This window comes from Rhizobium quercicola (assembly GCF_021168455.1).
In the GTDB taxonomy this organism is placed as follows: Bacteria; Pseudomonadota; Alphaproteobacteria; order Rhizobiales; family Rhizobiaceae; genus Ferranicluibacter; species Ferranicluibacter quercicola.
Window position 1 is genome coordinate 171,463 of the sequence record NZ_JAJOZR010000004.1, and the last position, 111,374, is coordinate 282,836.

Consider the following 111,374-nt stretch of genomic DNA (forward strand, 5'->3'; position numbering starts at 1 on the left):
ACCGAAGGCATGGACGAAGGCCCGGTCATCCTGCAGACACGCGTGCCGGTGCTGGACGGCGACACGGCGGAGACGCTGGCGTCGCGCGTGCTGACGGTGGAGCATAAGACCTATGCGCAGGCTCTGCGGATGGTGGCGAGCGGTGACGTTCGGATGGGTGTCTGAGGCTTGCATCTTTTGCTTGCCTGACTGGCCGAGGTCAGCGGCAGCGCAGGGCGTTCAAGGCGCCACAGACGTCCCGGCCTTCAGGCTATCGCGGTTCATCACCGCCCATTGCAGCAGCATGATCGTCTTTCCGTCGCAGATCTCGCCGGAAGCGATCATGGCCATCGCGTCGTCGAGGCCGAGTTCCACGACTTCGATATCCTCATCCTCGGATGCGAGCCCGCCGCCCGCCTCCACGCGGTCCTCGATATCGATGACGGCGGCGAAGCAGTGGACGATCTCGGTGACGGCGCCGGGGGACATATAGGCCTTGAAGAGCGAGCGCACGGCGCCGACGCGGTAGCCGGTTTCCTCCATCGCCTCGCGGCGGATCGCATCTTCCGGCGCATCGCCATCGAGCAGGCCGGCCGGCGTTTCGAGCATCCAGCCCGTGCCGCCATTGACATAGGTCGGCACGCGGAACTGGCGCACGAGCACCACGATCTCGCGGCGCGGATCGTAGAGCAGGATCGTCGCGCCGTTGCCGCGATCATAGGTCTCGCGCTTCAGCACTTTCGCCCGGCCATCGGCATTCGTGTAGCGGAAGGTGATGTTGCGCAGGTGGTACCAGTTCTTCGAGAGCGTCTCGTCCTTGAGGATCTCGATGGTCACCGTCTCGGACTTGCTCATGCGGGCTCTGCCATTCCAGGGGTCTCGTCGCGTTTCAGCCAGATACGGTTGTCGTGGAAGGCGGCGCCCCCATAGGGCGCGACGCTGTCGGCGCCGGTCAGCACGTTGATGCCTTCGCCGTCGAGATGGGCGCCGTTCGGCCACAGGCCCTCGGCGATCACCACGCCCGGCCGCGTGCCGCCGCCGAGGCGGGCGTGAAGGCGGATCTCGCCCCTGACATTGCCGAGCCGGACGACGTCGCCCTCCGCGATGCCGAGCCTTGCGGCATCCGCCGGATGGATCATCACCTCCGGCCGGCCTTCCTTCTGCACCGAGCCCGGCGTTTCCGCAAAGCTCGAATTGAGGAAGGAACGCGCCGGCGAGGTCGCGAGACGGAACGGGTGGTCCGCGTCGGCCGACTCGATCAGATCCGCATGGTCGGGATAGACCGGCAGGCCTTCGACCGGGCCGAGCATGCCCATGGCGGCCGGCGGGCGGTTGGGCGCGGGCGTGCCGGTCCAATCGGCGCGGAAGCGGAAGCGGCCGTCGGCATGGGCAAAGCCCTCGACGAAATGCGCCGTGGCGAAATCCGGCTGGACATTCAGCCATTTCGCCGCCTTGAGGTGGTCGTAGCCGCTGTCGTAGTTGACGAGGATGCGGTCGATATGATCGCGCTCGCCCAAGCCGAAGCCCGGGCGATCGGCGATGCCGAGACGCTTTGCCAGTTCCTCGATGACGAAGAGATTGGTGCGCACCGTCGACGGCGGCTCCACGAGCTTCGGCCCGAGCAGGATATGCTGGTGGCCGCCGCCGCGGTAGAGGTCGTCATGCTCCAGGAACATGGTGGCCGGCAGCACGATATCGGCAAGCTTCGCCGTGTCGGTCATGAACTGCTCGTGCACCGCGACGAAGAGGTCCTCGCGCAGGAAGCCGCGCTTCACCAGCCGCTGTTCCGGCGCAACGTTGACGGGATTGGTGTTCTGGATCAGGAGCGCCGTCACCGGGCCGCGATGGCGCAGCGCCTCGGCGTCGCCGGTCAGCACGCGGCCGATCTGCGACTGGTCGAGCATGCGGATGTCGGGATCCGCCATGGCGGTGCCCATCAGTTCGCGCTTGTCGAAACGGAAGATGTCGTTGTTGGAGTGGAACGCGCCGCCGCCCTCGTGCTTCCACGAGCCGAGCACCGTCGCGATGCTCGCGGCCGCGTGGATCGCCACCGCGCCGTTGCGCTGGCGGGTGAAGCCGTAGCCGAGCCGGAAATAGGTCTTCGGCGTCGTGCCGACGAGTTTCGCGAAGGCTTCGATCTCCTCGACCGAGAGGCCCGTGATCGCCGAGGCCCAGGCCGGGTCGCGGCTCTGCAGATGCGCTTCCAGCCCCTCGGGATCGTCGGAATGGGTGGCGAGATAGACGCGGTCGGCATGCCCGTCGCGGAAGGCGATGTGCATGACGGCGCAGGCGAGCGCTGCATCCGTGCCGGGACGCACGGTCAAGGCCATGTCGGCCTGCTTCATCGTGGGATTGTCGTAGATGTCGATGACGACGATCTTCGCCTTGCGCTCCTTGCGGGCGCGGATGGCATGCGTCATCACGTTGACCTGGGTGGAGACCGCGTTCGTGCCCCAGATGACGACGCAATCCGATACGGCCATCTCGCGCGGATCCGGACCGCGCAGCGCGCCGGTGCCCATGGTGAAGCCGGTCCAGGCGGGATTGGTGCAGATCGAGCCGAAGAAGCCGGAATAGCGTTTGGCGTGGCGCAGGCGCTCGATGCTGTCGCGCTGCACCTGCCCCATCGTGCCGGCGTAGAAATACGGCCAGACGGCTTCCGAGCCGTGCCGCGCCTCGGCCTTGAGAAACGCCTCGGCGATCTCGTCGAGCGCGGCGTCCCAGGAGATCTCGCGAAAGTCGCCCTCGCCCTTGGCGCCGACGCGCCGCTGCGGCACGAGCAGGCGGCCGGGATGGTAGATGCGCTCGGAATAGCGCGCCACCTTGGCGCAGATGACGCCGGCGGTGTAGCTGTTGGCAGAGGCGCCGCGCAGCCGGCCGATCCGGCCGTCCGGGGTCAGGTCCACCTCCAGCGCGCAGGCCGAGGGACAGTCGTGCGGACAGACGGAGTGTCCGACCGCGATTTCCGCTTTGATGGGGGTCGCAAGGTTCATGGCTTTTCTATAGGACATCGCAAAAGCGGCTCAAAGCGCTTTGCCCTTCGCATCTCAACATTTCATCAAGGCGATCACCAGAGATCATGAATTATCGGCACATCTACCATGCGGGCAATTTCGCCGACGTGCTGAAGCATGCGGTGCTCGCCCGTCTCGTCACCTACCTCAAACAGAAGGACAAGGCGTTCCGCGTGCTGGATACCCATGCCGGCATCGGGCTCTACGATCTTTCCGGCGAGGAAGCGCAGAGGACCGGGGAATGGCGCGACGGCATCGGCCGGCTGCTGGCAGACCCGGTGCCGCCCGCGGTGGCGCCGATTCTCGCACCCTATCTGGAGGCCATCGCGGCGCTGAACCCCGAAGGCGGAATGACGCACTATCCCGGCTCGCCGAAGCTGACGCGCCTGCTGATGCGGCCGCAGGACCGGCTGTCGGCGATGGAGCTTCACCCCGACGACTACGAGACCCTGCACCGGCTGTTCGACGGCGACTACCAGAGCCGCATCACCGAACTCGACGGCTGGCTGGCGCTCGGCGCCCATCTGCCGCCGAAGGAGAAGCGCGGGCTGGTGCTGGTCGATCCGCCGTTCGAGGAGCCCGGCGAGTACGAGCGGCTCGAAAAGGGTCTCGCCAAGGCGTATCGCCGCTTTCCCGGCGGCACGTTCTGCCTCTGGTATCCGCTGAAGCAGGGCGCGCCGGTCGCCGAGTTTCACGAGAGCCTGGTCGCCCTGAACATTCCCAAGATGCTCTGCTGCGAGCTGACGGTGAAAAGCGATCGCGGCACGACGGGCCTCACGGGCACGGGCCTCATCATCGTCAATCCGCCCTTCACCCTGAAGGGCGAACTCGACGTGCTGCTGCCCTTCCTCAAGGATCGCCTGAAGCAGGACCGTTTCGCCTCCGCCCGGGCCATCTGGCTGCGCGGCGAGGAACGCGATCCTCCAGACGATGCGGACGAGGCCTGATCGGGCGATGTCGTCGCCTTGCCCGGCTTGACGCGATACACCCGCCCGACGCAATCTCCCGCGGCGCAACGAAGCGCCAAGGGGCAGAAACGGGAGACGATGATGACGAAGGATCTCCCTGTCCCCACTCGCGACCTTTTGTGCCACGCCGCGCATGGGATCCCCGCGTGATGCACCGGCCCGTGCTCTCCTGCGTCCGGATCGCGGCAGCGCTTGCTGCAAGCCTTTTCCTGGCGACCTGCGGTGACGAGCCGGCGCAAAAGCAGGCCACGGCCACGCCGCCCATCCTTCAGCAGGTGCCCCCGCCACCCCACGCGCCCGCGCCGCAAAGCGCACCGCCGGCACCGAACCGGACGTCTCCGGCCGCGTCCCCAGACGTGCCGATGGGCAGCGGGTTCGATTTCTACGTCCTCTCCCTCTCCTGGTCGCCGAGCTGGTGCGCAGAAAACGACCGCGCGGGCAAGACGGCGCAATGCGGTGGCGACCGGACATACGGCTTCATCGTCCATGGCCTCTGGCCGCAGAACGAGCGGGGCTTTCCCTCCTTCTGCCCGTCGCGCGACAGCGACCGGGTGTCCGATGCGCTCGGCCGCGGCCTGTTCGACATCATCCCCTCCATGGGCCTGATCGGGCACCAGTGGCGCAAGCACGGCACGTGTTCGGGGCTCGATCAGCGCGCTTATTTCTCCGTGCTGCGGGCGGCGCGCGAGCGTGTTCGCATTCCCGCGAGCCTGGAGACTGCCGATGCGCGGCGGCGGATGAGCCCGGCCGCTATCGAGACGGCGCTTGCCGACGCCAATCCCGGGCTAACGCCTCAGGGGGTTGCCGTGACCTGCGGCGGCGACAGGCTCGACGAGATCCGCATCTGCTTTAGCCGCGACCTTGCCTTCCGCGCCTGCAGCGAGATCGATCGCGGCGGCTGCCGGGCGCGGGACCTGACCATCCCCGCTGCGGCCCGACCATGACGGGCGCGACAACCATCCCCTCCCGAACCCTTTACCGAAGACGAATGGTGCACCCATGAAGATCCTCTACTCCCCCGCCTCCCCCTACTCCACCAAGGTGCGCATGGCCGCGCATTACGCCGGCCTGCCGGCCGAGAGCGTGCTGACAGACACGAATTCCAACCCGCCGGACCTGATCGCCAGCAATCCGCTCGGCAAGATTCCGACGCTGGTGCTCGACAGCGGCCAGGCCATCTTCGACAGCAGCGTCATCATGCATTTCATCGACCGCGAGACGAAGGGCACGCTCTATCCGCGCAACCCGGAAAAGCGGGTGCAGGCCGAGGTGCTGGAGGCGCTCTGCGACGGGATCTGCGACAGCCTGCTCGCCATCGTCTACGAAAAGCGCTTCCATCCGCCGGAAAAGGTGCATGAGCCGTGGATCGAGCGTCAGTGGCAGAAGGTCGAGCGCGCGCTGGACTATCTCGACGCCAATCTGCCGAAGACCGGGACAAAGCTCCATGCCGGCCATTTCGCGCTCGCCGCCACGCTGCGCTACATCGAACTGCGCTTTGCCGGCGAATGGCAGAAGGGCCGCTCGAAGCTCAAGAACTGGCCGGAAAAGTTCGAGAAGCATTTCCCGGACTACAAGCTGTTCAAGGCGTGATGCGGATCGGGAAAGGCGCCGCCGTTGCCGGCGACGCCTTTCCCGTTCGGGTCGACAGATTCTGTCAGCCTTCTTCCTGGAACACCACTTCGCGCTTGGCCTTGATGCTCGGCAGGAAGACCACGACGAGGACGGCGGCGGCCAGCAGGAGAAGGCCGGCGCTGATGGGGCGCGTGACGAAGGTGGAGGGATCGCCGCGCGAGAGGATCATGGCGCGGCGCAGGTTTTCCTCCAGCAGCGGGCCGAGCACGAAGCCGAGCAGCAGGGGCGCCGGTTCGCACCGCAGCTTGACGAGGAGATAGCCGGCGATGCCGAAGAAGGCGACGGCGTAGAGATCGTAGACGTTGGCATTCACGCTGTAGACCCCGATGGCGCAGAAGGCCATGATGATGGGGAACAGCACGTAATAGGGCACCGTCAGGAGCTTCACCCACAGGCCGATCAGCGGCAGGTTGAGCACGACCAGCATCAGATTGCCGATCCACATGGAGGCGATGATGCCCCAGAACAGAGCCGGCTGCTCGACCGCGACGTTCGGGCCGGGAACGATGCCCTGGATGATCATGGCGCCGACCATGAGCGCCATGACAGGGTTTGCCGGAATGCCGAGGGTGAGCAGCGGGATGAACGAGGTCTGGGCACCGGCGTTGTTGGCCGATTCCGGACCGGCGACCCCGGCGATCGCGCCCTTGCCGAACTCTTCCGGATGTTTCGAGATGCGCTTTTCGACCGTGTAGGAGGCGAAGGCGGCAAGGATCGCGCCGCCGCCGGGCAGGATGCCGAGCGCCGAGCCGATGCCGGTGCCGCGCAGGACCGGGCCGACCATCTGGCGGAAATCGTCCCGCGTCGGCAGGAGGCCGGTGACCTTGCTGATGAGCACGGTGCGCGTCATCTCGCCTTCGAGATTGCGCAGAATTTCGGCGACCCCGAAGATGCCGACAGCCACGGCGACGAAGTTCAGGCCGTCGGCATATTCGCGGATGCCGAGCGTGAAGCGCGGCGTGCCGGTGTAGATATCCGTGCCGACGAGGCCGAGCAGCAGGCCGAGCGAGACCATGGCCAGCGCCTTGACGATGGAGCCGTGGGCGAGCGCGATGGAGGAGACGAGGCCGACGACCATCAGCGAGAAATATTCCGCGGCCCCGAACTGCAGCGCCACGGCGGTGAGCGGCGGGGCGAAGATGGCGACGAGGAACGTCGAGACGGTGCCGGCGAAGAAGGAGCCGAGCGCCGCGATGGCGAGTGCGGCACCCGCCCTGCCCTTGCGCGCCATCTGGTAGCCGTCGATGGCGGTGACGGCGGAGGAGGATTCGCCCGGCATGTTGATGAGGATGGCGGTGGTGGAGCCGCCATACTGCGCGCCGTAATAGATGCCGGCGAGCATGATCAGCGAGGAGACCGGCTCCAGCTGGAAGGTAATCGGCAGCAGCATGGCGATGGTCGCGGTGGCGCCGATGCCGGGGAGAACGCCGATGAGCGTGCCGAGGAGAACGCCGATGAGGCAGAAGAGAAGGTTTTCCGGCGTGCCGGCCGTCGCGAAACCCAGCGCGAGATTGCTGAAGAGATCCATGGTCGAAGATCCTTAAAACCGCAGCCAGGGGCCGAAGCGTTCGAAGGGAAGGCCCAGCGCGTAGCTGAAGACGGCGACGGAAAAGAGCGTGATGGCGATCGACAGGATGATCGCGCCGACGAGCTTCATGCGCTGCGACGCGAACGAGGCGATGAAGGCGGCGAGAAACAGCGACGGAACGAAACCGAGGCCCCGGACCGTGAGGCCGAAGACGATGGGCGCGGTGAGAATGAAGAGCATGCCGCGCCAGGCCAGAGGCTCGATCGGCTCGCTCTGCGTGCGGGTCGCCTGAAAGAGGATGACGAGGCCGAGGCTGGTGAGGAACAGCGCGAGGACCAGCGGGAAATAGCCCGGGCCCATGCGAAACGTCGTGCCCAGTTCGAGCGACAGCGACTGCGCCACGAAGAAGAGGCCGAGGGCGATGAACAGAATGCCGCAGAGGGCATTCGTCCGGTCGAGATGAAGTGGTTTCATGATCGTTCCCCAAGAGCCGAAGCGCAGGCTGCCTTGCTGCGTCATACGGTCGTTGATGCTTGTGTTGGCCGGTCGGGGCGCGCGATCAGGCGAGTCCCCGGCTGTCTCCCGGTTGCGGCAGCCCCTCACCCTGGCCTTCTCTCCGCCTGCGGGGGAGAAGATGGGCCTCGCTCGACGCTTGACCGGGAGGCCGCCGCGCATACCCTTCGCCCCGCTTGCGGGGAGAAGGTGCCGGCAGGCGGATGAGGGGCAGCCTGCAAACCGCAGCCGGCCTCCCGGTCCGTCGATGTCGCCTCAATCAGTCGGCGTACTGACCGGCCTTTTCGATGATCGGCTTCCAGCGGGCGATCTCGCCTTCGAGTTTGGCCTTGAGGGCTGCGGGCGTCGCATCGGCCTCCGAAGACGGCTTGGTGCCGAGTTCGGCGAAGCGGGCGGCGACGTTTTCGTCCTTCAGGGCCTTCTGCAGCGCGCCTTCCAGCTTGGCGATGGCTTCCGGCGGCGTGCCCTTGGGCGTGTAGACACCATGCCAGATGCCCACCTCGAAGCCCGGCAGGCCACCTTCGACGGCCGTCGGCAGATCCGGGAAGATGTCGAGGCGCGCCGGCGACGTGACGGCGAAGGCCTTGATCGTGCCGCCCTGGATCTGTTTCGTGGTGTTGGTGGTCTGGTCGCACATGATATCGACCTGGCCACCGAGAAGATCGGTCATGGCCGGGCCGGTACCCTTGTAGGGCACGGTGACGAGCGGCGTCTCGATGGCGCTCATGAACAGCATGCCGCAGAGGTGAGAGGCAGCACCAATGCCGGCATTGGCGACCGTCACGGTATCCTTGTTGGCCTTGGCATAGTCCACGAGGCCCTTGAGATCGGTCGGCTCCAGATCCTTGCGTGCGACGATGGTCATGGGCACTTCGGTGACGAGGCCGACGTAATCGAACGCGTTCAGCGTGTCATAGGCGAGCTTGCGGTAGAGGGTGGCGCTGGTGGCCATGCCGATATGGTGCAGCAGCACGGTGTAGCCATCGGCTTCCGCACTCGCCACGCGACCGGCACCGAGCGTGCCGCCGGCACCGCCGACATTCTCCACGATGACCTGCTGGCCGAGATCCTTCGACATGGATTCGGCGACGAGGCGGGCGACCGTATCCGTCGGGCCGCCGGCGGCGAAGGGCACGACCATGGTGATGGTCCGCTCCGGATACTCCGCCTGTGCGGCGCCGGCAAAAACGGTGGCGGCGAGCGCCGTAGCAGCCAGAAGCGACGAAAAACGCGTCATGATGTCCTCCCGAGACATGATCGACATGCCGACGGGGCTCCTCCTCCGCCGGTCATGGAATTGACGCGAGTGTCCCGTTCGGGCGGAGGTTTACAACCGGTTATTGGCGGCGCCGTGCTGCGGACTGACGGTTTTGCGGTGCATCATGGGTGGAAACGGCCCCTTTGCCCCTGACGATGGGTGGAAACCGACACATGGCTCCGTCAATCCGGTCCATCGTCAAAGGTCGCGCGCTTGTCGAGACCGTATTTCTGCATCTTTTCATAGAGCGTCTTGCGGGAGATTCCGAGTTCTTCGTAGACCGGGCGCAGCGCCCCGCCGTGAGCGGCGAGCGTCCGGGCGATCAGGCCCCGCTCGAAGGCGGCGACGCGGGGCGCGAGCTTGCTCTCCTCGTCGCGATCGTCCGTGACCGGATCGAGGCCACGGGCGTCGAGGCCGAGCACGAGGCGATCGGCGGCGTTGCGCAGCTCGCGGACATTGCCCGGCCAGCGCCGGTGGGCCACCTCCGAGACGATGGCGGGCGGCACATCCATATCCTCGCGACCATAGCGGGCGGACGCCTCGCGCACGAGCTGGAGGAAGAGCAGCGGAATATCGGCCGCGCGCTGGGCAAGCGAGGGCACGTGCAGCGTGACGACGTTCAGGCGGTAGAACAGATCGGCACGGAAGCGGCCGGCCGCCACCTCCGCCTCCAGATCGACCTTGCTGGTGGCGACGAAGCGGACATCGAGCGGCACGATCTCGTTGGAGCCGAGCCGCGTGATCGTGCGCTCCTGCAGGACCCGCAGAAACTTCGCCTGAAGCTCGATCGGCATGGAGCCGATCTCGTCCAGCAGGATCGTGCCGCCGCGGGCATGCTCGAACTTGCCGTAGCGGGCGCGGATCGCCCCCGGAAAGGCGCCGGCCTCGTGGCCGAAGAGCTCGCTCTCGATCAGCGTTTCCGGCAGAGCGGCGCAGTTGATGGCGATGAAGGGGCGGTTGGCCCGCGCGCTGATATCGTGCAGGGCGCGGGCGGCGACCTCCTTTCCGGCACCCGTTTCGCCGATGATCAGCGTATCCGCATCGGTGGCGCCGATGGCGCGCAGGCGGTAGCGCAGATCGACCATCACGGGGGTGCGGCCCGGCATGCGCGCCTCGATGTCGTCGCGCTTGCCGGCGACCGCGCGCAGGCGGCGGTTTTCGAGCACGAGGCCGCGCCTGTCGCGGGCGCGGCGGATGATGCCGGCCAGCGCCTGAACGCTGAAGGGCTTCTCCATGAAATCATAGGCCCCTTCCCGCATCGCCTTGACGGCCAGCTGCACATCGCCATGGCCCGTGACGAGGATGACGGGGATCTCGTGGTCGATCTCGCGGATGCGCTGCAGCAGCGTCATGCCGTCCATGCCGCGCATGCGGATATCGCTGACGACGACACCGGCAAAGCCGTAGCCGACGCGGGCGAGCACGTCCTCGGCGGCGGCGAAGGTCTCGACGGTCAGGTCCTGAAGCTCGAGCGCCTGCGCCGTCGAGCGACGCAGCTCCTCTTCGTCATCGACCAGAAGAACGGTTGCCGCTTCGCTCGTCATTCCGCCGCCTCGGACAGGCTGTCCATGCGGTCGAGGTCGATGCGGAACATCGCGCCGCCCCCGGGGTGATCCTCCACGGAAAGACGGCCACCGAAATCCTTGACGATGTTGTAGGAAATAGACAGCCCGAGGCCGAGCCCCTTGCCCACGCCCTTGGTGGTGAAGAACGGATCGAAGATGCGCTCGGCGATCGCCTTGGGAATGCCCGCTCCGGCGTCGCGGATGGTGATCGCCACGCGGTCGCCCGTCGTCGTCGCGGTGACGTGAATCCGCCGGTCCTCCAGGCCCTCTACCGCATCGGCAGCGTTGGAGATGATATTGACCAGCACCTGCTGCAGCCGCACGGAACCGGCCCGCACCAGCGGCGCGGGCTCGCCGAGCGCCACGACCAGCTCGGCATCGGCCGAGGCAAGGCGGGTCGAGACGATCTCCAGCGTGTCGCGCAGCACGTCGTCCAGCGCCACAGGCCCCAGTTTCTCGTTCGGCTTGCGGGCGAAGTTGCGCAGGTGACGGCTGATGGAGGCCATGCGGTCGATGAGGTTGGAAATGCGCCGCAGATTGTCCTTGGCCTCGTCGATCCGGTCCCGCTCGATCAGCAGCGAGGCGCTGTCGGCATAGGTCTTGGCGGCGGCGAGCGGCTGGTTGAACTCGTGCGACAGGGCGGCCGACATCTGTCCGAGACCGGCGAGCTTGCCGGCCTGCACGAGATCGGCCTGCGTGCTGCGCAGCCGGGCGTTGAGGTCGGCAAGGTCGGCCGTGCGCTCCTCGACGCGCCGTTCGAGTTCGGCCTTCGCCTCGATCTGCATCTGCATGCGCTCGTTGCGGCGGGCATGCCGCTGGAGAAGGACGGCGAGACTGAGGCCGGCAAGGCAGAGGAACAGGAACACGGCGGCCACCGCGACGCGGGTCTGCGCGCGCACCCAGCTCATGTCCATCAGCACCCGAACGGTCCAGTCGGCATCGCTGACATATTCGGACAGGACGAGATAATCCCGCATGACGCCGCGCGTGGGGATCGCCATCAAGGTCTGGTCGCCGACGCGCGACCTGACGACGCCGAGGTCCCGGAGATCGGCTTCGGCATAGCGCCGCGACGCTTCGGTGCGGCGGAGGCGCTCGGGCGTCAGCGGCAGCGTGCTGGCGAAGAGCCATTCCGGATTGCTGGTCATGAAGATCACGCCTTCCGGATCGGACACGAAGATCTCGTATTCGCCGCCCCGCCAGGACGCCTCGATCATGTCGATATCGACCTTGAAGACGATGACGCCCGCGACCTTGCCGTCGATGTCGATCGGTGCCGCGAAGAAATAGCCGCGCTTGAAGGACGTCGTGCCGCGGGCATAGAAGCGCGAGCGCTTGCCCTCCGCCGCCTGACGGAAATAGGGGCGGTAGCTGAAATTCTCCCCGACGAAGCTCGTCGCCCGGTCGTAATTGCTGGCCGCGATGGTCTCGCCGTCGCGGGTCATGACATAGATGTCGGAGGAGCGCAGGAGACCGTTGATCTCCTTCAGATAGTGATTGGCGCTGTCGCGCAGGGTCTGATCGTTCGGGCTCGACACCAGCCGTCGGATATCGTCGTGGTCGGCAATCAGCGCCGGCAACGCCTCGTAGCGCCGCAGATGGCCCGACAAGGCCGCGACCGCGAGGCGCAGAGCCGTTCCCGCCTGCAGCGACGCTTCCGCCATGAAGCGGCGACTGGCATAGGCGTTGCCCCAGACGGCAAGGCCTGTGGCGGCGATGACGACCAGCACCACCGGCACGACCAGACTGCGGCGCAGGCTCCTCAGCATCTCCTCGCATTCCTCCCCAACACATCCCCCCTTGCCGTGCGTGCCGTCCGGTCCCCGCACTCTCCTCGCCGAGCCATGGACGTACAGAGACAGCCTATAGAGAAGGGACTTGCTTTCCAAGGTCTTGCGGATCGGCCGGTGCCACGCGCACCGCGCGAAAGCCGTCGCCTGCGATGCCGTCGCAGAGGCCCGACCATTCGCAGCCCGCACAGGCCGCCCGAATGCTGCCGGCGGCAAAGTGGGTCCGCAGCAGCGCGATCCGGGCTGCATCGATGACGAGATCCACGCCGGCGTGGATCTCGCAGCCCAGCAGTGCCGCGACGTCCGCTGCGGCGCGACGGTCGCGGGCGGCCACGCTGTCGTTGAAGCAATGCGGGTTCGGCGTCTCCAGCAGCGGTCGACAGATATCGTCTGGCCCATCCACCACGGCGAGCGCTTCGCCGGCACTGATCCGCGCGGCGATGGCATCGTAGTTGCGAACGAAGGCGGGGCTGTAGCCCTTGCCGATATAGGTCAGCATGCAGAGGAGATGATGCGGGCGCAGGCGGATGGTCATCGGGCAGCGGGTCCCCGTGGGAAGGTCTGACGTCGCATCGCCTGGAGACGCGCAACGGAACGCGCATACGAAAAAACCGCCTGCAGCGGAAGCTGCAAGCGGTTTCTCATGTCCGAATTCGACCTCTCGGTCTTATCCGCCGATCAGAACTTCACGCCCATACCAACCTTGACGCTGTGTTCGTCATAGCCGGAGGAGAAGTTGCGGCCGGGAACGCTGAAGCTTTCCTTGCCGTAGTCGGTGTAGCGGTATTCGACGCGGGCCGTGACGTTGTCGGTGACGAAGGCTTCGGCACCGGCACCGGCCGTCCAGCCGATCGCCGTGTTCTTGTCGGAACCGCCGAGCTGGCGGGCCTTCAGGCTCGACGCAGCCACACCGGCCGTACCGTAGAGCAGAACCGGGTTGACGTCGTAACCGACGCGGCCGCGGAGCGAGCCGTTGACGCCCTGTTCCATGCTGCGGCCCGGACGGCTCGCATCGTTGTCGCCATAGTTGATGTCGGCTTCAGCGCCGTACACGATCTGGCCTTCCTGCATGTTGTAGCCGCCGTATAGACCGCCGCCGAAGCCGGCTGCGCTGTTGTCGCCGGTGCCCTTGAACTTGCCATGGCCCCAGTTGGCGGTACCACCGACGTAAGCGCCGGCCCAGTTCTTGACGGCCGGAGCCGTGTAATCGGCAGCCGGTGCGGCGGGCACTTCGTCGATGGCGTCCGCTGCGTTGACAGCCGAGAACGCGACGAGAGAGATGGCCGAAGCCATGAGAGTGGTGACGAGAGTACGCATACTAAATCTCCTTATCAGACCGGCGCTGGACCGATTTCCTGCTATCCGATGCGGCGCCGGTAATTTCGTTCAACCCCGCTCGGTTGAGATGAAATTGATGTCCAAATGCGGATTTCCAAGAGCCGAATTGTGAAATGATTGAGGCAGAGACATGGCTGAAAAACGATGTTGTTTCAATGCAACAGGCGTTTGATTAACCATGCTCGCACTATACTGCCATCTCACCTTTGTTCCCTTGCCTTTTCATCAATTCAGCGCTTTCTCGTTCACTTTGCATTAACGGATGATCCGGCGATTTTGCCGTGCGTACGCTGTCCTTTTATGATCTTGCTCCGGCGACGATCAGAATCGTGAAGGACGAACGGGCGTGAGACATCTTCTGAAAACGGCATTGGTGACAGGCGGAGCCAAGCGGATCGGCCGCGCGATCGTCGAGGATCTGGCGCGTCACGGCTTTGCCGTCGCCATCCATGCCAATGGATCGCTCGAGGCGGCGCATGCGCTCTGCGCCGGGCTCACGGCGGAAGGCGCCACGGCTGCGGTCGTTCAGGCGGACCTCTCCCATGCGGCGGATCTCGGCCGGCTGGTGCGCGAGGCGTCGGACGCCATCGGGCCGCTCGGCCTCCTCGTCAACAATGCCTCGGTCTTCGCCAAGGACAGCCTCGATGCGTTCGACGAAACCGTCTGGGACCGGCACTTCGCCCTGCACGTCAAAGCGCCCTCGGTCCTTGCCGGCCATTTCGCCGCGCAGCTGCCGGCGGATGCGACGGGCCTGATCGTCAACATGATCGACCAGCGCGTCTGGTCTCCAAACCCGCGATTTTATTCCTATATGCTCTCGAAGTCGGCGCTGCTGACGGCGACGGTGACGATGGCGCAATCGCTGGCGCCGGCGATCCGGGTGAACGGTATCGGGCCGGGCCCGACCCTGCCGAACGACCGGCAGAACCAGGCGGACTTCGAGGCTCAGGTGGATTCGCTGATCCTGAAGGTCGGCCCTGGACTTGGGGATTTCGGGCGCACCATTCGCTATATGTTCGACACGCCGTCGATGACCGGGCAAATGATTGCGCTGGACGGCGGCCAGCATCTGGCGTGGCAGACGCCGGATCAAATGGAGATCGTGGAATGAACGGACGGACGCCGCAGGATGGCGGCATCTTGTACGACGAGACGGTGAACGACGACGACGAGGATACGATCGAGACGGTCGAGGCCCCGTCGCCGGTGGTCGATATCGACTGGGCGGAAACGGCCGCCGTTCCCGATGGCCTGCGCGGTGCGGAGCTGATCCAGGCCTTCGTCAAGCTCCTGCCCAACAGCCCCGGCGTCTACCGGATGTTCAACGAGGCGGGCGATGTTCTCTATGTCGGCAAGGCGCGCAGCCTGAAGAAGCGTGTCAGCAATTATGCTCAGGGGCGCGGCCATTCCAACCGCATCGCGCAGATGATCCGCCAGACGGCGAACATGGAATTCGTGACGACGCGCACGGAGATCGAGGCGCTGCTGCTCGAAGCGAACCTGATCAAACGGCTGCGGCCGCGCTACAACGTGCTTCTGCGCGACGACAAGTCGTTTCCCTATATTCTGGTGACCGGCGACTCCCGGGCGCCCGCGCTCTACAAGCATCGGGGCGCGCGCAGCCGCAAGGGCCAGTTCTTCGGCCCCTTCGCCTCGGCGGGTGCCGTCGGGCGCACCATCAATTCGCTGCAGCGTGCCTTTCTGTTGCGCACCTGCACGGACAGCGTCTTCGAAAGCCGGACGCGTCCCTGCCTGCTGCATCAGATCAAGCGGTGCGCGGGCCCCTGCACGCGCGAGATCAGCGACGACGACTATGCGGAGCTGGTCACCGAAGCCAAGGACTTCCTGTCGGGCAAGAGCCAGGCCGTCAAGGCGACGATCGCCTCTGCCATGAGCGAGGCGTCCGACAATCTCGACTTCGAACGGGCTGCGCTTTACCGCGACCGGCTGGCGGCGCTGTCGCATGTGCAGAGCCACCAGGGCATCAACCCTTCGGGCGTGGAAGAGGCCGACGTCTTCGCCATCCACCACGAGGGCGGGGTCTCCTGCATCCAGGTGTTCTTCTTCCGCACCGGGCAGAACTGGGGCAATCGCGCCTATTTCCCCAAGGCCGACCCTTCGCTTGCCCCGGCCGAAGTGCTGGCGGCGTTCCTCGCGCAGTTCTACGACGACAAGCCCTGCCCGAAGCAGATCCTGCTCTGCGAGACGGTGCTGGAGCAGGATCTTCTCGCCCAGGCGCTGTCGGAAAAATCCGGCTTCAAGGTGACGATCCTTGCACCGCAGCGCGGCGAGAAGAAGGATCTCGTCGACCATGCCATGACCAATGCGCGCGAGGCCCATGGCCGGAAGCTGGCGGAAACCGCCTCGCAGGGCCGCCTCTTGGAGGGGTTCATGCAGACCTTCAAGCTGGACCGCGTGCCCCGGCGCATCGAGATCTACGACAACTCCCACATCATGGGCACCAATGCCGTCGGCGGCATGGTGGTCGCGGGGCCGGAAGGTTTCGTGAAGGGGCAGTATCGCAAGTTCAACATCAAATCGACCGACATCACGCCGGGCGACGACTTCGGCATGATGCGCGAGGTGATGACGCGGCGCTTTTCGCGCCTCCTGAAGGAGGAAGGCAAGCCGGACCGGAGCGTCGAGCCCGGCGAGGATGCGGGCTTCCCCGCCTGGCCGGACGTGATCCTGATCGACGGCGGACAAGGGCAGATGACGGCGGTTCGGGCCATCCTGAAGGAGCTCGATATCGAGGACTGCGTCATCGCGATCGGCGTCGCCAAAGGCGTGGACCGGGAAGCCGGTCGCGAACGGTTCTTCCCGCCGGTGTCAACGCAGGGCGGTCTGACGGTCGGGCGGGACGGCTTTACCCTCGCCCCGCGCGACCCCGTTCTCTACTTCATCCAGCGGATGCGGGACGAGGCACACCGCTTCGCCATCGGCAGCCACCGGGCGCGGCGCAAGCGCGAGATGGTGAAGAACCCGCTCGACGAGATCGCCGGCATCGGCCCGACGCGCAAGCGGGCCCTGCTTCACCATTTCGGCACCGCGAAAGCGGTCTCACGCGCCGGCATGAACGACCTCGTCGCCGTCGAGGGCATATCGGAGGCCGTGGCGAAGCTGGTCTACGACCATTTCCACGAGGACGGCACGGCCGCGTCGCGCGGCTGACCGATCAGCCCGCGCCATCCTCGCCGCCGGCGCGACAGTCGTCTTCGCCGGCCGCGTGGCCGCGATCTTCGCTCGCGGCGTGGCCGCGATCTTCGCTCGCAGCGTGAAACCGGGCCTCGAACTCGCGGCGGAGCGTGCGGCGGATGTCGGCGGCCTTCTGCCGGCGCCGGGCCATGTCCGTCTTCGGCACCACGGCGGGAATGACGGTCGGGCGGCCCTCGTCATCCACGGCGACCATGGTGAAGTAGCAGGAATTGGTGTGGCGGCGGACGCCGGAGCGGATATCCTCGGCCTCGACGCGAATGCCGACCTCCATGGAGGTGCGACCGGTCTGGTTGACCGAGGCACGAAAGGTCACCAGCTCGCCGACGAGAATCGGCTGGCGAAACACGACCTGATCGACCGACAAGGTCACCGCATAGCGCTGCGAATAGCGCGAAGCACAGGAGAAGGCGACGCGGTCGAGAAGATTGAGCAGCGCACCGCCATGGACCTTGCCGGAAAAATTGGCCATGTCGGGCGTCATCAGCACGACCATCTCCAGTTCCCCCGCTTCATGCGTCGCCTGCGTCCCGTCCATCCTGCTTCCTTTCATCCCGTGCCCCGATCGCGTGAACACTACAGCGCCCGCCGGCTTTCGCAACGCGTCCTGCGCGTATAAGCTCGGCGTCATGCCCGCGTCACCTTTTCGGGGGAAAGGTCGCAGATCAGGGCGGGCATGTCGCGGCGGTTCACGGCCCGTTCAGAGGAATTCCGCCACAATTGCCGCTCATTCATCAAAAACCGGTTGACCTCCGGGTCACGACGTCTTTCATCCCGCCTGTACGAATTGCGTACCCAGTCCAGAGACCGAGTTGACATGCGAACCGTGCCCGTCGCCTACAATATTCCCAATCTCCTCACCTACGGGCGCATTCTCGCGGTTCCGCTGATCGTCCTGTGCTTCTTCATCGAGGGCAAGCTGCAAAGCTCCGACTTCGCCCGCTGGACGGCGCTCGGCCTGTTCGCGGTGGCCTCCATCACGGACTTCTTCGACGGATATCTCGCGCGCATCTGGAAGCAGACCTCCAATATCGGCCGCATGCTCGACCCGATCGCCGACAAGCTGCTGGTCGCCTCCGTGCTTCTGCTGGTGGCCGCCGACGGCACCATCGCCGGCTGGTCGATCTGGGCCGCGATCATCATTCTCTGCCGCGAAATCCTCGTCTCGGGCCTGCGCGAATATCTGGCAGCGCTGAAGGTCAGCGTCCCCGTGACGCGGATCGCCAAGTGGAAGACGACGATCCAGATGGTGGCCATCGCCCTGCTGCTGGCCGGCCCTGCCGGCGACAAGGTCCTGCCCTACACGACCGAGACCGGCATCGTCATGCTGTGGCTCGCCGCCGCCATCACCCTCTACACAGGCTACGACTATTTCCGCGCCGGCCTGAAGCATCTGGTGGCGGAATGAGGGAGGTCCGGCTCGTCTATTTCGCCTGGGTGCGCGAGCGCATCGGCGTGGGCGACGAGATCGTCTCCCTGCCCGACACGGTCGTGACCGCCGGGGATCTGATCGCGTTCCTCAAGACCCGCGGCGAGGACTATGCCGCGGCGCTGGAGCACGAGAACGTCATTCGCGTCGCCATCGACCAGGAGCATGTGGAGCACGACGAAGCGCTCGGCTCGGCCCGCGAGATCGCCCTCTTCCCGCCGATGACCGGCGGCTGACGGGATGGCATCGGCTCCCGCCCCCCTGTCCGCGCCGGCGCCCGTCACCGTTCGGGTGCAGGCCGAGGATTTCGACACGGCGGCCGAGATCGAGGCGCTGTCGGCCGGACGCACCGACATCGGCGCGGTCGTCACCTTCTCCGGGCTCTGCCGGGAGGAGAAAGGCGCGTTGTCGGCACTGGAGCTGGAGCACTACCCCGGCATGGCGGAAGCCGAAATCCGGCGGATCTGCGACGAGGCCATCACACGCTTCGACCTTCAGGGCGCCACCGCCATCCACCGCTTCGGCCGCATCGACCCCGGCGACCGCATCGTCCTCGTCATCGCAGCCTCCACCCACCGCCAAGCGGCCTTCGACGGCGCATCCTTCATCATGGACTACCTGAAGACCGCGGCGCCTTTCTGGAAGAAGGAGCACCTGAAGGACGGAACAGCTCGCGGCTGGGTCTCTGCGAAGGATGCAGACGACACGGCGCGGGACCGGTGGACGCAAGGCTGATATCGCCGCCACGACGGCCGTAAATCGGGCCGCTGCATTTTCCATGCGATACGTGACCGGACACCACCCATCACTCTTTTCCCGTGTATTTCGGGTTGGTAGGCAACCAAAAATGCCTGTGCTTATATCAGCGCATGCCCAAGATCGAAGCTCTCCTCGCCGTTCTTCTCTTCCTGCCATGCGCTGAGCTTTACGCGCAGGATGCGCCTCCAGATATGGGCGCGATCATTCTGGAGCGGCGCTACAGCGCGCCGGTCTTCCAGCCGCCTCCCAACCTCGGCTTCGGCGGCAACACTTTCGATCAGATCACTGTCCCACGACCGGGCGGCCCTATGAAAGCGCTGGATACAACGCTGCCCGCGGTGCCCTTGCCGCTCCGACCCGCATGCAACGCCGTCCCGGACTGGTGTTCTGCCGTGTCCGACCCGCTGAAATATGCCTCCTGCATCTGCGGACAATGATCATGCGCCGTCTCAACCTGCTCCTCGTCGTGATCGCCGGTCTCATGCTGAACACCCTGCCAGGACGCGCCCAGTCGCCACAACCACAAGCGGACCTTGCGGCGCTGCAGACGCTGTCGGAGGAAAAAGATCGGGTGATTGCAGATCTCTCCCAGCAGCTTCGCACGTTGCGCAGCCTCTCGGATACCGACAGATCCACGATCAACGATGCGAGCACACGGGCGCTGGCGAGCTATTACGAAGGTTTGATCTCGGTCAACGACAATGGCAACAGGTTGCGGCTGCACCAGCAGGCCGTTTTCGCCTGGCAGCTCCTCGCCGCCAACGTTCTGCTGGGTGTGGTCGTTCTCGTCTCGGTATCCGGCGTCCTGTTTGCCGGTTACGAAATGATCGTCTCCCGCCGGCTGATCGCAGGGAATGCTGCCGCTGCTACCGGCACGGTCACGCAGGGTGTCGTTGCCCCGGAGGCTGCCGATCCCCCTGCACCGGCCCCCGACCCAGGCGCGGCCTCGCCATTAGGTGCGACGACAATCGTCCTGGAGCCGACCAAAATCCACATCACCTCCGCCGTCATCGGCATCGTCATTCTCACGCTTTCGCTCGGCTTCCTCTACCTGTTCCTCAGGGAAGTCTACGCGATCAACGTCATCGACATTACCGACCGTGGCGTCCCCCACGTGATCTCGACGAAGAACCCCGGAACGGCATCCGAGGCAACGCCGCCACCCACCCCCTGATCAATCCGCATCGTCGCGCGCCGCCGATAACTACAACGCAAAAGGCCGAGGCATCGCTGCCTCGGCCTTTCGATATTCCAGATCGTTCGATCGCTATCAGCCGACGATTTCGGTGGCCGAGAACCAGTACTTGATTTCTTCAGCAGCGGTTTCCGGGGCGTCGGAGCCGTGGACGGAGTTTTCGCCGATCGACAGGGCATGCGTCTTGCGGATCGTGCCTTCATCGGCATTGGCCGGGTTGGTCGCGCCCATGATTTCGCGGTTCTTCAGGATGGCGTTCTCGCCTTCCAGAACCTGAACGATGGTCGGGCCGGAGGTCATGCCTTCGACCAGTTCGCCGAAGAAGGGGCGTTCCTTGTGAACGGCGTAAAAGCCTTCGGCTTCGCGCTGGCTCATCCACACGCGCTTGGAGGCGACGACGCGCAGGCCGGCGTCTTCGATCATCTTGGTGATCGCACCGGTCAGGTTGCGCTTCGTTGCGTCCGGCTTGATCATCGAAAAGGTGCGTTCAATCGCCATGGTGTCAAATCCCTAGGAGTTGCGTGTCGTTTGGACGGTTCCTTAGCGAGCCGCCGCGTGCAAGACAAGGGGAATGGCGCCGTGCCGCCGTATTTCGGAAGCGGCTGTGCGAAGAGCCGCCGCGCGTCAGGCAGCCTCGGAGAGACCGGCGGGCGCGATCGCACGGCCGAGACCGTCGTGGAGATCGAGGCAGCGCTCGAACCATTCGGAGACGGCATCGCCCGGCTCGAGAAGCGGCTGCGGCGACATGATGCGGGCCCATTGCAGCGCCCCAAAGACGATGTAGTCCGCAAACAGCGGCGTTTCGCCGCCGATGAACGGCTGCTTCTTCAGCATGTAGCGCAGCGGCAAGAGCTTGTCGGCGAAGGCCGCGCGCTCCGCCGGTGCCGCGGCCACGACCTCTTCGAGCGTCTTTCCGAAGGCCGCCTCGCGGCTCTTGCGGAAATAGGCGCGGTCCTCGGGCGCGAGACGATCGTGGATATCGACAAGGATGATGCGGACGATGGCCGGATGCAGCACCGTCTGCGAGAACGCCTCGACGAACCGCGCCGTCGCCTGGCCGCCCTCCCCGGCAAACAGCGTCGGACGATCCGGATAGGCCGCATCCAGATGCCGGGCGATGGCGAAGCTGTCGACGACGGCCCGCTCGCCATCGACAAGATACGGCACCATCTTCGTCGCGCCGCCTTCCACCTTCGGAATTTCGGTGAAGGCCAGCGGTACGAAGCGGCAGTCGAGCCCCTTATGGGCCAGCGCCATCACGATTTTCCAGACATGCGGCGAAAACGGCCGCTCCCGATCTTCGCCACACAGGCCATACAGCGTTCTCGTCATCGCAGGTCTCCGCAAATGTTCACCGTCGGGCCATGTGAGCGCGGACGGCGGACGAAAGCAAATCAGCAAATTTCATGGATGCCATCATGCCCATTGAACCCCGGGCAGGGTAGGATCCGGTTTTCCGACGCGCAGGAGCCGCGATGATCGACCATTTCCGCATGTTCGCCGCCTATAACGGCTGGGCCAACGACCGCATCTATGCCGCCGCCGAGGTGCTGGGCGACGAGGGGCGCAGACGGCCAACCGGCGCCGCCTTCGGCACCCTGCATGCGACGCTGAACCATCTGCTCGCCACAGACCGGATCTGGATGAAACGCTTCACGGGCAAGGGCGAGGCACCGGGCACGCTCGACGCCATCCTGTACGAGGATTTCACCGAGCTGCGGGCCGCGCGTGTCGCGGAGGACCGGCGGCTTGCGGCCTGGATCGACGGCCTCGGCCCGGACGATCTGGCCGGCGTCTTTACCTACACGCCGATCAGCATTCCCAAGCCGATCACGCAGGCGCTCAGCCCCTGCCTCACCCACCTCTTCAACCACCAGACCCATCATCGCGGCCAGTGTCACATGATCCTGACCAGCCTGGGGCAGCCGAGCGTGGTGCTGGATCTGGTGTTCTTCCTGCGCAGCCGCGCCGCCTGAGGCGTCAGAGCGTGTAGATGTGCAGCTGCGTGCGGCGGCCGTCGTCGACGTCGAGGATGCGGTCGGCGGCGCGGCCGGGGACGGTGAAGCTGTTGCTGACGAAGAGCGCGCCCGGGCGCATCTCGCGCCGCGCCTTCTCGAAGAGGCGCGCCATGGGGACGGGCGAGAGGAAGCAATAGACCACGTCATAGCTGCCGAGCTCCGCATCCCACAGGCTGCGATAGGCGATGCGGGCATTGGGCAGGCGGCTGAGGGCGATGCGCAGCTTCGACGCGGCCACCACCAGCGGCGCGGTTTCCAGGCCGCTGACCGCGACGCCGGGATGAGCGCGGGCGAGGAAGGTCACGACGCCGCCCATGCCGCTGCCGAGATCGACCACGCTTTTCGCTCCCGTGGCGGCGACGAGATCGGCGAGCGCCTGCCAGGTCCGCCGGTTGGTGAGGTAGAGCGGCACCTGCTCGGAAGCGCTGTTCCAGTAGACCAGCGCGCAGAGCACGAAGGCCACGAGATAGGCCCAGGCGGGCACCGCATCGCCATAGACCACCGCGACGGGCAGCAGGAACTGGACCACCAGCCAGATGCGCGGCATGCGCAGCAGAAACCCGAGGCCGGCCGCTGCCGCACCCTGCCCCAGCAGAACGGGAAGCGTGCCCGGCGTGATCCAGCGCGACAGAAAGAGCACGGCGACGAGGACGAGCGCCTGGCAGGCGAGGACCTTGATCCAGGGAAGAAGCTGGTTGCGCAGGACGCTCATGGCCGACATTCCGTTTCATCTCGAGCGGCGCTCGTCCCGTTCGAGCGCACCGGGGTGCCGCGCCTGATTCGCAGGTGGGGCGCCCGGCAAAGCTATGGCAGGATTCTCTCATGCACGAGCGACAAAAGGCGCGAATGCCGTTTGCGATCGCATGTGAAGAGAGGTCTTGAGACGGCGACGTCCGTCCGCGTGCTCACATCGGCGTCAAAGGGGCCGCATCGCCTGCGAAGTGTGCTGACAGAACGGGCGGAGATGTTTACGTAAGCTTCTCGGGATATAGTGCCGGGAACGACCGGCAATCATGGGCATGCGCGGAATGGGTAGACAGGTGGCAACGAGAGAACAGGTCGGGCGGAGCGTCACGGCAACGCGGCCCGACAGGCATGTCGCGGAACAGGCCCATGGCGTGGTGCAGCGGGTGGCGCAGGCCATGGCGCATCTCGGCGTGCAGCCCTTGCCGCGCAATTACGAGCTGTTCTACGAGGCATTTTCCGGCGGGCCCTCCGGCCTCAGCCGCGATCTCGCAGCCCTGGGCGCTGCCCCCTCACAAGAGGCGCTCGATGCGATCGGCCTGCGGCGCAAGCTGCCGGGGCATATGGGTCAGGCGCTGGGGCAGGCCCAGCAGGCCGCCATCGAGGCGATCCAGACCCTGACGACGGCGATCTCGGGGGACAGTCGTCCGAAGGCGGAGGCTTTCGACACGCTCGATGCCTTCCTGCACAGGCTCGATGCGGACCCCGTCATGTCGATGTCGGACTTTGCCGAGGAGGCGCGTGCCCTGCGCCAGACGCTGACCCAGATGCGCAAGCGCGAGAAGCGGCTGGCGGAGACGCTGGAAACCACGGTTGCGGCGCTTGGCGACGCACAGGGACGGATCGTCGCGGACCAGCGGGCCGTCCTTCGCGACGCACTGACGGGACTGCCGAACGGCCCTGCCCTGTCGATGAAGATCGCGGGCCTGTTCGACGAGGGCGACGTGACGACGAAGCCGGCCGCGCTGGTTCTGGTCATTGTGGAGCGGCTGAAGACGCTTGCCGAGCGGCACGGGCCGGAAACGGGCGAGAAGGCCGTGAAGAAATGTGCCGCGATCTTCCGCAAGTCGGTGAAGAAGAGCGATGTCGTGGCGCGCATCGGCTATGACGCCTTCGCCTTCCTGCTCCACGATGTGAGCGAGCAGAACGCCCAGGGCATCGCAACCCGTATCCGCGATGCCGTGCAGTCGCTGCAGATCCGTCTTGCCAGCCGCGACTTCACCACCGAAGCGCTGTCGCTTTCGGCCGGCATCGCGACGACGGCCACCGTCAACGGGCCGCAGGATCTGATGCATCATGCCGAAATGGCGCTGACCGTGGTGCGCGCGGACGGGCGGCAGGGCATCCTGCGCTGCACGCCGATGATGTGCGCGCAGATCGCCGGGCTGCAACGGGCGTAACGGCGGCACGCGCATGCGGCGGCTTCTCTTGCCTTCCGGCCCTACATCGGCCAAAACGCCGGCATGATTACGATATCCAATCTCTCGGCCCGCATCGCCGGACGCCTCCTGATCGATCACGCCAACATCTCGCTGCCGGAAGGCACGAAGGCTGGCCTCGTCGGGCGCAACGGCGCGGGCAAATCGACGCTGTTTCGCATTCTGACGGGGCAGATGGAGAGCGAGAGCGGTTTCGTCTCCCTTCCCAAGAATGCCCGCATGGGCCAGGTGGCGCAGGAAGCGCCCGGCACGGAAGAGCCGCTGATCGAGATCGTGCTGAAGGCCGACAAGGAGCGCGAGGCGCTGCTGGCGGAAGCCGAGACCGCCACCGACCCGAACCGGATCGCCGACATCCAGATGCGGCTTGCCGACATCCAGGCCCATTCGGCCGAGGCGCGCGCGGCGTCGATCCTCGCCGGCCTCGGCTTCGACCATGACGCCCAGCTGCGTCCCGCCTCCTCCTTTTCCGGCGGATGGCGGATGCGCGTGGCGCTGGCCGCCGTGCTCTTTTCCGAGCCGGACCTGCTGCTGCTCGACGAGCCGACCAACTATCTCGACCTCGAGGGCACGCTGTGGCTGGAGGATTATATCCGCCGCTACCCGCACACCGTGATCATCATCAGCCACGACCGCGACCTGCTCAACACCGCCGTCAACGCGATCATCCATCTCGACCAGCTGAAGCTGACCTTCTATCGCGGCTCCTACGACCAGTTCGAGCGCCAGCGTGCGGAAGCCATGGAGCTGCAGACGAAGGCCAAGGTGAAGAACGATGCGGCGCGCAAGCACCTGCAATCCTTCATCGACCGCTTCAAGGCCAAGGCTTCGAAAGCCCGCCAGGCGCAGAGCCGCGTCAAGGCGCTGGAGCGCATGGGCACCGTCGCCTCCGTCATCGAGGACTATGTCCAGCCGATCACCTTCCCGGTTCCCGAGAAGCAGCCGGCCTCCCCCATCATCCAGCTGCAGAACGCCTCAGTCGGCTATACCCCCGGCAAGCCGATCCTGAAGAACATCACGTTGCGGATCGACAATGACGACCGCATCGCGCTGCTCGGCTCGAACGGCAACGGCAAATCGACCTTCGCCAAGTTCGTCTCCGGGCGGCTCGATGCGGATGGCGGCGAGATCAGGCTGGCCCCGAATCTGAAGATCGGCTTCTTCGCGCAGCACCAGATGGACGACCTCGTGCCGGCCGATTCGCCCGTCGAGCATGTCCGCCGGCTGATGCCGGGCATTCCCGAAGCCAAGGTCCGCGCCCGGGTGGCGCAGATGGGACTTGCGACCGAGAAGATGTCGACGGCGGCCAAGGATCTCTCCGGCGGCGAGAAGGCGCGGCTGCTGATGGGCCTTGCGGCCTTCCACCACCCCAACCTTCTGATCCTCGACGAGCCGACCAACCATCTCGACATCGACAGCCGGCGCGCGCTGATCGAGGCGCTGAACGATTACGACGGCGCCGTGATCCTGATCTCGCACGACCGGCATCTGATCGAGGCGACCGTGGACCGCCTGTGGTTGGTCAACAACGGCACCGTGTCGAACTTCGACGGCGATATGGAGGAGTACCGGAGCCTCATCGTCTCCTCGGGCAAAAAAAAAGACGAAAAACCTGAGGTGATTGAGGACGCGACATCGAAGGCCGACCAGCGCAAGGCGAATGCGGAGAAGCGCGCAACGCTTGCGCCGCTGCGCAAGAAGATCAACGATCTCGAATCCTTGACGGCAAAGCTTGAGAAGCAGATTCAGGCGCTTGATGCAGAACTTGCAGACCCCGTGCTCTATGAAAAGTTTCCCGCGAAGGCCGCCGAGAAGGTGAAGCAGCGCGGCGAGACGGCGGCGAAGCTGGGCACGGCCGAAGAGCAGTGGCTGGACCTCTCCGCACAATACGAGGAGGCGATGGCCGGCTGACGGTCCGCCTCATCGTCCCATCTTACGACCGGCTTCAACGGAAAGGCAGACGCCCATGCACCTTTACCTCGAGACCGACGACGATGCCCGCACGCTCGACTTCGTGGCACGCGAGAATGCGCTTTCGGATGCCGCCCTGAAGACGGAGGCCTTCGAGGCGGATGCCGCGGCCTTCAAGGCCATGATGGAGCGCGACGACCGGCTGATCCATTTTTCCCGCCGCGGCGACTGGCTGAACACGTTCCGCAAGACGGCCGCGAACCCGATGGGCGTGTGGCAGAGGCTGCCGGCAACAGAGGCTCCTGTGCCGGAGGCGGCGTGGGAGACGGTGTTCGATCTCGACGCCTATAACGCAGCCGAAGGCCGGACGTGGATCTGGCGCGGTGCCGTCACCTGCCCCTGGGATCCGTCGCGCGTGCTGCTGTCGCTGTCGGACGGCGGATCGGATCTGGGGATTTTCCGGGAGTTCGACTGCGACCGGCTCGCCTTCGTGGAGGGCGGATTCACGACGCCGCCCGCGCGGTCGCATGCCACCTGGGAAAGCCGCGATCACATCCTGTATTTCGGCTCGATCGACCGGGAATCGGCCACGCAATCGAGCTGGCCGCGGGTCGGACGGCGCGTGGCGCGCGGGCAGGACGTGGCGACGGCGGCACCCGTCTTTGCCGCCGACGACGGCGACGTGACCGGCTACGGAACGGTTTTCGGCCCCGAGATGGCCGGACTTTCCGGCAATGACAGGCTTTCGATCTTCACGGCGGTGCATACGATCGGCACCGCAAGCCATGTCGTGTCGAAAAACGGCGGAGAGCCCGTGCCGCTCGATATTCCCAGGGAGAGCGACGCTGCCAAGAACCATCGTTTCTGCCTGTGGCGGGCAAAGACCGACGAGCGTGTTCCGAGCGGTTCGCTGGTGCTGCAGGAGCTTCCCCTGCGGCTGGGTAGCGACCGGCCGCCGGCCCCGCCGCGCGTGCTGTTCACGCCCGCCGGGCGACGGTTCTGCACCGACTTCATGCTGCTGAGGGACTGGTGCGTCTTCACCGTCGCCGACACCATGACGCCGCGCCTGTTCCTTCTCGATCTCCGCGACGAGCGTGCCGAGCCGTTCGAGCTTGCGCTGCCGGACGGGATGGAGACCCTGTCCTATCACCCGCTCTATTCCGATCTGCATCTCGGCGACGATACGCTCATCGTGTCCGGACAGGGTTTCCTGCGCCCCCCGGCGCTCTACCGGCTCGATCTCTCCGACCGGGGCAATCCGCTGTCGCTGCACCCGGTTGCCACCTCGCCTGCCTATTTCGACGCAAGCGGCATGACGAGCCTGCTGCTCGAGGCAACGTCGGAGGACGGGACGGCGGTGCCCTATCGCCTCGTGCTGCCGGCGGCCTTCGACATGGGTGCCCTGCCCGTGCTTCTCTACGGCTATGGCGGCTTCGAAGTGCCGCTGCAGCCCTATTATTCCGGCGTGACCGGGCGCTGGCTGGAACAGGGCGGCGCCTATGTGCAGGCCTATATCCGCGGCGGCGGCGAGTTCGGGGCGGAGTGGCACAGGGCGGCCAAGCGCGAGGGGCGGCACCGGGCGTTTGCCGATTTCGCGGCGATCGCCCGGGATCTCGTCGCCCGCGGCTACACGCAGCCGCGGCACATCGCCTGCAATGGAGGCAGCAATGGTGGGCTTCTGACCGGGGTCATGCTGACGCGCTATCCCGAGCTCTTCGGCGCCGTCTGGTGCCAGGTGCCGGTGCTCGACATGTTGCGCTTCCACACCTTTCCCGCCGGGCGGGCCTGGATGGACGAATACGGCGATCCCGACAATGCGCGGGACCGGGCGGCCATGCTGACCTATTCGCCGCTGCAGGCGGTGCGTCCCGCCACGGAGGTCGCCTACCCGCCGATCTACATCGAAAGCTCCAGCAATGACGACCGGGTGCACCCCTCGCATGCCCGCCGCTTTGCCGCACAGCTGCGGGCGCTCGGACACGATCCGCTGTTCCACGAATTCACGTCCGGCGGCCATGGGGGCGAAGGCGACACGGCGGCGTCGGCTGCCCGCATCGCAACCGGCTACAGCTTTCTTCGGCAGACGATCATGACGCCGGAGGCGTGAGGCCGGTCTATCCGAGTTCGAACGTGGTGATGCCGAAGATGCGGCCGAGCGGCAGATCAGGGACGTCACCGCGATACATGCGGGCCGTCTCGAACACCGGCTTCAGATTGTAGCGATCGCAAAGCGCCTTCGCCGCGCCGTTCGGCTCGGGAATGTCGAGGAAGATCTGCCCGTCGCCGCCCATGTCGAGGCCGGTCGCGACCAGCTTGCGGAACAGGAGGTCGGCACCGGTTTCCGTGTCGGCAAAGAGCGGCCCGATCTTCTGTCCCTCACGGCAGGTGCGAATCGTGCCGTAGCCCTGCAGCTCCGTGCCGCGCAGGAGCGCGACGCTCTGCCGGGTCGGCTGGGACTTCAGCCATTGCGTCAGGAAGGCTTCGCGTCGTGCCGGCGAGAAGCGGGCGTCGTAGTCGATCAGCAACGGCAGATGAACCGGGGCGACCTCGACAAGATCGGTGCCGGGCGGCGGCGTCACCTGCGGCGTGCCGCCATATCGCATGTTCGCGTGCGCATAGGCGAAGCCGGACCGCTGGTAGCGCGCCTGCTGGGCAACGACGCCGTCGAGACCGATTGTGCGGGACCCTTGCGCGGCGAGCGCCGCCTGCCACAGGGCATAGCCCAGCCCCTGCCCGCGATAATCGGGATGCGCCATGTAGAAGCCGAGAAAGGCGTAATCCGGCCCGAAGCGGACGACCGAGATCGCGGCCGCAAGCGCGCCGCCCTCTTCCGCAACCCAAAAACCTTCCATGTCGGCCGCATGGAACGCGGCGGCATCGTCGAGGCCGGGATTCCAGCCTTCGCGTGCGGCCCATTCGATGATCTCGTCGATTTCGGCGCGGGTGGCGTTGCGTATCGTCGGGGACATGCGGTTTCCTTGGTTCGTTCGTTCGGGCCGTCATGATTGCAGGGCTTGAGCGCCTTGCCCGCTCCGGCCTTTCTGGTACAAAGCCGGACATAAGTCATACAATCTGGCGGAACACCATGAACCCCATCTCTATTGCTGTCGTCGGCGTTGGCAAGATCGCGCGCGATCAGCATCTGCCGTCCATTTACAACAATTCCGGATACCGGCTGGTCGCGGCCGCAAGCCGGCACGGCAGCGTCGATGGCGTCGAGAATTTTACCGACATCGAGGACATGCTGACGGCCATGCCGGAGATCGAGGCGGTCTCGCTCTGCATGCCGCCGCGGGTGCGGTTCGATGCCGCCTACAAGGCGCTGGACGCCGGCAAGCACGTCTTCCTCGAAAAGCCGCCGGGCGCGACGCTGAGCGAGGTCGCCATTCTCGAAGCTCTGGCCATCGAGAAGAACGTCACCCTGTTCACCAGCTGGCATTCGCGATTCGGACCGGCTGTGGAGCCGGCACGCGCATTTCTCGCCGACAAGACCATCTCGCGGGTGGATATCATCTGGAACGAGGACGTGCGGCGCTGGCATCCGAACCAGGACTGGATCTGGGAAGCGGGCGGCCTCGGCGTGTTCGATCCCGGCATCAACGCCTTGTCGATCATGACGCATATCCTGCCCATGCCGGTGTTCGTGACCCGCTCGACGCTCGAAATCCCCGAAAACCGCGATGCACCCATCGCCGCCCAGATCGACTTCCAGAGCGCCTCGGGCATTCCGGTGACCGCCGACATGGACTGGCGCCGCCAGTCGAGCGACGACCGCTGGGACATCATCGTGGAGACCGATGCGGGCACGATGATTCTCGGCAATGGCGGCGCCCGGCTCTCCGTGGACGGGGTGATGCGCGCCGACGAGCAGGAAACCGAATATCCGACGCTCTATGCCCGCTTCCACGATCTCGTCCGCGCCGGTCGCTCCGAGGTGGACGTCGCCCCGCTGCGCCATATCGCCGATATCTTCATGCTCGGCAGCCGCAAGACGGTCGAGGCGTTCTACGACTGAGATCCGGAAGTCGGAAGTCGGAAGTCGGAAGTCGGAAGTCGGAAGTCGGAAGTCGGAAGTCGGAAGTCGGAAAATTGTCTGGCCGGAGATCGGTCTGGCAAGGGTTCCGTCGCTGACGGGATCGATTTTTTCGCTCTTCCGCGAATGACCGAGAAACGAAGTCTCGATGTGGCGCTTTAAAAAACCCGCCATCCCATGGCTTTGGGATGGCGGGTCTTGACGCGTGTGTGGAGACTGCGGCCGAAGGGCCGCTTGAGAACGGGCGCCGACGCGTCCGTCCGGTGTTTCGCGAGTGATCAGCCGGCGAGCGGTGCGCCCCAGCCACCCCAGATATAGATGGAGAAGAAGAGGAAGAGCCAGACCACATCGACGAAGTGCCAGTACCAGGCGGCGGCTTCGAACCCGAAGTGCTGCTGGGGCGTGAAGTCGCCGCGCAGCGCCCGGATGAGGCAGACGGCGAGGAAGATGGTGCCGACGAGGACGTGGAAGCCATGGAAGCCGGTCGCCATGAAGAAGGTGGCGCCGTAGATCGAGTCCTTGAAGGCGAAGGGGGCGTGCAGATACTCGTAGGCCTGTACGAAGGAGAAGAGCACGCCGAGCAGGACTGTCAGCGTCAGGCCGTTGATGAGGCCCTTGCGGTCGCCGTGGAGCAGCGCGTGGTGCGCCCAGGTGACCGTGGTGCCCGACAGCAGCAGAATGACGGTGTTGTAGAGCGGCAGGTGCCAGGGATCGAGAACCTCGATGCCCTTCGGCGGCCACTGGCCACCGGTGAAGGTGGTGCGGGTTGCCTGGATGGCCTCGCCCGGAAACAGGCTGGCATCGAAATAGGCCCAGAACCAGGCGACGAAGAACATCACTTCCGACGCGATGAACATGATCATGCCGTAGCGCAGGTGCAGCGAGACGACGCGGGTGTGGTGGCCCTCATGGGCCTCCTTCACCGTATCCGCCCACCAGGCATACATGGTGTAGAGCACGATCGCGAGGCCGATGAAGAGGATCCACGGATTGGCCCACTCCAGCCCGAACATCTTGAACGAGCCGCCCGAGAGATAGCGCATATAGGCGACGCCGCCGAAGGCCATGACGAAGGCGCCGATGGAGGCGAGCAGCGGCCAGGGGCTGGGATCGATGATGTGGTAGTCGTGGTTCTTCTGATGCGTATCGGCCATGTCGTTCTCCCCGTCGTCCCCTCGCCTGAAGCGGTCCGGTCCTGCCGTCCCACTCTTCCCGAACGCCCGCCGGATTACAAGCGTGCGATCGGTCTCCTGATGTCGTTCACGCCCCGCCGGTCCTGCCGGCGCGACGCGTTAAAGTTTTCTGTCCGGCGCGGTGCCGTCCTTGGGCTTCAGGGCGGCGACCGGCTTGGACGGCTGGCGCGCATAGAAGGTGTAGGACAGGGTCAGCGTGCCGATGTCTTTCGTTTCCGCCGCCTTGACGATCTCCGGATCGACGAAGAAGACGACCGGCATCTCCAGCTCCTCGCCCGGCTGAAGCGTGGTTTCCGTAAAGCAGAAGCACTGGACCTTGTTGAAGTAGGCGGCGCCCTGCATGGGCGTGACGTTGAAGACGGCCTGCCCCGTCGTGGGAACATCCGCCAGATTCTTCGCCTTGAACGCCACCTGCACCGTCTCGCCGATCTTCGGCGAGATCTCGCGCACAACCGGCGTGAAGCGCCAGGGCAGATCGCCGGACGTATTGGCATCGAAGGTGATGCGAATGGTCTTGTCGAGGATCGTGTCGGAGGCCTGCTCGACGCGCTTCGTCGTGCCGTTATAGCCTGTGACCTTGCAGAACATGTCGTAGAGCGGCACCGCGGCATAGGCCATGCCGACCATGCCCACGACGAAGGCGACGCAGGCGCCGACGATCACGCCGTTGCGGCGTTCGGCCTGTGGTGTGGGTCGTGCCGGATGCCCTGTCATGACCGCCCGTCTCCTACTGCGCCAAGCCGTTCGAGAATTTGACGAGCGTGACGACGTAGAACAGCGCCACCAGACCGAAGAGCACGAGGCCGAGCGCGATGTTGCGGCCGCGGCGGGCCCGCTTCTGCGCCGGGGTGAGCGTGACGAGATCCATCAGAAGCCCTTTCCGAAGGCGGAGAGCAGGGCCAGCACCGCGCGGTCCGCCAGCAGCGCCGAGAAGATCGCGAAGAGATAGACCAGCGAGAAGGCGAAGAGCTTCTTGGCGGGCAGCATCTTCTCGTCCGTCTCGGACATGGACTGCACCTTGATGGCGTACCAGACGAAGCCGAGGCCGAGCGCCAGGGCGACGACGCCATAACCGACACTGGCAAATCCGAGCAGCGTCGGACAGATGCCGGCAACCGCCGTCAGGACGGCATAGACGAGAATCTGCACCTTGGTTGCCGGGATGCCCTTGACGTTGGGAAGCATCGGCACGCCGACGGCGCCGTATTCGCCCATCTTGAACAGGGCGAGCGCCCAGAAATGCGCCGGGGTCCAGAGAAAGATGATGAGAAAGAGGACGGTGCTCTCGATGGAGACGCCGCCGGTGACGCAGGCCCAGCCGATCATCGGCGGAAAGGCGCCGGCCGCGCCACCGATGACGATGTTCTGCGGCGTCGCCCGCTTCAGCCACATCGTGTAGACGACGGCATAGAAGAAGATGGTGAAGGCGAGGAAGCCGGCGGCGAACCAGCCGACCACGAGCCCGAGGATGCAGACCGAGAAGGCCGAGAGCGTCAGGCCGAAGCCGAGCGCTTCCTCACCCGTGATGCGGCCGGCGGGGATGGGCCGCGTCGCGGTCCGCTTCATCACCGCATCGATATCGGCGTCGTACCACATATTGAGCGCGCCGGACGCGCCGGCTCCCACCGCGATGCAGAGGACGGCGACAAAGCCGATGAACGGGTTGATATGGCCCGGCGCCAGCACCATGCCGGCAAAGGCCGTGAACACCACGAGCGACATGACGCGGGGTTTCAGGAGCGCCCAGTAATCGCGCGCCGAGGCCTCCGACAGGCGGATATCGCCGTCGTTGAGGTTTCCGGTGGTGTCGATGACGGTCATTCCAGTTGTGTTCCTTACGTTTCCGGGTGGGACTGCCTGCCCCTCACCCTAACCCTCTCCCCGCTTGCGGGGAGAGGGGACGTGCCCCAAGTGTTGGGACACGCCCCGAGCTGCGTTGTGAAGCGAGCGTTGGCCGCATGTCCCTTCGCCCCGCCAAGCGGGGAGAAGGTGCCGACAGGCGAATGAGGGGCAGCCACAGCCGCCCTCCCCCGAAGCCTTACCGAATGCGGGGCAGCTGCTCCCACTGGTGGAATGGCGGCGGAGACGAGAGCTGCCATTCGAGCGTGTTGGCGCCCTCGCCCCACGGATTGTCACCGGCAACGCGCTTCTTGGAGAAAGCTTCCCAGACGCCGTAGAGGAAGATCAGGACGCCGACGGCCGAGATGTAGGAGCCGATCGAGGAGACGAAGTTCCAGCCGGCAAACGCATCGGGATAGTCGATGTAGCGGCGCGGCATGCCGGCGAGACCGAGGAAATGCTGCGGGAAGAACACCAGGTTGACGCCGATGAACATGACCCAGAAGTGCAGCTTGCCGATGAACTCGTTGTACATGTAGCCGCTCATCTTCGGGAACCAGTAGTACCAGCCGGCGAAGATGGCGAAAACGGCGCCCAGCGACAGGACGTAATGGAAGTGGGCGACCACGTAATAGGTGTCGTGCAGCGCGCGGTCGAGACCGGCATTGGCGAGCTGGACGCCCGTGACGCCGCCGACCGTGAACAGGAAGATGAAGCCGATCGCCCAGACCATGGGCGTCGCGAAGCGGATCGAGCCGCCCCACATCGTCGCGATCCAGGAGAAGATCTTCACGCCCGTGGGAATGGCGATGACCATGGTGGCGAACACGAAGTAGCGCTGGGTGTCGAGCGACATGCCGACCGTGTACATATGGTGCGCCCAGACGATGAAGCCGACGGCGCCGATCGCCACCATCGCATAGGCCATGCCGAGATAGCCGAAGATCGGCTTGCGCGAGAAGGTCGAGACGATGTGGCTGATGATGCCGAAGCCGGGCAGGATGAGAATGTAGACCTCGGGGTGACCGAAGAACCAGAACAGGTGCTGGAACAGGATCGGGTCGCCGCCGCCTTCCGGCGCGAAGAAGGAGGTGCCGAAGTTGCGGTCCGTCAGGAGCATGGTGATGCCGCCGGCCAGAACCGGAAGCGACAGGAGCAGAAGGAAGGCGGTGATCAGCACCGACCAGGCAAAGAGCGGCATCTTGTGCAGCGTCATGCCCGGTGCGCGCATGTTGAGAATGGTGGTGATGAAATTTATCGCGCCGAGGATCGAGGAGGCGCCGGCGATATGTAGCCCGAGGATCACGAGATCCATCGCGGGCCCCGGTTGCCCCGAGGTCGAGAACGGCGGATAGATCGTCCAGCCCCCGCCCGCGCCATAGCCGCCGGCCGGGCCTTCCACGAACATGGAGAGGAGGACGAGCAGGAAGGCTGGGATGATCAGCCAGAAGGAGATGTTGTTCATGCGCGGGAAGGCCATGTCCGGCGCGCCGATCATGATCGGCACCATCCAGTTGGCGAACCCGCCGATCATGGCCGGCATGACCATGAAGAAGATCATGATGAGCGCATGCGCGGTCGTGAACACGTTGTACATATGCTTGCCGCCGTCGATGGCGGCGTCGCCCTCGAAGCCGTAGACCATGGACGCCAGACCGTGGAAGATCTGGATGCCCGGCTCCTGCAGCTCGGCGCGCATGAAGACCGACAGCGTGCCGCCGATGATGCCCGCGAAGATCGCGAAGATCAGGTACAGCGTGCCGATATCCTTGTGGTTTGTGGACAGGAACCAGCGCTGAAAGAAGGTCAGCGGCTTGTGGACGTGATCGTCATGCGCATGGTCGAGCGAATGATCGTGAAGGTGATCGGTGTGCGCGGTTGTTCCGGCCATTGTTTCCAGCTCCCCGAATTACTGTGCTGCGGCGGTGGCGACGTCGGTCGTCTTCACCGCATCGACGGAGGCCATCAGGGCCTTGTTGGCGTCGCCGACATTGGCGGCGGCGGCGGTCAGCCACGTGTCGTACTGCTGCTGGCTGACGACGCGGATGGCGATCGGCATGAAGGCGTGATCCTTGCCGCAGAGCTCGGAACACTGGCCGTAATAGAGGCCCTCGCGATCGGCCTTGAACCAGGTCTCGTTGAGACGCCCGGGCACGGCATCGATCTTGACGCCGAAGGCCGGCATGGCGAAGGCGTGGATGACGTCGGCGGCGGTGACGAGCACGCGCACCGTCTTGCCGACGGGAACGACCACTTCGTTGTCGACCGCGAGCAGGCGCGGATAGGCGCTCTTGTCTTCCTTGCCGAGGGCCGCGCGGTCTTCTTCCTTCATCAGCAGGCTGTCGAAGGAAAGCGGGCTCTCGCCGACTTCATACTCGTAGGACCAGTACCACTGGTTCCCGGTCGCCTTGAGGGTGAGGTCCGGGTTGGCCGGCGGGGTCAGCTGCGCGGTCAGAAGCTGGAAGGACGGAATGGCCAGGAACAGGAGGACCACGACGGGGCCGACGGTCCAGGCGATCTCGATGGCGGTGTTGTGGCTGGTGCGTGAGGGAACCGGGTTCACTTTCTCGCGAAACTTGACGACCACGACGACCAGCAGCGCCAGCACGAACAGCGTGATCGGAATGATGAACCACAGCGTGTAATGCTCGAACCAGGTGACCTCTTCCATGATGCCGGTTGCGGCGGCCTGGAAATTGGTCTGCCAGTTGACGGGCTTGTCCGCGAGCGCCGTGCCCGCGGAAAGCAGACAGCTTGCCGCCGTCACACATGCCGCGAGACCCGCAAAAGCCTTGTTTCTCACCATTCGTAATTCCCCTCTCCATCCCGCTTTCGCCGGATCGAACAATCTCCGCCCTCGACAGCGCTTCAAACCACAGTTTGACCAGTGCCGCAACATCTGTCCATGCGTCCCGGCAAACGGCCTGCTCCTCCCTTACAGAATGCCACAGAACGGCCGCAGCCGCCACCATGGCGCAGACCTTCTCCATGCGGCATTTCGCGCGGAGGTGGACAGGGTGCATGTCTGCGGGATAGATGGTGCCGCAGACGTGATGTGCGCGGGGAAAGGCCGGAAATCCGGGTCGTATTTCCGCCACACCGCGCTTCGATAGAACGTCGCCTGCCTTCGACACCTGTCTTTGGCCTTCGATGGAACGGGTTCGGCTTTCGACGGGACACCGGAGAAGACGGACGGCACGAGACGTCACGCGCCCCTCCGGGGGTTTTCATTTCCGGGCCGGCTCTCCAAGAATAGCCGGACTGATTCGGTATTTTGAGGTTTTCATGGGCCTGTCCCTGCTTTTTCGCCCGTCGATCATCGGAGCCGCCATGGCTCTGGCGCTTCTGCCCGTCGCGGCTGTCGCTCAGCAGCAGACGCCTGCGGCCCCGGGCACCGTCAAGTCGAACCATGGCGCCTGGTCCATCGTCTGCGACCAGCCGGCCGGCGCTTCGGCCGAACAGTGCGCGCTGATGCAGAACGTGATCGCCGAGGACCGGCCGGAAGTCGGTCTGTCGGTGGTGGTGCTGAAGACCGCCGACCGCAAGGCGAAGATCCTGCGCGTCCTCGCGCCGCTGGGCGTGCTGTTGCCCAACGGTCTCGGGCTGAACGTCGACGGCAAGGATATCGGCCGCGCCTATTTCGTGCGCTGCTTCTCCGACGGCTGCTATGCCGAGGTGGTGCTGGAGGAAGAGCTGCTGAAGACCTTCCGCTCGGGCGCCACCGCGACCTTCATCGTCTTCCAGTCGCCGGAAGAGGGTATCGGCATTCCCGTCGATCTCAAGGGATTTGGCGAGGGGTATGACGCGCTGCCTTAAGGTTTGAGCGGTGCCTTTCTCGACCCGCGGCGCACACCCTGGCGATGCCTTGCCCCTCCCCCGGCGCGTGCCTACATAGCGGCTTCACCTTGCTGACGGAGTGCCCGACATGAACACCGACCTCATCACCCTGTTCGACGGAGACGAGGCGGCGGTCCGGCGTATTCTTGCCGAGACGCTGCAGGGCGCCGACGACGGCGAACTGTTCATGGAGCACATCCAGTCGGAATCGCTCTCCTTCGACAATGGCCGCCTGAAGGGCGGAAGCTTCAACACCGACCAGGGGTTTGGCCTGCGGGCCGTGGCCGGCGAAGCGGTCGGTTACGCCCATTCCGGCGATCTGTCGCTCGCGGCGCTGAAGCGCGCGTCGGACGCGGTGTCCGCCGTCACGCGCGGTTATGCCGGCACCTATGCGGCCGCACCCCAGAAGACCAATCGCAAGCTCTACGGCGACGAGAACCCGATCGGCGAGCCGAGCTTCGAGGCGAAGGTGGCACTGCTGTCGGAGATCGACGCCTATGTCCGGGCGAAGGATCCGAAGGTCCGGCAGGTTACGGCCTCCATCGCGGCCAGCTGGCAGGTGGTGGATATTCTGCGCGCCGATGGCGAGCATGTGCAGGACATCCGGCCCATGACGCGGGTCAATGTTTCCGTCGTCGTCGGTGAAGGCGACAAACAGGAAAGCGGCTCCTACGGCTTCGGCGGGCGGCGCGGCTTCGGCGACCTCATGACCGGCGAGACCTGGCGCTACGGCGCGGATGAGGCGCTGCGGCAGGCGCTCGTCAATCTCGAGGCGATCGACACGCCGGCCGGCACCATGGATGTGGTGCTGTCGTCGGGCTGGCCGGGCGTGATGCTGCACGAGGCCGTGGGTCACGGGCTCGAGGGCGACTTCAACCGCAAGAAGACCTCCGCCTTCGCCGGCCTGATCGGCGAGCAGGTCGCGGCCAAGGGCGTGACCGTGGTGGACGACGGGACGATCGAGCAGCGCCGGGGATCGCTGACCGTGGACGACGAAGGCACGCCCTCGGCCTACAACGTGCTGATCGACGACGGCAAGCTGGTCGGCTACATGCAGGACCGGCAGAATGCCCGCCTGATGGGCATGAAGGCCACCGGCAACGGCCGACGCGAATCCTACTCCCACGTGCCGATGCCGCGCATGACCAACACCTACATGCTCGCCGGCGACAAGACGCCGGAGGAGATCATCGCATCGGTCAAACGCGGCATCTATGCCGTGTCGTTCGGCGGCGGCCAGGTGGACATCACCTCCGGCAAGTTCGTGTTCGGCTGCACCGAGGCCTATCTGATCGAAAACGGCAAGGTCGGAGCGCCGGTCAAGGGCGCCATGCTGATCGGCAACGGCCCGGACGCCATGAAGCGCATCACCATGATCGGCAACGACCTGGCCCTCGACACCGGCATGGGCAATTGCGGCAAGGGCGGACAGTGGGTGCCCGTGGGCGTCGGCCAGCCGCACCTGCGCATGAACGACATGACCGTCGGCGGCACGCAGGCCTGATTCGGCCCGCTTTCGCCACCCGGCTAAAAAAGCGTTTCATTTCAGGCGGAAGGCGTGTGCTCTTCGTCTGATTCCTCGGAACTTTTCTCTCCTTGCCTCGTTGACGGTCGTCAAAGCCGGAGCGTGTGTCCGGCCATTCAAGGAGAGACATCATGGGTCGCGGAATTCTACTCTGGCTGCTGGGGATTCCGATCCCGATCATCATCCTGATCATGCTGTTCGTGCGCTAGGAGATCCGGATGGCAAAGCCCCTCTCCGCCGCCATTCCCGCGGCGGCGGCGTCCGTCTCCTCGGCCGAATCCGCCAAATCCGCCGTCAGCTGGGGCGCCATCTTCGCGGGCGCCGTCGCTGCATCGGCACTGACCCTGCTTCTCACCCTGCTCGGCTCCGGCCTCGGCCTCAGCCTCGCATCGCCCTTCGGCGGCGATGGCCCCTCGGTCACGACCTTCGCCGTTTCGGCGGCCGTCTGGCTCATCATCGTTCAGTGGCTGTCCTCCGCTTTCGGCGGCTACATGACCGGGCGACTGCGGACCAAGTGGAGCGGCATCCACAATGACGAGGCGTTCTTCCGCGACACCGCGCACGGCATTCTCGCCTGGGCGATCGCAACGCTGGTCGCCGCCGGCCTGCTCGGCTCCGTCGTCTCCTCCACCATCGGCACCGGCGTGCAGGCTGCAGCCTCGCTGACCGGCGCAGCGGCGGCAACGACGGCAGGCGCTGCAGCCACGTCCGACAGTGCGGGCAATGCGACGTCCTATTTCGTCGATACGCTTCTCCGCCCGGCCGATCCGCGCACCGCGCAGACTGGCGGCAACGGCACGGACGCAACGTCCGAGGTGTCGCGCATCCTGATGAATGGCGCAACGACCGGCACGATCCCGGAAGGCGACCGCACCTACCTGTCGCAGCTGATCGCGGCGCGCACGGGCCTGTCGGAAGCCGATGCCAACAACCGTGTCGACGGCGTGCTGAAGACCATCGAGGACGCCAAGACCGCGGCGGCAGATGCCGCAGAGACCGCCCGCAAGGCGAGCGCCACCACCGCCCTGATCGGCGCCATGTCGCTCCTCATCGGCGCCATCTGCGCCGGCATCGGTGCAGCGCTCGGCGGCCGCCAGCGCGACGACGACAACCTCTACATCCGCCGCTGAGGTTTCGCGCTAAAGATGAATGTAAAACGGGCCGCGAAAGCGGCCCGTTTCATGTTCGGGATGTGGCTTTGAAAGATCCAAGCGGGAGTTGCCGCACGTCCCGATGAAAGCTTGCCGCTCAGTCCGCGATCCGAATGTCGAACAGCGCATCGCCTTTCAGCGTGTTGCTGACGGTGCAGATCTCTTCCGCCGCCCCCGCCAGATGCCGGCGCGTGTCTGCATCCAGGTCGCCCGTGAACGTGAACACGATATCGAAGCGGGTGATCCTGCTCGGGTCGTCCGTGGTCTTCTCGCCAGTGACCTCCGCCCGAATATCGGTCAGGCCGGCAAGGATGCCCATGCGGCTGGCGGCGATGCGGGCGCTGAGCACGAGGCAGGCGGACAGCGAGGCATAGAGAAGATCGATCGGGTTGAAGCCCGGCTGCGACGCCCCGGTTACGATGTCGAGCGTGCCGCCCGTGACGCTTTTCAGATGCGGAAAGCCCGTGCGCCCGACGCTTGCCGTCACGCCCGTCGGTCGGGTTCGGGCCTTGAGCGGCGGCGTCCCGGCGTCCGTCATGCTTTCTTCTCCCACCGACCCTCGCTGCTCTGCTGCCAGTAGGTCAGCGCGTGGCCTTCGCCCTTCAGCCGTTTCCACTGGGCGCGCGCCCCTTCGAGCTGCGGCTGGTCGTAGCCGTCGAACATGAAGACGACGCGGTCGTAGGACGCGAGATCCGGGGGCACCGCGCCGTCCACGAGAAAGCGGACAGTCGCGTTGTTGGCGTTGCCGGCGCCCGTGGTCAGCAGCACCGGCTGGTTTTCCGGCGACACCGCCGCATGCGGGCCGTCGTCGGTGGCATGCGGGAGAAAGCTGTCCTCCCGCCACGTCCAGAGGTGGTCGTCCAGCCTGTCGCGCCGGTCCGTATCGGCCGTCTGGACGACGACCCGCCAGCCACGCTCGACGCTCTTGTCGACCAGCGGCGGCAGGGCGTCCTCCAGCTTCGATTCGGTCAGGTGGTAGAACAGGATGTCCGTCACGTCGGGCCCATGCCTTTCAGAAGGTCGCTCAGCTCTCGTAGTGCGCGCGCACCAGCTCGTTCAGCAGGCGAACGCCGTAACCGGACGCCCAGGACTGGTTGATCTCGTCGGTCGGCGAGCCCATGGCCGTGCCGGCGATGTCGAGATGTGCCCAGGGCGTATCCTTGACGAAGCGCTTGAGGAACTGCGCCGCGGTGATCGAGCCGGCATGGCGGCCGCCGGTGTTCTTCATATCGGCGAACTTGCTGTCGATCATCTTGTCGTATTCCGGGCCGAGCGGCATGCGCCAGACGCGCTCCTGCGTCACGAGGCCTGCCTGCGTGATCTCGCCGGCAAGCGTGTCGTCGTTGCAGAACAGGCCGGCCTGGTGGCCGCCGAGCGCGACCAGAATCGCCCCCGTCAGCGTGGCGAGGTTGATCATGAAGCGTGGCTGGAAACGCTCGTTGCAATACCAGAGCGCATCGCACAGCACGAGGCGGCCTTCGGCGTCGGTGTTGATGATCTCGATCGTCTGCCCCGACATGGAGGTGACGATATCGCCCGGACGATAAGCATTGCCGTCCGGCATGTTCTCCACGAGGCCGATGATGCCGACGACGTTGGCCTTGGCCTTTCGCGCGGCGAGCACGTGCATCAGGCCCGTCACCGCGGCGGCTCCGCCCATGTCGCCCTTCATGTCCTCCATGCCGGCACCGGGCTTGATGGAGATGCCACCCGAATCGAACACGACGCCCTTGCCGATGAAGGCGACGGGCTTTTCCTTCTTCGCGCCGCCGTTCCAGCGCATGACCACAAGGCGCGGCGGACGGGCGGAGCCTTGCGCCACGCTGAGAAGCGCGCCCATGCCGAGGTCCTTCATTTCGCTTTCGCCGAGGATCTCGACCTCGACGCCGAGCTCTTCGAGCGCCTTGGCCTTGGCGGCGAATTCGATGGGCCCGAGCACATTCGGCGGCTCGTTGACGAGGTCGCGGGCGATGAAGACGCCTTCGGAGACGGCTTCCGACAGCGCCAGTCCCTTCTTCGCCGCGTCGGCGATCGCGGTGACGATCGTTACCTTCGTGCGCTGCGGCGTCGGCTCCTCGTCCGGCTTCTTCTTCGTCTTGTAGCTGTCGAAGCGGTAGGCGTTCAGCTCCATGCCGAGCGCGAAATCGGCGGCCGCACGCGGCGTGATCTCGACGCCGGGCGCGTCCAGGAACACGGTGGCGTCGCCTGCGCCGCGCAGCTTCGCCGCTGCGGTTCCGCCCGCCTTCAGCCAGTCATGCGCCGTCTGCGCCTTGGGATCGCCGAGGCCGAGGAGGAAGATGCGGTCGGCCGGCGAGCCTTCCGGCGCGAGAATATCGAGCGTCGAGAGGGCGCGCGCCTTGAACTTTCCGGTCCTGGCCGCCCGCGCGATGACGCCCGAGGGGTCGATCGTCGCCGCACCCGCGGCCTCGTGCTCGGCAGCCACCAGGCACAGAACGGTGCCTTCCGTCTTCTTGCGCTGCTCCTTGAAGACAATCTCGAACATTCCGGCCATTTTCGCTCCGATCCTTCCGCCGCCCGGACGTCCCCGGGGCAGCGTCTTTAAAGCATGTTTTTCCACAGGCACGACGTCGTCCATCGTTCATCGCGTCTTGTCCACCGACGTAGCGTGACGCAACGCAAACGCCAAGCAAAACCCGCGGACCTTGCCGCCTGTCCGTCGGGCGAACCTGAGAAATGGCCGTTCGATCCGCGCGGTGCGATCGGATCGATGCGTCACCAAAAAGACACCAAATGGGAAAATCTAGACATCGATGACAGCCTGAGCGTTGCGGGCCCTCAGCAACTTGGCTACTGCGATACCGATGATGATCAAAGCCCAACAGCGCTCGTGCGCCAGAGCAGCCCGCCGGACGGACCCGTCCGTGCCGGCATGCGCCCGGAACAGGCTGCGATGACCATTCTCCAGAGCTATATTCTGCGGCGTGTGGTGCAGATGTTCCTGTCGGCACTGCTGCCGGTGCTCGGCATCATCTGGACCACGCAGGCCCTGCAGCGCATCAATCTGGTGACCGACACCGGCCAGTCGATCGGCGCCTTCGTGCAGCTCGCGACGCTCATTCTGCCGACCGTCATTCCGCTCGTCCTGCCGTTCGCGCTCGCCATCGGCATCACGCAGGCCCTGGCGACGATGAACAACGATTCGGAACTGACGGTGATCGAATCGGCCGGCGGCAGCCGCGGCATCATCCTGCGCCCCATTCTCGGGCTGGCGCTCGCGGTCAGCGCCGTCTCCTTCACCGTGGACAATTTCGTGGAGCCGATGGTGCGCCAGGAAGTGCGCCAGATGATCGCGAGCGCCAATGCCGATCTTCTCTCCTCGGTCGTGCAGGAGAACACCTTCCGCAAGATCGCCGACGGGCTCTACATCCAGATCGGCGGCCGGCGCGGCGGCGGCGTCCTCACCGGCATCTTCGTCGGTGATTCGCGCGATCCGAACGTCGAGTTCGTCTATTATGCCCGCGAAGGTGCGGTGGACGAGGCCAGCTCCGCGCTGGTGATGAAGGACGGCGAAGTGCACCGGAAGCTGCCGGATGGCGGCGTCTCCATCATCAAATTCGACAGCTACGCCTTCGACCTGACCGAGATGACCCGGAAGGTGGGTGCGGCGACCCTGCGCGCCCAGGACCAGGATCTCTTCACGCTGCTTCACCCCGATCCTGCCGACAGCAACTACCAGCGCCGTCCGCAGACCTATATCGCCGAGCTGCATCGCCGGCTGACGGAGTGGACGTTCCCGATCATCTTCGCGCTCATCGGCCTCGTGGTCAGCAGCGACGCGCGCTCGCACCGCGAAGCCCGCCTGCACCCGACGGCGACCGCCCTGCTGCTGATGCTGCTCTTCCGCTGGATGACCTTCTATGCGGCGAACGGGGCGGAGGAAGAACAGTTCTTCGTGCCGCTGATGTACGTCATTCCCGCCATCACGACGTTCCTGTGCATTCGCCAGCTGGCGAGCAACAAGCGGCTTGTCATTCCCAAGACCCTGCAGGAAAAATTTGCCGACCTGACCGGCCGGATCCGCCTGCTGCGGTTCGGCAATTCCGACCGGGAGGCGCGCTGATCCGATGAGCACGCTCAAGATCTACTTCTTTCGCCGCTTCATGGTAACGATCGGCTGGTTCCTCATCGGCGTGTTCTCGCTCGTCTTCATCATCGATTTCAGCGAACTCTCCAACCGCATGTCGAACCTGCCGGGCTACTCGCTCGGCGGCGCGCTGCTGATGACCGCGATGCGCATTCCCATGATCATGCAGCAGACCGTGCCCTTCATCGCGCTGTTTGCCGGCATGGTAACGCTGATCGCGCTCAACCGCCGCTATGAGCTGGTCGTGACGCGGGCGGCCGGCATCTCGGCCTGGCAGTTCCTTCAGCCCTTCGTGCTGGGCGCCCTCATCTTCGGCGGACTGGCCGTTGCCATCCTCAACCCGATCGCCGCCTGGGGGTCGCGCAGCGCCGAGCTTCTGGAGACCAACTGGGGAAGCTCGTCCTCGCGCGGCTCCAAGACCATTCCGTGGCTGCGCCAGATCTATGGCGACGACGACAGCATCATCGGCGCCCGCTCCGTGCAGGACGACGGCCGGACGCTCGTCACCGTCACGGTGATCCACCTCGACAAGCAGGGCCGCATCGTCTTCCGGCAGGATGCGCAGAACGCAAAACTCGAAGATGGTTACTGGTTGCTGAACGGGGTGACCGAGACGCGCAACGGCGTACTGCCGAAGCGTTTCGAAACGGCACGACTTCCGACCAATCTGCGGGCGGAATTCGTTCAGGAGTCGCTGGACAAAGCTGAATCCATTCCGTTTTTCGATCTGCCCCACAAGATTTCAATCGCGAAATCCTTCGGATTTCCGACCTATGGCATGCAGACCCAGCTTCATTCGCTGTTGTCGCTGCCCCTTCTTCTCGTCGCCATGACGCTGATTGCCGCAAGCGTGTCGCTGAAATTCAGCCGCTTCCACCAATCGCGCTCGGTAATTCTCGGTGGAATCCTGGCAGGCTTCGTGCTTTATGTCGTGACCGTGCTGGTCAGAGCATTCGGGAGCAGCGGCATCTTGCCTCCGTTCGTTGCAGCCTGGTTGCCGGTTGTTGTCGCGATGGCGCTGGGGTCCACGATTTTGTTGCATCAGGAGGATGGCTAGTGGCGGGCTGTGACCGCAATCATACAAGGCTACTGGCGGCCATACTGCTTTCCAGCGTTGCATGCCTTTCCGTATCTCCCGGCGCGTCCGGTTCGGCCTTCGCTCAGTCGGCGCCGACCACGCTCGCGCCGAAGCTGCCCGACGACGCCAAGATGGTTCTGTCGGCCAACGAGCTCGTGTACAATCGCGACGCCGAACGCGTGATCGTGCGCGGCGCCGTGCAGATCAATTACGGCGGCTACCAGATGGTCGCCCAGCAGGTCGAATACAGCCAGAAGACCGGCCGAATCGTCGCGACCGGCCAGATCGAGCTGATCGAGCCGACCGGCAACAAGATCTATGCCGAGAAGATGGACGTCACGGACAATTTCGCCGATGGCTTCATCGAGACGATGCGCGTCGAGACGACCGACCTGACCAAGCTCGCCGCCGTCAATGGCGAGCGGCGCAACGGCGACGAGATCATCCTGAACCAGGCGGTCTACACGGCCTGCACGCCCTGCGCGACCAATCCGGACTACCGCTCGCTCTGGCACATCAAGGCGCAGCGCATCATCCAGAACGGCAAGACGCACACGGTGCGGCTGGAGAATGCGCGCTTCGAACTGTTCGGCAAGCCGATCCTGTACCTGCCGGTGCTGGAGGTTCCCGACGGCACGGTGAAGCGCAAGAGCGGCTTCCTGTTTCCGCGCTTCCGCTACACGCAGAAGCTGGGTGCCGGCGTCAGCGTTCCCTATTACTGGGCGATCTCGCCAACGATGGACGCGACCGTCACGGCGACAGGCCTGACACGGCAAGGCTTCCTGCTGGAAGGCGAGTTCCGCCAGCGCTTCGAGACCGGGCAGCATGTTCTGCGCATGGCGGGCATCAGCCAGATGGATCGCAGCTCGTTTACGGACGGAACCGTGGACGCGCAGGAAACGGAACGCGGCCTCATCGGCTCGCGCGCCGACTTCAAGATCAACCCGCGCTGGTCGTTCGGCTGGGATGTCCTCGTGCAGAGCGACAACAACTTCGCCAAGACCTACGAACTCTCGACGTTCGACGGGACGACTCACACCAATCAGGCCTATCTGACGGGCCTCGGAAAGCGCAATTATTTCGACCTGCGCGCCTTCTACTTCGATATTCAGGATGCCGATCCCGACAGCGTCGCCGAAAACAAGCAGGCCTACGCGCAGGTCCTCGACTATGACTATACGGCACCGCAGGCGGTTGCCGGCGGCGAGCTTTCCGCGACCGTCAACCTCACCAACGTCAACCGCAACAGGGAAGACTCCGTCGATGTGTTCGGCGTGGACCGGTTCCGCGGTCTCGAAGGCACGGCGCATCGCCTGACGGCGGAAGCCGAGTGGAAGAAGACCTTCATCGTGCCCGGCGGCCTGTCGCTGACGCCGCTTTTGGCGGCGCGCGGCGATATTCTCGGCCTGACGATGGACAATCCCGGCCCGGCATATACCGGCGACTACAATGGCGACGACACCTCGACGCGCGGCATGGCGACGGCCGGGCTCGAGGCGCGCTATCCGATCCTGATGGCGACCGCCAACAGCAGTCACATCCTGGAGCCGATCGCGCAGGTCTATGTTCGTCCGGACGAGAGCAATCCGGGCAGCCTGCCGAATGAGGATGCGCAGAGCTTCGTGTTCGACGCGACCAACCTGTTCGAGCGGGACAAGTTTTCGGGCTTCGATCGTATCGAGGGCGGCTCGCGCGCCAATCTCGGCCTGCGCTACACGGGCACGCTCGGCAATGGCTACGGCGTTCGCAGCATCGTCGGCCAGTCCTTCCATCTCGGCGGCGTCAACTCCTTCGCGACGGACGACCTCGTGAAGGTGGGCGCCGATTCGGGTCTCGAAACCGATCGCTCCGACTATGTCGGCATGTTCGGCATCGATGCGCCCTCCGGGCTGACGGCCAGCCTCAGCGGCCGGCTGGACGAGGAGGATTTCGACCTGCGCCGGACGGACTTCTCGGTCGGCTACGAAGGCATCGCCTGGCAGACGGCCATCACCTATACCAGCATCAAGGCGCAGCCGACCTACGGCTCGCCCTACGATCAGGACGAAATCCAGACGGCGGCCGCCTGGCGGTTCCGCGAATACTGGTCGGTGTTCGGCTCGGTCACCTACGACATCAACAACAGCCTCGTCACCCGCAACGGGCTTGGCGTCACCTATGACGACCAGGATACGCTGTTCTCGCTCGTCTATAAGAACGAGCGCGACCCGGACCAGTCGCTGGCCAATGACTGGTCGATCGGTGCGCGGATCTCGTTCCGCACGCTGGGCGACATCAATGTCGGCGACAGCTCGTTCAACGCGCTGGACTGACGGCCAACGTGCGGGACAACAGGCGCGCGGGCGCGGTCTCGCGCCCGTTGCCCGCGATATCGAGGGCTTGTCATCATTCGGCCGCATGGTTTATGCATCCAGCGGGAAACGGGCGCGGCCGCAGGCTTGGCGCTTCATGGAGCCTTGCGAGCCCCTTAGAATGTGCGGCTTGCTCTGAAGGGGATGTCTGATGGGCAACGGAACCGTGCAAAAGCGATCGTCACTGCGAATGGCGGCAGATATTCTGCGCGCGGGCCTTCTGGCCGGCGCGCTCTGCCTGCCGACCACCCTGCCCGCTGCGGCGGCAGGCTCGGGAACCGGAGTCGCCGTCGTCGTCAATGGCACGCCGATCACGACCGGCGACATCGCCAAGCGCGCCGCTTTCCTCAAGCTGCAGCGGCAGAGCTCCGCCGGTGCGCGCGAGCAGATGATCGACGAAGTGCTGAAGCGCGCCGAAGTGCTGCGCCTCCAGCAGTCGGTCAGCACCGAGGAGGTGGACGCCGCCGTTGCGCGGTTCGCCGCCGGTAACAAGCTGTCCGTGGCGCAGCTCAGCCAGGTTCTGGCCCAGGCCGGCGTCGGCATCGATCATTTCAAATCCTATGTCGCGATTTCCATGAGCTGGCCGCGTGCCGTGCGTCTGCGCTTCGGCACCGGCGGCGGGCGTCTCTCCAACGAGGAGCTGGTGCGCCGCATGCAGGAGAACGGCGGCACCAAGCCGGTGACGACCGAATACTTCCTGCAGCAGGTCATTTTCGTCGTGCCCGCCGCCAAGCGCAACGCCATCATCGGCAAGCGGCAGGCCGAAGCCAATGCCTCGCGCTCGGCCTATCCGGGTTGCGACGATGCAAAGACCTTCGCCGCCACCATGCGCGACGTCTCCATCCGCAATCTCGGCCGCATGATGGTGCAGGAGATTCCCGAGGACTGGCGCCCGCTGGTCGAGAAGGCCGGCGAAGGCAACACGACCACGACGCGGGTGACCGAACGGGGCGTCGAATATCTCGGCATCTGCAAGAAGCGGCAGGTCTCCGACGATCTGGCGGCCGAAGTCGTCTTCCGTGCCGAGGATCTCGGCAAGCAGAAGGGCGGCGAGGACCCGAACAGCGTGAAATACATGGAAGAACTGCGCAAGCGCGCGCAGATCCTGACGAAGTAACCGGACCATCATGACAGACGAGACCCGGGCGCCGCTTGCCCTGACCATGGGCGACCCGGCCGGCATCGGGCTCGACGTCACGCTGGACGCCTGGACGCGCCGTGACGCGCTCGGGCTTGCCCCCTTCCTCTTCATCGGCGATCCCGCGGTTCTGGCCGAGCGGGCCCGCCTGCTCGGTTTCGACGTGCCTATCGCCGAGGCCGACCACCGCTCGGCCGCCGGCCTCTTCGCCCGCAGCCTGCCGGTGTTTCCCATCGCCTGCCCGGCGCCCGTGACCGCAGGCACGCCCGACAGCGCCAATGCGCCGGCGATCATCGGTGCGATCCAGACCGCCGTCCAGATGACGCTCGCCTCGCAGACCGCCGCCGTCGTGACCAATCCGATCGCCAAATCCGTGCTCTATGCGGCGGGCTTCCGCTTTCCCGGGCATACCGAGTTCCTGGCGGAGCTCGGCAGCGTCGCGCGCAACACGCCGTTGCTGCCGATCATGATGCTGGCCGGCCCGAAGCTCCGGGCGGTGCCGGTGACGATCCATATTCCGCTGAAGGACGTGCCGGGTCTGCTGACCGCCGACCTCATCTACCGCACAGCCGTCATCACCGCGGCCGATCTCAAGGCCCGCTTCGGGCTTGCCGCACCGCGGCTGGCGATCGCCGGGCTCAACCCGCATGCGGGCGAGAGCGGCGCTCTGGGGCTCGAGGACGACGCGATCATCCGCCCCGTGGTCGAACGCCTGCAGGCCGAGGGGATCGACGCCGTCGGCCCCCTGCCCGCCGACACGATGTTCCACGACCGGGCCCGCGCCACCTACGACGTCGCGCTCTGCATGTATCACGATCAGGCGCTGATCCCGGCCAAGGCGCTGGGCTTCGACGACAGTGTCAACGTCACGCTCGGCCTGCCCTTCATCCGCACCTCGCCCGACCATGGCACCGCATTCGGCATCGCCGGGCAGCGGCAGGACGGACGCACGATCGCGCGCGCGGACAGCCTTGTCGCCGCCCTGCGCATGGCGCGCACGCTGGCCGATACCGAGCGCGCCGCGATCGAGAGTGCTGCCTGATGGCCGCCATCGACGGACTGCCGCCGCTGCGCGACGTGATCCAGCGCCACGGGCTGGACGCCAGGAAGGCGCTCGGCCAGAACTTCCTCCTCGACCTCAACCTCACCCAGAAGATCGCACGAACGGCAGGCCCGCTGGAAGATGCGACCGTCATCGAGGTCGGCCCCGGTCCCGGTGGCCTGACGCGCGCGATTCTCTCGCTCGGCGTCCGCAAGCTGATCGCCATCGAGCGCGACAGCCGCTGTCTGCCGGCGCTTGCCGAAATCTCCGATCACTATCCCGGCCGGCTTGAGGTCATCGAGGGGGATGCGCTGAAGGTCGATTTCGCGGAGCTGGCGCGCCAGTCCGGAGCCAGCGGCCCGATCCGCATCATCGCCAATCTGCCCTACAATGTCGGCACGCAGCTTCTGGTGAACTGGCTGACCGCGGATCCGTGGCCGCCCTTCTACGCCTCGATGACGCTGATGTTCCAGCGCGAGGTGGGCTTGCGGATCGTGGCGGACGAGACGAACGATCACTATGGCCGGCTGGGCGTGCTTGCCGGATGGCGCACGGAGGCCCGCATGGCCTTCGACGTGCCGCCGCAGGCCTTTACGCCACCGCCCAAGGTCACCTCGACCGTCGTGCATCTGGAGCCGCGCGAGAACCCCATCCCCTGCGCGATCGCGGCACTGGAACGCGTGACACAGGCCGCCTTCGGCCAGAGGCGCAAGATGCTGCGCCAGAGCGTCAAATCGCTCGGCGGGGAAACGCTGCTCGCCAAGGCGGGGATCGACCCGCAGCGACGGGCCGAGACGCTTTCCGTGGAAGAGTTTTGCCGGCTGGCGAACAGCCTTTAGGGACATCGCAGAAGCGCACAGCGCGCTCCCGTGAGCCAGGCGCCGTCAGAGCTTCGGCGTTTCCGTCAGAAGACCCTGCACATATTCGAACAGGCCGGGGCGGCGGTCGCGGCGGAGGCGTTCGGCTTCGACGATGGAGCGGACGGCGGCAAAGGCCGTGTCCAGATCCTCGTTGACGACGATGTAGTCGTATTCCAGCCAGTGCTCGATCTCGGCGCGCGAATTGGCAAGGCGCGTGGCGATGACCTCGTCCGTGTCTTCGGCCCGGCGGTGCAGGCGCGACTGGAGTTCCGCCATCGTCGGCGGCAGGATGAAGATCGAGACGACGTCGCCGGACATCTTGTCCTGGAGCTGCTGGGCGCCCTGCCAGTCGATGTCGAACAGCATGTCGCGGCCTTCCGACATCGCCTCTTCCACCGCATCGCGCGGCGTGCCGTAGTAGTTGCCGTGCACCTCGGCCCATTCGAGCAGCGCATCGGTCTGGCGCAGGCCCTCGAACTCGCGGATCGTCTTGAAGTGATAGTGTCGACCGTCGATCTCGCTCGGGCGGCGCTTGCGGGTGGTGACGCTGACGGAGATGCTCATCTCCGGATCGGCCTCCAGCAGATTGCGGGCGATCGTGGACTTTCCGGCGCCGGACGGCGAGGAAATGACGAGCATCAGGCCCCGGCGCGCAATCGTAGAGGCCTTCGTGGGTGTTTCGGCGGGTCTCATCATTACTCCAGATTCTGGACCTGTTCGCGGAACTGGTCGATGACGACCTTGAGGTCGACGCCCGCGGCCGTGACGGCGGCGGAGGTGGACTTCGAACAGATCGTATTGGTTTCCCGGTTAAATTCCTGGCAAAGAAAGTCGAGCTTGCGGCCGATGGGGCCGCCCCTGAACAGAAGCGTGCGGGCGGCGGCGATATGTGCCCGCAGCCGGTCGAGCTCCTCGCGCACATCGGCCTTGGCGGTCAGCAGCGCGGTTTCCGCATGCAGACGATCACGGTCGAGCGTGGCGGCATGGCTCGTCAGCCAGTCGATCTGCTGGACGAGCCTTGCGGCGATGGCCGACGGCGTGCGCGACGGATCGGCTTCGATCGCGCCCAGCAGGGTTTCCATTTCGCCGATTTCCCTCAGGAGCACCTGTTCGAGGGCTGCGCCTTCGCTCTCGCGCATCGCGGCGAGATCGGCGAGGGCGAGATCCAGGCCCTCGAGGACGGCCGTTTCCCGCGCTGCCTTGTCGGCCTCGCTCTCTTCCGGCTCCTTGAAATCGATGACGCCGCGAATGGCGAGCAGCGTGTCCAGCTTCAGCGGTGCAGGGTCGATCACGTCGCGCAGCTGTTCGCGCAGCGACAGGACCGAGGCGAGCGCCGTCTGGTTGATGGTCGTCTGGATCTGCGTTTCCCCGGCATTGAGGCTGAGGCCGACCTGCATGTTGCCGCGCGAGAAGCGCGCCGCAATCCGCCGGCGGATCTCGGCGTCGAGCGCTTCGAGACCGCCCGGAAGGCGCAGCTTCACATCGAGGCCCTTGCCATTGACCGAGCGCAGTTCCCAGGCCCAGCGGCTGCGGCCGGACGTACCCTCCCGGCGGGCAAATCCGGTCATGGACTGCAAGGGCATGGGGGACTCCTGGGGAAACGCCTTGGCGGTCAGCAAGCGTCCTGTTTAAGGCCGCAACGCGGGCGCCTGCAAGGCCTATTGCGAAAGCAGGCCCGGCCCCGGCGCGTCATCCACAAGGTGACGGGTCCGGGACCGGGTCAAGGGTGTCGCTCCGACGGAGCAAGCGGAAGCTTAATCCTGAACCGGAGCCTCGGCAGCGTCTGCGGGCGGCGCGGCCGCTCCCGCCGCCTTGGCGGCGCTTGCCTTCTCCGCCTCCAGCTTGCGCCAGCGGCGCACATTGGCGTTGTGATCGTCGAGCGTGGTGGCAAAGACGTGACCGCCCGTGCCGTCCGCCACGAAATAGAGATCGGCGGTGCGCGAGGGATTGGCGACGGCCTCCAGCGCTGCCCGGCCGGGATTGGCGATCGGTGTCGGGGGCAGGCCCTTGATCACGTAGGTGTTGTAAGGCGTCTTCTTCTCGAGGTCGGAGCGCAGGATGGGGCGATCCGCCGGCTTCCCCTCGCCGCCGAAGATGCCATAGATGATCGTCGGGTCGGATTGCAGGCGCATGCCCTTGTCGAGGCGGTTGAGGAAGACCGAGGCGACGCGCGAGCGCTCGTCTGCGATGCCGGTTTCCTTCTCCACGATGGAGGCGAGCGTCACGAACTCTTCCCGCGTCTTGATCGGCAGCTTCTCGTCGCGCTTCGCCCAGATCTGATCGACGATGGTCTTCTGCGCGGCCGTCGCCTGGGCGACGATCTCGGCACGCTTGGTGCCGCGCGAGAACTTGTAGGTATCCGGCCGCAGCGTGCCCTCGGCGGGAAGGTTCGCCGGCAGGTCGCCTTCGAGGATCGGATCGTCCTGCAGCTTGCGGAACATCTGCTTGACGGTGAGACCTTCGGGGAGCGACGCCGAATAGAGGATGGACTTGCCGGACTTCAGCAGTTCCATGATCTCCTGCATCGAGGCACCCGCCTTGATCTCGTATTCGCCCGCCTTCAGCGTCTCGTCATCCAGATAGGCTTCCGACATGAAGCGGAACACGCGGCCGTCGGACACGATCTTGTTGCGCTCGAGGCTCGACGCGATTTCGGCAATGCCGGCGCCGTTGCGCACGATGAAGTTCGAATTGGCGTCGAGCGGTCCGCGTGCCTCGTAGGAGGTCATGGCATAATAGGCCGTGCCGGCTGCCGCCAGCGTCAGCACGACGATGACCGTCATCAGGAAATTGAGGAAGATGACCACCTGACTGCGGGCCTTGCGCGAGCGCTTGGGCGGCTGCGGAACCTTTTCCGGGCGCAGGGCCTCGATCGGCGATTTCGGAATGATTGGCCCCTTGGTGCCGCCCTCGTTCCGGCCGCTCGGAGCCGTGCTGTTTTCTTGTCCGTCGTTCACGCCTGTCCTGCATCCGGAGTTCGCAATCCTGCACGCCCCGCGTCCCGATGCGAACTCCGGAAGAGGTTCGGGACAGCGAAAAAACGATCGAAACAGGCCGCCAGACTGGTGGGCCGCCTTGCGCGAGCGTGGCCACCCCTAGCATGTCTCCCGCCAAAAGACGACACCGACCTGCCGTGCTCCACCCCGCCGACCTTCCGCTCTCGACCGAGCCTTTGAGGGCCGTCCGTCGCGGCGGATCAGGGAGCTGTTTTGAAAGGAGCAATGCGGCGAAAAACAGGACCGCGACGCGCCGTGCGGACAATATCGTCCGTTGCGCGCCGCGGGGCCGCGATCACATGCCTGCGAGGTGCTCAGGCGTAACGCTGGATGACCAGCGTGGCATTGGTGCCGCCGAAGCCGAAGGAGTTCGACAGCGCCACATCGATCGTCTTTCTGCGCGCCGTATGCGGCACCAGATCGATGGCGGTCTCGACGGAGGGATTGTCGAGATTGAGCGTCGGCGGCGCGATATTGTCGCGGATGGCGAGCGCGCAGAAGATCGCTTCCACGGAACCGGCCGCGCCCAGCAGATGGCCGATCGCCGACTTGGTCGAGGACATGGCGATACCGGACGCACTCTCGCCGACGACGCGCTCGACGGCGCCGAGTTCGATGGTATCGGCCATGGTCGAGGTGCCGTGGGCATTGATATAGTCGATATCGGAGGGCTGCAGGCCCGCGCGCTTCAGCGCCATCTTCATGCAGCGATAGGCGCCATCGCCATCCTCGGACGGCGCGGTGATGTGAAACGCATCGCCCGAGAGACCGTAACCGACGATTTCGGCATAGATCTTCGCGCCGCGTGCCTTGGCGTGCTCCAGTTCCTCCAAAACGACGATGCCGGCGCCCTCGCCCATGACGAAGCCGTCACGGTCCTTGTCATAGGGGCGCGAGGCCTTCGTCGGATCGTCGTTGTGCTGCGTCGAGAGCGCCTTGCAGGCGGCGAAGCCGGCCAGCGCGATGCGGGAGATGGGCGACTCCGTGCCGCCCGCCACCATGACGTCGGCATCGCCCAGCGCGATCAGCCGGGCGGCGTCGCCGATGGCGTGCGCGCCGGTCGAACAGGCGGTCACGACGGAGTGATTGGGGCCGCGCAGCTTGTGGCGGATCGAGACCTGCCCGGAGGCAAGGTTGATCAGGCGGCCGGGAATGAAGAAGGGGGACACGCGGCGGGGGCCCTTGTCGCGCAGCGTGTAACCGCCCTCGACGATGCCTTCGAGACCGCCGATGCCGGAGCCGATCATCACGCCCGTGGCGATCTGGTCGTCGTCGGTCTTGGGGTGCCAGTCCGCGTCGTTCAGCGCCATATCGGCCGCAGCCATGGCGTAGATGATGAAGGGATCGACCTTGCGCTGTTCCTTCGGTTCCATCCAGTCATCGGCATTGAAGGTGCCGTTGGAACCATCGCCGAAGGGAATGCGGCAGGCGATCTTGGCGGGAAGATCCGAAACGTCGAATTCGGTGACGGTGCGGGCGGCGTTGTCGCCGGCGATCAGTCTCGCCCAGCTGGCTTCCGTTCCGCAACCGAGCGGCGATACCATGCCGGTACCGGTGATAACGACACGTCTCATGAACCGCGATCCATCCTCGTAAGTCTCGATATGCTCCGGCGCGCTTGTGGCTGCCGGTCGACGGAACCGGTCCCGGGGCGGAACCTCGTCACGTCTGCCCTGCTATCCGCAGCCTCGAAAAGGGCCGCTCGAGGGCGTTTCCGGCCCGGGTGAACGGGCCGGCCTCTCGGACAGAGCCCGAACCGGCGTCACCGGATGGGAGTGGGCGGGCCGCTCTCGCGCCCGCCGCAACCCGTTCGATCGACCCCTGGCGGTCACGCCCGGGGCCGTCGAGCCTCGGCGATTACGCCTGGGCCTTTTCGATGAACTTGACGGCGTCGCCGACGGTCAGGATCGAATCGGCAGCGTCGTCCGGAATTTCAACGCCGAACTCTTCTTCGAAGGCCATGACCAGTTCGACCGTGTCGAGCGAGTCCGCGCCGAGATCGTCGATGAAGCTTGCGCCTTCAGTTACCTTTTCGGCATCGACGCCAAGATGATCAATGACAATTTTCTTTACGCGTTCTGCGATGTCGCTCATGTCGGATTCCTCGACCTTCGTTTTCTCTTTATCAGGGACGCCCGGAAGCGTTCCCTTGCCAAAGCCTGTTAAACCACTGCGGTTCAACCGGCAATCCTTCAAACCGGAGAGCCCGGCCTTCAAACCGGGAGAGCCCGGACGGGCTTCAGCGAGCCGGCATCCGCGTCTTCTCCGTGATCCGTTCGGACCGTCCGGCACGGGGCGAAAGCCCCACGCCGTCCAGACCACTACGGCCCGATTAACACGGTTTAACGGCCGCGCAAAGTCCGAATTTGGAGCGCCAATCCTTGCTCAACAAGCATTTACGGGCGATTTCGCCGCCCGTGATCGACCCGCTCCGCACCCGACTCAGATCATCGCCATGCCGCCATTGACGTGGATCGTCTGGCCCGTGACGTAGGCGGCCTCGTTGGATGCGAGATAGGCGACGGCGCTTGCCACCTCGGCCCCCGTGCCCATGCGCTTCATCGGAATGGCGCCCATGATGGCGTCCTTCTGCTTGTCGTTCAGCTTGCCGGTCATCGCGCTTTCGATGAAGCCCGGCGCCACGCAGTTGACCGTCACGTTTCGGGTCGCGATTTCCTGGGCGAGCGACTTGGAAAAGCCGATCATGCCCGCCTTGGCGGCGCAGTAGTTCGCCTGGCCCGGATTGCCGGTAACGCCGACGATGGAGGTGATGTTGATGATGCGGCCATGGCGGCGGCGCATCATCGGATGGGTCAGCTCGCGGGTCAGGCGGAACACGGCCGTCAGGTTGACCTCCAGCACGGCATCCCAGTCGGCATCGCTCATGCGCACGAACAGGCCGTCCTTGGTGATCCCGGCATTGTTGACGAGAATGTCGACGCCGCCGAGTTCGCTCTCGGCCTTTTCGCCGAGCGCCTTGACGGCGTCGCGGTCCGACAGGTTGGCCGGGAACAGGTGCACGCGCTCGCCGAGCGCATTGCCGAGTTCTTCCAGCTTCTCGACGCGGGTGCCGTGCAGACCGACGGTCGCGCCCTGTGCGTGCAGGATACGGGCAATCTCTTCGCCGATGCCGCCGGAGGCGCCGGTCACCAGGGCTTTACGGCCTGTCAGGTCGAGCATGATCATGTTCCTTTATCTTCGATCCCCGGGGCGGCGTCTCGGCCGGCCGTGGGTATCACCTGCCCGCAAGCGCGGGCGTTCAGAGCACGGCCGCGAGAACGGCCTCGATATCGGCCGGCGAATTCACCGCAAGGCCGGTCACGGATTTGTCGATGCGGCGGGCGAGCCCTGTCAATACCTTGCCGGAGCCGACCTCGTAGAGCGTGGTGACGCCGTTTGCGCCGAACCACTCCACCGTCTCGCGCCAGCGCACCTGCCCCGTCACCTGCTCGACCAGGAGATCGACGATCTCGTCGGCCGAGGTGACAGGCGCCGCACGCACATTGGCCATCAGCGGCACGACCGGATCGCGGCGCTCGACCTTTGCCAGCGCCTCGCGCATGGCATCGGCCGCCGGCGCCATCAGGGCCGAATGGAAGGGCGCGGACACCGGCAGGATGATGGCGCGCTTCGCACCGTTCTCGCTCGCCTGCTTGGCGGCTTTTTCCACGGCCTGCTTGTCGCCGGAAATCACGATCTGCCCGCCACCATTGTCGTTGGCGATCTGGCACGGGCCGATCTCCGACATTTCGGCACAGAGCGCCTGCACAGCGTCGTGATCGAGCCCGATGATCGCCGCCATCGCACCCTTGCCCACCGGCACGGCGGCCTGCATGGCATTGCCGCGAATCCGCAGGAGCCGGGCGGTATCGGCAAGCGAGAATGTGCCGGCAGCGCAGAGCGCCGAATATTCGCCGAGCGAATGGCCGGCGACGAAATCGACATGCTTTGCCAGATCGAGGCCGCGCGCCTCCAGAACCCGGACCGCCGCGATCGAAACGGCCATCAGGGCCGGCTGCGCATTCGCGGTCAAGGTCAGCCGGTCCTCCGGCCCGTTCCACATCACATCGGACAGCTTCTCGCCCAGCGCCTCGTCAACCTCGGCAAAAACCGCGGACGCCTCGGGAAAAGCCTCCGCCAGATCCCGCCCCATGCCAACCGCCTGACTGCCCTGCCCCGGAAACGTAAACGCGATCGCCATGAGGATCCTCCTGAATTTTTGGCTTCTCCATTCACATTACGGCTCGGGAAGTCAAGCAGCGAAGGGAAAAGGCATTGCGGGACGCACGACCTCGTGAGGCCCTCGCGAGGACCAGAACAGGCCACCCGAAGCGCTTGACCTTGGTCCCGTGCCGATTATGTTGCGTCGCAGCAGGGGCGTCAGCTTCTTTCGCGGATCACAAGGGCCGGGTCTCCGGTCGCGTTCGACAAGGTCATTCCGTCATGCAGTACAAACAGCTCGGCCGAACCGGTATCGAGGTTTCCACCCTTTGCCTGGGGACCATGACGTGGGGATCGCAGAACACGCAGGACGAGGCCTTCGCCCAGCTCGACGCCTCGGTCGAGGCTGGCGTGAACTTCATCGATACGGCGGAGCTGTATCCCACGACGCCGCTCTCGGAAGAGACCTATGGCGGGACAGAGCGGATCATCGGCAGATGGATGGCCGAGCGCAGCAACCGCGACCGCATCGTGCTCGCGACCAAGATCGCCGGCTCGGGCCGCACCTATATCCGCGGCGGCGGGCCGATGACGGCGGAGAGCATCGTGACGGCGCTCGACGCGAGCCTCGAGCGGCTGCAGACGGACCATGTCGATCTCTACCAGCTGCACTGGCCGAACCGCGGACATTATCACTTCCGCAATGCCTGGAGCTACGATCCGAGCAAGCAGGACACCGACACGGTGGTCGATGACCTCGGTGCGCTGCTGCATGCGCTGGATGCACAGGTCAGGGCGGGCAAGATCCGGGCGATCGGCGTTTCCAACGATACGGTGTGGGGCACGCAGAAGCTGATCGATCTCGCTGAGCGCCACGGCCTGCCCCGCGTCGCCTCCGTGCAGAACGAATACAATCTCCTCTATCGCCCGCACGATCTCGACTTCGCCGAGCTGTCGCATCACGAATCGGTCGGACTGCTCGCCTATTCGCCGCTCGCTGCCGGATTGCTCTCGGGAAAATATATCGGCGGATCGCGGCCGGATGGCAGCCGCCTGTCGATCAACGGCGATCTCGGCGGCCGCTTCACGCCGCATCAGGAGCCGGCCGTGGAGGCCTATGTGGCGCTTGCCCGCGACCACGGCATCGATCCGTCGCAGCTGGCGCTCGCCTTCGTGCTGTCGCGCCCCTTCACGACCGCCGCCATCATCGGCGCGACGACGATGGAACAGCTCAAGATCAATCTCGGTGCCGCCGATCTCGTGCTGACGCCGGAGCTGGTCAACGGCATTCGCCGGATCCACCGTCTCTACCCGATGCCGATCTGATCGGTGCGGCGCGCACCCGAGACGGGTGTCTGCATCTCCCGTCTTGCAATCTGCGAGAATCCGCGTATAAGCCGCCGTGTTCGAAACACCCGGTCCATCTGGCTGGTGGCTGAACGGAGGGCCGGCGCTCTTGTAGTGCCTGTCGGGATCCTGAAGGGATCCAGCCTCCCGTGTCTCCGCTCTCGACCGTCTCGAAACAACACTTTCTTGCCGGCGCTTCTGCGCCTTTAAGACAAGTCGTTGAGGCTTAGCGCCGTTGCCGGGTGACGTTAAACGCAAGAAAGGTAAGCCAATCATGGCTCTCTATGAACATGTGTTCCTGGCCCGCCAGGACGTGTCCGCACAGCAGGTCGAAGCCCTCGTCGAACAGTACAAGGGTGTGATCGAAGCCAATGGCGGCAAGGTCGGCCGGGTGGAAAACTGGGGCCTCAAGTCCCTCACCTACCGTATCGCCAAGAACCGCAAGGCACACTACGTCCTCATGGACATCGATGCTCCGGCACCGGCCGTCCACGAAGTCGAGCGCCAGATGCGCATCAACGAAGACGTTCTTCGCTACATGACCATCGCCGTCGAGAAGCATGAAGACGGCCCGTCCGCCATGATGCAGAAGCGCGACCGCGACGACCGTCCGCGCCGTGACGGCGACCGTCCGGACCGTGGCTTCGGCGACCGTCCGCGTCGCGATGGCGACCGTGAAGACCGTCCGCGCCGTCCGCGCGAAGACCGCGCTTGAAGTTTGAAGGGATTATAGACAATGGCTGACATCTCCTCCGCTCCGGCACGCCGCCCCTTCCATCGCCGCCGCAAGACCTGCCCCTTCTCGGGCGCAAACGCTCCGCGGATCGACTACAAGGACGTCCGTCTCCTGCAGCGCTACATTTCCGAGCGCGGCAAGATCGTACCGTCGCGCATCACCGCCGTTTCCCAGAAGAAGCAGCGCGAACTGGCCCAGGCCATCAAGCGCGCCCGCTTCCTCGGCCTCCTGCCCTACGTTCTCTCGTAAGCCAGGCTTTGATTGCCGAAAGCGGCCGATCCCGGATCGGCCGCTTTCTCCCTTCCGCGATGGGCGCGGATCGGACCTGAGCGTTTTTCGAAACCTCAAAACCCATGTTGGGGACATCTTCGTCCTCTAACTGCCGACGAGCAGGACAGCGACACGTGACAGCCATCGACAGGACATCGTTGCTCACCGGCATTCTGGCCGGCGTGACCGCCGCGTTCCTGTCGTTCGGCGCAACCACGCCCTCCTCGCTTGCCATCGTTCTTTACGCCGCCTCCGCGCTGCCGATCCTGATCGCCGGGCTCGGCTGGGGCAATGTGGCCGCCATCGTCGCCGTCGTCGTTGCCGGGTTCCTTGCGGCCATCGCCGTCTCCCCCTATTTCGCGCTGCTCATCCTCGTCGTCACGCTCATCCCCGCCGCATGGCTATCGCATCTGGCAAACCTGGCGCGGCCGGCAAGCGAGATCGGCGGGCCCGACGACGCCATGGCTTGGTATCCGCTCTCGGATATCCTGACCCACCTTGCCGGCCTCGTTGCCGCGGGCATGCTGATCATCGGCGTCGTGCTCGGCTACAGCACGGAAACCGCGGCCGGGATGGTCGATATCGTCATCGAAGCGCTGAAGAGCCAGGAGCCGACCTACAATCCGGATCCCGCCGCTCTCGCGCAGATCAAGGCCGTGTTCAGCGTCGCGCTGCCCATGATCCAGGGCGCGCTCTGGGTGCTGATGCTGTTTGCGGCCTATTACACGGCAACGCGGATCGTACAGATGTCCGGACGCAGCCTGCGTCCCCGCGAGGATATCCCCTCGACGTTGCGGATGCACCGGTTCGCCATCTTCGCCTTTCTCGGCGGCCTGGTGCTGACCTTCGCCGGTGGCGCGGCGGGTGCTGTCGGCGCCCTCGTCTGCGGCACCTTCGGCGCCGGCTTCCTGCTTTCGGGCTTTGCCGTCTTCCACTTCCGCACCCGCGGCAAGTCCTGGCGGCTTCCGGTGCTTTGGCTCGGCTACCTCTCGGTGCTGCTCTTCACCATTCCCGCCTTCTTCTTCCTCCTGTCAGGCCTCATGGATACACGCCGAGCGATCGCGCTGTCTCCGACCCGGAAAAAAACCGGGGAGAACCCGACGGGAAAGACGCCTGAATAACCATTCCAGACACAGACACCTGAAAGGACAAAACCATGGATGTCATTCTTCTCGAACGCGTTGCCAAGCTCGGCCAGATGGGCGAAACGGTCAAGGTCAAGGACGGCTTTGCCCGTAACTACCTGCTGCCGCTCGGCAAGGCGCTGCGCGCCAACGCTGCCAACAAGGCCCGTTTCGAAAGCGAGCGCGCGACGCTCGAAGCCCGCAACCTCGAGCGCAAGTCGGAAGCCCAGACGGTTGCCGAACAGCTCGACGGCAAGAGCTTCAACGTCGTTCGCTCCGCCGGCGAAACCGGCCAGCTCTACGGTTCGGTCGCAGCCCGCGACGTTGCCGAAGTGCTTGCTGCCGAAGGCTTCAACGTCGGCCGTAACCAGGTCGACCTGAACAACCCGATCAAGTCGATCGGCCTGCACCCGGTCAAGATCCACCTGCATGCCGAAGTCGAGATCACGGTCACGATGAACGTTGCCCGTTCGGCCGACGAAGCCGAGCGTCAGGCAAAGGGTGAAAACCTCAACTCCGCCGATGCCATCTACGGCGTCGACGAAGATGCCCTGCGTCCGGAAGACTTCTTCAACCCGGAAGCCGAATTCGACAACGACGAAGAATAAGCCGTCGCGAATCGATCACGACAAAGGCCCCGGAGCGTTCGCCGCTCCGGGGCCTTTGTCGTTTCAGCCATGCCGTCCCGGAGCCTCACTCGGCATCCGCGACCTTCGCATCGGGCTCGAGCGACTTGTCGATGCGCACGACGACCGAGAGGCCGGGGGCGAGCCGTTCGGCCGCCGCCTGGCCCGGATCGATGGAGATGCGGACACCGACGCGCTGGGCGATCTTGGTGAAGTTGCCCGTGGCGTTGTCGGGACGGATGACGCTGAACTCGGAGCCGGTGGCCGGCGAGAAGCGCTGCACGTGGCCGGTCAGCCTCTGGTGCTCCAGCGCATCGACCGAGAAGGTGACGGGCTGGCCGACCTTCATGCCGTCGAGCTGGGTTTCCTTATAGTTGGCGACCACCCAGAGTTCGCTCGGCACCACCGACATCAGCTGGGTGCCCGCCGTCACATATTGTCCGAGACGCACGCCGACCTCCCCGAGATGCCCGTCGCGGGGGGCGCGGATGGCGGTGTTGGAGAGATCGATCTCGGCAAGCTCGACGGCGGCCTCGGCACCGGCCACGGCGGCCTGCAGCGAGCCGCGATTGACGATGATGGTGGCGAGCGCCTGCCGGTTGACCTCGACCGCGGCCTCGGCCTGCGCCTCCGCCGCCTTGGCCTGCTCGAACGTCGCCTGTGCCGACTCGACCTCGCTGGTGGAGGCAACGCTGCGCGCCGCCAGCTGATTCACGCGCTCGGAGGCCAGCTCGGCCCGGCGCAGGGCGGCCTTGGCACCCAGCACCTGCGCATCGCTGGAGGCGATGCTGGCCTTGGCGGAGGCTTCCTGCTGGCGGGAATTGTCGAGCGCCGCCTTCTGCCCGGCAAGCGTCGCACGGGCCTGCGCCACCTTCTGCCGGTAGATGCGCTCGTCGATGCGGGCGAGCACGTCGCCCTCCTTCACCGCCTGATAGTCGCGCACGGGAACCTCCACCACATAGCCCGCGACCTGCGGGCTCATGATGGTGACGTAGCCTTTGACATAGGCGTTGTCCGTGGTTTCCACCGAGGTGACGAAGGGCGGCAGGCGCCAGGCATAGAGCACGAGAAGGACACCGATGGCGCCGGCGAGGAGGACAAGAAGGGTAACGGGAGAGCGTGTGAGCTTGGACATGGCGGACTCTGTGGAAGACGGCTTCAATGAAAGGATGTCGAGATCAGGCGGCAACAGCGGCCGGGTCGGGAGATGCGACCAGACGGCGCCAGATCAGGTGACCGATGAGAATAGCGAGCGAGATCGCGCAGCCGATGAAGATGACGAAGAAAGCATCGTTGTAGGCGAGCACATAGGCCTCGCGGCTCACCTGTTGCGTCAGGAGCTGCAGCCCTTCGGCATTCAGCAGCGTTTTGTCGGTGATGACCTTGCCGTAGGCGCCGGCCAGTTGCGTCACGCGGTTGGCGACCAGCGGGTCGGACAGCATGATCTGCTCGGCCAGCAGATTGGAGTGGAATTTCTCGCGAAGGGTGACGAAGGTGCCGAGCGCGGCCGAGGCCATCAGGCTGCCGAGGCTCTGGGTGAAGAGAAAGATCACGATGAAATTGACCACGTAGATCGGCCCCTTGGCAAGCGCCGCCCCGAAGCCCGTGGTCATCACCGGTGGCAGGAACATCGCGGCACCCGCGGCCACCAGCGCCTGGCTCAAATACATCTGCTCGGGCCGGGTCAGGTTGGTCGACTGGCTGTCGAGCCAGGCGCCGGTGCCGATGAGAAGCAGCGCGATGACATGGGCGAGATCGAGCTGCTTCTTCACCATGAGGAAGGTGCAGAACAGGCCGGCTGCAACGGAGGCTGCAAGGATGATCGCATAAAGCCGCATCGTCTGGTCGTTCAGAAGGCCGATCTGCTGGTAGAAGCCCGAGACGGTCGTCGTCTGCTCGGAAGAGACGGTGCGGAACAGGATCAGGACGCCGGCCATGTGGATATTCGGCCAGGAGAAGATCCAGCGCAGGTCGAGCATGGGCTGGGACCGGTTGATCTCGATGGCGACGAAGACCGAGAGGAGGCCGATGGAACAGGCCAGGAGAACGCCAAGCCAGGGCGCCTCGAACCACCAGTAGAAGCGGCCGAGCGACAGGAGGATGGCGAGACAGCCGAAGCCGCCGGCGAGGATGAGGTAGCTGAAGATGTCAAGCGTCTGGATGACTTTCGCGCGCGGCGGGGCGGTGACCGGCAGCAGGTAGATGAAGGGCAGCGCGATCAGCGCCAGCGCCACCTCGAACGTGTAGAGAGCGCGCCAGCCGCCATATTCCATCAATGCCGGCGAGATGATGCGGGCGAGCGGTGCGGACAGGAGCGTGTTCATGACCGCGAGGCTGAGGCCCATGGAGAGCTTCTTGGCCGGCGGAAACGCTTCCAGCATGTAGAGAATGCCGATGGTGGAAAGCGGTGCCGCCGCGACGCCGTTGACGAAGCGGATGATGAGGGCGGAATGCAGGTCCGACACGAAGAGATTGGCGAAGGCGGCAAAGACGAAGCAGAGGATGCCAAGCTCGGCGAACCGGCGCAGGCCGTATTGCGTGCGGATCTTGAAGAGCGCCACCGACAGGCTGGCATAGGGTGCCATATAGGCCGCCGACAGCCAGGCGAGTTCGTTGACGGTGGCCGAGAAGGCGCCCTGCAACTGGTAGAGATTGGCGTTCAGTAAGTTCATGCCGAGGCCCTGCGTCAGGAACATCAGCACGGATGTGAACATGTAGAGCGAGGCGCGTCCGCGCGAGATATGGACGGCCGGCTGCGGCACGGTTGCCGGCTGTGTGGGCGCCGGCATCTCGGGCCCGGACGCCGTCCGGTTTTCGATCGAGGACATCACGGTGTCGGTCACGAGACGCTCTCCCGCCCGATCAGGATCATGTTGTCCGCCATCGCCGTCATCACCGCGAGCGCGGTTTCCTTGTCCTTCAGGCTGACGCCGGAGAGGAGGTCCGCGCGAATGCCGCAGGCTATGACCTCGATCTCCTCAGCCAGCGCCCGCCCCATCGGCGTCATATGGATCTGCTTGGCGCGCCGGTCGGACTTTTCCACCCGCCGCTCGATGAAGCCCTGCGCCTCCATGCCATCCAGAAGCCGCACGATCGTCGGCGTCTCGATCGCCAGCTCTTCGGCAAGCTCGCGCTGGTTGAGGCCGTCGCGGCGCGACAGCGCGAACAAGGCGCGCGCCCGCGACAGCGTCAGCCCACGCTCCTTGACCTTAGCATCGAAGACGGCCCGCAGCTTCCGGTTCACGGATTGCAGGGCGTCGAACAAGGCGCGATTAGCGAGATCGGTCAACTGCTACTCTTTCCATAATAGTAGTACACTAACTATGTGTGGTCGAAGTAATACAGAGCGTCATGCGTTGCAAGCCGTCATCGGGTCGTTCCCCGCATTTCCTGCCGCGCTCGTTTGGCGTACCCTGCCGAAACGATTCGCTGCCGTGAGATGTCCGGTGGCCGGTCAAGCAGAGATGGCGCAGACGGGACCGATTTCCACTGTCGCCACCCTGCGGCTGTGGAGAGCGGTAACAGGCCGTCCCATTGCTTGACTCGGTGCGACGATCAGCCAATCACAGGCCCCTCAAGCGGCCAGACGAGAGAAGACGATGAATGAAGCAGCGCGCAGAGTTGCGGCCATGAGCCAGCAGCCGATGGAACCCCAGTACCGGGAAGCTCCGAGCAATATCGAGGCGGAACAGGCCCTGCTCGGCGCGATCCTCGTCAACAACGACGCCTTCTACCGCGTCTCGGACTTCCTGAAGCCGGTGCACCTGCACGAGCCGCTGCACCGCAAGATCTACGAGGTCGCCGGCGACATCATCCGCATGGGCAAGACCGCCCATCCCGTGACGGTGAAGACCTTCCTCGCGCCCGACCAGAAGGTCGGCGACATGACGATCTCGCAGTATCTCGCGCAGCTCGCCGCCAATGCCGTGACGATCATCAATGCCGAGGATTACGGCCGGGCGATCTACGACCTGGCGCTGCGCCGCTCGCTGATCACCATCGGCGAGGACATGGTCAACATCGCCTTCGACGCGCCGCTGGATATGCCGCCGCAGGGGCAGATCGAGGATGCCGAACGCCGCCTGTTCGAACTGGCCGAGACCGGCCGCTACGATGGCGGCTTCCAGGCGTTCAACGATGCCGTGGCGCTGGCGATCGACATGGCCGGCCAGGCCTTCGAGCGCGACGGACACCTGTCGGGCATCTCCACCGGCATCCATTCTCTCGACGGCAAGATGGGCGGCCTGCAGCGCTCGGACTTGATCGTGCTTGCGGGACGTCCGGGCATGGGCAAGACCTCGCTCGCCACCAACATCGCCTACAACATCGCGGCCTCCTATGAGCCGGAGATTCAGGCGGACGGCTCCTACAAGGCCAAGAACGGCGGTGTCGTCGGGTTCTACTCGCTCGAAATGTCGTCCGAACAGCTGGCCACGCGCATCATCTCCGAGCAGACGGAAGTCTCCTCCTCCAAGATCCGCCGCGGCGAAATCACCGAGCACGACTTCGAGAAACTCGTCGCCTGCGCCCAGATGATGCAGAAGGTGCCGCTCTATATCGACCAGACCGGTGGCATCTCGATCGCCCAGCTGTCGGCGCGCGCCCGCCGCCTGAAGCGCCAGCGCGGGCTCGATTGCCTGGTGGTGGACTATATCCAGCTGATGACCGGCGCCGGCAAGTCGGGCGAGAACCGCGTGCAGGAGATCACCCAGATCACGACGGGTCTGAAGGCGCTCGGCAAGGAGCTGAACGTTCCGATCATCGCGCTGTCGCAGCTGTCGCGCGCGGTGGAAAGCCGCGAGGACAAGCGCCCGCAGCTCTCCGACCTCCGCGAATCCGGCTCGATCGAGCAGGACGCCGACGTGGTGCTCTTCGTGTTCCGCGAGGAATACTACGTGAAGAACATGGAGCCGCGCGACGAGTTCGACCCCAAATACGAGGAATGGAAGCAGACCTTCGAAAAGGTGAAGGGCACCGCCGACGTCATCATCGCCAAGCAGCGCCACGGACCGACCGGCACGGTCAAGCTCGCCTTCCAGTCCGAATACACCCGCTTCACCGACCTCGCCGACCCCTCCTTCACGCAGTACGAGGAGCATTGATCGGCGCGGGCGGCGTGCCGGCCTCTTTGTGCCGGCACTCTATAAGCCAGCTGCCCGCAACATAGCGACGGAAAAAACGCCGATCGCGACCGCGCCCAAGAGCGGAAGGCGGGTTGCCGCTAGGCCCGTGACAACGGTCGCCGCCGTTTCCGCAGGCCCCGTGGCCAAGGCCGTCGGCGTAATCACTGCCATGAGAACGGCGGGCGGAATGGCGCTCATGAACCGGCGCACACGGGGTCCGAGCGCGACATGGCGGATCAGCACCAGCCCGGCAAGCCGCGTGAGCGCGGTTGCCCCAGCCATCGCGACGATGGCCAGAAGCGTAGCGGAGCTGACGGCGAAGAAAAGGACGTCTTCCGATCCCGGCGTCACGACGCGACCGCCTCTTCGCCCGCGTCGATACAGGCTGCCACGGCCAGACCCGCACCCGCGCCGGCGGCGATGTACCAGACGCCGGGAACGAACCGATGCACGAACAAGGCCATCAGGGCGCTGGCCGCAAGCGTAACGCCCGCCTGCCGATCTTTCCAGAACCCCATGACCAAGACGATGAAGACGGCCGGAAAGGCGAAATCCAGTCCTATCGTCTTGGGATCACCGAGAAACGCCCCTGCGGCTGCGCCGCAAAGCGTGGAAAGCACCCACGCCGCATAGAATGGGGCGACCAGACCGGCGAACCATGGTCCCGTCAGCGGTGCTCGCCGGCTGCGAGCCTCTGCCATCGCCCATATCTCGTCGGCAAGAAAAAGCATGGCGATCCAACGGGCAGCGGGAGACATTCCCTGCATTCGGCGACCGAGAGACGCACTCATCAGCACGTGACGAATATTGACGAGGAAGGCGGCCGTGGCAACGGCGCTCCAGGATGCCGGATGGCTCCAGATATCCATCGCGACGAACTGCGATCCGCCGGCAAAGACCAGCGCACTCATCAATGTCGCCTCGAACGGAGACAGGCCTTTGGTTGCGGCAACAGACCCGAACACCATCCCGATGGGAATCACGGCGACGATCAACGGCGTGATCGTCCGCATGCCGCCCCGGAAACCACCATCATCATCTGTGTTCATACTCGCCATCGTCCGCGCCTCCATTGTTCCGGAAGCGTCCTAAGGCTCGGCATGAGGACGGTCTTGAACGAAAGTGATACGGGTCGAGATATTCTGCGAAACCTGTCAGCGGACGCGAAACTGACCGGGGGTCAGCCCGGTGCGCGCCTTGAAATGCCGCGTGAAATGCGCCTGGTCGGCAAAGCCGCACTCGAAGGCCACGGCCGAAGGCGCGGCACCGAGGCGCAGCAGACGGCGCGCTTCGCGGATGCGGCAATCCGTGAGATAGGCATGCGGCGTCACGTGGTAGGCCCGCCGGAAAGCGCGGATAAGATGTGCACGGCTGAGACCCGCAATCCGCGCCAGCTCGACCAGTCCGACATCCTGACGAAAATGCTCTCTGAGATAGTCGCGCGCTTGCGCAACGGCGGTGGCCTCCCGCGTGTCGATGGGCTGGAGGATGAGGCTGCCGTGACGCTGGAACATCGCGGCGAGAACCGTGTAGATGCTCTCGTCCGCCTCCAGAGCCCCGACCCGCATCTCAAGTGTGCGGTGCGCGCGATGAAAGGCTGCGGCGAGAGGAGCGTCATGCAGGATCTGCCGGGAAAATGCCGGTGACGACTGCAGCGTGCGGCCGGTCACATCCTCCAGAATCTCGCGCAGGAGCGCGGCATCCGGGTAGATCATCCTGTAGCGGTAGCCCTCGCTTCCCGGCACGCCATCGTGAAACTCGCCCGGGTTTATGAGATAGAGGTCGCCCGGTCCCGAGGCTTCGCGACTGCCCCGGATCGTGGCGATCTGGCTGCCGTGTTCGATGGCTCCGATGCTGAACGTATCATGCGCATGCGGCGCAAAGGCATGGGTGACGAAGGTCGCGCTCAGGCATTCCATGCCCATCAGTCCCGGCTCGCGCCAGAACACTGTCCGCTCGACCTGCGAAAGCGGCATCATCTCTGCGGCCTGTTCCTGGGACACGTTCTGCATCCGGTCAGGATAGCGCAGGACGTGAACCCGATCTTGAACAAAAGTGACGCTTTGCCACGGACCTTCGACATCGCCTTCGGCTTGCCCCACTGGCCTGTCAGGACTATCTGGTTTCAAGCTCGAACGCGCGATCTCAGAGGTATCATGGACGACGTCTTTTCCGCTGCGGCGAACCGCCTGACCATCGATCTGCAGGCGCTTGCCGACAACTGGCGCCAGATGAAGGCGCGGTCGGGACGTGCGCGGGCGGCGGCCGTGTTGAAGGCGGATGCCTATGGCATCGGGATCGAGGCGGCGGCGGAGACGCTCTACCGGGCCGGGGCGCGGGATTTCTTCGTGGCGAATGCCGAAGAGGGTGTGGATCTCCGCCCGCGGGTGCCCGAAGGCCGCATCTATGTTCTTGCCGGTATCTGGCCCGGCATCGAGCCGCTGTTCTTCGAAAACGGGCTGGTGCCGGTCATCAATTCCGAGGAGCAGCTCGCCTTCTTCATGGCGGCCCTGTCCGAGCACGGCGATCATCCGTGCGTGCTGCACGTGGACACCGGCATGAACCGACTCGGCCTTTCCATGGAAGAGGCGATGGCGCTTGCCGCCGACCCGGCGCGTCCGGCGAGCTTCTCGCCGATGCTGGTCATGAGCCACCTTGCCTGTGCCGACGACCCCGCGCATCCGTTGAACGCCCGGCAGCTTTCCGCCTTCCGCGCGGTCAGCGCCGCCTTCGACGGCGTGGAGGCAAGCCTTGCCAATTCCGCGGGCGTCCATCTCGGGCCCGACTATCATTTCGACCTGACCCGCCCCGGCATCGCCACCTATGGCGGCGAGGCGGTGAACGGCATGGCCAATCCGATGACGCCGGTCGTGACCGCCGAGGCCCGGATCATCCAGGTGCGCTCCGTGGCGAAGGGCGGCTCGGCGAGCTACGGCGCCACCGCGACCTTTGCCCGCGACAGCCGCATCGCCATCGCCTCGGTCGGCTATGCCGACGGCTACCACCGCTCGGTGTCCGGCAGCGGCGTGACATTGCGGCAGGCGGCGCCCTCCGGTGCTCATGGTTTCCTGCATGGCCGCAAGATACCGCATGTCGGCCGCGTCACCATGGATCTCAGCCTGTTCGACGTCACCGACCTGCCCAAAAACGCCGTGCGTGCCGGCGATTACATCGAGCTCTTCGGACGCAACATCGCGCTCGACGATGTGGCGCGCGCAGGTGGAACCATCGGCTACGAGCTGCTGACCAGCCTCGGCCACCGCTACGATCGCGCCTATCGCGAGGCCGACGAGGAAGTTTGACGCGGCATCTTGGAAAGCCGTTCGAGATGCGCTAGGAGAGAACAAAAGGAGATCAGCATGACTGACATCCATTTGAGCGACGACGACCGCACCTTCACCGAAGAGCAGCTGCAGATGGGTGCCTATCGAACCGCCGACGATGTGATCCGGGCCGGACTTCAGGTTCTGCGCGAGGAAGACGAAGAGTTGCGGCGCCTCATCAAGGTCGGCGAGGACGATATCGAGGCGGGGCGGTATGTCACGTTCGAGAAGGCCGGCGACCTGAAGAAACATATCCTCGCACTCGCACGGGAACGACAGAATGCTCGCTCGGCGCCTGAACATGAGCCGTCGCGCGCTCAGGGACCAAGCGGACACCTTTAATGATATCGCGGAAGAGAACCCGGTCGCAGCCGACGCCTTCATCACCGACCTGACGGACCCTATCGGCAGGATGGCGGGTTTCGGCCTCATTGGCTCGAGCCACGATGGCGCTTCCGGACTTCGGTCTTTTGTCTATCGCCAGCGCTGCATCTCTTTGTACGTCACGGAAACGGAGCTTCACGTCTTGCGCATCCTTCGTGGACGCCGGGCCATCTCCGCATCCACCTTTACCGAAAGCGATACCGACTGAATGGCCAAGGCCAGAACCAATTTCGTCTGCCAGAATTGCGGCACCGTCACATCCCGCTGGGTGGGAAAGTGCGAGGGTTGCGGACAGTGGAACACCATCGTCGAGGAGGACCCGCTCGGCGGCATCGGCGGCGGGCCGGGCAAGACGCCGAAGAAGGGGCGTCCGGTGGCGCTGACCACGCTTTCGGGCGAGACCGAGGACGCGCCGCGCATCACGACCGGCATCTCGGAGTTCGACCGGGCGCTGGGCGGCGGCTTCGTGCGCGGATCGGCCGTGCTGATCGGCGGCGATCCGGGCATCGGCAAATCCACGGTGCTCATGCAGGCGGCCGCGGCGCTCTCGCGCAACGGTCACCGCATCATCTACGTCTCGGGCGAAGAGGCCGTGGCGCAGGTGCGTCTGCGCGCCCAGCGGCTCGGTGCCGCCGACACCGACGTGCTGCTGGCGGCGGAGACCAATGTCGAGGACATCCTCGCGACGGTGTCGGAGGGCAAGCGGCCGGATCTCTTCATCATCGATTCCATCCAGACGCTGTGGAGCGACGTCGTCGATTCGGCCCCGGGCACGGTGACGCAGGTTCGCACCGGCGTTCAGGCGATGATCCGCTTTGCCAAGCAGACGGGCGCCACCGTCGTGCTCGTCGGCCACGTGACCAAGGAAGGCCAGATCGCCGGGCCGCGCGTGGTCGAGCACATGGTCGATGCCGTCCTCTATTTCGAGGGCGACCGCGGGCACCATTACCGCATCCTGCGCACGGTGAAGAACCGCTTCGGGCCGACCGACGAGATCGGCGTGTTCGAGATGTCGGACAAGGGCCTGCGCGAAGTCACCAACCCTTCCGAGCTTTTCCTCGGCGAACGCAATGCGAAATCGCCCGGCGCCGCCGTGTTCGCCGGCATGGAAGGCACGCGGCCGGTGCTGGTCGAAGTGCAGGCGCTGGTGGCGCCGACCTCGCTCGGAACGCCGCGGCGCGCCGTCGTCGGCTGGGATTCGGCGCGGCTGTCCATGATCCTCGCGGTGCTGGAGGCCCATTGCGGGGTGCGGCTCGGGCAACACGACGTCTATCTCAACGTGGCCGGGGGATACCGCATCGCGGAGCCCGCGGCGGACCTTGCCGTGGCTTCCGCACTGGTTTCCTCGCTTGCCGGTCTTGCCCTTCCCACCGATTGCGTTTATTTCGGCGAAATCAGCCTGTCCGGGGCCATCCGGCCGGTTGCGCATACGGCCCAGCGTTTGAAGGAATCCGAGAAACTCGGCTTCTCGCAAGCTGTCCTGCCCTGCGCCTCTCCCGATCTGCCCAAGGGCTCGGGCATGGCGCTGGGTGAAATGGAGAGCCTGCCGGACCTGGTCGCGCGCATCGCCGGCGCCAAGGGTGCCCTGCGCCAGACGGATGCGGACGACTGACCGGACGGCGGGGCACCGCAAGACGGTCGCTCGGTCACTGCTCGATAATCTCGGGCCAAAGCATATCGGGACACGGCCGCCGTTTCGGTATACATGCTCCGTCCGGTTCCGCGACAGATCGGAGCCGGGTTCACGTGCGGCGACTGCAGATGCCCCGGTGCGGATCCCGCCTGGCGCTTGTTCGGAGTAGGACGACCATGCCCATAACCATTCTCGACGGGATCGTGATCGGTGTCGCGCTGTTCTCGGCCGTCCTTGCGATGGTCCGCGGCTTCTCGCGCGAGGTGCTTTCGGTCGCCAGCTGGCTCGGCGCCGCTGCCGCTGCCTATTTCCTCTATCCCTACCTGAAGCCCTATGCGGCGCAGTACACGACGAGCGATGCCATCGCCACGGCCGGGTCGGCCGGCGTCATCTTCCTCGTCGCCCTGATCATCATCTCCTTCATCACCATGCGGATTGCGGATTTCATCATCGACAGCAGTATCGGCGCGCTCGATCGCACGCTCGGCTTCCTGTTCGGGGCGGCGCGCGGCGTTCTCCTGATCGTCGTCGCCATGCTGTTCTTCAACTGGATCGTGAAGCCCGAGCAGCAGCCGACCTGGGTCATCCAGGCCAAGTCGAAGCCGCTGCTCGACAATCTCGGTACGAAACTCGTGGCGCTGCTTCCGGAAGATGTCGGCACCACCGTGGTGAACCGCCTGACCGGCAAGCCGACGCCCGAGGGCGAGCTGGACGGCACGACGCCGCCCAACGAGCCGGTGCCGTCCGACGACGCGCCGGCCCTTGCGCCTGCCGCACCGACGACCAACAACTGACGCGCCTGCGCCAGACATGCCAGCCCGCTTTGCGGGCTGTTGTCGTTTCATCGATCTTTCCGCCGGTATTGCTGGTTGAAGGCGCGATGACGCGCTACGATATGCCAACCGCACCCGCCGAGAAAAAGGTGATACCGCGATGACCCTGCCCCATTCCCCCGCCTCCGCCGCCAGAGACCTGCGTGCGACCGAGATCCATGACGAGATGGACGGCGATACGCTGCACGAAGAGTGCGGCGTTTTCGGCATCCTCGGACATGAGGACGCCGCCACGCTGACGGCACTCGGCCTGCATGCCCTCCAGCATCGCGGACAGGAAGCGGCCGGCATCGTCACCTTCGACGGGCGGCAGTTCTACACCGAGAAGCGGATGGGCCTCGTCGGCGACCACTACACGGATCCCGCCACCCTCGCCAAGCTGCCGGGCTTCATCGGCATCGGCCATACGCGCTACTCGACGACCGGCGAAGTGGCGCTGCGTAACGTGCAGCCGCTCTTTGCCGAACTCGAGGTCGGCGGCATCGCCATCGCGCATAACGGCAATCTGACCAACGGCCTGACGCTGCGCCGCCAGCTGATTGCCGATGGCGCCATCTGTCAGTCGACCTCGGATACCGAAGTCGTGCTGCACCTCATCGCCCGCTCCAAGCATGCCGGTTCCGGCGAGCGTTTCGTCGATGCGATCCGCCAGGTCGAGGGCGGCTATTCCATGCTCGCCATCACCCGGACCAAGCTGATGGCAGCGCGCGACCCCTACGGCATCCGCCCGCTGGTGATGGGCGAGCTCGACGGCAAGCCGATCTTCGCTTCCGAGACCTGCGCGCTCGACATCATCGGGGCGAAGTTCGTCCGCGATGTCGAGAACGGCGAGGTCGTCATCTGCGAAATCCAGCCGGACGGCTCGATCAGCATCGAATCGCGCAAAGCGGAAGCGCCGATGCCGGAGCGGCTCTGCCTGTTCGAATATGTCTATTTCGCCCGGCCCGATTCGGTGGTCGGCGGCCGCAACGTCTATGTCGCGCGCAAGAACATGGGCATCAACCTCGCCAAGGAAGCCCCGGTCGAGGCGGATGTTGTGGTGCCGGTGCCCGATGGCGGCACACCGGCGGCCATCGGCTTTGCCCAGGCGAGCGGCATTCCGTTCGAACTCGGCATCATCCGCAACCATTATGTCGGGCGCACCTTCATCGAGCCGACGCAGTCGATCCGCGCCTTCGGCGTCAAGCTGAAGCACTCCGCCAACCGCGCGATGATCGAGGGCAAGCGCGTCGTTCTGATCGACGATTCGATCGTGCGCGGCACGACCTCGCTGAAGATCGTCCAGATGATCCGCGAGGCGGGCGCGCTCGAAGTGCATATCCGCGTCGCGAGCCCGATGATCTATCATCCGGATTTCTACGGCATCGATACGCCGGACGCCGAGAAGCTGCTGGCCAACCAGCATGCGGACCTCGCCTCCATGTGCGCCTTTATCGGCGCGGATTCGCTGGAGTTCCTGTCGATCGACGGTCTCTACCGGGCTGTCGGCGGCGAGCCGCGCAACCCGAAGGCGCCGCAGTTCACCGATCATTACTTCACGGGCGACTATCCGACGCGCCTTCTGGATCGCGAGGGGACCAGCAATGTCCGCAAGCTGTCCGTCATGGCGAGCAACGGCTGACGCATGACCCCGATCGACCTGAAGGGGCGCATCGCGCTTGTCACCGGCGCCTCGCGCGGCATCGGCTATTTCACGGCGCTCGAGCTGGCACGTGCCGGCGCACAGGTGATTGCCTGCGCGCGGACCGTGGGTGGCCTCGAGGAGCTGGACGATGCGGTCAAGGCCGAGGGCGGGCTTCCGCTCACGCTCGTGCCGTTCGATCTCGCCGACATGGAGGCAGTCGACCGGCTGGGCGCGGCGATCCACGCGCGCTGGGGCCGGCTCGACATTCTCGTCGCCAATGCCGGCGTGCTCGGAACAATCTCGCCGATCGGCCATGTCGAGGCCAAGGTGTTCGAGAAGGTCATGACGATCAACGTCACCGCGACGTGGCGGCTGATCCGCACGGTGGAGCCGCTGTTGATCCAGTCGGATGCCGGGCGGGCGCTGATCCTCTCCTCCTCGGCGGCCCATAAATGCAAGCCCTTCTGGGGCCCCTACTCCGCCTCCAAGGCCGCCGTCGAGGCGCTGGCGCGGACATGGGCCGGAGAGACCCAGCGGCTCCCGCTGCGCATCCTCTCGGTCGATCCGGGCGGCACACGCACGGCCATGCGCGCGCAGGCCATGCCGGGCGAGGATCCGGAAACCGTCCCGCACCCGTCCGAGGTCGCGCGAACGCTCCTGCCGCTCGTCGGGCCGGACCAGACGGAAACGGGCAAGCTGTTCGTCGTGCGCGAGAATCGGATCGTGGATTACCGCCTGCCGGATTAGCCGCTACAATCCCGTCACGAGCCTGAGCGCGATCGCGAACATCACGATTCCGATGATCGCCTCCAGCACGCGCCATGCCGCCGGTTTCTCGAAGAGCGGCCGCAGCCGGCGGGCGCCGTATCCGAGCGAGAAGAAAAACAGAAACGATGCCGAGATCGCACCGGCCGCAAACGCGCCCTGCGCGCCGGGAAACCGCGTCGAGATGGTGCCGAGCAGGACGACCGTATCGAGATAGACATGCGGGTTCAGCCAGGTCAGCGCTAGGCAGGTGGCGAGCGTGACGCCGAGACCGCGGCCCGTTTGCCCGGAGATATCGAGCGCGCCCGATGCACGGACGGCTGACAGGAGGCTGCGCGCGCCGTAGACGATCAGGAACGCGGCGCCGCCATAGCGCATGAACGGGTCGAGACCCGGCAGGATCTGTGCGATCTGGCGGAAGCTCGTGACACCCAGCGCGATCAGGGCGGCATCCGACACGGCGCAGGCAAGGCAGACCGCAAGGATGTGCTCGTTGCGCAGACCTTGGCGCAGCACGAAGGCGTTCTGTGCGCCGATGGCGACGATGAGGGTGAGGCCCATGGCGAGGCCGGTCGTGAAGGCACTCAGGGTCATGTTATTCAGCAATGAAGCAGGCGGCATCGATGTCTCCCGAGTGGTGTGAGCTTCGATAGCGCCAGCTCTCGAATTAGGATAGTTAAAGTCCCTATCTCGATGAAGGGGAACTAATGGCGATCGACTATGTCTCTCTTCGGGCCGTATCCGTCGTCGTCCAGACGGGAAGCTTCGACAAGGCCGCCCGGTTTCTGAACGTCACGCCCTCCGCCATCTCACAACGCGTGAAGGCGCTGGAGGAGCGCTTGGGCACGGCGCTCGTCATTCGCGGTTCGCCCTGTGTCGCCACTGAGAAGGGGGCGTGGCTCTGCCGGCATATGGAGACGGTGGGAATGCTGGAAAGCGAACTTTTCGGCCACCTGCCCGCCCTTGCCGATCCGGAGTCGCCCGGCACCCGCGTCACGCTTCACATCGCCACCAATGCCGACAGTCTCGCGACGTGGTTCCTGACGGCGGCGGCGGCCTTTGCACGTGACGCGCCGCATCTCCTCAACATTGCCGTGGACGATCAGGACCACACGGCCGAGTGGCTGCAGCAGGGCCGCGTGCTGGCGGCCGTCACATCGCTGGAAGCGCCGATGTCGGGCTGTCGCCGCACGCCGCTCGGCGCCCTGCGATATCGGGCGACGGCCAGCCCGGATTTCGTGGAGCGGTATTTTGCCGGCGGCTTGACACCGTCCGCCTTCACTCGGGCGCCGGCGATGACCTTCAACCAGAAGGACCGGCTGCAAAGCCGGTGGCTGCGGCAGGCGCTCGGCGAGGATCCGGTCTGCCCCACGCACTGGCTGCCCTCGACGCAGAGCTTCGTGGAGGCCAGCCTTTCGGGAATGGGATGGGGCATGAACCCCGAGATCCTCGTCGCCGAGCACCTCGCGAGCGGCAGGCTTGTCGAGCTGATCCCGGACACGCCGCTCGATGTTCCGCTCTTCTGGCAGATCAACCGGCTGGCGGCAGACCAGCTGACGACGCTGACGCGGGCCGTGGTCGATACGGCGCGCGGAGTGCTTCACGCGCCATCGTGATGGCTGGTGTCGCCCGCAGGATCCACGTGGGCGCCGTGTTGGCTCCTCGGCCCGCCGGCCTACTGTCCCGGCAGGCCGTCGTCCCGGACGCCCTCGGGATGCTCCGGCCACTTGCTGCCGTATTTCTTTTTCCAGGCACGGGCGCCGAAGGGGAGCGTGGCGAGGTAGGCGATGGCGGTGATGACCATGGTTTCCCAGGTGAAGCTCATCAGGGTCGCGACGTAGATGACCACGGCCAGGATGACCGGGAGAACCAGATCGCGGCGAACGCGGTTCTCCGACTTTCCGGACCACACGGGTAGGCGGCTGACGAGCAGGAAGGCGATGAGCAGCGTATAGGCCGAGAAAACGAGGCCCATGGTGCGGTTGGGCTCGACGCCAATGAGGCCGAGATAGACCGGCAGCAGCACCAGCATGGCGCCGGCCGGCGCGGGAACGCCGACGAAATATTCCGACTGCCATTTCGCCTTGATGTCGCGCTCGGCCATCACGTTGAAGCGGGCCAGCCGCAGGCCGGCGGCGATGACGTAGATCAAAGCGGCGATCCAGCCGATCGACTTGGCCTCGTCCAGCACATAGGCAAAGAGCACCAGCGCCGGGGCGACGCCGAAATTGACGATATCGGCCAGCGAATCCATCTGCACGCCGAATTTCGACGTGGCCTTCAGGAGGCGGGCGATGCGGCCATCGACGCCGTCGAGAAAGGCCGCCACCAGCACCATGGCGACCGCCAGCTCGAACCGCCCTTCGAAGGCCATCCGCACGCCCGTCAGGCCGGCGCAGATGGCCAGCACCGTGATCAGGTTGGGAATGAGCAGACGCAGCGGGATTTCGCGCAGGCGCGGCCCGCGGGCTTCGTCGTCTTTCGGCCCGTTCGGCTCGTAGGGGGGAAACGGCGTCGTATCCATGGCGCTTGGGTCCTCGGGAGCACAGGCGGGACGCATGGTCCCTGGGAATGAATTGCAGTTCAACATAGCGCGGCGGCGGAAGCGGTCCAGCGCGGTCTCGCGTCGTCCCGATCAAAGCAGCGCGATCGGGACGACGTCGGATCGAGATATGTCAGTCGCGGCGGCCGAGCGTCGGGCCCTTCTCGGAGCCGAACTCGGCCAGCACGGTCTCGCCGGCGATGGCGAGCTGTCCGAGGCTGACGCGCGGCTCGGCACCGGCCGGCAGGAAGACGTCGAGGCGCGAGCCGAAGCGGATGAGGCCGAACCGCTGGCCGGCCTGCAGCTGCTCGCCCTGCGACGACCAGCAGATGATGCGGCGGGCGACGAGGCCGGCGATCTGCACCGTGCCGATCGCGCCATGCGCCGTCTCGATGACGAGGCCGTTGCGCTCGTTCTCGCTGCTGGCCTTGTCGAGTTCGGCATTGACGAACTGTCCGGCGCGGTAGGCGATGCGGGTGATGGTGCCGCGCATGGGCGCACGGTTCACGTGGCAATTGAAGACGTTCATGAAGACGGAGATGCGCAGCATCGGCTCGAAGCCCAGGCCGAGCTCTTCCGGCGGCACGATGTGCGCGATGGACGAGACGCGGCCATCGGCCGGGCTGATGACGAGGTCGTCATCGACGGGGGTCACGCGCTCGGGGTCGCGGAAGAAGTAGGCGCACCAGGCGGTGAGGAGGAAACCGATCCACAGCAGCGGCTCCCACAGGAAACCGAGAAGAAGGGAGACGACGAAGAACCCGGCAATGAAAGGGTAGCCGGCCTTGTTGATCGGCACCAGCGTGTTGCGAACGGACGTGATCAGGCTCATGAGGGCAGCGTCTCCATTAAACTCCGTTCCTGCACCTATAGGGAAACGTGCCCTGCGGCAACAATCGCGGTCATCATGGAGGATATGGAGCGGGGCCGCGAGAACGGTAGCGTGCCGCTGCGCGAAAGGCGCCACGCAGCGGCAGCACGAACCGACCGTCGACCGCATATGGCCGATGGCAGATCCGCATAGGGCAGCGTTCGAGACAGGAACGCCGACCGAGAAGCGTCTCAGACCGCCGGCGGGCGGCGGGTGACGATGCCGAGGTCGTCTTCGTCCTGCACCTTCTTCAGCTGTTCGGCCGCCTGTGTCGCCTCGCGCTGGCGGCTCCACATCGAGGCGTAGAGGCCGTCGCGGTCGATCAGTTCGCCATGGGTGCCGCGCTCGGCGATGACGCCGTCCTTCAGCACGATGATCTCGTCGGCCTGAATGACGGTGGAGAGGCGGTGGGCGATGACGAGCGTCGTGCGGTTGCGCGAGACGATGTCGAGGGCTGCCTGGATCTCCTGCTCGGTGCGCGTGTCCAGCGCCGAGGTCGCCTCGTCGAGGATGAGGATCGGCGGGCTCTTCAGCACGGTGCGGGCGATCGCCACGCGCTGCTTCTCGCCGCCGGACAGTTTCAGACCGCGCTCGCCGACCATGGCGTCGTAGCCCTCCGGCAGCGTCTCGATGAAGGTGCCGATCTGCGCGATGTCGGCGGCCGCCTCGACCTCCGTCTTGGAGGCGGAGATGCGGCCGTAGCGGATGTTGTAGGCGATGGTATCGTTGAAGAGCACGGTATCCTGCGGGACCATGCCGATGGCCGCGCGCAGGCTCTTCTGCGTCAGGCTGCGGACGTCCTGCCCGTCGATGGTGATCGCCCCCTGCTGCACATCGTAGAACCTGTAGAGCAGACGCGACAGCGTGGACTTGCCGGCACCCGAAGGGCCGACCACGGCGACGGTCTTGCCGGCGGGCACCTCGAAGCTGATGCCCTTGAGGATGGGGCGCGCCGGATCATAGGCGAAATGCACGTCCTTGAAGACGATGGCGCCCTTGTCGATCGCGAGTTCCCTCGCGCCGGGACAGTCCACCACCTCGGCCTGCACCTCGAGCAGATCGAACATCTGCTCGATATCCGTCAGCCCCTGGCGGATTTCGCGGTAGACGAAGCCGATGAAGTTGAGCGGGATCGACAGCTGCATCAGCATGGCGTTGATGAAGACGAAGTCGCCGATGGTCTGCTCGCCCCGCTGCACGGCCAGCGCCGACATGATCATCATGATGCCGGTGCCGAGGCCAAAAATGAGTGCCTGTCCGAAGTTCAGCCAGCCGAGCGACGTCCAGACCTGCGTCGCCGCCTTCTCGTAGCGCGCCATCGACTGGTCGAAGCGCGTCGCCTCCATCTGCTCGTTGCCGAAATATTTGACGGTCTCGAAGTTGAGCAGCGAATCGATCGCCTTCGTGTTCGCGTCCGTGTCGCTGTCGTTCATCGAGCGGCGGATGGAGATGCGCCAGTCGCTCGCCTTGACCGTGAACCAGATATAGACCGCGACCGTGACGGCGGTGACCAGAAGGTAGGAGAAGCCGTAGCCCCACCAGAAGATCGCCGCGGTCAGCAGGAACTCGATCAGCGTCGGCACGGTGTTGAGAATGGTGAAGCGGACGATCGTCTCGATGCCCTTCGTACCGCGCTCGATGATGCGCGACAGGCCGCCGGTGCGGCGCTCCAGGTGAAAGCGCAGCGAGAGCTGGTGCATGTGCACGAAGGTGCGATAGGCGAGCTGGCGCACCGCATGCTGGCCGACGCTGGCAAAGAGCGCATCGCGCAGCTGGTTGAGGCCGGCCTGCAGCAGGCGCGCCAGATTGTAGGCGACGACCAGCATCAGGGCGCCGGTCATGACAGCGGGCAGGACGCCGCCCATGTCGGCGCGGCCGTTCAGCGCGTCGGTCGCCCATTTGAAGAAGTAGGGAACGAGCAGCAGCACGACCTTGGCGATCAGCAGGATCACCGTCGCCCACACCACGCGCATCTTCAGGTCAGCCCGGTCGCTCGGCCACATATAGGGCCACAGGTTGAGGATGGTCCGGAGCGGATTGCCGGCATCGGCCGACACAGTCTTCTTCTGGTCCGTCATGTCTCTTCGATTTCCAGCCGGCAGTGCCGTGCGTCCGACAGCGGGAGCGCCGGTCGAACATGCAGAGGTCAAACGTACGAACGGCGCCCCCTGAGGGAGGCGCCGTCCGCGTCGATCTTCACATAGGCTTACCCGGCGGCCGCGGCAATGGTCTTGCGGCCATGCCTTTGCGCGTTACCGTCTCACGCGCTGCCGTCAGGGCGCATGCTGCATGTGCCGGCGGTGGATTTCCTGCGATTCCGCGTCCGGCAGCGCCTTGTCCGGCACGCCGAAGACCTGACCCGGCAGGATGCGGTCGGGATCGAGGATCTGGTCCTCGTTGGCCACATAGATCGTGGTGTAACGCACCCCTGCCCCGTAGACGCGCCGGGAGATCTGCCACAGCGTGTCGCCGCGGCGGATGATCACCGAACTCTTGCTCTGCTGAAGCGGCGCCTGCTGCACGGTTTCCGGCTCACCGCCGGCCGTCTGCGGAGACGCGGCAACGGCCGGCTCGGACGGGGTTGCGCCCGGCTCGGTGGAGGGCGTGCCGGCATTCGTGTTCGCGGCGGGCGCGCCGGTCGTCGGTTCGCCGGACGAGGATTGCCCGCTCGAGGATTGGCCGGGAGCGGTCGTCTGGCCCGCGGGCGCCGGCGATGGCGTAGCGGTCGGGCTGTTCGCCACAACGGCCGGCGAAGTCTCCAGCACGCGGGCCATGGCGGCGTCGAGACGGCCGAGTGCGGCGCCGACGGCGGCGGCATCGCGCGGCAGTGGCTTCAGGATGGCGAGCGCTTCGCCAGCCGCCTTCGTGGTGGCGTTGACACGATCGGTGACGCCGGCCTGCATGCCGGCGACAGGCTTGACGCCGGCGAGCGACGTGAGGGCGATTTCCGTGGCCGAGCGTGCGGCCGCGAGCTGGTCGAGACCGGGCAGCTTGCCGCTGGCATAGAGACCTTTCAGAAGCGCGAAGGCCTTGGCCGCCTCCATGCGCGAGGCATCGAAGATGGCGCCGTCGAAGGCGGGATCGGAGCCGCTGGCCGGCGTCTGGGCGACGGCCGAGATCTGGTCGCCTTCCGGACGCTCGAAGGGAACGGCGGCGCGCATCTGCACCTTGCCGTCGGCGCCGACCATATCGACCCGGATGACGTGCTGGCCGACGGACAGGCCGAGTTCGCCATCGATGACGAAGCGACCCTGCGCATCCGCCTTGCCTTCGCCGACCAGCTGGTCGTCGGCATAGATGCGAACGGTTGAGCCCGGACGGGCCGTGCCGGCGACGAACAGCTTTCGGCCCTCGATTTCGACGGCGGAAACGGCAACCGGCGAGGCCGGTGTGCCCTGAGCCGGGGCGCTCTGGGCCGGTGTGCCCTGGGCGGGAGCGGGTGCGGAGGGTGTCGCCGCGGGCGTCTGAAGGGCGGCCTGATCACCCGTAGTCGGTGTTGCGCCCGACGGTACCGCCGGGGCTGCGGCCGCCGGGGCTGCCGGCTCGCTCGGTGCGGTCAGGATCCGGCTCGCCTCACCCGGCTTCGTCACCATGGCGAGAAGCTGGCCGTTGTCGACCTTGGGAATGGAGACGGTTGCCACCTCGTCGGAGGCGGTGACGGCGCCGGACGGCGTCGTGCTACGCAGCGTCAGCTGATAATCGCCGGGCGGCAGCGGCTTGTCGAAGACGGCCGCGAAATCGCCGGTACCGCCCACATCGGCCGTGCCGACGACGGCATTGCCGTTGACGATCTCCAGCTTGCTGTTGGGCTCGGCACGCCCGGCAATGACGGTCGAGCCATCGGGCTCGACGCGCAGCACGTCGAAGCTCGGCGTATCGGTACCGTCAGCCGTTTCGGAAGGTGCAGCGGGTGTCGGGGCCGAAGACGGCGCGGCGGCACCGTCGGTGGGTGCCGGCTGGGCGGTCTTTGCCGGATCGCTATTCGGCTGCGCAGAGGGGGTGGCCGGAGTGGCCGGGGTCGTCGCGCCCGCGGGGTTTGCGGCATCGCCGGCACCGGGACGGCTGCCCTTGGCGTCGGCCGTCGTGGTATCGCCGTTGCCGGGCGTCCCATCCACATCTGCCGAAGGACTTTCCGCGCCCGTGCCCTGGGCACGCGTCGGCGGCGTCTCGTCACCGACATTCGGCAACACGACGAAGATCATCAAAAGCGTGGCGATTGCCAGCACGACGAGCGCGACCAGACCTGCCGTATTCTTCCTCATGCACCTCTCCACCACGGAGGTTTCGGCGGACCGTGTCCGCCAAAAACGCTTGCCGTGTTCATCAGCCCGCACCGGGGGCCCTATCGTCTTGCGCGCAGGCGGCTCCGCACACTGCGCATCTCTTGAAATTGCTAGCGATATCCGGCCTTCTCCACAAGCAGCGATGCATGTTCTGAAGCCTTCGTGCGTGCCTTTTTACATGTTTTGCCCGTTCCGTCCCTTGACGCGGTGCGGGACCGGATGTCTGCTTCCCCCATGAGCGATCAAACTGTTCCGATTCGATCCATCTGCGTCTATTGCGGGTCCCAGCCCGGACGCGAGCCCGAATTCATGGATGCGGGCCGCAGGCTCGGCAAATCCATCGCAGAGCATCACATGCACCTCGTCTATGGCGGCGGCACCAAGGGCATCATGGGCGCCGTCGCGAGCGGCGTTCTGTCCCACGGCGGCCGCGTGACCGGCATCATACCACAGTTCCTGATCGATATGGAGGCCACCCGGCACTCGCTCGGTCAGCTGAGCGAGCTGGTCGTGACGGCCGACATGCACGAGCGCAAGCACAAGATGTTCGAGCGGGCCGATGCCTTCGTGACGCTGCCGGGCGGCATCGGCACGCTGGAGGAGATCGTCGAGATCATGACATGGGCGCAGCTCGGGCGGCACCGCAAGCCGATCGTGCTCGTGAACATCAACGGATTCTGGAACCCGCTGATGAAGCTGATCCACCACATGGCCGACAGCGGTTTCATCCACACGGCGCATCTCGTGCAGCCGCTGGTCATCGACGACCCGGACGAGGTGGTGCCGGCACTGCAGGCGCACTGGGCCGGCACGATCGATCGCGGCGGCGAGAGCGATATCATCGACAAGCTGTAACGTGCATCCCCTTGAGGCCGGCGGCGCGCGGGTGCCGGGTCAGGCCTTCAGGGACGCTGCGGCCTGTCGGGCGTTGCGGCTCTCCACGAGCATCGAGCCGGTATAAATCACCAACGCCATCCAGATCAGCCCGAATGCCATCAGCTTCACCATGCCGAACGGCTCGTGGAAGACGAAGACCGCAATGAGGAACACCATGCTGGGCGCGATATACTGCATGATGCCGATGGTGGAGAGACGCAGCAGCTTGGCGCCGTTGGCATAAAACAGCAGCGGCACGGCGGTGACGACGCCGGATGAGATGAGCCACACCACATCGGCGATGCCCGTATCGGTGAAATGCCCCTGCCCCGAGCTTTCCAGATAGACGATGTAAGCGAGCGAGGGCACCGAGAGCAGCATGACCTCGAGGAAGAAGCCCTGGTTCGGCCCGACCGGCAGGGTCTTGCGGAAAAAGGCGTAGAACCCCCAGGACACGCAGAGCCCGAGCGACACCCAGGGCAACCCGCCGGCATCCACGGCGATGATCGCGACGGCGGCGACCGCAAAGCCGATGGCGACCAGCTGCGCCCGGTTCAGCTTTTCCTTCAGCAGCACGGCGCCGAGGAAGATCGAGAAGAGCGGATTGATGTAGTAGCCGAGCGCGGCCTCCAGCGTTCGCCCGACGCTGATGGCCCAGACATAGACGCCCCAGTTGAACGTGACGAGCGTCGCCGTCAGCGCCGCCATGGCAAGCATGCGCGGCGAGCGCAGTGCGACCTTGAGATCCGCGGTGCGGCCGAGCCACAGGATGAACGCGCCGACGAGCGGCACCGACCAGACGATGCGGTGGGCGACGACTTCGGCCGCCGGAATATGGGCGATGCCTTTCATGAACAGCGGCAGGAAGCCCCAGCAGGCATAGGCGACGGCGGCAAGGAGGAAGCCGCGCGGGCTGTCGCCGTTGCCGGGAACCACGGCCGCCGGTACGGCGCCGGTCGTCGCCAGCGGCTTGCCTGTCCTATCAGCCATGTCGTGACCCTCCTCCGGCCTCTGCGCCCTGCTTGCGCGTCGCCGCTTGCGCGGACGGTTACGTCTTGCGGACGCAGGTCGCTTCAGGGCGCGGCTTACGCGAAAAGGCGCTGCCGCTCCAATTCATTTCCCTGAACCATCAACGAATTCTGGTGACACACGACGGTCGCTTTTGCCTGCGAGATTTCCGATGGCGGTTCGCTCGTCGCAGACGGGCCGATGCCGTCCGCCCGAAGGTCGCCAAACCCGCCTTTTGGTATATGGTCCCTTCGAAGTGATCCGGCACGAAAGGAACGTCATGTCCTCCCCCTCAGCGCCCTTCCTCTCCCTCGCCCCGATCGTCACCCGCCGGGCTTTCCTCGGCGGGCTTGCATCGGCCTCCGGGCTTGTCATGCTGCATCCGTTTGCCGCGCAGGCGAACGCCAACCAGGCGCATCTGCGCCTCATGGAAACGACCGACATCCACGTCCACGTCTATCCATACGACTATTACGGCGACAAGCCGAACGAGACGCTTGGCCTCTCGCGCACCGCCTCGATCATCGACGCCATTCGCGCCGAGGCGGGCAATACCCTGCTGGTCGACAATGGCGACTTTCTGCAGGGCAACCCGATGGGCGATTTCATGGCCTACCAGAAGGGTCTGAAGGAGGGCGACGTCCACCCTGTCATCAAGGCCATGAACCTGCTCGGCTACGAGGCGGGCACGCTCGGCAATCACGAGTTCAATTACGGGCTCGACTTCATGGCAAAGGCGCTTTCCGGCGCGAACTTCCCTTATGTCTGCGCCAATCTGACGACGGGGACGCTGGCCGAGGATCCGACCAGGGACGCGCTGTTCTTCAAGCCCTACACGATCATCGAGAAGACGGTGACCGACGGCAGCGGTGCGACGAGCCTGTTGAAGATCGGCCTGATCGGCTTCGTGCCGCCGCAGATCATGCTCTGGGACGTGAAGAACCTGGAAGGCAAGGCGCAGACGCGCGACATCGTGGAAGCCGCCCGTTCCTGGGTGCCGGTGATGAAGGAGGACGGCGCCGACATCATCGTGGCGCTGTCGCATTCCGGCATCGACGGCAGCGGCCAGACGGACCGCATGGAAAACGCCTCTCTCTACCTCGCCGGCGTCGAGGGCATCGATGCGGTACTGACCGGCCACCAGCATCTGGTCTTTCCCGGGCCGAAGAGCTTCGACGGCATTGCGGGCGTGGACCCGGTCAAGGGCACACTGCAGGGCAAGCCGGCCGTCATGGCGGGCTTCTGGGGCTCCCATCTCGGGCTGATCGATCTGCTGCTGGAACGGGATGGCAAGAGCTGGAAGATTGTCGACTTCACCACCGAGGCCCGGCCGATCTACCACCGCGAGGACAAGACGGTCGTGGCCGACGTCAACGACCGCGCCGACGTGCTGGCCGCCGCCAAGGCCGAACACGAGGCGACCCTCGCCTATGTCCGAACGCCCGTCGGCAAGACTTCGGCGCCGCTCTATTCCTATTTCGCGCTGGTGGCGGACGACCCGTCCGTGCAGATCGTGTCACAAGCCCAGACCTGGTACGTCAGGGACATGCTGAAGGAGACGGCATGGAAGGACCTGCCCGTTCTCTCGGCAGCCGCCCCCTTCAAGGCCGGCGGTCGCGGCGGCGCCGACTACTACACCGACGTGCCCGCGGGCGACATCGCCATCAAGAACGTCGCCGATCTCTATCTCTATCCCAACACGGTGCAGGCCGTCGTCATCACCGGCGCACAGGTGGAAAACTGGCTCGAAATGTCGGCCGGCATGTTCAATCGCCTGGCACCTGGCCAGACGGACCAGCCGCTGCTGAGCACCGGCTTCCCGTCCTACAATTTCGATGTCATCGACGGGGTGACCTACGAGATCGACCTGTCGCAGCCGGCGCGTTTCGACACGGACGGCAAACTGGCCGATGCGACCGCGCACCGCATCACGGATCTGAAATTCGACGGCCAACCCATCGATCCCGCACGAAAATTCGTGGTCGCCACCAACAATTACCGCGCCGGCGGCGGCGGCAAGTTTCCGGAAATCGCCAGCGACAAGGTCGTCTTCGCCGCCCCCGATACCAACCGCGACGTCATCGTCCGCTACATCCACGACCAAGGCACGATCAACCCCGCCGCCGACGCCAACTGGCGCTTCAAGCCCCTGCCCGGCACGACGGCCCTGTTCGAAACGGGCCCGAAGGCGCGGCCGCTGCTAGGCCAAGTCAAGGCGGCGAAGATTGAGGATGCGGGAGATGGCGCGGATGGGTTCGCACGGTTTCGGCTGGTATTGTGAGGCTTCCGTCCACAGGAATTTGAACGGTCACTCACCTCTATGACGCTGCGCAACCGTCCGCAAAAGTATTCCCGTTTGAGACCTCATGCGATAGAATACCGTCAAATTTCAAGGAGCCGAAGACATGCAGGCATTTCGCATCACTCTTCCGGACGACATGGCAATGCTGGTGAAGGAAAAGGTCGCCTCGGGCGAATATGCCACCGAAAGCGATGTCTTCCGCGAGGGGCTGATGACGATCGCCACACAGGATGCGGCTTTCGAAACCTGGTTGCACGACGAGGTGCTGCCAACTGTCGATGCGCTCTCACGGGAACCGGGTCGCACGATGAGTGCGGAAGAATCCTGGGCGGCGATCAAAGATCACATCGACAGGTCCAGCTTTAAAGATAAGCCGTGAGCGACCTGACTGTCCGGTTCACGCCGGAAGCCAACGCCGATCTGACGGAGCTCTTCGACTATCTTGCACCGCGAGCCGGGTCCGCCGTCGCCCTGAAGTATGTCGGTGACATCCATCAACATTGTCTCAGCTTCGCCCTCTTTCCCGCGTGCGGTTTCGCAAGGAATAATGTGAGCCCTGGCCTCCGCATCGTTGGCTTTCGCCGCCGGGCAAGTATTGTCTTTCAGGTGCAGGACGAACAGGTCATTATCATTCGCATATTTCATCGCGGCCGCGATCTTCGCGTCTCCGAAGAGTGATCTACTCCGCCGCGGCCGCCACAGCGCCATCGCGGTTTTTCAGCAGCTTGAAAACGATGCTGTCCATCAAGGCCTGGAACGAAGCGTCGATGATGTTGTCGGAGACGCCGACGGTCCACCAGCGGGCGCCGGTGGCGTCGGTGGATTCGATGAGGACGCGGGTGATGGCCTCCGTGCCGCCGTTGAGGATGCGGACCTTGTAGTCCGCGAGTTCGAGATCGGCGATCTCGTGCTGGTACTTGCCGAGATCCTTGCGAAGCGCGAGATCGAGCGCATTCACGGGGCCGTGGCCTTCCGCGACGGACAGCGTCTCCTCGCCGTCGATGAGGACGCGGACGACGGCTTCCGACACGGTCTTCAGCTGACCGTTGGCGTCGAACCGGCGTTCGACCATGACGCGGAAGCTCTCGACATGGAAGAAATCGGGCACATGGCCGAGGGTGCGGCGGGCGAGGATGGCGAAGCTCGCATCGGCGCCCTCGTAGGCATAGCCGGTCGCCTCGCGCTCCTTGACGATGGAGATCAGCCGGTCGAGGCGCGGATCGTCCTTGCCGACCACGATGCCGCGCCGCTTCAAGGCATTGATGAAATTGGCCTTGCCGCCCTGGTCCGACACCATGACCTTGCGCAGGTTGCCCACACTTTCCGGCGTCACATGCTCGTAGGTGCGCGGGTCCTTCAGCAGTGCGGAGGCGTGGATGCCGGCCTTGGTGGCAAAGGCGGAGGCGCCGACATAGGGCATCTGGTGATCGGGCGAGCGGTTGAGCAGCTCGTCGAAGGCGTGGGAGAGCTTGGTCAGCTCCTGCAGGCGGTCGGTGTCGATGGCCGTCTCGAAACGGCTGGCATAGACCTCCTTCAGCGCGAGCGTCGGAATGAGGGTGACGAGGTTGGCATTGCCGCAGCGCTCGCCGATGCCGTTCAGCGTGCCCTGGATCTGGCGAACGCCGGCCTCGACCGCGGCCAGCGAATTGGCCACCGCCTGACCCGTGTCGTTATGCGCGTGGATGCCGAGGCGGTCGCCGGGGATGCCGGCGGCCACGACGGCGGTGACGATCGTGAGGATCTCCTGCGGCTGCGTACCGCCATTGGTGTCGCAGAGGACGATCCAGCGTGCGCCGGCATCATAGGCGGCCCTGGCGCAGGCGAGCGCGTAGTCGGGGTTTGCCTTGTAGCCGTCGAAGAAGTGTTCGCAATCGACCATGGCCTCGCGGCCGCTGATCACGACGGCCTCCACGGAGGCTGCGATATTGTCGAGATTTTCCGCGTTGGTGCAACCGAGCGCGACGGCGACGTGATAGTCCCAGCTCTTGGCCACGAGACAGATCGTGTCGCTCGCCGACTGCAACAGGCCCGCGAGCCCGGGATCGTTGGCGGCGGACACGCCGGTGCGCTTCGTCATGCCGAAGGCGACGAAGCGGGCGTTGCGGGTGCGGCGCTTGGCGAAGAAGGCGGTATCGGTCGGGTTCGCGCCGGGATAGCCACCCTCGACATAGTCGATGCCGAAATCGTCGAGCATGGCGGCGATCGCGATCTTGTCCTCGACGGAAAAATCGACGCCGGGCGTCTGCTGCCCGTCGCGCAGCGTGGTGTCGAAGAGGAAGATGCGCTCGCGCTTCATGAATCAGGCTTCCTTGCCGGCGAAAGTATCTGTGGCGCGGATCATCCGGTCGAGGATACCGGGCTCGCTCATGGCGTGGCCCGCGCATTCGACCAGATGGAATTCCGCCTGCGGCCACGCCTTGTGCAGCGCATAGGCGTATTTCGCCGGGCACGGCATGTCGTAGCGGCCCTGGATGATGACGCCGGGAATGCCGTGGAGGCGGTGGGCGTCACGCACGAGCTGGCCTTCGTCCATCCAGCCGGCATGCACGAAATAGTGCGTTTCCAGCCGGGCGAAGGCATCGGCGAAATCGTCTTCGGCGAATTTGCTGCTGGTATCGGGCTGCGGCAGAAGCGTGATCGTCTCGCCTTCCCAGGTGCTCCAGACCTTGGCCACCTCGCGGCGCAGCGCCAGGTCGTCGCCCGTCAGGCGGCGGTAATAGGCCTGCATCATCTCGTGGCGCTCTTCCGGCGGAATCGGTGCGACGAAGCGTTCATACTTGTCGGGGAACATCTCCGACACGCCAAACTGGTAGTACCAGTCGAGCTCGGCCTTCGTCAGCGTGTAGATGCCGCGCAGCACCAGTTCCGAGACGTGCTCTGGATGGGTTTCGGCATAGGCGAGCGCCAGGGTCGAGCCCCAGGAGCCGCCGTTCACGAGCCATGTGTCGACACCGACCATCTTTCGCAGGCGCTCGATGTCGGCCACCAGATGCCAGGTCGTGTTCGCCTCGAGGCCCGCATGCGGCGTGGACTTGCCGCATCCGCGCTGGTCGAAGAGGAGAACGTCGTAGAGAGCGGGATCGAACAGCCGGCGATGGTTCGGGCCGCTGGTGCCGCCGGGGCCGCCATGCAGGAACACGGCGGGCTTGGCGCCGGGGGTGCCGGACCGCTCCCAATAGATCGAATGCCCGTCGCCAACGTCGAGATGGCCGGAGGCATAGGCTTCGATCGGCGGATAAAAGCCGCGCAGGCTATCGGTATCGTTTTCGAAGGTCATAGGCTCAGTCCATGGGTCGGCCAGTCGGCCGTATCGTGATCGGGGTGCTGGAAGGAGATGATGGCTTCCTGCTGCGCGTAATAGTCCGGATCGCTGTGCACCGGCTGGTCGAAGATGGTGGTGACCCAGGGGATGCGGGCCTCGACATTGACCTGAATCTGCGGCGCGAGATCGGAGCGGTCGTCGAAGGCGCCGATGGCGATTTCGAGCCCGCCGGGATGACGATAGGCGAGCGGCGTGCCGCAGGAGGCGCAGAAGCCGCGGGAAATGTTGATGGATGACTGAAACCAGGCGGGCTCGCCGCGGCTCCAGCTCAGCCCGTTTTCAGGCGTGGTGACTAGGGGCCCGAAGAAGCCGCCGAAGGCCTTCTGGCACATGCGGCAATGGCAGATCGACGGGCGGCCGAGCGTGCCCCTGATGCGGAAGCGCACGGCACCGCACTGGCAGCCGCCTGTTCTGTCGTCGCCCGTTTTCTCGACGTCGCTCATTGCTGTCTCTCCTCAGGCGGCCATTGGCCCGTTTCGTGATCGGGGTGCTGGTAGGAGACCAGCGTGTCCAGAAAGGGCGCGGCCGTGATGTCGGCCATGGTGTCCTGCTCCGGCAGATCGCAGATGCCGTCGACGTAAGGAAGCTTTGCTTCCGTACCCCACTGGATCACGGGCGCGATCGACGCGGGGTCGTCGAAGGTGGCAATGGCGAGCGCCACGCCGTCCGGTGCCTCATAGGTCAGCGGTGTGCCGCAATCGGCGCAGAAGCCGCGCCGCACATGGTTGGAGGACTGGAAGTGCTTCGGCTGTCCCCGCGTCCACAGGAGCTTGGCCTGTCGCACGGAAACGAGCGGCATGTAGAAGCTGCCGGATGCCTTCTGGCACATGCGGCAATGGCAGACGGAGGCGTCGCCCAGCGCACCGTCCACCCGGAAGCGAAGGGCACCGCACTGGCAGCCGCCGGTATATCCATTGATCGTCACCATACGGTCCTCGTCTGGCCGGGCGGATGGAAAAGACCTGCGGCAACAATGGCGTGCCGCCCGTCGCTCACAGAATGAGTCTTGCCGTAGAAGCATTGCATGAACGACCAGGTCACCGCTTTTCTCCCGCACTCGACGTCTGTCGTCGTCTCACGCCGGCCGATCCGGCGATCCCGTCCATCCGCATTCCATTCCGATCCGGCGCGCAAAGCAAGCCCGCCGCGCCCGGCCGTTTCTAGCGCTTGACCTCCCAGGTCGTCACCCGCTCGCCCGTCCCGGCATCCTTCCCATCCTTCAGCTGGATGCCTTCCGCGAGCAGTTCATCCCGGATCCGGTCGGCGTCCGTAAAGTTGCGGGCCTTGAGCAGCGCCAGCCGCTCCTCGATCCGTTGCGTCACGCCGGCCCATTTGTCTTCGTCGGCAAGACTGAGGTCGAGATCGGTCGCCTGCTGGCTCAGATGCTCGATGGCCTCGAAGCCCAACAGGTCGAGCAGCCCGAGGAAGGCGGACGCGGCGTCCGAATCGCCCTTCACCGCATCGTTTGCCAGCTGGTTGATGCCGGTGATCACGGGATAGAGATTGAGATCGTCGAGCACAGAGCTCTCCGGCGGCAGGGTCCAGACGGGCGCCTCCGTGTGTTCGGCCAGAAGAGCGGCGATCCGGACCTTGGCGTCGGCCCAGCGCCGCACCATTCCCTGCGCCTCCTCCAGCCGCTTGAGGCTGAAATCGATCGGCTGGCGGTAATGCGTCATCAGCATGGCAAGGCGCAAAACCTCGCCCGGCCATTTCCGCCCGCCGAAATCTTCCGTGTGCAGGAGGTCGTGGATGGTGACGAAGTTGCCGTCCGATTTCGACATCTTGCGACCTTCGATCTGCACGAAGCCATTGTGCATCCAGACATTGGCCATGGCCGTCGTGCCGTGAGCGCAACGAGACTGGGCGATCTCGTTCTCGTGGTGCGGGAAGATGAGGTCGAGGCCGCCGCCATGGATGTCGAACGTTTCGCCGAGATAGCGGTGGCTCATGGCCGAGCACTCGATGTGCCAGCCCGGACGGCCGCGGCCCCAGGGGCTCTCCCAGCCGGGTTCGTTGTCGGAAGACAGCTTCCACAATACGAAATCGCCGGGGCTCCGCTTGTGCGCATCGACGGCAATGCGGGCGCCCGCCTGCTGCTCGTCGAGATTGCGATGCGAGAGCGCGCCGTAATCGGCCATCGAGGTCGTGTCGAACAGCACCTCGCCAGCCGCGACATAGGCATGGCCGCGCGCGATCAGGGCCTCGATGATCGCGATCATCTCGGCGATGTTCTCGGTGGCGCGCGGCTGGACGGTCGGCTCCAGCGAACCGAGCGCACGCGAGTCGTCCCGGAACTGCGTCTCGGTCTTTTCCGTGACGGCGCGGATGGCCTCGTTCAACGGCAGATCCGGGAAGTCGCGGAGGGCGCGCGCGTTGATCTTGTCGTCCACGTCGGTGATGTTGCGGACATAGGTGACGTTCGCCTCGCCATAGAGATGGCGCAGCAAGCGAAACAGGACGTCGAACACGATGACCGGGCGCGCATTGCCGATATGGGCGAAGTCGTAGACGGTCGGGCCGCAGACATAGAGGCGGACATTACCGGCGTCGATCGGCGCGAAATCGGCCTTTTCGCGCGTCAGCGTATTGTAGAGCCTCAGTGCCGGCACGTCCGTCATGCGTATCGTCTCCCCTTTTGTCATCAATGCTTGTCGTTTGTCCCGAAAGGTCGATCCGGCGGATGGCCGCCAAAGATCACGCGCGCCGGCCTGCCGGCCTTCGCGTTGTCATCTTGGTCTTGGGTAAGGAGACGAAACGGAAAGGGCCAGCGGCAAGCGCTAGCGAATAATCGAGCCGCAGAAAATGCAGGTGTCCGTTTTCATGGCGGCTTTATCGCCGTTCTCGGGCCTTGGGTCAAGAGGCCCACCCTTGGGTCAAGGGGTCGTATGAAGCCTGGAGACTCGCCGCATCGCAGCATGCGCCCGGTTGCATCGCAGCATGTTTTCCCTCGCAAAAAGCTCGCAGGATGGACATGAATTTGTCATGATTGAACCGTTTGAAAACCACAGAATTTCAGGAGATTCGAGCGTGCGGGGACAACGCGAAACGCTCGGTTCTCCGGGAACGAACGAGGTGCTGCAGGTTGTGACCATCCCGCGATGGTTTCGCCCGAACAGGACCCGACCCGGGACGGAATCATGATTAGGAGAGTGACATGACGGAACGCAAGACGGACACGGCCGAGGCCGCTGCCAAGAACGAGACGCTGATCGACCGCTACCGCCCGCTTGGCCTGAAGGCCGTGGCTGCCGCAGCGCTGCACCAGAAGCCCAAGGCTTCGGCGCAACCGGCGAGGGTTGCCGATCGCATTCGCGACTGGCGCGAACACTGATCGCACGCCATGGGCAGGCTCGCCCGTGGCTTGCGATCAGAACAACGGGGTGATCAGAAGAGAGAGAGTTGAGGGCCGTCGCCCTCGTCTGCCGGCCCTGCCGGTGCAGGTTTCTTTCTGTCCGCCCGCTGCGGCGCCTCCGCCGGCGCGGCAAGGCTGACCGGTGTCTGGATATCCGGCGTCGTGTTGGCGACCTTGTTGACCGCGTCGGAGACCGGCACTGCGTCGAACAGGTCGTCATCGGCCGGCACCATCAGGTCGACGACGTCTCGCGGCTCCTGCGTCTTGCAATCGAGCCAGCGGGCGAAGTCTTCGGGCCGGATGACCACCGGCATGCGGTCGTGGATGAAGGCCATGGCCGCGTTGGAGCGGGTCGTCAGGATCGCGCCCGTGTCCATCTCGGACCCGTCGGCCGAAGCCCAGGTTTCCATCAGGCCGCCGAAGGCAACGATGCCGCCGGATTTCGGCCGTATCCAGTAGGCTTGCGATGCAAGGCCGCTGTCCTTGGGATGGCGCCGCCACTCGTAAAAACCCGATGCGGGCACGAGGACGCGACGATGGCGCATGGCCGCGCGAAACGAGGCCTTCTCGATGGCCGTTTCGGCGCGCGCGTTCAGGAGCAGCGGAAAGTCGTTCGGGTCCTTGACCCAGCCGGGGAGGAAGCCCCAGCGCACGAGCGCCGTCCGACGCGGCGGGGTGTTGCTGCGCGGGTCCGTGCGGTCGGCGGCGGCGACGACGAGGATAGGCTGGGTCGGCGCGATGTTGTAGCGTGGCGGAAAGTCACCGGCGTCGATGACGGCCAGCGCCTCCTCAAGCTCTTTCGGCGATACCGTCAAGGCAAAGCGTCCGCACATGATGTCGATCCCCCGTAGCCTCGCCGGATGTCCGGCGTCACGTCTCGCACTCGATCGCGCCCGGCCGTCGGGCTGATGTAGGATCGATTCGCCCGCAACGCCAGAACGGAACCGTCATGAGTGCCTCTCCGCCACCTGCCCTCGCCTCGTCCGCCATCGTCATGCGCAACGGTCGCTACCTGCTCGTGCGCCGCTCCAAGCCGCCGTCCGCCGATATGTTCGCCTTTCCCGGCGGCCGGGCGGAGCCGGGCGAGACGCCGGCGGAAACGGCCGTGCGGGAGCTGTTCGAGGAGACCGGCATCAGAGGCTCGGCCCCTCGGCTCTTTGCCACCTACGACCTGCCGGCGGACACGGCGGACGGCGCGGGCGGGCGGCATTTCTTCTTGTCGGTCTTTCGCGTCGAGGCGGATATCGACGCCGAAGCCGTCGCCGGAGACGATGCAGCGAGCCTTGGCTGGTACAGCGCCGCCGAAATTGCCGACCTGCCGGCGCCACTGAGCGTGCGCGATTGCATCGCCAAGCTGGAAGCCGCGCGGACATGACGGGACGGCCGGGACTTGCGAAATCGTGGGAACCGGGCATTTTCGCCGGCATGAAACGGACGATTCCCTTGCGCGCACGCTTCGCCAGCCTTCTCCTGCTGTCCGGCCTGCCGGTTTATAGCGCTCAGGCGCAGCCGGTGACGGAGCCTGCGCCTGCAGCCCGTGCCGACGTGCAGCCGGCAACGCCGGCGCCGTATGACGCACGGCTTCTGCGGATGGCGGAAATCGTTGGCTCCGTTACCTATCTGCGCACGCTCTGCGCCGACCCGAAAGCCCGGGAGTGGCGCTCCGACATGCAGGCGCTGATCGATCGGGAGGCCGGTGCGGAGCCGGATCGCAAGGCTCGGCTGACGGCCGCTTTCAACAGGGGCTATCGCAGTTTCGCCTCGGTCTATACAAGCTGTACACCGAGCGCCGTGCTGGCCGACCAGCGCTACCGTGACGAAGGGGCAACACTGGCCGCCGAAATCGTCTCGCGCTTCGGAAATTAGGGCTCCGTTAACCTTTTTTCGAACGGGCCATGTCGTTTCGGTAAAAGACTGCTAGTCTTGTTAAGACCATGGTAACAAGTGCCGCCGCGATTCCGATGCGGCGTGATGTGAAAGCGTATAATTGCATGGAACGGTCGATGGAACAGAGCCTCAACGAGATCGACGACATGATCGTCCACGAGAAGATGCAGGCGGCGCTGGAACATCAGAACGAGGCCTGGGCCGACGGCATGGCCGACGGAATCGAGCCCGAGATCATTGCAGACGCCGCCATCGCGCTTGCCATGCGCGAGACGATCCGCCTGCATGGCGAAGACGGTGCCGAGGCCATGCTGAATTCGCTTCGCGAGCGCATGCTGGCCGGCGAGTTTTCTCCGCAGCGTTCGCTTCAATAGCCGCTGCCCGATCCGCACCGTCCCGCACCGCGCACTGCGTGGGAAGGGATTCATACAACGCGCTTCACGTCTCTGTTTTGATGCATGTCGTCGTCCCGAACCCGTTCTTCCTTTTCGGGGCCCATGCAAGAGCCGACGCTTCAGCCGTAACGAGAGTGCCATGACACGTTCGTCGAACAGCCGGACTTCTTCCGCTCTTCTTGGTGCGCTTGCCCTCGCCACCCTTCTTGCCTCGACATGCCTCGTGCCCGCGGCACCGGCCTTCGCGCTGAGCCAGCTGCGCAGCATCCCGGGGGATGCGGCGGCGGGCGAGCGGGACGCGCCCGCCGAGCAGGGCAAGGACGAACCGGCTCCGCCGCGCACGCCCAGCGCCATTCCCATGCCCGACCCGCTGGTGAACAAGCCGACGGCGCCGCCGCGGTCGGGCAATGCCGACGGCCAGACGCCTGGACAGAAGGCACCGGGACAGCAGCCGCCGGGCAAGACGCCGGCGGCCGAGGCCGAAGAAGGGCCCGTCGAGGTGCTCACCGACATCTCCAAGATTCCCAAGCCCGTCGCCCGGATGCGCGAGCTGATCGTCGAGGCCGCCGCCTCCGGCGATATCGAGCGCCTGCGCCCGCTTCTCGGCAAGGGCGAGACGGCGACCGCGATCGGCGACAGCGAGGAGGAGACCGACCCCGTCGCCGCCGTGAAAGGCCTGTCCGGCGATGCCGACGGGCTCGAAATCCTCGCCATCATGCTCGACGTGCTCTCCACGGGCTTCACCGTGATCGACAAGGGAACGCCGGACGAAATGTATGTCTGGCCCTATTTTGCCGCCAAGTCGCTCGACAGCCTGACGCCGCCGGAAAAAGTGGACCTGATGCGCCTCGTCACGGCCGGCGACGTCGCAGCCATGCAGGAGTTCGGCAGCTACAATTTCTACCGCATCGGCATCACCCCCGACGGGCAGTGGAAGTTCTTCATCGGCGGCGATTGACGCCGGATTGCTGTCGGCACCGGCAGACGCTTGCAGCACGACCGGCGAAAGCCTACCTTTTGACGACCCGCAGCGTGCCTCCTGCCACTCCGATCCCTCGGGTGGCGAGAGTGCGCGGGTCAGCGCTCGCACCCTGTCGGGGACGCGTCTCACTTTGCATTTGCAGGGCGTCCAGCCCTTTCAGGATCGACCATGTCTCTTTTCGCAGTCCCCGATCGCGCGCTCGTCACCGTTTCCGGAGAGACGGCGGTCGAATTTCTGCAGGCGCTGATCACCACCGATGTCGTGCAGCTGGCCGCGGACGAGGTACGCCCCGGCGCGCTGCTGACGCCGCAGGGCAAGATCCTGTTCGATTTTCTGGTGAGCCGGACGACAACAGGCGTGCGGATCGAGACCAGCGCGGAACAGGCGCCTGCCCTTCTCAAGCGACTGACGCTCTACAAGCTCCGTGCGCCGATCACGCTCGCTCTCGACACCGAGACCGCGGTCGCCGTGTCGTTCGATGCGGTCGAGGGTGCGCTGCTCGACGTGCGCTTTGCAACGTCGGGCTCTCGCGCCTACCGGGTCTATGGCATCGCGGGCATCGCAGACACCGAGGGACGGGTGGATGCCGCGCGGATCGCGGCCGGCATTGCGGTGTCCGGCGCGGACTATGCGCTGCAGGACGCCTTTCCGCACGACATCCTGCTGGACAGGAATGGCGGGCTTTCGTTCCGTAAGGGCTGCTATGTCGGGCAGGAGGTCGTCTCCCGCATGCAGCACCGGGGAACCGCGCGGCGGCGCGTGGTGACGGTCGAGGGCGCGTCCGACCTGCCGGCGTCCGGCACCGCCATCACGGCCGGCGGCAAGCCGATCGGCACGCTCGGCAGCGTGGCAGGGCGCTCGGGTCTCGCCATCGTCCGGACCGACAAGGTGGGCGACGCGCTGGCGAGCGGAACGGACATCCTGGCGGACGACGTCACGCTGACGCTGGCACTGCCCGCCTGGACCGGGCTTGCCTTTCCCGTGCCGTCGCCCGATGTCGCGCCGGAACCGTCGGAGGCTGGCGCCTGATGTCGCCACGGGCCTGGCAGCGCATGCTTTCCGGCCGGCGGCTGGATCTGCTCGATCCCTCGCCGCTCGATGTCGAGCTTTCCGACATCGCGCACGGGCTTGCGCGCGTGGCGCGGTGGAACGGGCAGACGGATGGGCCGCATGCCTTTTCGGTCGCCCAGCACTCTCTCGTCGTCGAGGAAATCTTTCGCCGCAACGGTCGCCCAAGTGCTGCGGACTGCCAGATGGCACTGCTGCACGATGCGCCGGAATATGTGATCGGCGACATGATCTCGCCGTTCAAGGCCGTCGTCGGCGGTGGCTACAAGGCGGTCGAGAAGCGGCTGGAAGGCGCGATCCACCTGCGCTTCGGCCTGCCGCCGATCACGCCGGAGGCGGTGAAGGAGCGGATCAAGAAGGCCGACCAGATCGCCGCCTTTTTCGAGGCGACCGTGCTGGCCGGCTTCACGCTGGAGGAAGCCCGCCGCATCTTCGGGCAGCCGCGCGGCATCACCTGCGACATGCTGACGATGGAGCCCCTGCCCGCGCTCGAGGCGCAACGGCTCTTCATCGCGCGGTTCGAGGCGATCGAAGCGGAGCGCGCGGGCATCCGCGTTTCGGAAAGAGCGGGATCATGAGCGTCATCATCGTTTCGCCGCTGGCGCGGATCGGCGAAATGGCCGTCCGGCATGGCTGTCGCGACATGCTGAGCCTGATGGCCGTCGGGCACACGTTTCACCGGCCGGGCATGATCGCCGCCGGGCGCCATCTGACGCTCGGCCTGAACGACATCACCTTTGCCGGCAATGACAAGCTGATCGCGCCCGCCGAAGAGCATGTGGACGGCATCGTCGCCTTTGCCCGCGGCTGGCAGCGGGAGACGCCGCTGCTCGTTCACTGCTGGATGGGCGTTTCCCGCTCGCCCGCCGCCGCCGCCATCGCCGCGCTGGCCATCGCGCCGGATCAGGACGACGACGCGCTGGCCGACCGGTTGCGCGCGGCATCGCCCTTTGCCACGCCCAATGCACGGCTGATCGCCATCGGCGATGCCATGCTCGGCCGCAACGGCCGGCTGATCGCGGCCATGAAGCGCATCGGCCGCGGCAAGGACGCGGATGGCAACACGCCGTTCGTCTTCGATCCGAACCCGTCTGCCGCCGTGGTATCCGCCGATGCCGGGTGAGGCCGCGCGGGGCGGCATGACCGTCGAAATCGGCCTGAACGCCGCCATCGTCGCGATGGTGGAGCGGTCGCCGCGCATTCTCGTCGTCAGTAAAGGCGGCGATGGCGGGCGGGATGCCCTGCCCTTCGGCCCGTTCGACCCCGCCACGCACCGCACCTTCGAAACCAGCCTGCGCGCGCGCGTCGAGCAGCAGACGGCGCTCGATCTCGGCTATATCGAACAGCTCTACACCTTCGGCGACCGGGGCCGGCAGCGGCTGGCCAACGAAGACCGCCTGCACATGGTCTCCGTCGGATACCTCGCGCTGACCCGCAGCGATGCGGAGACGACCCTGCGCCTCTCGCAGGCCGGCGCCGACTGGCGGGACTGGTATGTCTACCTGCCGTGGGAGGACTGGCGGCACGGGCGCCCGCCGGTGCTCGATCGCGTCATCCTGCCGGCGCTCGCCACCTGGGAGCGCGCGGACCCCGCCAGCCGCCGCAGCCGCATCCGGCTCGCCTTCGGGCTTGACGATTTCCCCTTCGACGAGGAGCGCGTGCTGGAGCGGTACGAGCTGCTCTACGAGGCCGGGCTGGTGGCCGAGGCGGCCAGCGACGCTGAGGGGCACGACGCCGCCGACGCGGGCCAGCCGGGCGAACCGGTCGGTCAGGCCATGCGCCACGATCACCGCCGGATCGTTGCCACGGCGGTGGCGCGGCTGCGCGGCAAGATCAAATACCGGCCCGTCATCTTCGAACTCATGCCGCCGGCGTTCACGCTGACGGACCTGCAGGGCGCGGTCGAGGCAATCTCCGGGCGACACCTGCACAAGCAGAACTTTCGCCGCCTGGTGGAGGGCGCAGCGCTCGTGGAGCCGACAGGCATGGCGACCAGCGCGACAGGCGGACGCCCGGCCGCGCTCTTCCGGTTTCGCCGCCAGATCCTCGACGAGCGACCGGCACCGGGCCTGAAGCTCGGCAGCCGCTGAGCGTATCAAAGCCGACCCGACCGGTTGACCCCCAAGGCTTGCGCCCCATGTCCCCTCCTTCCAACGAAGAGGGCCTTTCATGGAACCACAACAGCCGGACGTCATCCTTGCCACCCGAACGGCGCTTAGCCAGGCGTCGGCTCTCGCCGTGCAATATTCCTTCTCGATCGTCGGGGCGCTGGTGCTGCTCTGCGCCGGCTGGCTGATCGCGCGGCTGCTGCACAACTGGGCCTATGCCGGCCTCAAGCGCGTTCATGGCATCGACGAGACGCTGGCGCGATTCTTTTCCAACATCATCCGCTACGCTCTGCTGGTGCTGGTGTTCGTGACGGTGCTCGGCCAGTTCGGCGTGCAGACAGCCTCGATCATCGCGGCGCTCGGCGCCGCCGGTCTCGCCATCGGTCTGGCGCTGCAGGGCACGCTGCAGAACATCGCGGCCGGCATCATGCTGCTCGTCCTCCGGCCCTTCCGGGTGGGCGAATCCATCGAGACATCGAGCGTGGCCGGCACGATCCGGGAGATCGGGCTTTTCGCCACCGAACTCGTGGATTCCGACGGCGTCTACCGGCTGGCGCCGAATTCGACGCTGTGGAACACACCGGTGCGCAATTTCAGCCGCCTGCCGACGCGCAAGCATGATCTGACGATCTCGATCCCGGCCGATCAGGACATTGATGAGGCGATGCAGAAGCTGCTGGATATCGCCCGCGGGAACGACACGGTGCTGAAGACGCCGGCGCCGAGCGTGTTCATCGCCGAGCTTTCGGGCGACGACGCGACCGTCACGCTGCGCTACTGGGTCTCCACGCCGAACTGGTGGGCGACGACGCGCAGCATGCTGAAACGGGTGAAGGACGAATTCGCGGTAAAGCCGGAGCCCGAGGCCCCAAGGGATGAGGACCGGGGCGACGGCCCCGGTCCTTTCGATGCATGATCCGTCGCGCGGGCGACCTTACTTGATGACGGCGCAGGCGAGACGATCACCGGCGTCGCCGGAGGGCTGACTGCGGTTGTCGTCGGCCTTGGCGTGGATCATCAGGGCGCGCCCGCGGATGCCGTTGGCCTTGTCGTCCAGCGTCACCATGCTGTTGAAGACCTGTGCGCGGAGCGTTCCATCGGCGCCGACATACTGGTTGGGCATGTCGCCGGCATGCGGGCCGTTGGCGGCGAGAAAACCGTGCTCCGTCTTGTCCGGATTGAAATGGCCGCCGGCCGAGGCGTGAGCATGCGCCGGATCGCATTTCCCGGTCTCGTGCACGTGGAAGGCAACCCAGGTACCGGCCGGAAGGCCGGTCACCTCGACCTCCATCAGCACGCCGTGCTTTCCGGCGGTCAGGAGCGCGCGTCCGGTCTCCTTGTCGTCCTTGCCGACGAAGCTCGCGCTTGCCGTCTGGGACTGCATCTGCGCGGTGGCGGGCACTGCGGCGACAATGGTGGCCGCAAGCGTGGCTGCAGCGAGGGTGGTGATCGTAGAGGTCATGGTGGTTCTTCCCTTCGTTTCGTGGCGCTCGTGTCTATCGGCTCTGGTCTTCCAGCACCTCGGGAGTAGTCCCGGCGTATTCGAAGAATGGCATGAACCCAACGTCCCGGGCTGCGCGAGGTTCCCCGCACACATGCGTGACGGCCGGCCGACGCCACCCGACGTCAGAAGAAGCGGACGACGGACGTGGCGATGATGATCATCGAGACGGCGACCATCAGGGGACGGATGGGCAGGTGCTTGACGATGTAGGCGCCGATCGGGGCTGCGAGAACGCCACCGATGATCAGGCCCACCGCCGCGTCGAGCTGCGACCAGCCGAGCGTGACGATGAAGGTGGCGGAGATCGTCAGCGTCACGGCGAATTCGGTGAGGCTGGTGGAGCCGATGACCTTCTTCGGATCATGGCCACGTCCGATCAGCGAGGTGGTGACGATCGGCCCCCAGCCGCCGCCACCCGCCGCATCGAGGCCGCCGCCGGCAAAGCCCACCAGCGGCACGGTCCAGTCGTGCACGTCGCGCTGGAACAGCGGCCGGAACGCCTTGATGAGAATATAGATGCCGATGAGGATGAGGTAGACGGAGATGAAGGGCTCGATGACCTTGCCGTCGATGTTGGAGAGGACATAGGCGCCGAGAATGCCGCCGATCATGCCGGCCGGTGCCAGCCGCATCACGAGCTTCCAGTTGACATTGCGCTGCCAGACATGAGAGGCGCCGGAGGCCGCCGTGGTGAAGACCTCCGTGATGTGCGTCATGGCGCTCGCCACCGCCGGCGGCATGCCGAAGGCGAGCAGAGCGGTGGTACAGAGGACCCCGAAGGCCATGCCGAGCGCGCCATCGACCAGCTGCGCGAAAAAGCCGATGAGGATGAACATCCAGATGTCGCTCAAATGCCGTCTCCGTTGTCGTTATGCTGCGCAGAGCTCTGCCGGGCGCGACAGGATCTGCTTCGTCAGGGTCTGCCAATGTCGATGTCGAGACCGATATCGAGCGTCGGCGCCGCCATGGTGATCTTCGACGTGGAGATATAGTCCACGCCCGTCTCGGCAATGGCGGCGATGGTGGCGAGATCGACGTTTCCGGACGCTTCGAGACGCGTGCGCCGACGGTCGGTCGCGTAGACATCGGCAGAGAGTTGCCAATGCGCGGCATTCAGCGCCACGGCCTCGCGCAGGAGGTCCGGGCCCATATTGTCGAGGAGGATGGCATCGGGCGTGGCCGACAGCGCTTGCTCCATCTGCTCCAGCCCGTCCACCTCGACCTCCACCCTGACCAGATGGCCCGCATAGGCTTGTGCTGCGCGGATGGCAGGTGCAACGCCGCCGGACACGGCGATATGGTTGTCCTTGATCAGGATCGCATCGTCGAGGCCATAGCGGTGATTGGACCCGCCGCCGAGCCGCACGGCATATTTTTCGACGGCGCGCAGGCCCGGCAGCGTCTTGCGCGTGCAGCAGACCTTGGCAGCCGTATGGGCGATGGCCTCGGCATAGCGGGCGGTGGTGGTGGCGACACCGCTCAGATGCATGAGAAAGTTCAGCGCCACCCGCTCCGCCGACAGGAGCCCGCGCGCCGGACCGGAGATGCGGGCGATGGTGGTGCCGGGGGCGACACGATCGCCGTCGTTTGCCAGAGCCTCGAAGACGAGTGACGGATCCACGAGGCGGAAGGCGGCGCGGGCAAGATCGAGCCCGGCGACGACGCCGGCGTCCCGGACGTTCATCGCCGCCGTCGCCGTGAGATGCGGGGCAATGGTGGCCGCCGTGGTGATATCGCCGGCGCGGCCGAGATCTTCGATCAGGGCGGCGCGGACGATATCCTCGACCATGAGCGTGGGCATGTAGGGGGGAAGAGCGGTCATCGAGGGGTCTTTCGAAAGAATGGCGTGCCGACAGGTGCAAGCACCGGTGTCGTCAGGCGCTCGCGGTTTCCGTGGCGTCGGCGACGATGCGGTCGGCCTCCTCCAGCGTCATGAAGGTCCGGTGCTGCCACTGCGCGCGGGGTTCGGGGAAGTCCGAGCGGAAGTGCCCGCCGCGGCTCTCCTCGCGCATCAGGGCACCGGCGACGATCAGCTTGGCGGTCGTGACGATGTTGGCGAAGCGCAGGCGCGGCGTGGCGCGCTCCAGCGCGGCGACGGTGCGGGCGGCGGTGAGCAGACCCGCCCGGTCGCGGATGACGCCGGCATGGGCCGACATTGTGCGGCGGAGTTCGCGCAGCTGCGGGCTGTCTTCCACCGTCACGAGATCGTCGCTCTCACCCGCATTGCCGGACCAGTTGCCCTGGCGCGGGGCCGGCAGCATGCCCTGGATGTTTTCGGCGATGCGGGCGGCGAAGACGACGGCTTCGAGCAGCGAATTGGACGCGAGGCGGTTGGCGCCATGGACGCCGGTGGAGGTCACCTCGCCGGCCGCCCACAGGCCGTCGATCGAGGTGCGCCCCTCGGCGTCGGTGAGGATGCCGCCCATGTGGTAGTGGACGGCCGGCACCACCGGGATCGGCTGCGTCACCGGATCGATGCCCGCCGCCTTGCAGGAGGCATAGACGGTGGGGAAGGCCTGCGGAAAATGCTCGCCCACGGCCTTGCGGCAATCGAGGAAGGCACCCCGGCCGGCCGCCACCTCGGCGAAGACACCGCGCGAGACGATGTCGCGCGGGGCAAGCTCGCCGTCGGGGTGGATGTCGAGCATGAAGCGGCGGCCATCCCGGTTGACGAGCAGGGCGCCGTCGCCGCGCAGCGCCTCGGTCGCCAGCGGCGCCGGATCGCGGCCGATGTCGATGGCCGTCGGGTGGAACTGGACGAATTCGGGATCGGCGATGATGGCGCCGGCGCGCGCGGCCATGCCGACGCCCTGCCCGCTCGCCTCGCGCGGATTGGTGGTGACCGCGAAGAGATGGCCGACGCCGCCCGAGCATAGCACGACGGCTCGCGCCGGAAACGAGATGCGCTTGCGCGACTGCCCGGCATCCGGCCGGGCGACGACGCCGGCGATGAAGCGGCCCTCGCGGATCAGCTCTTCGACGACATAGCCCTCCATCGCCCGGATGGACGGCGTGGCGCGCACCGTGGCGATCAGCGCCTCCATGATGGCGCGCCCGGCCATGTCGCCCTTCACGCGCACGATGCGGCGCTCGGAATGCGCGGCCTCGCGCGAGAGCAGCAGGTGCCCTTCCAGATCGCGATCGAAGGGCACGCCATAGGACAGGAGATCGTGGATGCGGGCGGGACCTTCCGACACCATGCGGCGCGCCATCTTCTCGTCCACGATGCCGGCGCCGGCCGCCAGCGTGTCGGCCACGTGGGAATCGATCGAGTCGCCCGGGCTCATCGCCGCGGCGATGCCGCCCTGCGCCCAGGCGGACGATGCGCCGTGGCCGATGGGCGCGGCCGCCAGAACGGTGACCGGGCGCGGACTGAGCTTCAGCGCGCAGAACAGGCCGGCCAGCCCGCCGCCGACGATGACGATGTCGTCGATGCCGTTGAAGGATTGGGGTCGAAAATGATCGGTCAGCATGGCAGTCTCCTCCGCCGGCTCAAAAGCGTTTCCGCTCCTCTGCGAATCGCAAAACGCTCCGTCTCTCTGTTCGACGCAACGCCGAACGCTACTGCTTGAGGTTGATCATCCGCTCGACGGCCAGCCGCGCGCGGTCGGCGATCTCGGGGTCGATCAGCACCTCGTCCGTCATGGTCAGCAGGCTGTCGAGGATCTTCGGCAGCGTGATGCGCTTCATGTGCGGACAGAGGTTGCACGGCTTGACGAACGTGACGCCCTCGACCTCCGCCTGGATGTTGGAGGCCATGGAGCATTCGGTGACCAGCAGCACCTTTGGCGGGCGCTTGTCCTTGACGTAGTTGATCATGCCGGCGGTGGAGCCCGCGAAATCGCAGACCGCGATGACATCCGGATGGCATTCGGGATGGCCGATGATCTCGATGCCGGGATGGGCGGCCTTGTAGGCGAGGAGTTCGGCGGCCGTGAAGCGCTCGTGCACCTCGCAGTGCCCCTTCCAGGTCAGGATCGTCTTGTTGGTCTGCTTGGCGACGTTCATGGCCAGATACTCGTCGGGAATGCAGAGCACGGTGTCGCTCTCCAGGCTTTCGACGATGGCGAGCACGTTGGACGAGGTGCAGCAGATGTCGGTCTCGGCCTTCACGTCGGCGGAGGTGTTGACATAGGTCACGACCGGCACGCCGGGATAGCGCTGCTTCAGCAGGCGGACATCGGCACCGGTGATCGATTCCGATAGCGAGCAGCCGGCCCGGGAATCGGGAATGAGAACGGTCTTCTGCGGGTTCAGGAGCTTCGACGTCTCGGCCATGAAGTGGACGCCGCACTGCACGATGATTTCGGCATCCACCCGCGTCGCATCGCGGGCGAGCTGCAGGGAATCCCCGACGATATCGGCGACGCAGTGGAAGATCTCCGGGGTCTGGTAGTTGTGAGCGAGGATAACGGCGTTGCGCTCGCGCTTCAGCCGGTTGATGGCCGCGACATAGGGCGCATAGACGGGCCATTCGAAGGCGGGAATGAAGTCGCGAACCTTCTGGTAGAGGTGCTCGGTTTCCCGCGCGATCTCGGGCGTGAAGGTCAGGTCCGGCATGGGGATGACGCCGAAGCGTTCGGCGGCGGTCTGGAAGCGCGGCTGCGTTGCGCCGTCCGACGGCAGGCCGTCCATCGTTCGAAATGCCTCTGTCATGCCATCCTCGCTTTCCGCCGCTCCACCACGACAGCAAATATGCTCATTATGAGCATAAAGGGATCAAAACAAAACCGGCGTTGCCGGTCCTGCTGAATTAGAAAGTTTTGTGACGGATATCAAGCCGTCCGCGACGCCTTTTTGTCACATCGAGCATAAGCCGCTCTTCACGCCATGGCGGGGCGGAAGACCGGCTTTTCCTCGATCGGCCAGTGCACGAGGGCCGCGAACAGGCCGAGCACGACGCCGATCCACCAGACCGGATCGTAGGAGCCGAAATGATCGTAGAGATAACCGCCCATCCAGACGCCGAGGAAAGAGCCGATCTGGTGCGACAGGAAGACGATGCCGCCAAGCAGGCCGAGATGGCGCGTGCCGAACATGATCGCCACCAAGGCATTTGTCGGCGGCACCGTCGACAGCCACAGCAGGCCCATGGCGATGGCGAACAGGATGACGGTGAGCGGCGACTGCGGCAGCAGCAGGAAGGCGGAGACGACGATCGAGCGGCCGATATAGATCAGGGAGAGGAAATAGGGTTTCGAGTAGCGCTGCCCGATGACGCCTGCGGACAGCGAGCCGATGATGTTGAAGAAGCCGATCAGAGCGAGCGCGATGACGGCGTAGCGCGCGTCGATGCCGATATCGCCGATATAGGCGGGAAAATGCGCGGTGATGAAGGCGACCTGATAGCCGCAGACGAAAAAGCCGGACACGAGCAGAAGGTAGCTCTTGTGACCCAGCGCCTCCTTCAGCGCCTGCCCGATCGACTGCTTGTAGACCGACTGGCTCTGCGAGCCCGAGCTGGCATTGCCGCGCAGGGGAATGGCGACGAGCGGCACGATCAGCATCATGGCGCCGAGGATGACGAGGCTGTCGGACCAGCCGAAGGCCGAGACGAGGCCCTGGCTGAGCGGCGCGAACAGGAACATGCCGGCCGAGCCCGCGGCCGTGCCGATGCCGAAGGCCATGGAGCGCTGTTCCGGCGTGACGTTGCGGGCGAAGGCGGACAGAATGGTGCCGAAGGAGCCGGCGCCGACGGCAAGGCCGACCAGCACCCCGCCCCCGACATGCAGCCAGACGGTGGCCGTCGCGAACGCCATGACGATCAGCCCGGTCGCATAAAGAAGGCCCGATATCGCCAGCACCCGCCAGGTGCCGTATTTGTCGGCCATCGCGCCGAAGAAGGGCTGGCTGAGCCCCCAGCAGAGATTCTGAAGGGCCATGGCAAGGCCGAACGTCGTGCGGTCCCAGCCGAGATCCGCCAGCATGGGGAGCTGGAAGAAGCCCATGGCCGAGCGTGGCCCGAAGGTGAGCATCGCCACAAGCGAACCCGAGAGGATGATGAGCCACGGCAGGCCGCGACGCGGGGTGCGGGCAACAGCGGCGGGACTGGCGGCGGACATGAGCGGGCTCCGGATGAGGGCCGCTGAAGGCGATGCGGCCATGTCAGATTAGGGGAGCAGGCCGTGCATCGAAAGTGAATTCGCGTGACACCTGCATCAACGTCGTTGATGCGGCGCTCGGCGCGGGACACCTCACGGGCGTGTGCATTGCACCATGGACCTCGCGGTTCTATGACAGTTCGATGACACTTCGATCCCTGTTCCGCGCTGCCGCCTGGGCTGCCCTTCTTGTCCTCGTGGCTGTCACGATCTCGCCGATCGGCTGGCGGCCGCCGACGGTGACGGTGGTCGGTCTCGACCGGGCTGCGGCCTTTGCGCTGGCGGGCGCGATCTTCGCCATAGCCTATCCGCGGCGGTGGCTTTCTCTTGCGCTGTTCCTGATCGCGGCCGCCTTCTTCATCGAGATGCTGCAATGGATCTCGCCGACCCGCCACGCCCGATTTTCCGATGCGCTGGTGAAGTCGCTCGGCAGTCTCATCGGCCTTGCGGTGGGCAAGCTGGCGCTGGTCGCGCGCCGGCGGTGGCTGGCCGACCGGCAACGTCCGAAGCGCGGGTCAGGCGCGATGCTTCATGGGCCAGCGCTCGGTGCGGGTCGAGACGATGCGGGCGGGATCGCCGAGCCCGATGCGCCCGGTGCCGCGCGGTACCGCGTTCCAGCCGAATAGAACGCCGGGAACCCTGCGGTCGGCCGACATGCGCTCCACCCGCAGCGCCTCGATCGGGTTGCCGCCGATGCGTTCGCCGGTCATCTGGTCCTGCGTGGTCATGATGCAGCGGGCACAGGGTTTGACGAGGTCGAAGCGGATGCCGCCGATCTCGACCGCGTCCCACAGATCCTCCTCCCAGGCCGTGTCGTGATCGAGGAGAATGTTGGTGCGGAAGCGATCCATGCCGACGAGCGGCTGGCCCTTCGACGCGAGCGTCCTGTTGAGAGCCTCCAGCGAACCGGTGGTCGTGATGAGGATCGGGAAGCCATCGGCGAACCCGACGGGCGCCGGCGCGCCGGCCCACTCCGCACCGACGGTCCGCTCCGCCTTATCATCCATGTGCACCAGCCGGACCGGGCGACCGAGCCAGCCGGACAGGGTCTCGTTTGCGGCATCGTCCGCGCAGGCGGCATCGACGGCGCTCGACCAGACACGCACGACGATGCGGCGGTCGCCCGTGAACCGGACGGACAAGCGCGCGCCGCCCATCTCCAGATCGAGCCCGCCTGCCTGCGGCACGGCAGAGATCTGCGCCAGCGGCTGACACTCGCGCTGGGTGATGAAGGTGCCGTCGGGATCCACAAGCATGAAGCGGCGGTCTCCGGCAAAGCCATCCAGCCGAACATCGGCGTGCTCGACGGGAATCGCCCGGCCGCTCTTCAGCGGGTGGATGTTGAGTGCGACGACCTTGGGGTTCACGGGCATTCGGGCAGTCCTTCAGCGGCAGCGGGAAAGCTCCGTTGTAACCGCCAAGGGGTCACGCCGTCGATGCGATTCTTCCGCGCGGCTCGCTCGGCTGAACGACCGCGTGCCGCGCCCGATGGCGTTTCCAGCCTTCCACCAGCCGGCGGCGAACCGGGTCCTCGATGAGGTGGTACGAGTAGGTTGCGAAGACGACGGCAAGACAGACCGACAGGATGACCGCGACGGGACCGGGGAGGAAGAGGCCGAGCGTCTTCATCGAGAGGAACATGACCGGCACGTGAAAGAGGTAGAGCGAAAAGCTGATTTTGCCGAGGAACCGCAGGGGTGCGCTGGCCAGCAGGCCGCGCGACAGGGACTGTTCCTGCGCAGTGAGGAAGACGATGATGCCCGCCGTCACCGCCATTGCCAGACCCCAGCCATCGTGCTGGTCGCGCAACATCAGGATCTTCGACAGGAAGACGAAGCCGAGCAGCGCCAGCGTGGCGATGCCGACCAGCGGACCCCTGGGCCGCAGGCGACCGGAGGCGAAGAGAAGGCCGGCACCCACGCCTGCCATGAAGAAATGGATCTTCGACGGCAGCAGGATGCCCGGGCCGGGAAAGTCGAAAACGGCATCGACCGCGACGCAGACGGCAAGGAAAAGCGCCAGCAAACGGTATTTGCGGGCATCGGACAGGCAGAGCCAGACCAGGAGGAAGAAGAAATAGAACTGGATTTCCGGCGGGACCGACCAGAAAACGCCGGACGAACCGAGGAGGAAAACGTGCCGGAGGATCTCGACCGGGCCATGGATCGGGTGGATGTAATCCAGGCCGGGCACGAGAGACAGAAGCACGACGCACAGCACGGCCACGAGATAGACCGGATAGATGCGGGCGAAGCGGTGCACCAGATAATCGGTTGCCGCCACCCGATCCAGCGGCCGCGCCGCATAGAGGCTCGCCATCAGGAAGCCGCTGAGCGCGAAGAAGATCTCGACCGCCTCCGCGCCGATGTTCAGCGAGAACCAGCCCGGCAGATGCGGGTAAAGCAGCGCAACGTGCGACACCACCACGAGGAAGGCTGCAATTCCCCTCAGACCGTCGAGGCTGGCAATGTGTCTGGTGGCGCGCATGGACATCTCGCTGGCGGCCGTTTCCGGTCACGTCTCGAAGGTGAAAGACGTGATCAGAACACCATTGCACCCTGGCAGAGTCAAACTTTCATGGTGAATTTTCGGTTACGAGGTTAATGCCGGATGTTGGCGCCCGCTCTGCGTTTCAGGCGATCTCCTGCATCAGCATGTCGAGAACGGTGCGCAGGCGCGCCTGCCGTTCGCCCGCCATGCGTCGTCCGCCCTCCGTCTGGGCGTTCGCGGCCAGTTTGAAGAGTTTCACCTCGAAGTGGTCGAGCGCGAAGGCCTTGTCGTCCAGCGGGCGGTTGTGCGCCAGCGGGTCGAGCGGATCGTAGAGGCCGCTGCCGAGGCGACCGGCGATGTAGAAGCAGCGTGCGGCGCCGATCATGCCGATCGCGTCGAGCCTGTCGGCATCCTGCAGAATCTTCGCCTCGATCGTCTCCGGCGGAAGGCCGGCCGAAAAGCTGTGGGTGAGGATGGCATGGGCGACCGCGTCGATATCGGGCGCGCTCCAGCCGAGACGCGCGAGAAGCCCGCGGGCCTTGTCGGCGGCAAGCCGCGAGGCGCTCGCCCGATTCGGCGCGTTCTTTTCGACGGCCACCCCGTCGTGCAGCAGCACGGCGGCGCAGAGCCGGCGCAGGTCGCCGCCCTCCTCCGCCTGAAGGCGGCAGACATTGCGCCAGACACGGATCAGGTGGGCCACATCGTGCGACCCGTCGTCGCCCGTCGCGCCCTCGGCAAGAAGCGCCTGCGCGAGATCGGCAAACGGCGCGAAGGCGGCCGCGAAGACCGATGTCGCCTGTGTCATGCGTCGGTCCCGGGCGAAACGTCGGCTGCGGGTTTCGGCCGCGACGTCAGGACCTTCTGGTAGAACAGGCCGATGCCGATTAGCACGATGC

At 65.5% G+C, this 111,374-nt stretch carries 112 protein-coding genes (2 of these 112 only partly in view); 54 read left to right on the plus strand and 58 right to left on the minus strand.

All coding sequences use genetic code 11. From position 1 onward, the window contains the following. On the plus strand, window positions 1-165 hold the final stretch of the coding sequence (gene purN, locus LRX75_RS07660) for a phosphoribosylglycinamide formyltransferase (RefSeq protein WP_338110284.1). It extends 453 nt beyond the left edge of the window; only the last 165 of its 618 coding nucleotides appear in the window; its start codon lies off the left edge, out of view; the stop codon is at window positions 163-165. 54 nt (window positions 166-219) lie between these two features. Here purN and LRX75_RS07665 read toward each other — a convergent pair whose 3' ends face one another. Both LRX75_RS07665 and LRX75_RS07670 read right to left on the minus strand, forming a co-directional pair. Beyond that, on the minus strand, window positions 220-834 hold the full coding sequence (locus LRX75_RS07665) for an NUDIX domain-containing protein (protein ID WP_231813228.1): 615 nt from the start codon (window positions 832-834) through the stop codon (window positions 220-222). After that, a complete protein-coding gene (locus LRX75_RS07670; protein ID WP_231813230.1) occupies window positions 831-2,990 on the minus strand; it encodes a molybdopterin-containing oxidoreductase family protein in 2,160 nt (719 codons plus the stop codon). Before LRX75_RS07670 ends, LRX75_RS07665 begins: the two co-directional genes overlap by 4 nt. Before the next feature lie 68 nt (window positions 2,991-3,058). On the opposite strand from LRX75_RS07670, the gene LRX75_RS07675 reads away from it, so the two are divergent. The 3 genes from LRX75_RS07675 (at window position 3,059) to LRX75_RS07685 (ending at window position 5,551) form a co-directional block, all read left to right on the plus strand. After that, entirely contained in the window at window positions 3,059-3,940 is an 882-nt protein-coding gene (locus LRX75_RS07675; RefSeq protein WP_231813232.1) for a 23S rRNA (adenine(2030)-N(6))-methyltransferase RlmJ, read from the plus strand. Between the two features lie 170 nt (window positions 3,941-4,110). Next, complete coding sequence (locus LRX75_RS07680) at window positions 4,111-4,905, plus strand: ribonuclease T2 family protein (RefSeq protein ID WP_231813460.1); 795 nt, start codon at window positions 4,111-4,113, stop codon at window positions 4,903-4,905. A gap of 55 nt (window positions 4,906-4,960) precedes the next feature. Further along, entirely contained in the window at window positions 4,961-5,551 is a 591-nt protein-coding gene (locus LRX75_RS07685; protein ID WP_113150330.1) for a glutathione S-transferase, read from the plus strand. A gap of 64 nt (window positions 5,552-5,615) precedes the next feature. Here LRX75_RS07685 and LRX75_RS07690 read toward each other — a convergent pair whose 3' ends face one another. The 7 genes from LRX75_RS07690 to LRX75_RS07720 all read right to left on the minus strand — a co-directional run bounded on the left by LRX75_RS07690 (window position 5,616) and on the right by LRX75_RS07720 (window position 13,564). Then, window positions 5,616-7,121 (minus strand): tripartite tricarboxylate transporter permease, encoded by a 1,506-nt coding sequence (locus LRX75_RS07690; RefSeq protein WP_231813234.1) that lies wholly within the window; start codon window positions 7,119-7,121, stop codon window positions 5,616-5,618. 12 nt (window positions 7,122-7,133) lie between these two features. Next, window positions 7,134-7,595 (minus strand): tripartite tricarboxylate transporter TctB family protein, encoded by a 462-nt coding sequence (locus LRX75_RS07695; RefSeq protein ID WP_231813236.1) that lies wholly within the window; start codon window positions 7,593-7,595, stop codon window positions 7,134-7,136. Between the two features lie 298 nt (window positions 7,596-7,893). Next, complete coding sequence (locus LRX75_RS07700) at window positions 7,894-8,871, minus strand: tripartite tricarboxylate transporter substrate-binding protein (RefSeq protein WP_231813238.1); 978 nt, start codon at window positions 8,869-8,871, stop codon at window positions 7,894-7,896. Window positions 8,872-9,074: 203 nt separating this feature from the next. Then, window positions 9,075-10,436, minus strand: coding sequence for a sigma-54-dependent transcriptional regulator (locus LRX75_RS07705; RefSeq protein ID WP_231813240.1), 1,362 nt, complete (start codon window positions 10,434-10,436; stop codon window positions 9,075-9,077). Further along, the gene (locus LRX75_RS07710; RefSeq protein WP_269456107.1) at window positions 10,433-12,226 is read right to left on the minus strand and encodes a sensor histidine kinase; all 1,794 of its coding nucleotides are present in this window, start codon (window positions 12,224-12,226) and stop codon (window positions 10,433-10,435) included. The genes LRX75_RS07705 and LRX75_RS07710 overlap by 4 nt, the downstream gene beginning before the upstream one ends. 94 nt (window positions 12,227-12,320) lie before the next feature. Then, window positions 12,321-12,782 carry a DUF1284 domain-containing protein gene (locus LRX75_RS07715; protein ID WP_231813242.1) on the minus strand — a complete coding sequence of 154 codons (462 nt, stop codon included), beginning with the start codon at window positions 12,780-12,782 and terminating at the stop codon, window positions 12,321-12,323. A 143-nt stretch (window positions 12,783-12,925) separates the two neighbouring features. Next, window positions 12,926-13,564 carry an outer membrane protein gene (locus LRX75_RS07720; protein ID WP_110726423.1) on the minus strand — a complete coding sequence of 213 codons (639 nt, stop codon included), beginning with the start codon at window positions 13,562-13,564 and terminating at the stop codon, window positions 12,926-12,928. Window positions 13,565-13,931: 367 nt separating this feature from the next. Between LRX75_RS07720 and LRX75_RS07725 the strand changes: the two genes are divergently transcribed. Together LRX75_RS07725 and uvrC are read left to right on the plus strand one after the other, a co-directional pair. Further along, window positions 13,932-14,696 (plus strand): SDR family oxidoreductase, encoded by a 765-nt coding sequence (locus tag LRX75_RS07725; RefSeq protein WP_231813244.1) that lies wholly within the window; start codon window positions 13,932-13,934, stop codon window positions 14,694-14,696. After that, a complete protein-coding gene (gene uvrC / locus LRX75_RS07730; RefSeq protein ID WP_231813246.1) occupies window positions 14,693-16,756 on the plus strand; it encodes an excinuclease ABC subunit UvrC in 2,064 nt (687 codons plus the stop codon). The genes LRX75_RS07725 and uvrC overlap by 4 nt, the downstream gene beginning before the upstream one ends. Window positions 16,757-16,760: 4 nt before the next feature. Here the strand turns inward: uvrC and LRX75_RS07735 are convergent, their stop codons facing one another. Then, window positions 16,761-17,336 carry an acyl-CoA thioesterase gene (locus LRX75_RS07735; protein WP_231813248.1) on the minus strand — a complete coding sequence of 192 codons (576 nt, stop codon included), beginning with the start codon at window positions 17,334-17,336 and terminating at the stop codon, window positions 16,761-16,763. A 279-nt stretch (window positions 17,337-17,615) separates the two neighbouring features. Between LRX75_RS07735 and pgsA the strand changes: the two genes are divergently transcribed. The 5 genes from pgsA (at window position 17,616) to LRX75_RS07760 (ending at window position 20,160) form a co-directional block, all read left to right on the plus strand. Next, the gene (gene pgsA / locus LRX75_RS07740; protein WP_113150321.1) at window positions 17,616-18,206 is read left to right on the plus strand and encodes a CDP-diacylglycerol--glycerol-3-phosphate 3-phosphatidyltransferase; all 591 of its coding nucleotides are present in this window, start codon (window positions 17,616-17,618) and stop codon (window positions 18,204-18,206) included. After that, on the plus strand, window positions 18,203-18,463 hold the full coding sequence (gene moaD, locus LRX75_RS07745; RefSeq protein ID WP_231813250.1) for a molybdopterin converting factor subunit 1: 261 nt from the start codon (window positions 18,203-18,205) through the stop codon (window positions 18,461-18,463). The genes pgsA and moaD overlap by 4 nt, the downstream gene beginning before the upstream one ends. 4 nt (window positions 18,464-18,467) lie before the next feature. Then, window positions 18,468-18,962: a molybdenum cofactor biosynthesis protein MoaE gene (locus LRX75_RS07750; protein WP_231813252.1), complete on the plus strand. Its 495-nt coding sequence runs from the start codon at window positions 18,468-18,470 to the stop codon at window positions 18,960-18,962. A gap of 134 nt (window positions 18,963-19,096) precedes the next feature. After that, window positions 19,097-19,423: a hypothetical protein gene (locus tag LRX75_RS07755; protein WP_231813254.1), complete on the plus strand. Its 327-nt coding sequence runs from the start codon at window positions 19,097-19,099 to the stop codon at window positions 19,421-19,423. 2 nt (window positions 19,424-19,425) lie between these two features. Beyond that, window positions 19,426-20,160: a hypothetical protein gene (locus LRX75_RS07760; RefSeq protein ID WP_231813255.1), complete on the plus strand. Its 735-nt coding sequence runs from the start codon at window positions 19,426-19,428 to the stop codon at window positions 20,158-20,160. A gap of 96 nt (window positions 20,161-20,256) precedes the next feature. Here LRX75_RS07760 and ndk read toward each other — a convergent pair whose 3' ends face one another. Both ndk and LRX75_RS07770 read right to left on the minus strand, forming a co-directional pair. Beyond that, on the minus strand, window positions 20,257-20,679 hold the full coding sequence (ndk, locus tag LRX75_RS07765) for a nucleoside-diphosphate kinase (protein WP_110732605.1): 423 nt from the start codon (window positions 20,677-20,679) through the stop codon (window positions 20,257-20,259). Window positions 20,680-20,805: 126 nt separating this feature from the next. Further along, window positions 20,806-21,513, minus strand: coding sequence for a glutathione S-transferase family protein (locus tag LRX75_RS07770; protein ID WP_231813257.1), 708 nt, complete (start codon window positions 21,511-21,513; stop codon window positions 20,806-20,808). Window positions 21,514-21,656: 143 nt separating this feature from the next. On the opposite strand from LRX75_RS07770, the gene LRX75_RS07775 reads away from it, so the two are divergent. Continuing rightward, complete coding sequence (locus tag LRX75_RS07775; protein WP_231813259.1) at window positions 21,657-22,157, plus strand: DinB family protein; 501 nt, start codon at window positions 21,657-21,659, stop codon at window positions 22,155-22,157. Between the two features lie 4 nt (window positions 22,158-22,161). On the opposite strand, the gene LRX75_RS07780 is transcribed toward LRX75_RS07775, so the two are convergent. Beyond that, window positions 22,162-22,911, minus strand: a complete 750-nt coding sequence (locus LRX75_RS07780) for a class I SAM-dependent methyltransferase (protein ID WP_231813261.1) — start codon at window positions 22,909-22,911, stop codon at window positions 22,162-22,164. A 328-nt stretch (window positions 22,912-23,239) separates the two neighbouring features. On the opposite strand from LRX75_RS07780, the gene LRX75_RS23335 reads away from it, so the two are divergent. From LRX75_RS23335 to LRX75_RS07795, 3 genes are all read left to right on the plus strand, one after another. Continuing rightward, entirely contained in the window at window positions 23,240-24,343 is a 1,104-nt protein-coding gene (locus LRX75_RS23335; RefSeq protein ID WP_231813263.1) for a sensor domain-containing diguanylate cyclase, read from the plus strand. Between the two features lie 63 nt (window positions 24,344-24,406). Further along, window positions 24,407-26,290, plus strand: a complete 1,884-nt coding sequence (locus LRX75_RS07790) for an ABC-F family ATP-binding cassette domain-containing protein (protein WP_231813265.1) — start codon at window positions 24,407-24,409, stop codon at window positions 26,288-26,290. 55 nt (window positions 26,291-26,345) lie between these two features. Beyond that, a complete protein-coding gene (locus LRX75_RS07795) occupies window positions 26,346-28,397 on the plus strand; it encodes a prolyl oligopeptidase family serine peptidase (RefSeq protein WP_231813267.1) in 2,052 nt (683 codons plus the stop codon). Window positions 28,398-28,404: 7 nt separating this feature from the next. On the opposite strand, the gene LRX75_RS07800 is transcribed toward LRX75_RS07795, so the two are convergent. Then, a complete protein-coding gene (locus LRX75_RS07800) occupies window positions 28,405-29,259 on the minus strand; it encodes a GNAT family N-acetyltransferase (RefSeq protein WP_231813269.1) in 855 nt (284 codons plus the stop codon). A gap of 116 nt (window positions 29,260-29,375) precedes the next feature. Here LRX75_RS07800 and LRX75_RS07805 point away from each other — a divergent pair, with 116 nt between their 5' ends. Continuing rightward, window positions 29,376-30,305 carry a Gfo/Idh/MocA family protein gene (locus tag LRX75_RS07805; RefSeq protein ID WP_231813271.1) on the plus strand — a complete coding sequence of 310 codons (930 nt, stop codon included), beginning with the start codon at window positions 29,376-29,378 and terminating at the stop codon, window positions 30,303-30,305. 296 nt (window positions 30,306-30,601) lie between these two features. Here LRX75_RS07805 and LRX75_RS07810 read toward each other — a convergent pair whose 3' ends face one another. The 6 genes from LRX75_RS07810 to coxB all read right to left on the minus strand — a co-directional run bounded on the left by LRX75_RS07810 (window position 30,602) and on the right by coxB (window position 36,158). Beyond that, entirely contained in the window at window positions 30,602-31,477 is an 876-nt protein-coding gene (locus LRX75_RS07810) for a cytochrome c oxidase subunit 3 (protein ID WP_231813273.1), read from the minus strand. A 138-nt stretch (window positions 31,478-31,615) separates the two neighbouring features. Beyond that, window positions 31,616-32,230, minus strand: a complete 615-nt coding sequence (locus tag LRX75_RS07815) for a cytochrome c oxidase assembly protein (RefSeq protein WP_231813275.1) — start codon at window positions 32,228-32,230, stop codon at window positions 31,616-31,618. Between the two features lie 13 nt (window positions 32,231-32,243). Further along, on the minus strand, window positions 32,244-32,384 hold the full coding sequence (locus LRX75_RS07820; RefSeq protein ID WP_062594630.1) for a hypothetical protein: 141 nt from the start codon (window positions 32,382-32,384) through the stop codon (window positions 32,244-32,246). Further along, complete coding sequence (locus LRX75_RS07825) at window positions 32,384-33,337, minus strand: heme o synthase (RefSeq protein WP_231813277.1); 954 nt, start codon at window positions 33,335-33,337, stop codon at window positions 32,384-32,386. Before LRX75_RS07825 ends, LRX75_RS07820 begins: the two co-directional genes overlap by 1 nt. Before the next feature lie 217 nt (window positions 33,338-33,554). Next, window positions 33,555-35,246 carry a cytochrome c oxidase subunit I gene (gene ctaD, locus LRX75_RS07830; protein ID WP_231813279.1) on the minus strand — a complete coding sequence of 564 codons (1,692 nt, stop codon included), beginning with the start codon at window positions 35,244-35,246 and terminating at the stop codon, window positions 33,555-33,557. Between the two features lie 18 nt (window positions 35,247-35,264). Continuing rightward, window positions 35,265-36,158 carry a cytochrome c oxidase subunit II gene (gene coxB / locus LRX75_RS07835; protein ID WP_231813462.1) on the minus strand — a complete coding sequence of 298 codons (894 nt, stop codon included), beginning with the start codon at window positions 36,156-36,158 and terminating at the stop codon, window positions 35,265-35,267. Window positions 36,159-36,640: 482 nt separating this feature from the next. On the opposite strand from coxB, the gene LRX75_RS07840 reads away from it, so the two are divergent. The 3 genes from LRX75_RS07840 (at window position 36,641) to LRX75_RS07850 (ending at window position 39,847) form a co-directional block, all read left to right on the plus strand. Further along, on the plus strand, window positions 36,641-37,171 hold the full coding sequence (locus LRX75_RS07840; protein WP_113150304.1) for an invasion associated locus B family protein: 531 nt from the start codon (window positions 36,641-36,643) through the stop codon (window positions 37,169-37,171). Window positions 37,172-37,280: 109 nt separating this feature from the next. Next, window positions 37,281-38,696: a metalloprotease TldD gene (gene tldD / locus LRX75_RS07845; RefSeq protein WP_231813281.1), complete on the plus strand. Its 1,416-nt coding sequence runs from the start codon at window positions 37,281-37,283 to the stop codon at window positions 38,694-38,696. A 239-nt stretch (window positions 38,697-38,935) separates the two neighbouring features. Further along, the gene (locus LRX75_RS07850; RefSeq protein ID WP_231813283.1) at window positions 38,936-39,847 is read left to right on the plus strand and encodes a hypothetical protein; all 912 of its coding nucleotides are present in this window, start codon (window positions 38,936-38,938) and stop codon (window positions 39,845-39,847) included. A 118-nt stretch (window positions 39,848-39,965) separates the two neighbouring features. Here LRX75_RS07850 and LRX75_RS07855 read toward each other — a convergent pair whose 3' ends face one another. Genes LRX75_RS07855 through LRX75_RS07865 form a run of 3 tightly spaced genes read right to left on the minus strand, consistent with a single transcriptional unit; the run spans window position 39,966 to window position 42,380 of the window. Continuing rightward, window positions 39,966-40,406 carry an OsmC family protein gene (locus LRX75_RS07855; RefSeq protein WP_231813285.1) on the minus strand — a complete coding sequence of 147 codons (441 nt, stop codon included), beginning with the start codon at window positions 40,404-40,406 and terminating at the stop codon, window positions 39,966-39,968. Next, window positions 40,403-40,864, minus strand: coding sequence for a DNA polymerase III subunit chi (locus LRX75_RS07860; protein ID WP_231813287.1), 462 nt, complete (start codon window positions 40,862-40,864; stop codon window positions 40,403-40,405). Before LRX75_RS07860 ends, LRX75_RS07855 begins: the two co-directional genes overlap by 4 nt. Before the next feature lie 28 nt (window positions 40,865-40,892). Further along, window positions 40,893-42,380 carry a leucyl aminopeptidase gene (locus LRX75_RS07865; protein ID WP_231813289.1) on the minus strand — a complete coding sequence of 496 codons (1,488 nt, stop codon included), beginning with the start codon at window positions 42,378-42,380 and terminating at the stop codon, window positions 40,893-40,895. 399 nt (window positions 42,381-42,779) lie between these two features. Here LRX75_RS07865 and lptF point away from each other — a divergent pair, with 399 nt between their 5' ends. From lptF to rsmA, 6 genes are all read left to right on the plus strand, one after another. Then, window positions 42,780-43,949, plus strand: coding sequence for an LPS export ABC transporter permease LptF (lptF, locus tag LRX75_RS07870; RefSeq protein WP_231813291.1), 1,170 nt, complete (start codon window positions 42,780-42,782; stop codon window positions 43,947-43,949). Between the two features lie 4 nt (window positions 43,950-43,953). Beyond that, a complete protein-coding gene (gene lptG, locus LRX75_RS07875; RefSeq protein ID WP_231813293.1) occupies window positions 43,954-45,030 on the plus strand; it encodes an LPS export ABC transporter permease LptG in 1,077 nt (358 codons plus the stop codon). Further along, window positions 45,030-47,363, plus strand: coding sequence for an LPS-assembly protein LptD (locus tag LRX75_RS07880; protein ID WP_231813295.1), 2,334 nt, complete (start codon window positions 45,030-45,032; stop codon window positions 47,361-47,363). The genes lptG and LRX75_RS07880 overlap by 1 nt, the downstream gene beginning before the upstream one ends. A gap of 229 nt (window positions 47,364-47,592) precedes the next feature. Beyond that, complete coding sequence (locus LRX75_RS07885; RefSeq protein WP_113150296.1) at window positions 47,593-48,519, plus strand: SurA N-terminal domain-containing protein; 927 nt, start codon at window positions 47,593-47,595, stop codon at window positions 48,517-48,519. A gap of 10 nt (window positions 48,520-48,529) precedes the next feature. Beyond that, entirely contained in the window at window positions 48,530-49,582 is a 1,053-nt protein-coding gene (pdxA, locus tag LRX75_RS07890) for a 4-hydroxythreonine-4-phosphate dehydrogenase PdxA (protein ID WP_231813297.1), read from the plus strand. Continuing rightward, window positions 49,582-50,421, plus strand: coding sequence for a 16S rRNA (adenine(1518)-N(6)/adenine(1519)-N(6))-dimethyltransferase RsmA (gene rsmA, locus LRX75_RS07895; RefSeq protein ID WP_231813299.1), 840 nt, complete (start codon window positions 49,582-49,584; stop codon window positions 50,419-50,421). Before pdxA ends, rsmA begins: the two co-directional genes overlap by 1 nt. Before the next feature lie 45 nt (window positions 50,422-50,466). On the opposite strand, the gene gmk is transcribed toward rsmA, so the two are convergent. The 7 genes from gmk to fabD form a co-directional block, all read right to left on the minus strand. Further along, a complete protein-coding gene (gene gmk, locus LRX75_RS07900) occupies window positions 50,467-51,135 on the minus strand; it encodes a guanylate kinase (RefSeq protein ID WP_231813463.1) in 669 nt (222 codons plus the stop codon). Between the two features lie 2 nt (window positions 51,136-51,137). Next, entirely contained in the window at window positions 51,138-52,025 is an 888-nt protein-coding gene (locus tag LRX75_RS07905) for a YicC/YloC family endoribonuclease (protein ID WP_231813301.1), read from the minus strand. Window positions 52,026-52,196: 171 nt separating this feature from the next. Further along, a complete protein-coding gene (mltG, locus tag LRX75_RS07910) occupies window positions 52,197-53,399 on the minus strand; it encodes an endolytic transglycosylase MltG (RefSeq protein ID WP_231813303.1) in 1,203 nt (400 codons plus the stop codon). Between the two features lie 353 nt (window positions 53,400-53,752). Then, window positions 53,753-55,012 (minus strand): beta-ketoacyl-ACP synthase II, encoded by a 1,260-nt coding sequence (gene fabF, locus LRX75_RS07915; protein WP_231813305.1) that lies wholly within the window; start codon window positions 55,010-55,012, stop codon window positions 53,753-53,755. 283 nt (window positions 55,013-55,295) lie between these two features. After that, a complete protein-coding gene (locus LRX75_RS07920) occupies window positions 55,296-55,532 on the minus strand; it encodes an acyl carrier protein (protein ID WP_062468856.1) in 237 nt (78 codons plus the stop codon). Window positions 55,533-55,880: 348 nt separating this feature from the next. Continuing rightward, on the minus strand, window positions 55,881-56,618 hold the full coding sequence (gene fabG, locus LRX75_RS07925) for a 3-oxoacyl-[acyl-carrier-protein] reductase (RefSeq protein WP_062594962.1): 738 nt from the start codon (window positions 56,616-56,618) through the stop codon (window positions 55,881-55,883). A 79-nt stretch (window positions 56,619-56,697) separates the two neighbouring features. Beyond that, window positions 56,698-57,639 carry an ACP S-malonyltransferase gene (gene fabD / locus LRX75_RS07930; protein WP_231813307.1) on the minus strand — a complete coding sequence of 314 codons (942 nt, stop codon included), beginning with the start codon at window positions 57,637-57,639 and terminating at the stop codon, window positions 56,698-56,700. Between the two features lie 242 nt (window positions 57,640-57,881). On the opposite strand from fabD, the gene LRX75_RS07935 reads away from it, so the two are divergent. From LRX75_RS07935 to rplI, 5 genes are all read left to right on the plus strand, one after another. Next, a complete protein-coding gene (locus tag LRX75_RS07935; protein WP_231813309.1) occupies window positions 57,882-58,925 on the plus strand; it encodes an aldo/keto reductase in 1,044 nt (347 codons plus the stop codon). Between the two features lie 295 nt (window positions 58,926-59,220). Then, complete coding sequence (gene rpsF / locus LRX75_RS07940; RefSeq protein ID WP_062468864.1) at window positions 59,221-59,661, plus strand: 30S ribosomal protein S6; 441 nt, start codon at window positions 59,221-59,223, stop codon at window positions 59,659-59,661. Window positions 59,662-59,682: 21 nt separating this feature from the next. Next, a complete protein-coding gene (gene rpsR, locus LRX75_RS07945) occupies window positions 59,683-59,931 on the plus strand; it encodes a 30S ribosomal protein S18 (RefSeq protein WP_062468866.1) in 249 nt (82 codons plus the stop codon). 155 nt (window positions 59,932-60,086) lie between these two features. Next, window positions 60,087-61,073 carry a DUF2232 domain-containing protein gene (locus tag LRX75_RS07950; protein WP_231813311.1) on the plus strand — a complete coding sequence of 329 codons (987 nt, stop codon included), beginning with the start codon at window positions 60,087-60,089 and terminating at the stop codon, window positions 61,071-61,073. A 35-nt stretch (window positions 61,074-61,108) separates the two neighbouring features. Next, a complete protein-coding gene (rplI, locus tag LRX75_RS07955) occupies window positions 61,109-61,684 on the plus strand; it encodes a 50S ribosomal protein L9 (protein ID WP_092933036.1) in 576 nt (191 codons plus the stop codon). Window positions 61,685-61,769: 85 nt separating this feature from the next. Here the strand turns inward: rplI and LRX75_RS07960 are convergent, their stop codons facing one another. From LRX75_RS07960 to LRX75_RS07970, 3 genes are read right to left on the minus strand one after another with little or no spacing between them, the layout of a single operon-like run. Further along, entirely contained in the window at window positions 61,770-62,837 is a 1,068-nt protein-coding gene (locus LRX75_RS07960) for an HlyD family secretion protein (RefSeq protein ID WP_231813313.1), read from the minus strand. 43 nt (window positions 62,838-62,880) lie between these two features. After that, window positions 62,881-64,530, minus strand: a complete 1,650-nt coding sequence (locus tag LRX75_RS07965; RefSeq protein ID WP_420851173.1) for an MFS transporter — start codon at window positions 64,528-64,530, stop codon at window positions 62,881-62,883. 11 nt (window positions 64,531-64,541) lie between these two features. Further along, window positions 64,542-64,991: a MarR family winged helix-turn-helix transcriptional regulator gene (locus LRX75_RS07970; protein WP_231813315.1), complete on the minus strand. Its 450-nt coding sequence runs from the start codon at window positions 64,989-64,991 to the stop codon at window positions 64,542-64,544. Between the two features lie 310 nt (window positions 64,992-65,301). Between LRX75_RS07970 and LRX75_RS07975 the strand changes: the two genes are divergently transcribed. Then, the gene (locus LRX75_RS07975) at window positions 65,302-66,804 is read left to right on the plus strand and encodes a replicative DNA helicase (RefSeq protein ID WP_062594835.1); all 1,503 of its coding nucleotides are present in this window, start codon (window positions 65,302-65,304) and stop codon (window positions 66,802-66,804) included. 39 nt (window positions 66,805-66,843) lie between these two features. On the opposite strand, the gene LRX75_RS07980 is transcribed toward LRX75_RS07975, so the two are convergent. From LRX75_RS07980 to LRX75_RS07990, 3 genes are all read right to left on the minus strand, one after another. After that, window positions 66,844-67,176, minus strand: coding sequence for an AzlD family protein (locus tag LRX75_RS07980; protein ID WP_338110288.1), 333 nt, complete (start codon window positions 67,174-67,176; stop codon window positions 66,844-66,846). Beyond that, window positions 67,173-67,898, minus strand: coding sequence for an AzlC family ABC transporter permease (locus tag LRX75_RS07985; protein WP_420851168.1), 726 nt, complete (start codon window positions 67,896-67,898; stop codon window positions 67,173-67,175). The genes LRX75_RS07980 and LRX75_RS07985 overlap by 4 nt, the downstream gene beginning before the upstream one ends. Window positions 67,899-67,979: 81 nt before the next feature. Beyond that, a complete protein-coding gene (locus LRX75_RS07990) occupies window positions 67,980-68,837 on the minus strand; it encodes an AraC family transcriptional regulator (protein ID WP_231813317.1) in 858 nt (285 codons plus the stop codon). A gap of 144 nt (window positions 68,838-68,981) precedes the next feature. Here LRX75_RS07990 and alr point away from each other — a divergent pair, with 144 nt between their 5' ends. The 7 genes from alr (at window position 68,982) to LRX75_RS08025 (ending at window position 75,369) form a co-directional block, all read left to right on the plus strand. Next, window positions 68,982-70,127 (plus strand): alanine racemase, encoded by a 1,146-nt coding sequence (gene alr / locus LRX75_RS07995; protein WP_231813319.1) that lies wholly within the window; start codon window positions 68,982-68,984, stop codon window positions 70,125-70,127. Between the two features lie 57 nt (window positions 70,128-70,184). After that, window positions 70,185-70,490, plus strand: coding sequence for a type II toxin-antitoxin system ParD family antitoxin (locus LRX75_RS08000; protein WP_231813321.1), 306 nt, complete (start codon window positions 70,185-70,187; stop codon window positions 70,488-70,490). Continuing rightward, complete coding sequence (locus tag LRX75_RS08005; RefSeq protein ID WP_231813323.1) at window positions 70,429-70,740, plus strand: type II toxin-antitoxin system RelE/ParE family toxin; 312 nt, start codon at window positions 70,429-70,431, stop codon at window positions 70,738-70,740. The genes LRX75_RS08000 and LRX75_RS08005 overlap by 62 nt, the downstream gene beginning before the upstream one ends. Then, the gene (gene radA, locus LRX75_RS08010) at window positions 70,741-72,144 is read left to right on the plus strand and encodes a DNA repair protein RadA (RefSeq protein ID WP_113150279.1); all 1,404 of its coding nucleotides are present in this window, start codon (window positions 70,741-70,743) and stop codon (window positions 72,142-72,144) included. Between the two features lie 197 nt (window positions 72,145-72,341). Further along, window positions 72,342-72,959: a CvpA family protein gene (locus tag LRX75_RS08015; protein WP_231813324.1), complete on the plus strand. Its 618-nt coding sequence runs from the start codon at window positions 72,342-72,344 to the stop codon at window positions 72,957-72,959. 139 nt (window positions 72,960-73,098) lie between these two features. Next, window positions 73,099-74,619 carry an amidophosphoribosyltransferase gene (gene purF / locus LRX75_RS08020; protein WP_420851169.1) on the plus strand — a complete coding sequence of 507 codons (1,521 nt, stop codon included), beginning with the start codon at window positions 73,099-73,101 and terminating at the stop codon, window positions 74,617-74,619. Between the two features lie 3 nt (window positions 74,620-74,622). Continuing rightward, window positions 74,623-75,369 (plus strand): SDR family NAD(P)-dependent oxidoreductase, encoded by a 747-nt coding sequence (locus LRX75_RS08025; RefSeq protein ID WP_231813325.1) that lies wholly within the window; start codon window positions 74,623-74,625, stop codon window positions 75,367-75,369. A gap of 3 nt (window positions 75,370-75,372) precedes the next feature. Here LRX75_RS08025 and LRX75_RS08030 read toward each other — a convergent pair whose 3' ends face one another. Then, complete coding sequence (locus LRX75_RS08030; RefSeq protein WP_231813326.1) at window positions 75,373-75,981, minus strand: LysE/ArgO family amino acid transporter; 609 nt, start codon at window positions 75,979-75,981, stop codon at window positions 75,373-75,375. Window positions 75,982-76,094: 113 nt separating this feature from the next. On the opposite strand from LRX75_RS08030, the gene LRX75_RS08035 reads away from it, so the two are divergent. Next, window positions 76,095-77,003, plus strand: coding sequence for a LysR family transcriptional regulator ArgP (locus tag LRX75_RS08035; protein WP_231813327.1), 909 nt, complete (start codon window positions 76,095-76,097; stop codon window positions 77,001-77,003). A gap of 59 nt (window positions 77,004-77,062) precedes the next feature. Here LRX75_RS08035 and pssA read toward each other — a convergent pair whose 3' ends face one another. The 4 genes from pssA to LRX75_RS08055 all read right to left on the minus strand — a co-directional run bounded on the left by pssA (window position 77,063) and on the right by LRX75_RS08055 (window position 83,062). Then, window positions 77,063-77,911 (minus strand): CDP-diacylglycerol--serine O-phosphatidyltransferase, encoded by an 849-nt coding sequence (gene pssA, locus LRX75_RS08040; RefSeq protein ID WP_231813328.1) that lies wholly within the window; start codon window positions 77,909-77,911, stop codon window positions 77,063-77,065. 151 nt (window positions 77,912-78,062) lie between these two features. Continuing rightward, the gene (locus LRX75_RS08045) at window positions 78,063-78,761 is read right to left on the minus strand and encodes a phosphatidylserine decarboxylase (RefSeq protein ID WP_231813330.1); all 699 of its coding nucleotides are present in this window, start codon (window positions 78,759-78,761) and stop codon (window positions 78,063-78,065) included. A gap of 230 nt (window positions 78,762-78,991) precedes the next feature. Next, complete coding sequence (locus LRX75_RS08050; protein WP_231813332.1) at window positions 78,992-80,878, minus strand: ABCB family ABC transporter ATP-binding protein/permease; 1,887 nt, start codon at window positions 80,876-80,878, stop codon at window positions 78,992-78,994. A 195-nt stretch (window positions 80,879-81,073) separates the two neighbouring features. After that, window positions 81,074-83,062, minus strand: coding sequence for a LysM peptidoglycan-binding domain-containing protein (locus LRX75_RS08055; protein ID WP_231813333.1), 1,989 nt, complete (start codon window positions 83,060-83,062; stop codon window positions 81,074-81,076). A gap of 255 nt (window positions 83,063-83,317) precedes the next feature. Between LRX75_RS08055 and LRX75_RS08060 the strand changes: the two genes are divergently transcribed. Beyond that, window positions 83,318-83,938, plus strand: a complete 621-nt coding sequence (locus LRX75_RS08060; RefSeq protein WP_231813334.1) for an LOG family protein — start codon at window positions 83,318-83,320, stop codon at window positions 83,936-83,938. A gap of 39 nt (window positions 83,939-83,977) precedes the next feature. On the opposite strand, the gene rarD is transcribed toward LRX75_RS08060, so the two are convergent. Further along, a complete protein-coding gene (rarD, locus tag LRX75_RS08065) occupies window positions 83,978-84,949 on the minus strand; it encodes an EamA family transporter RarD (RefSeq protein WP_231813335.1) in 972 nt (323 codons plus the stop codon). A gap of 298 nt (window positions 84,950-85,247) precedes the next feature. On the opposite strand from rarD, the gene LRX75_RS08070 reads away from it, so the two are divergent. The 3 genes from LRX75_RS08070 to LRX75_RS08080 all read left to right on the plus strand — a co-directional run bounded on the left by LRX75_RS08070 (window position 85,248) and on the right by LRX75_RS08080 (window position 87,947). Continuing rightward, the gene (locus LRX75_RS08070) at window positions 85,248-87,248 is read left to right on the plus strand and encodes a bifunctional 2',3'-cyclic-nucleotide 2'-phosphodiesterase/3'-nucleotidase (RefSeq protein ID WP_231813336.1); all 2,001 of its coding nucleotides are present in this window, start codon (window positions 85,248-85,250) and stop codon (window positions 87,246-87,248) included. Window positions 87,249-87,372: 124 nt separating this feature from the next. Further along, complete coding sequence (locus tag LRX75_RS08075) at window positions 87,373-87,648, plus strand: ribbon-helix-helix domain-containing protein (protein WP_231813337.1); 276 nt, start codon at window positions 87,373-87,375, stop codon at window positions 87,646-87,648. Further along, a complete protein-coding gene (locus LRX75_RS08080) occupies window positions 87,645-87,947 on the plus strand; it encodes a type II toxin-antitoxin system RelE/ParE family toxin (protein WP_231813339.1) in 303 nt (100 codons plus the stop codon). The genes LRX75_RS08075 and LRX75_RS08080 overlap by 4 nt, the downstream gene beginning before the upstream one ends. A gap of 1 nt (window position 87,948) precedes the next feature. Here the strand turns inward: LRX75_RS08080 and cimA are convergent, their stop codons facing one another. From cimA to cysS, 5 genes are all read right to left on the minus strand, one after another. Continuing rightward, window positions 87,949-89,565 (minus strand): citramalate synthase, encoded by a 1,617-nt coding sequence (gene cimA / locus LRX75_RS08085; RefSeq protein ID WP_231813341.1) that lies wholly within the window; start codon window positions 89,563-89,565, stop codon window positions 87,949-87,951. 3 nt (window positions 89,566-89,568) lie between these two features. After that, window positions 89,569-90,546: a prolyl aminopeptidase gene (gene pip, locus LRX75_RS08090; RefSeq protein WP_231813343.1), complete on the minus strand. Its 978-nt coding sequence runs from the start codon at window positions 90,544-90,546 to the stop codon at window positions 89,569-89,571. Then, window positions 90,543-91,034, minus strand: coding sequence for a GFA family protein (locus LRX75_RS08095; protein ID WP_231813345.1), 492 nt, complete (start codon window positions 91,032-91,034; stop codon window positions 90,543-90,545). The genes pip and LRX75_RS08095 overlap by 4 nt, the downstream gene beginning before the upstream one ends. Then, window positions 91,031-91,519, minus strand: coding sequence for a GFA family protein (locus LRX75_RS08100; RefSeq protein WP_231813346.1), 489 nt, complete (start codon window positions 91,517-91,519; stop codon window positions 91,031-91,033). Before LRX75_RS08100 ends, LRX75_RS08095 begins: the two co-directional genes overlap by 4 nt. A 232-nt stretch (window positions 91,520-91,751) precedes the next feature. Next, a complete protein-coding gene (cysS, locus tag LRX75_RS08105) occupies window positions 91,752-93,209 on the minus strand; it encodes a cysteine--tRNA ligase (protein WP_231813348.1) in 1,458 nt (485 codons plus the stop codon). 536 nt (window positions 93,210-93,745) lie between these two features. On the opposite strand from cysS, the gene LRX75_RS08110 reads away from it, so the two are divergent. Then, a complete protein-coding gene (locus LRX75_RS08110) occupies window positions 93,746-93,922 on the plus strand; it encodes a hypothetical protein (protein WP_231813350.1) in 177 nt (58 codons plus the stop codon). A 53-nt stretch (window positions 93,923-93,975) separates the two neighbouring features. Here LRX75_RS08110 and LRX75_RS08115 read toward each other — a convergent pair whose 3' ends face one another. Then, window positions 93,976-94,776 carry an SOS response-associated peptidase gene (locus LRX75_RS08115; RefSeq protein WP_231813353.1) on the minus strand — a complete coding sequence of 267 codons (801 nt, stop codon included), beginning with the start codon at window positions 94,774-94,776 and terminating at the stop codon, window positions 93,976-93,978. A 116-nt stretch (window positions 94,777-94,892) separates the two neighbouring features. Here LRX75_RS08115 and LRX75_RS08120 point away from each other — a divergent pair, with 116 nt between their 5' ends. The 9 genes from LRX75_RS08120 (at window position 94,893) to LRX75_RS08160 (ending at window position 101,299) form a co-directional block, all read left to right on the plus strand. Then, entirely contained in the window at window positions 94,893-95,318 is a 426-nt protein-coding gene (locus tag LRX75_RS08120; RefSeq protein ID WP_231813355.1) for an NUDIX hydrolase, read from the plus strand. A 50-nt stretch (window positions 95,319-95,368) separates the two neighbouring features. Beyond that, window positions 95,369-95,809, plus strand: a complete 441-nt coding sequence (locus LRX75_RS08125) for a TIGR02301 family protein (protein ID WP_231813357.1) — start codon at window positions 95,369-95,371, stop codon at window positions 95,807-95,809. 125 nt (window positions 95,810-95,934) lie between these two features. Beyond that, complete coding sequence (locus LRX75_RS08130) at window positions 95,935-96,204, plus strand: hypothetical protein (protein WP_092988168.1); 270 nt, start codon at window positions 95,935-95,937, stop codon at window positions 96,202-96,204. Between the two features lie 160 nt (window positions 96,205-96,364). Further along, on the plus strand, window positions 96,365-97,183 hold the full coding sequence (locus tag LRX75_RS08135; RefSeq protein WP_231813359.1) for a hypothetical protein: 819 nt from the start codon (window positions 96,365-96,367) through the stop codon (window positions 97,181-97,183). A gap of 192 nt (window positions 97,184-97,375) precedes the next feature. After that, entirely contained in the window at window positions 97,376-98,236 is an 861-nt protein-coding gene (gene ygfZ / locus LRX75_RS08140; protein ID WP_231813361.1) for a CAF17-like 4Fe-4S cluster assembly/insertion protein YgfZ, read from the plus strand. Then, window positions 98,233-98,853, plus strand: a complete 621-nt coding sequence (locus LRX75_RS08145) for an HD family hydrolase (protein ID WP_231813468.1) — start codon at window positions 98,233-98,235, stop codon at window positions 98,851-98,853. The genes ygfZ and LRX75_RS08145 overlap by 4 nt, the downstream gene beginning before the upstream one ends. Next, a complete protein-coding gene (locus tag LRX75_RS08150; protein WP_231813363.1) occupies window positions 98,850-99,398 on the plus strand; it encodes a tyrosine phosphatase family protein in 549 nt (182 codons plus the stop codon). The genes LRX75_RS08145 and LRX75_RS08150 overlap by 4 nt, the downstream gene beginning before the upstream one ends. Then, window positions 99,388-100,365, plus strand: a complete 978-nt coding sequence (locus tag LRX75_RS08155) for an NUDIX hydrolase (protein WP_231813365.1) — start codon at window positions 99,388-99,390, stop codon at window positions 100,363-100,365. The genes LRX75_RS08150 and LRX75_RS08155 overlap by 11 nt, the downstream gene beginning before the upstream one ends. A gap of 79 nt (window positions 100,366-100,444) precedes the next feature. Next, window positions 100,445-101,299 carry a mechanosensitive ion channel family protein gene (locus LRX75_RS08160; RefSeq protein ID WP_231813367.1) on the plus strand — a complete coding sequence of 285 codons (855 nt, stop codon included), beginning with the start codon at window positions 100,445-100,447 and terminating at the stop codon, window positions 101,297-101,299. Between the two features lie 18 nt (window positions 101,300-101,317). Here LRX75_RS08160 and LRX75_RS08165 read toward each other — a convergent pair whose 3' ends face one another. The 6 genes from LRX75_RS08165 to LRX75_RS08190 form a co-directional block, all read right to left on the minus strand. Then, window positions 101,318-101,845, minus strand: coding sequence for a superoxide dismutase family protein (locus LRX75_RS08165; RefSeq protein WP_231813369.1), 528 nt, complete (start codon window positions 101,843-101,845; stop codon window positions 101,318-101,320). Window positions 101,846-102,009: 164 nt separating this feature from the next. After that, the gene (locus LRX75_RS08170) at window positions 102,010-102,723 is read right to left on the minus strand and encodes a sulfite exporter TauE/SafE family protein (RefSeq protein ID WP_231813469.1); all 714 of its coding nucleotides are present in this window, start codon (window positions 102,721-102,723) and stop codon (window positions 102,010-102,012) included. 77 nt (window positions 102,724-102,800) lie between these two features. Beyond that, a complete protein-coding gene (gene nadC, locus LRX75_RS08175; RefSeq protein ID WP_231813371.1) occupies window positions 102,801-103,709 on the minus strand; it encodes a carboxylating nicotinate-nucleotide diphosphorylase in 909 nt (302 codons plus the stop codon). A 52-nt stretch (window positions 103,710-103,761) separates the two neighbouring features. Continuing rightward, window positions 103,762-105,360, minus strand: coding sequence for an L-aspartate oxidase (locus LRX75_RS08180; protein WP_231813373.1), 1,599 nt, complete (start codon window positions 105,358-105,360; stop codon window positions 103,762-103,764). 88 nt (window positions 105,361-105,448) lie between these two features. After that, on the minus strand, window positions 105,449-106,522 hold the full coding sequence (nadA, locus tag LRX75_RS08185) for a quinolinate synthase NadA (protein WP_231813470.1): 1,074 nt from the start codon (window positions 106,520-106,522) through the stop codon (window positions 105,449-105,451). A gap of 188 nt (window positions 106,523-106,710) precedes the next feature. Further along, window positions 106,711-107,949, minus strand: coding sequence for an MFS transporter (locus LRX75_RS08190; protein WP_231813374.1), 1,239 nt, complete (start codon window positions 107,947-107,949; stop codon window positions 106,711-106,713). A gap of 182 nt (window positions 107,950-108,131) precedes the next feature. Here LRX75_RS08190 and LRX75_RS08195 point away from each other — a divergent pair, with 182 nt between their 5' ends. Then, the gene (locus LRX75_RS08195; RefSeq protein WP_231813376.1) at window positions 108,132-108,614 is read left to right on the plus strand and encodes a VanZ family protein; all 483 of its coding nucleotides are present in this window, start codon (window positions 108,132-108,134) and stop codon (window positions 108,612-108,614) included. Here LRX75_RS08195 and LRX75_RS08200 read toward each other — a convergent pair. The 4 genes from LRX75_RS08200 to LRX75_RS08215 form a co-directional block, all read right to left on the minus strand. Continuing rightward, complete coding sequence (locus LRX75_RS08200; protein ID WP_231813378.1) at window positions 108,504-109,361, minus strand: MOSC domain-containing protein; 858 nt, start codon at window positions 109,359-109,361, stop codon at window positions 108,504-108,506. The genes LRX75_RS08195 and LRX75_RS08200 overlap by 111 nt on opposite strands. 52 nt (window positions 109,362-109,413) lie before the next feature. Next, entirely contained in the window at window positions 109,414-110,475 is a 1,062-nt protein-coding gene (locus LRX75_RS08205) for an acyltransferase family protein (protein ID WP_231813380.1), read from the minus strand. A 145-nt stretch (window positions 110,476-110,620) separates the two neighbouring features. After that, complete coding sequence (locus tag LRX75_RS08210) at window positions 110,621-111,283, minus strand: HD domain-containing protein (protein ID WP_231813382.1); 663 nt, start codon at window positions 111,281-111,283, stop codon at window positions 110,621-110,623. Then, on the minus strand, window positions 111,280-111,374 hold the 3' portion of the coding sequence (locus tag LRX75_RS08215; protein ID WP_231813383.1) for a DUF2339 domain-containing protein. The gene runs 2,713 nt beyond the window's last position; 95 of the gene's 2,808 nt are visible here — the last part of the coding sequence; its start codon lies off the right edge, out of view; its stop codon occupies window positions 111,280-111,282. The genes LRX75_RS08210 and LRX75_RS08215 overlap by 4 nt, the downstream gene beginning before the upstream one ends.

What these genes read in the sequence shown, in the direction of transcription:
- LRX75_RS07665 (WP_231813228.1), bottom strand. Translation starts at nt 834, where the DNA reads ATGAGCAAGTCCGAGACGGTGACCATCGAGATCCTCAAGGACGAGACG.
- LRX75_RS07670 (WP_231813230.1), bottom strand. Translation starts at nt 2,990, where the DNA reads ATGTCCTATAGAAAAGCCATGAACCTTGCGACCCCCATCAAAGCGGAA.
- LRX75_RS07675 (WP_231813232.1), top strand. Translation starts at nt 3,059, where the DNA reads ATGAATTATCGGCACATCTACCATGCGGGCAATTTCGCCGACGTGCTG.
- LRX75_RS07680 (WP_231813460.1), top strand. Translation starts at nt 4,111, where the DNA reads ATGCACCGGCCCGTGCTCTCCTGCGTCCGGATCGCGGCAGCGCTTGCT.
- LRX75_RS07685 (WP_113150330.1), top strand. Translation starts at nt 4,961, where the DNA reads ATGAAGATCCTCTACTCCCCCGCCTCCCCCTACTCCACCAAGGTGCGC.
- LRX75_RS07690 (WP_231813234.1), bottom strand. Translation starts at nt 7,121, where the DNA reads ATGGATCTCTTCAGCAATCTCGCGCTGGGTTTCGCGACGGCCGGCACG.
- LRX75_RS07695 (WP_231813236.1), bottom strand. Translation starts at nt 7,595, where the DNA reads ATGAAACCACTTCATCTCGACCGGACGAATGCCCTCTGCGGCATTCTG.
- LRX75_RS07700 (WP_231813238.1), bottom strand. Translation starts at nt 8,871, where the DNA reads ATGACGCGTTTTTCGTCGCTTCTGGCTGCTACGGCGCTCGCCGCCACC.
- LRX75_RS07705 (WP_231813240.1), bottom strand. Translation starts at nt 10,436, where the DNA reads ATGACGAGCGAAGCGGCAACCGTTCTTCTGGTCGATGACGAAGAGGAG.
- LRX75_RS07710 (WP_269456107.1), bottom strand. Translation starts at nt 12,226, where the DNA reads ATGCTGAGGAGCCTGCGCCGCAGTCTGGTCGTGCCGGTGGTGCTGGTC.
- LRX75_RS07715 (WP_231813242.1), bottom strand. Translation starts at nt 12,782, where the DNA reads ATGACCATCCGCCTGCGCCCGCATCATCTCCTCTGCATGCTGACCTAT.
- LRX75_RS07720 (WP_110726423.1), bottom strand. Translation starts at nt 13,564, where the DNA reads ATGCGTACTCTCGTCACCACTCTCATGGCTTCGGCCATCTCTCTCGTC.
- uvrC (WP_231813246.1), top strand. Translation starts at nt 14,693, where the DNA reads ATGAACGGACGGACGCCGCAGGATGGCGGCATCTTGTACGACGAGACG.
- LRX75_RS07735 (WP_231813248.1), bottom strand. Translation starts at nt 17,336, where the DNA reads ATGGACGGGACGCAGGCGACGCATGAAGCGGGGGAACTGGAGATGGTC.
- pgsA (WP_113150321.1), top strand. Translation starts at nt 17,616, where the DNA reads ATGCGAACCGTGCCCGTCGCCTACAATATTCCCAATCTCCTCACCTAC.
- moaD (WP_231813250.1), top strand. Translation starts at nt 18,203, where the DNA reads ATGAGGGAGGTCCGGCTCGTCTATTTCGCCTGGGTGCGCGAGCGCATC.
- LRX75_RS07750 (WP_231813252.1), top strand. Translation starts at nt 18,468, where the DNA reads ATGGCATCGGCTCCCGCCCCCCTGTCCGCGCCGGCGCCCGTCACCGTT.
- LRX75_RS07755 (WP_231813254.1), top strand. Translation starts at nt 19,097, where the DNA reads ATGCCCAAGATCGAAGCTCTCCTCGCCGTTCTTCTCTTCCTGCCATGC.
- LRX75_RS07760 (WP_231813255.1), top strand. Translation starts at nt 19,426, where the DNA reads ATGCGCCGTCTCAACCTGCTCCTCGTCGTGATCGCCGGTCTCATGCTG.
- ndk (WP_110732605.1), bottom strand. Translation starts at nt 20,679, where the DNA reads ATGGCGATTGAACGCACCTTTTCGATGATCAAGCCGGACGCAACGAAG.
- LRX75_RS07770 (WP_231813257.1), bottom strand. Translation starts at nt 21,513, where the DNA reads ATGACGAGAACGCTGTATGGCCTGTGTGGCGAAGATCGGGAGCGGCCG.
- LRX75_RS07775 (WP_231813259.1), top strand. Translation starts at nt 21,657, where the DNA reads ATGATCGACCATTTCCGCATGTTCGCCGCCTATAACGGCTGGGCCAAC.
- LRX75_RS07780 (WP_231813261.1), bottom strand. Translation starts at nt 22,911, where the DNA reads ATGAGCGTCCTGCGCAACCAGCTTCTTCCCTGGATCAAGGTCCTCGCC.
- LRX75_RS07790 (WP_231813265.1), top strand. Translation starts at nt 24,407, where the DNA reads ATGATTACGATATCCAATCTCTCGGCCCGCATCGCCGGACGCCTCCTG.
- LRX75_RS07795 (WP_231813267.1), top strand. Translation starts at nt 26,346, where the DNA reads ATGCACCTTTACCTCGAGACCGACGACGATGCCCGCACGCTCGACTTC.
- LRX75_RS07800 (WP_231813269.1), bottom strand. Translation starts at nt 29,259, where the DNA reads ATGTCCCCGACGATACGCAACGCCACCCGCGCCGAAATCGACGAGATC.
- LRX75_RS07805 (WP_231813271.1), top strand. Translation starts at nt 29,376, where the DNA reads ATGAACCCCATCTCTATTGCTGTCGTCGGCGTTGGCAAGATCGCGCGC.
- LRX75_RS07810 (WP_231813273.1), bottom strand. Translation starts at nt 31,477, where the DNA reads ATGGCCGATACGCATCAGAAGAACCACGACTACCACATCATCGATCCC.
- LRX75_RS07815 (WP_231813275.1), bottom strand. Translation starts at nt 32,230, where the DNA reads ATGACAGGGCATCCGGCACGACCCACACCACAGGCCGAACGCCGCAAC.
- LRX75_RS07820 (WP_062594630.1), bottom strand. Translation starts at nt 32,384, where the DNA reads ATGGATCTCGTCACGCTCACCCCGGCGCAGAAGCGGGCCCGCCGCGGC.
- LRX75_RS07825 (WP_231813277.1), bottom strand. Translation starts at nt 33,337, where the DNA reads ATGACCGTCATCGACACCACCGGAAACCTCAACGACGGCGATATCCGC.
- ctaD (WP_231813279.1), bottom strand. Translation starts at nt 35,246, where the DNA reads ATGGCCGGAACAACCGCGCACACCGATCACCTTCACGATCATTCGCTC.
- LRX75_RS07840 (WP_113150304.1), top strand. Translation starts at nt 36,641, where the DNA reads ATGGGCCTGTCCCTGCTTTTTCGCCCGTCGATCATCGGAGCCGCCATG.
- tldD (WP_231813281.1), top strand. Translation starts at nt 37,281, where the DNA reads ATGAACACCGACCTCATCACCCTGTTCGACGGAGACGAGGCGGCGGTC.
- LRX75_RS07850 (WP_231813283.1), top strand. Translation starts at nt 38,936, where the DNA reads ATGGCAAAGCCCCTCTCCGCCGCCATTCCCGCGGCGGCGGCGTCCGTC.
- LRX75_RS07855 (WP_231813285.1), bottom strand. Translation starts at nt 40,406, where the DNA reads ATGACGGACGCCGGGACGCCGCCGCTCAAGGCCCGAACCCGACCGACG.
- LRX75_RS07865 (WP_231813289.1), bottom strand. Translation starts at nt 42,380, where the DNA reads ATGGCCGGAATGTTCGAGATTGTCTTCAAGGAGCAGCGCAAGAAGACG.
- lptF (WP_231813291.1), top strand. Translation starts at nt 42,780, where the DNA reads ATGACCATTCTCCAGAGCTATATTCTGCGGCGTGTGGTGCAGATGTTC.
- lptG (WP_231813293.1), top strand. Translation starts at nt 43,954, where the DNA reads ATGAGCACGCTCAAGATCTACTTCTTTCGCCGCTTCATGGTAACGATC.
- LRX75_RS07885 (WP_113150296.1), top strand. Translation starts at nt 47,593, where the DNA reads ATGGCGGCAGATATTCTGCGCGCGGGCCTTCTGGCCGGCGCGCTCTGC.
- pdxA (WP_231813297.1), top strand. Translation starts at nt 48,530, where the DNA reads ATGACAGACGAGACCCGGGCGCCGCTTGCCCTGACCATGGGCGACCCG.
- rsmA (WP_231813299.1), top strand. Translation starts at nt 49,582, where the DNA reads ATGGCCGCCATCGACGGACTGCCGCCGCTGCGCGACGTGATCCAGCGC.
- gmk (WP_231813463.1), bottom strand. Translation starts at nt 51,135, where the DNA reads ATGAGACCCGCCGAAACACCCACGAAGGCCTCTACGATTGCGCGCCGG.
- LRX75_RS07905 (WP_231813301.1), bottom strand. Translation starts at nt 52,025, where the DNA reads ATGCCCTTGCAGTCCATGACCGGATTTGCCCGCCGGGAGGGTACGTCC.
- fabF (WP_231813305.1), bottom strand. Translation starts at nt 55,012, where the DNA reads ATGAGACGTGTCGTTATCACCGGTACCGGCATGGTATCGCCGCTCGGT.
- LRX75_RS07920 (WP_062468856.1), bottom strand. Translation starts at nt 55,532, where the DNA reads ATGAGCGACATCGCAGAACGCGTAAAGAAAATTGTCATTGATCATCTT.
- fabG (WP_062594962.1), bottom strand. Translation starts at nt 56,618, where the DNA reads ATGCTCGACCTGACAGGCCGTAAAGCCCTGGTGACCGGCGCCTCCGGC.
- fabD (WP_231813307.1), bottom strand. Translation starts at nt 57,639, where the DNA reads ATGGCGATCGCGTTTACGTTTCCGGGGCAGGGCAGTCAGGCGGTTGGC.
- LRX75_RS07935 (WP_231813309.1), top strand. Translation starts at nt 57,882, where the DNA reads ATGCAGTACAAACAGCTCGGCCGAACCGGTATCGAGGTTTCCACCCTT.
- rpsF (WP_062468864.1), top strand. Translation starts at nt 59,221, where the DNA reads ATGGCTCTCTATGAACATGTGTTCCTGGCCCGCCAGGACGTGTCCGCA.
- rpsR (WP_062468866.1), top strand. Translation starts at nt 59,683, where the DNA reads ATGGCTGACATCTCCTCCGCTCCGGCACGCCGCCCCTTCCATCGCCGC.
- rplI (WP_092933036.1), top strand. Translation starts at nt 61,109, where the DNA reads ATGGATGTCATTCTTCTCGAACGCGTTGCCAAGCTCGGCCAGATGGGC.
- LRX75_RS07960 (WP_231813313.1), bottom strand. Translation starts at nt 62,837, where the DNA reads ATGTCCAAGCTCACACGCTCTCCCGTTACCCTTCTTGTCCTCCTCGCC.
- LRX75_RS07965 (WP_420851173.1), bottom strand. Translation starts at nt 64,530, where the DNA reads ATGTCCTCGATCGAAAACCGGACGGCGTCCGGGCCCGAGATGCCGGCG.
- LRX75_RS07975 (WP_062594835.1), top strand. Translation starts at nt 65,302, where the DNA reads ATGAATGAAGCAGCGCGCAGAGTTGCGGCCATGAGCCAGCAGCCGATG.
- LRX75_RS07985 (WP_420851168.1), bottom strand. Translation starts at nt 67,898, where the DNA reads ATGGAGGCGCGGACGATGGCGAGTATGAACACAGATGATGATGGTGGT.
- LRX75_RS07990 (WP_231813317.1), bottom strand. Translation starts at nt 68,837, where the DNA reads ATGCAGAACGTGTCCCAGGAACAGGCCGCAGAGATGATGCCGCTTTCG.
- alr (WP_231813319.1), top strand. Translation starts at nt 68,982, where the DNA reads ATGGACGACGTCTTTTCCGCTGCGGCGAACCGCCTGACCATCGATCTG.
- LRX75_RS08000 (WP_231813321.1), top strand. Translation starts at nt 70,185, where the DNA reads ATGACTGACATCCATTTGAGCGACGACGACCGCACCTTCACCGAAGAG.
- LRX75_RS08005 (WP_231813323.1), top strand. Translation starts at nt 70,429, where the DNA reads ATGCTCGCTCGGCGCCTGAACATGAGCCGTCGCGCGCTCAGGGACCAA.
- radA (WP_113150279.1), top strand. Translation starts at nt 70,741, where the DNA reads ATGGCCAAGGCCAGAACCAATTTCGTCTGCCAGAATTGCGGCACCGTC.
- LRX75_RS08015 (WP_231813324.1), top strand. Translation starts at nt 72,342, where the DNA reads ATGCCCATAACCATTCTCGACGGGATCGTGATCGGTGTCGCGCTGTTC.
- purF (WP_420851169.1), top strand. Translation starts at nt 73,099, where the DNA reads ATGACCCTGCCCCATTCCCCCGCCTCCGCCGCCAGAGACCTGCGTGCG.
- LRX75_RS08025 (WP_231813325.1), top strand. Translation starts at nt 74,623, where the DNA reads ATGACCCCGATCGACCTGAAGGGGCGCATCGCGCTTGTCACCGGCGCC.
- LRX75_RS08030 (WP_231813326.1), bottom strand. Translation starts at nt 75,981, where the DNA reads ATGACCCTGAGTGCCTTCACGACCGGCCTCGCCATGGGCCTCACCCTC.
- LRX75_RS08035 (WP_231813327.1), top strand. Translation starts at nt 76,095, where the DNA reads ATGGCGATCGACTATGTCTCTCTTCGGGCCGTATCCGTCGTCGTCCAG.
- pssA (WP_231813328.1), bottom strand. Translation starts at nt 77,911, where the DNA reads ATGGATACGACGCCGTTTCCCCCCTACGAGCCGAACGGGCCGAAAGAC.
- LRX75_RS08045 (WP_231813330.1), bottom strand. Translation starts at nt 78,761, where the DNA reads ATGAGCCTGATCACGTCCGTTCGCAACACGCTGGTGCCGATCAACAAG.
- LRX75_RS08050 (WP_231813332.1), bottom strand. Translation starts at nt 80,878, where the DNA reads ATGACGGACCAGAAGAAGACTGTGTCGGCCGATGCCGGCAATCCGCTC.
- LRX75_RS08055 (WP_231813333.1), bottom strand. Translation starts at nt 83,062, where the DNA reads ATGAGGAAGAATACGGCAGGTCTGGTCGCGCTCGTCGTGCTGGCAATC.
- LRX75_RS08060 (WP_231813334.1), top strand. Translation starts at nt 83,318, where the DNA reads ATGAGCGATCAAACTGTTCCGATTCGATCCATCTGCGTCTATTGCGGG.
- rarD (WP_231813335.1), bottom strand. Translation starts at nt 84,949, where the DNA reads ATGGCTGATAGGACAGGCAAGCCGCTGGCGACGACCGGCGCCGTACCG.
- LRX75_RS08070 (WP_231813336.1), top strand. Translation starts at nt 85,248, where the DNA reads ATGTCCTCCCCCTCAGCGCCCTTCCTCTCCCTCGCCCCGATCGTCACC.
- LRX75_RS08075 (WP_231813337.1), top strand. Translation starts at nt 87,373, where the DNA reads ATGCAGGCATTTCGCATCACTCTTCCGGACGACATGGCAATGCTGGTG.
- cimA (WP_231813341.1), bottom strand. Translation starts at nt 89,565, where the DNA reads ATGAAGCGCGAGCGCATCTTCCTCTTCGACACCACGCTGCGCGACGGG.
- pip (WP_231813343.1), bottom strand. Translation starts at nt 90,546, where the DNA reads ATGACCTTCGAAAACGATACCGATAGCCTGCGCGGCTTTTATCCGCCG.
- LRX75_RS08095 (WP_231813345.1), bottom strand. Translation starts at nt 91,034, where the DNA reads ATGAGCGACGTCGAGAAAACGGGCGACGACAGAACAGGCGGCTGCCAG.
- LRX75_RS08100 (WP_231813346.1), bottom strand. Translation starts at nt 91,519, where the DNA reads ATGGTGACGATCAATGGATATACCGGCGGCTGCCAGTGCGGTGCCCTT.
- cysS (WP_231813348.1), bottom strand. Translation starts at nt 93,209, where the DNA reads ATGACGGACGTGCCGGCACTGAGGCTCTACAATACGCTGACGCGCGAA.
- LRX75_RS08110 (WP_231813350.1), top strand. Translation starts at nt 93,746, where the DNA reads ATGACGGAACGCAAGACGGACACGGCCGAGGCCGCTGCCAAGAACGAG.
- LRX75_RS08115 (WP_231813353.1), bottom strand. Translation starts at nt 94,776, where the DNA reads ATGTGCGGACGCTTTGCCTTGACGGTATCGCCGAAAGAGCTTGAGGAG.
- LRX75_RS08120 (WP_231813355.1), top strand. Translation starts at nt 94,893, where the DNA reads ATGAGTGCCTCTCCGCCACCTGCCCTCGCCTCGTCCGCCATCGTCATG.
- LRX75_RS08125 (WP_231813357.1), top strand. Translation starts at nt 95,369, where the DNA reads ATGAAACGGACGATTCCCTTGCGCGCACGCTTCGCCAGCCTTCTCCTG.
- LRX75_RS08130 (WP_092988168.1), top strand. Translation starts at nt 95,935, where the DNA reads ATGGAACGGTCGATGGAACAGAGCCTCAACGAGATCGACGACATGATC.
- LRX75_RS08135 (WP_231813359.1), top strand. Translation starts at nt 96,365, where the DNA reads ATGACACGTTCGTCGAACAGCCGGACTTCTTCCGCTCTTCTTGGTGCG.
- ygfZ (WP_231813361.1), top strand. Translation starts at nt 97,376, where the DNA reads ATGTCTCTTTTCGCAGTCCCCGATCGCGCGCTCGTCACCGTTTCCGGA.
- LRX75_RS08150 (WP_231813363.1), top strand. Translation starts at nt 98,850, where the DNA reads ATGAGCGTCATCATCGTTTCGCCGCTGGCGCGGATCGGCGAAATGGCC.
- LRX75_RS08155 (WP_231813365.1), top strand. Translation starts at nt 99,388, where the DNA reads ATGCCGGGTGAGGCCGCGCGGGGCGGCATGACCGTCGAAATCGGCCTG.
- LRX75_RS08160 (WP_231813367.1), top strand. Translation starts at nt 100,445, where the DNA reads ATGGAACCACAACAGCCGGACGTCATCCTTGCCACCCGAACGGCGCTT.
- LRX75_RS08165 (WP_231813369.1), bottom strand. Translation starts at nt 101,845, where the DNA reads ATGACCTCTACGATCACCACCCTCGCTGCAGCCACGCTTGCGGCCACC.
- LRX75_RS08170 (WP_231813469.1), bottom strand. Translation starts at nt 102,723, where the DNA reads ATGTTCATCCTCATCGGCTTTTTCGCGCAGCTGGTCGATGGCGCGCTC.
- nadC (WP_231813371.1), bottom strand. Translation starts at nt 103,709, where the DNA reads ATGACCGCTCTTCCCCCCTACATGCCCACGCTCATGGTCGAGGATATC.
- LRX75_RS08180 (WP_231813373.1), bottom strand. Translation starts at nt 105,360, where the DNA reads ATGCTGACCGATCATTTTCGACCCCAATCCTTCAACGGCATCGACGAC.
- nadA (WP_231813470.1), bottom strand. Translation starts at nt 106,522, where the DNA reads ATGGACGGCCTGCCGTCGGACGGCGCAACGCAGCCGCGCTTCCAGACC.
- LRX75_RS08190 (WP_231813374.1), bottom strand. Translation starts at nt 107,949, where the DNA reads ATGTCCGCCGCCAGTCCCGCCGCTGTTGCCCGCACCCCGCGTCGCGGC.
- LRX75_RS08195 (WP_231813376.1), top strand. Translation starts at nt 108,132, where the DNA reads ATGACACTTCGATCCCTGTTCCGCGCTGCCGCCTGGGCTGCCCTTCTT.
- LRX75_RS08200 (WP_231813378.1), bottom strand. Translation starts at nt 109,361, where the DNA reads ATGCCCGTGAACCCCAAGGTCGTCGCACTCAACATCCACCCGCTGAAG.
- LRX75_RS08205 (WP_231813380.1), bottom strand. Translation starts at nt 110,475, where the DNA reads ATGCGCGCCACCAGACACATTGCCAGCCTCGACGGTCTGAGGGGAATT.
- LRX75_RS08210 (WP_231813382.1), bottom strand. Translation starts at nt 111,283, where the DNA reads ATGACACAGGCGACATCGGTCTTCGCGGCCGCCTTCGCGCCGTTTGCC.